This is a genomic window from Buchnera aphidicola (Brevicoryne brassicae) (genome assembly GCF_005082825.1).
In the GTDB taxonomy this organism is placed as follows: domain Bacteria; phylum Pseudomonadota; class Gammaproteobacteria; order Enterobacterales; family Enterobacteriaceae; genus Buchnera; species Buchnera aphidicola_AK.
Genome location: NZ_CP034882.1, coordinates 129,603 through 244,945 on the forward strand (window position 1 = coordinate 129,603; position 115,343 = coordinate 244,945).

Sequence of the window (115,343 nt, forward strand, 5' to 3'; positions counted from 1 at the left end):
AATATAATATTTCTCTATGGTTTGTAGGTCCTAATCCTGCTTTTATATTAAAAATGGAAAACATTTATCAATTATTAATTCAATCTTCTTCACGTGCAAAACTTAATAAGTTATTAAATGAATCTATAGAAATAATTAATGTCTTTTCAATTTCACAAAAAGTAAAATGGTTTATAGATATTGAGCCTTATTAAAATATTAAATTAATATTTCCGATAAAAACAATTTTATATTTTACTCGTTGAAGTTATAATAAAATTAGCTTAAAATATTTCAATATTAAAATATAATAAATTTAGCTATACAAAACATATTTTTTTAATTTAGGTTTTAAAAAAAGAGGTTTTTAATGAGCCAATTTAACTTAATTAGAATATTACACGATAGAGGATTAATATCTCATATTACAAATGAAGATAATTTAAACAAACTTATTCAAAATAATTCTATATCTCTTTATTGTGGCTTTGATCCTACAGAAGAAAGTTTACATATAGGTCATCTTTTACCTTTAATTACTTTAAAAAGATTTCAAATGGCTGGTCATAAACCTATTGTATTAATAGGAGGAGCTACTAGCTTAATTGGAGATCCTAGTTTTAAAAAAAAAGAACGAGAATTTAATTCTAGTAATAATGTTAATATTTGGACTAAGAAAATTAGTAAACAAATTTCTTGTTTTTTAGATTTTAATTGTAGTGAAAATAGTGCTTTATTATTAAATAATAATACATGGTTTAAGAAAATTAACATCTTATCGTTTTTACGTAAAGTGGGAAAATATTTTTCAATTAATACGATGATTAATCGATCGGCAGTCAAACAGCGTATTTCAAGAACAGATCAGGGAATTTCATTTACAGAATTTTCTTATAACTTATTACAAGCATATGATTTTTTTATCTTACATAAAGAACATCAAGTACATCTCCAAATTGGAGGCGCAGATCAGTGGGGTAATATTTCTTCAGGAATGCATTTGGTAAATCGTAAAACAAAGAAAAAAGTGTATGGTTTAACTATACCTCTTCTTATTCAGTCTAATGGAATGAAATTTGGTAAAACAGAATCGGGAACTATTTGGTTAGATGCTAAAAAAACTAGTCCTTATAAATTTTATCAATTTTGGATAAATATAGAAGATTCACAAATTTATTATTTTTTAAAAATGTTTACCTTTGTAAGTTTACTAGAAATTAATATACGAGAAAAAAATAGATATATTAATAATCAAATTATTAATGATAAAATTTTTCTTGCTAGAAATATGACTCGTTTAGTACATGGAGAAGAACAATTATTAGCAGCAGAAAGAATTACGGAATTTCTTTTTTTAAAAAAAATCAATCATATTACAAAATCTGATCTTGAACAATTACAACAAGATGGGATTCCTGCAATAAAAATACATAAAGTAAAAGATTTACAAGAAGCACTAGTGTTGTCTTCCTTATCAATGTCTCGAACACAAGCAAAAAAAATGATTTTTGCAAATTCTATATCTATTAATACTCAAAAAATTAATAAAAATCATATATTTGAAAATCAAGATAAATTATTTGGAAAATTTACTTTATTATCTAGAGGTAAAAAAAATCATTGTTTGCTTTGTTGGTAAATTTATTTAATTAATTGAAAAACTTTCACCACAGCCACAAAATTTTTCTAGTTTCGGATTATAAAACTTAAATATTTTATTAATATTATTTTTTATAAAATCTATTTTAATTCCCTCTAAAAATGGCATTTCTTTAGAAGAAATATAAATAAGGATATTTTTATAAAAAAATGTTATTTCTTCTTTGTTTTTTTCTTTTTTTAATTCTGATGTTTTAATTAATTTCATGGTGTAACGAAATCCTGCACATCCAGATTTTTTTATACCTAATCTTATACCTTTATTATCAGAATGTGAATTAATTAAAAACAAAATTTGTTTTATTGCATTTTCAGTTATTGAAATACCTTTCCATTTATTTTTATTTGGAAAATAAGTATTAATATTGTTTTTTTTCATAATTTTTTCTTTTTTTAAATATTCATTAAAGATGTTTTTCTTAAACTTTGTTTCTATTATATATATCTTTGTATATTAAAGAATATTATTTTTATAAAATTTAATGTTATAATTATTTTTACATATCTAAAAAAAATTTTTGTCTCATAAAATTAAATTAATTTTTTATAAAAAATTATTTATAATATAAAAATATTGAGGTGAAATAATTATATGCAAAATCCAAAAGAAAAAATGGATTTATCGCAGTCTATTTTATCACTAATATTTATTATTACTATGAGTGTCGTAAGCTTCTTAGTGATTCATCCTTTTATATTAGGATTTTCTTGGGCCAGTATGATTGTGATTGCTACTTGGCCTCTGATGTTAAAGATACAAAACGTTCTATGGGGTAAACGTTGTCTTGCAGTTGCTAGTATGATTATTATTTTACTCCTTTTGTTTATTATTCCAGTATTTTTTGTGGTAAATAGTTTAATTGCAACAAGTATACCTTTAATTCATTGGTTTAGTTCAAATACTTTAGAATTTCCAGAATTAGTTTGGCTTCAAGATATTCCTCTTGTGGGTAAAAAAATATTTATTAGTTATCAAGAGTTATTAGATGGTGATGGGGGTGAGTTAATTCAAGAAGTAAGACCTTATATGGGACGTACTACTGAGTTTTTTATAAGTCAAGCTAAAAATTGTGGATTATTTTTCATGCATTTAGCATTAATGTTATTTTTTAGTATTCTTTTATATTGGAACGGTGAGAAAGCCAGTCATGCTATACGTTGTTTTGCATTACGTCTTAGTGTAAACAATGGAGATGCTATTATCTTGCTAGCTGTGCAAGCAGTAAGAGCTGTTGCGTTGGGTGTAGCAGTAACAGCTTTAATTCAAGCTGTACTATCTGGTATAGGATTATTAATCTCTGGTGTTCCTTATTGGGCGTTATTGATGATAATTATTGTCTTTTCTTGTTTAATACAATTAGGTCCATTGCCTATTTTAATACCATCAATTATATGGCTTTATTGGAACAATAACACTACTTGGGGTACAATACTATTAATCTGGAGTTGTCTTGTTTTTATACTGGATCATATATTGAGACCTTTTTTTATACGTATGGGTGCTGATTTACCTATTTTATTAATTTTATCGGGAGTTATCGGTGGTTTATTAGCGTTTGGAATGATTGGTTTATTTATTGGACCTGTGGTATTAGTAATTTTGTATCGTTTAATAATATCATGGATGTACGGTATTTCGATTGCATCTTTTTTAAAAAATACTTCCTGAAAAAAAATTTAATGAACATAAAATACAATAGATAGAATAAATATATTTAATTAAATATAGCTATAAAATATGATAATATAAAAAAATAGTTTAATTGAATAATCTAATAATTAGTAAACAGAAAACTAATAATTTTATATAAATATATTATTTTCTTAAAGATTTATCTTTGTTTTTTTCCTGTTTAAAACTTCTATCATATTATTTAAAGTGTATTAATAAAAATTTATTCTCTCTAATATTATGGATTTTTTCTATTAAGAATATTCATAAAATATTAGAAATATGAACTTATGACCAGTTATTTTCGTGATTTTTTTATTACATCTTGCTATTCTTTTCAGAAAAAAAATTCATTTAGAGAACAAAATGAAAAAAACAGATGAACTACGTACAATACGAATTGATCCATTAATAACTCCATCTGAATTAGCAAAGCAATATGCTATTACTTCAGACATTATGGATAATGTTATTACAACACGACAAAATATTGCTCGTATAATGACTGGACAAGATTCTCGACTACTTGTCGTAATAGGTCCATGCTCAGTGCATGATCCTATCGCGGCAGTAGAATATGCACATCGATTATATGAATTACGTGTAAAATACAAAGATCGTCTTGAAATTATAATGCGTACATATTTTGAAAAACCAAGAACAGTTGTTGGATGGAAAGGATTAATTTCAGATCCAGATTTAAATGGTAGTTTCCGAGTTAATCATGGATTAGCCGTGGCTCGTAAGTTATTGCTAGATATTAATGCATTAGGAATGCCTGCAGCAACAGAATTTCTTGATATGGTTATAGGACAATTTATTGCAGATCTCATTAGTTGGGGAGCTATCGGAGCTAGAACGACTGAAAGTCAAATTCATAGAGAAATGGCTTCTGCTCTTTCATGTCCAGTAGGTTTTAAAAATGGTACAGATGGAAATATACGAATTGCAATTGATGCGATTCGTGCAGCAAAAGTTCGTCATTTATTTTTAGCGCCTAATAAAGATGGACAAATGACAATTAATCATACTAGTGGTAATCCATATGGACATATAATTATGCGAGGAGGTAGTTCTCCTAATTACCATGCTGATGATATTAACTCAGCAATAAAACATTTGCGCGAATTTAATCTATCAGAATATTTAATGGTTGATTTTAGTCATGGAAATTGTTTAAAAGAACATATTCGTCAAAAAAATGTTGCTGCATCTATTTCACATCAAATTTCTTATGGTTCTAAAGCTATATTTGGAGTTATGATTGAGAGTTTTTTAGAAGAAGGTTTTCAAAAAGTAATCGATAATCAACCGTTAATTTATGGAAAATCAATTACCGATGCTTGTTTAAATTGGAAAGATAGTACTTTAATTATTAAACAATTAGCAGATGCTGTGGATACTCGTTTTTAATTTATATGCTAGTCAAAAAAGATTTGGCTAGCATGTTTTTATTTTTATATAAAAACATTTTATAATTAATAAAGTTTTTTTATATAAAAATAGATAGTATATAAATATTTAGTTTTTTTAGATGATAAATGATTAACATTTTAATTAAGGATTTAAGAATGCCTGTAATAAGATTTTGTGATGGAAGTCATCAGATGTACGAGCATTCAGTTCCATTGATAGATATTATAAAAAATAAAAAACCTAATATAATAAAATCGCTTATTGCAATTTCTGTTAATAATAGTTTTTCAAATTTACACACTTTCATAACAGAAGATTCTACTATAGAATTTATTGATAATAAACATCATAAAGCATTAGATATTATTAGACATTCTTGCACACAACTTTTAAGTTATGCTGTTAAACAAACATGGCCAATTTCTCAAATTGCTGAAAGTAACATCTCGAACAATGGTTTCTATTGTGATATAGATTTAGATAATAAAATTTCAGAAAAAGATCTCATATTACTAGAAAATAATATGAAAATTCTTATAAAAAAAGAATATGATATTTTTAATAAAATAGTTTCTTATGCTCAAGCAATTGAAATATTTGAACAACGTTTTGAAAAATACAAAGTATCTTTGATTAAGAAAACAGTTAGCTTCAAAAATAAAATTTCTTTATATTATCATGAAAACTACGTAGATATTGATATAGGACTACAGCTTTTTAATATAAAATTTTGTAAATATTTTAAGTTAAAAAAAATTGGAGGTGTTTACTGGAAAGGAAATAATAAAAATAAAATGTTACAACGTATTTATGGAACAGCTTGGTCTAATAAAAAAGAACTAGATAAACATCTATATTATTTAAATGAATTAGAAAAAAGAGATCATAGAAAAATAGGAAGATTTCTTGAACTGTATCATATGCAAGAAGAATCTCCAGGTATGATTTTTTGGCATAATAATGGTTGGATTGTTTTCAATGAGTTGCGTAATTTTGTTCGTGAAAAATTAAAAGAATATAAATATAAAGAAGTTAAAACTCCGTTATTAATAGATCAAATAATATGGAAAAAAAGTGGACATTGGGATAATTATAAAAATGCGATTTTTACTACGTTATCAGAACATCGAGAATATTGTATTAAACCTATGAATTGTCCAGGACATGTTCAAATTTTTAATAGTAAACTAAAATCTTATCGAGATTTGCCTATTCGTATGGCTGAATTTGGAAGTTGCCACCGTAATGAACCTTCAGGTTCTTTACATGGTCTTATGCGAGTTCGTAATTTTACTCAAGATGATGCGCATATATTTTGTACCGAAGAACAAGTACGTACTGAAATTAATGATTGTATTAAAATGATATATGATTTATATAGTATATTTAATTTTAAAAAAATATTAGTAAAGCTTTCTACAAGACCTCAAAAACGTATTGGAAATGATGCAATATGGGATCAATCAGAAAAAGACTTATCTGATATGCTAATCGAAAATCATTTATCATTTGAATATCAATTAGGAGAGGGTGCTTTTTACGGACCTAAAATTGAATTTATTTTACAAGATTCTTTAGAAAGAAATTGGCAATGTGGAACAATTCAATTAGATTTTTATTTGCCTCTACGTTTAAATTCATTTTATATTAATGAAAATAATGAACGTAAAGTCCCAGTTATTATTCATCGAGCTATATTAGGTTCAATAGAACGATTTATTGGTATATTAATTGAAGAATCTTCAGGTAATTTACCCACTTGGTTATCTCCAATACAGGTTGTGATAATTAGTCTTTCTAATACTAGCGTAGATTATGTTACAAGTTTAGTTAAGAAATTTTTTAAAATTAACATTCGTGTAGAATCTGATTTAAGAAATGAAAAAATAGGTTTTAAAATTCGAGATCATACATTACGTCGAATTCCTTATATGTTGATTTGTGGTGAAAAAGAAGTAGAATGCAAAAAAATTTCTGTAAGAAATAGGAATGGTCGTAATTTTGGAATGATTGATATTGATATTTTTATTAAAAAGCTACAAAAAGAAATTTTTCATCGTAGCTTTTATCAGATGGAGGAATAAAGTATTAAAGGTGGAAAACGAGTTCAATTAACACGTCCTAATCGTATCAATAGTGAAATACGTGCTGTTAAAGTACGTCTTACAGGAGTTGAAGGTGATCAAATTGGTATAGTTAATCTACGTGAAGCTTTAAAAAAATCAGAGGAATTGGGATTAGATTTAGTAGAAATTAGTCCAAATGCCGAACCTCCAGTTTGTCGTATTATGGATTATGGAAAATTTCTTTATGAAAAGAGTAAATCCTCTAAAGAACAGAGAAAAAAACAAAAAGTAATTCAGATAAAAGAAATAAAATTTCGTCCTGGGACAGATGAAGGTGATTACAAAGTTAAATTACGCAATTTAATGCGTTTTTTAGAAGATGGTGATAAAGTCAAAATTACTTTACGATTTAGAGGACGTGAAATGGCACATCAAAAAATAGGAGTTGATGTTCTTAAGAGAGTTAAAAACGATTTAAGTGATTTGGCTATAGTTGAATCATTTCCGTCTAAAATTGAAGGTCGTCAAATGATAATGATTTTAGCACCAAAGAAAAAATAGAGATCTTTAACTTAATTTTTTTAGAAATAAACATATAATTTATTTTTAATAATTTTATATTTTTTTTAATAATTTAAATGAAATATTTTATGCCAAAAATTAAAACTTTAAAAAGTGCAGCTAAACGTTTTAAAAAAACTGCATCTGGTGAATTTAAACGCAAACAAGCAAATTTACGACATATTTTAACAAAAAAAACAACATCTAAAAAACGTCATTTTCGTCCTAAGATTTTAGTTTCTAAGGGAGATATAAATAAAGTAAAATCTTTTTTACCATATGCGTAAATTCACTTACTTTTATTAAGATTTTACGAAAAGGAGAGCATAAATGGCTCGTGTAAAACGTGGTGTTATCGCTCACGCTCGTCATAAAAAGATATTAAAACAAGCAAAAGGTTATTATGGAGCACGTTCTCGTGTTTATAGAGTTGCCTGCCAAGCAGTAATTAAAGCTGGACAATATGCTTATCGTGATCGACGTCAACGAAAAAGACAATTACGTCAATTATGGATTTCACGTATTAATTCCGCTGTTCGTCAAAGCCAAATGTCTTATAGTAAATTCATTTTTGGTTTAAAAAAAGCTTCAATTCACATTGATCGAAAAATATTATCTGATATTGCGGTATTTGATATGTTTTCATTTAAAGTGTTAGTAAAAAAATCTAAAGAAGCTTTATTATTATAAATAATATATTTTAAAATGTTTCAAGAGGGGAAAATTTATATCCCCTCCTTTAATAAAATATATTATTTGATTAATCACTTTTTAATATATATTAATCCTAAAAGATGTTAGTTTAAAAAAACAAGCTTCCTTTATGGGAGCTTTTTTTAATATGTTACATATGTAATTAAAATAAATCATAATAAGAACACTAAGATGTTAAATTTAAATCAATTATTTCAAAAAATTAAAATAGACATAAAAAAATCAAAAAACAAAGAAGAATTAGAAAAAATTAGAATAAAATATTTAGGTAAAAAAGGAATTTTGACTTTTTATACAAAAAATTTAAAAAATTTTTCTTTTGAAGAGAAAAAAAAATATAGTATAGCCATTAATGAAATAAAAAGAAAAATAATTGTTAATTTTAATAAACAAAGTGAAATATTAGATGCAATTATATTAAATCAACGCATTAAATCAGAAAAAATTGATATCTCTCTTCCAGGACGTCGTTTTGAAAATGGTTTTTTGCATCCTATAACATATACTATTAATTACATAAAAAATTTTTTTTTTAAAATAGGTTTTGAATCAATTAATAGTCCTGAAATAGAAGATGAATATCATAATTTTGATGCTTTAAATATTCCTAAAAATCATCCAGCTAGAGATAGCCATGATACTTTTTGGTTTGACAATAATCGATTATTACGAACTCAAACTTCAAATATGCAAATTCGTATTATGAAAAAAGAAAAACCTCCTATTAGATTTATTTTTCCTGGAAAAGTTTATCGTAATGATTATGATAATACACATACACCTATGTTTCATCAGATTGAAGGTTTGATAGTTGAAAAAAATATTAATTTTTCAAATTTAAAATGGATTATATATAATTTTTTATATGATTTTTTTGGAAGTAAAATTTCTATTAAGTTTCGTCCATCATATTTTCCTTTTACTACACCTTCTGCAGAAGTAGATATTATAAATAATAATGGACAATCGTTAGAAATACTAGGATGTGGAATGGTACATCCTATAGTTTTAAAAAATGTCAACATTGATTCTAATACATATTCTGCTTGTGCTTTCGGAATTGGTATTGAAAGAATTACTATGCTACGTTATGGAATTTCTGATATTCGATATTTTTTTGAAAATGATATAAGATTTTTAAAACAATTCAAGTATAATTAGTGAGGTAAAATGAAATTTAGTGAAAAATGGTTACGCGAATGGATACATATAAACATTGATAGCCATGTTTTATATAATCAAATTTCCAGTTCTGGTATAGAAGTAGAATCTGTAGAAAAATTTGATCCGATTTTCGATGGTGTTGTGGTTGGTGAAATTATTAAGTGTATTATACATTCTAGATTAAATAATTTAAAAGTACTAAAAGTAGATATAGGAGGTAAAATATTAAATATTTTCTGTAAAGCGCCTAATTGTCGTAATGGTATTAAAGTTGCAGTAGCTACTGTCGGAGCTGTTTTACCTAAAGGTATCAAAATTAAAAAAAAATATTTACAAGGACAAGTATCTGAAGGAATGTTATGTTCTTTTTTTGAATTAGGTATGTTTTATAGCGATCAAATTATCGAGTTTCCCCAAGAAACATCCATAGGAGTGAATGTTAATGATTACTTATCACTAAAAGATAGTATTATTAAAATTTCTACTACTTCTAATCGTCCAGATGGTTTAAGTGTTTTAGGTTTATCGCGTAATATAGCAGCTTTGAATAATTTTAAAATACCAATTTTAAAATATAAACCAATTCTTCCAAAAACTGAAAAAACAATAGATATTTATATTCAATCTTTAGAAGAACGTATTAACTGTGTAGGAAGAATTATTCAAGATATCAATATAAACATCGATACTCCTTTTTGGATAAAAAAGAAATTGTTTTTTTCTGATATTTTACCGGTAAACGTTATTGAAGATATTATTAATTATGTTTTGATTGAAACTGGACAACCTTTAAATGTATTGGATACTAATAATATTGATGATTGTATTATTATTCGTATGGCGAATAATAAAGAGAGTATTTTTTTAAAAAATAATATCAAATTAGACTTAAATAAAAAATGTTTAGTGTTTTCTGATAAATATAAAATATTATGTATTCCTGGGAATATTAATTCTAATCTTTCTAAAATAAATGAAAAAACTAAAAATATATTTTTAACTTCTTCTTTAATTGATAAGAAATTAATTTCTCATATTATAAAACACACAAAATCTAATAATAATAGAGTATTAGAATATTATAATTATGGTATCGATCCGTCTCTTCAAGAATATGCTATTGAATATACCACTGATTTAATTTTAAAAATATGTACTGGTATACCTGGTCCTCTTGTTAAGAGTAAAAATTTTAAAACTGATTCCTTTCCATATCACAGTAAGATAAAATTATATTATAAGACTGTAAAAAAAGTAATAGGTTGTTTCATTGATTCAACTATTATTTCAAATATTTTACATAATCTTAATTATCAAATAATTTCTCAAAAAGAATATTGGGATGTTATTCCTCCTAGTTGGAGATTTGACATATTAATTGAAGAAGATGTAATAGCTGATATACTTCGAATATATGGATATGATAATATTCCTTTAACTCCATTACAAGAATCTCTAAATTTTAGAAAAAAAAATAAATCAATAGATTTTTTATTAGATAAATTTACAGTTATTTTAATTAATAAAGGTTATTATGAAATTATCACATATGGATTTATTGATTCTAAAATACATGATTTAATATTTTTAAAGAAAAAAAAATTATTACTATCTAATCCTATTTCTCAAGATATGTCATGCATGCGTTTATCTTTATGGCCTGGTTTGCTTAAAACTATTTCTTATAATAAAAATCGTCAGCAAAAAAATATTCGTTTATTTGAAATTGGACTTTGTTTTTTAGTAGATGAAAAAGAAAATCTTGGTGTTAAACAAGAAATATTTTTAGCAGCTGCAATAAGTGGTGATTATGTAAAAGAAAGTTGGTTTTCTAAAAAAAGAAAAGTAGATTTTTATGATTTAAAAGGTGATTTAGAATCTATATTAGAATCAATATGTGAATTAGATGATATAGAATTTAGGCGTGAAATAGTATCCGGTTTACATCCACAACAAAGTGCTGCTATATATTTTAAAAATAATTTCATTGGTAGTATTGGCGCAATAGATCCTAAATTAGAAAAAGAACTAAATATAAATAATTGTACATTTTTATTTGAAATATCATTAAATAATTTTTTAGACATTACACCATTAAAAATTCGAGAAATTTCAAAATTTCCTACTAGTCGACGCGATCTTGCAATATTAATCTCAAAAGAGATTTCTGTTTCTGATGTTATTAATACATGTAAAAAATTTTTCACTAATAAAAAAGTGGAAATAAATCTTTTTGATGTATATTCTGGAATAGAAATTTCAAATCAAGAAAAAAGTTTAGGTATTAGTTTTGTTTTTCAAAATATGAAAAAAACTTTAGAAGAAAATGAAATTAATCTAATGATGAATGATTGTATAGGAGTATTAAAGAAAAAATTTCAAGTTATCTTAAGGAAATGAATTTATGGTTCTTACAAAAGCTGAAATTTCAGAAAATTTATTCGAAAAATTACAATTAACTAAAAAAGATTCAAAAAAATTTGTAGAATTTTTTTTTGAAGAAGTTAGAAATTCTTTAGAAAAAGGAGAGGATGTCAAATTATCTGGATTTGGAAATTTTGAACTTAAAAATAAAAAAGAACGTCCCGGTAGAAATCCTAAAACAGGTAAAAGTGTTCTTATTACTGCGAGACGAGTAGTTACTTTTAAAGCTGGTCAGAAGCTAAAAAACAGAATTCAAAATCATTTAGTAAAAAAAAAATAATAGTATTTTATTTAATAAAATAATTCTATTCTTAAAAAGAAGTAAATCATGAAACTTTCTGATTTTTATTTTGATTTACCAAAATCACTTATATCTTTCTATCCTTGTTTTATTCGAAGTGCTTGTCGTTTAATGATTATAAATGGACATACTGGAATAGTGTCTCATAAACGTTTTTTCAATATTATTGATGAAATTCATTCTGGTGATTTAATCATTTTAAATAATACTAAAGTAATTCCAGCTCGATTTTTTGGATATAAAAGTACTGGAGGTAAAGTTGAATTTTTAGTGGAACGAATATTAGATGATACTAAAATATTAGTAAGCATTAAAAATTGTAAACATATTAAAGTTGGAACAAATATTTTTTTTGGTCAAAATAATGAAATTAAAAGTTCTATTATTGAATATAAAAATTCTTTTTTTAAAATTTTATTTCATAGTAACAATTATTCATCTATTGATATTATTAATCGTTTTGGACAAATGCCATTACCACCTTATATTAAAAGATCTATAAATATATTAGATACAGACTTATATCAAACAGTATACAAAAAAAAAATAGGATCTATTGCTGCACCTACTGCAGGATTACATTTTGATTTACCTTTATTAGATAATTTAAATAAAAAAGGTGTAGATATAGAATATATAACACTTCATATAGGTTCTGGTACATTTCAACCTATTAGAACAGATAAAATACAAGATCATATTATGCATTCTGAAGCAGTTGAAGTTTCTTCTTTACTTATAAAAAAAATTCAATCTTGTAAAAAAAAAGGTGGCCGTATTATTGCAGTAGGTACTAGTACACTACGCGCTTTAGAAAGTGCATATATTTCACTTTCATGGAAAAATATTAAGACATTTGTAGGTGATACTAATATTTTTATATATCCTGGTTATAAACATAATGTAGTTGATGCTTTAATTACTAATTTTCATTTACCTCAATCTACATTAATTATGTTAGTTGCCTCTTTTATGGGTTATAAAAACACAGTCAATGCGTATCAGGAAGCTATTAAAAAAAAATATCTTTTTTTTAGTTATGGAGATGCTATGTATATTACATATAATAAATTAGCTCCATATGAAAAGATTTTTTCTTAAAATATTATAAAAAAATATGGAAAAACAATGAATTTTCAAGTTTATCATCAAGATATGAATGCTAGATATGGTGCATTTACTTTTAAAAAAGAAATAATAGAAACACCTATTTTTATGCCAGTTGGTACTTATGGTACAGTAAAAAGTATTAGTACGGAAGAAATTAAAAATACAGGCAGTAAAATTATTTTAGCTAATGCTTTTCATTTATATTTACGCCCTGGTCAAGAAATAATTAAATTACATCGTGGTTTACATAATTTTATGAATTGGTCAGGACCTATTCTTACCGATTCTGGTGGATTTCAAGTTTTTAGTCTTTCAAAGTTTTCAAAAGTGGATAAAAATGGAGTATTTTTTCAAAGTTATTTTAATGGTAAAAAATTTTTTTTAAGTCCAGAATTATCTATGAAAATTCAAACAGATTTAGGATCTAATATTGTTATGGTTTTTGATGAATGTATTGAATATAATAATAATTGGGAAAAGACAAAAAATTCTATGGAAAGATCCTTAAATTGGGCAAAACAAAGTCGTTTTTATTTTGATTTATATAAAAATAAAAATTTATTATTTGGAATTATTCATGGAGGAATATATCCATCTTTACGTGATATTTCTCTTCGAGAATTAATTAAAATAGATTTTGATGGATATGCATTAGGTGGCTTAGCAGTGGGTGAATCAAAAAAAGAAATGTATAGATTATTAGAACATATTTGTCCTCAAATGCCAAAAAATAAACCAAGATATTTAATGGGTGTAGGAAAACCAGAAGATTTAGTTGAAGGAGTAATTCGGGGTATAGATATGTTTGATTGTGTTATTCCAACTCGCAATGCTAGAAATGGACATTTATTTATTACAAATGGTATAATTAAAATTAGAAATAAAAAATATAAAGAAGATTTATCTAAATTAGACGAAACTTGTACTTGCTATACTTGTCAATATTACACTAGATCTTATTTGCATCATTTAGACGCTTGTAACGAAATTTTAGGAGCTCGTTTAAATACAATACATAATTTACATTATTATCAAACTTTAATGTTTAATATTAGAACTGCAATAAAACATAATAAATTTAATGATTTTGTATTTAATTTTTATAATCAAAAGAAATAATTATTAAAAAATATATAAAGGAGAGTTTTCATATGAGTTTTTTTGTTCATAATGCTAATGCTATTGTAGATGAGTCATCAAAAAGTAATTCATATTCTTTAATTTTTATGCTTGTAATATTTGTGTTAATTTTTTATTTTATGCTCTTTCGTCCTCAACAACAAAAAGATAAAGAACATAAAAATCTTATAAATTCTCTTACTCAAGGAGATGAAGTTATTACTACTAGTGGTTTATTAGGACGAGTAAATAAAATCACAAAAAATGGATATATTTTACTTCAATTAAATGATACAACAGAAGTATTTATAAAGCGTGATTTTATAGCATCATCCTTACCTAAAGGTACTTTAAAATCTTTGTAATATTTGAGTTTTTCTATAAAAAATATATTTTTTACGTTTTGTATATATACTTAATACAAGTAAGAGAAATTTGTTATTTTTGAAAAAATTTTTATTATTTTATGTAGTAAAATTAATCTATTTTTTCTTATATTTAAATCAGAATGATATATTTTAATTTTATCAAAAAAGTTATATATAGGTTTTTCAAGTTCCTTTGTTTTTAATAAAACTTCTTTGTATTTTTTTTCTTTAAATAAATCTTTTGTAAATTTATCGAAATTTTCTATTGTATGAAAAAGTGTTATTTCCTCTGTTTTTTTTATCAGGTTAATATTGATTTCACCGGAAATTTTTTCATTTTGTTTTTCTAAAATATTAGATATTCTTTTTATAGATAATATTATTGACTTTGAATAATGTAATTTTTGAAAAAAAGATAAAGCTTGTATTTTTTTATCAATATCTATTGGTTGTGTTAATTTATATGAGAAAACTGATTTAATAATATTTATGTTATATCCTTTTTCTTCATACCAATTAAATAATCTAATTATAAAAAAATTTATGATTTTATCATATAAAATTGAGTTTTTAGTATATTTTTCATCATACAAGAAAAGACTTTTTTTAATTAACATTTTTAAATCTAGTGGTATTTTTTTTTCTATAATAATGCGAAGTATTCCTATAGCTAAACGTCTTAAAGCAAAAGGATCTTTATCTGCAGTAGGAATATTACCGATTGAAAACATGCCTGATAATGTATCGATCTTATCAGCAATAGATAATGAACAACCTATAAGAGTATAAGGTAATTTATCACCTGAATAAGATGGCAGATATTGTTCCTTAAGAGCAATTGCAATATCTTTTGTTTCTTGATCTTCTAAAGCATAATACATGCCTACAATTCCTTGTAATTCTGGAAATTCACACACCATATTAGTAACTAAATCACATTTAGATAAAAGTGCCGCTCTAGATGAATTTTTTTTATCACTACAACTATATTTAGCAACCCACTTTATAAGTGATTGAAGACGCATTGTTTTTTCGTATAGTGAGCCTAGATTATTTTGAAATAAAACTTTTTTTAAAGATAAAAGATAATCTTCTAATTTTATTTTTCTGTCATTTGTAAAAAAGAATTCGGCATCTGAAAGTCTTGCATGCATTACTCTTTGATAACCTAAAATAATTTCTTTGTAGAGTTTAGAATGAATATTGCAAATAAAAATAAAATACGGAAGAACTTTTTTTTTATCATCATATATTGAAAAACATTTTTGCTGTTTTTCTATAGTATATACTAATATTTTTTTTGGTATTTTAAGGAATTTTTTTTCAAAGGTAGCTAAAAACGCTTTAGGTGATTCTACCAAGGAACTTACTTCTTCAAGTAAAGAGGGATTATCTTTTGTAAAACCATTAATTTTTTCTGCTATAGTATTAATTTCTTTCGTAATAGTTTTTTTTCGGATTTCATAATCAGCAATTATATTATTCTTTTCAAAAAGAATTGAAGGATATTCTTGTGCATTATTAATTTTTATTTTTTTTTCTTTATAACAAAGATGATTTTGAAGAAAATTATGAGAATCAATATCAAAAACTTTTCCTTGAACAATATGATTATCTAATAATATAACGATGTTTCGAATAGGTCGAGAGAATTTTTTATTAGTAATTTCCCATCTCATAGATTTGGGTATAAAAATTTTTTTTAATGCTGTTTCAATTACTTTAGGAAGTAAGATTTCAATCTTTTCTTGTTTTTTTTTTGCTTGATATAATAACCATTCACCTTTTTTGTTTTTAAAATGACTTGCTTGATCAATGCTAATACCGCAATAATTTGCCCAACGTTTAGCAGCATCTGTTGGTTTACCGTCTTTATCGTAAGCATCAATTATAGATGGACCTTTTTTGTTGATTTTTAATATTCTATCACTTGTATCAATATCTGAAATTTTTAGTGCAAGTCTTCTTGGTGTAAAAAAATGTTTAATTTTTTTGTATAAAATATTGTAAGATTTCAGTTCTTTTTTAAAATTTTGATAAAAACATAAAGACATTGTATAAAGGAATCTAGAAGGTAGTTCTTCAGTTCCAATTTCAATTAATAATGTTTTTTTTTTCATTTTTTTCTCTTTTGTTTTGACATAAAGGAAAACCTAGTTTTTTTCTTGAATTTAAATATTCTTTTGCAATTGTAGCAGTTAATTTACGAATTCGTAAAATATAGTTTTGACGTTCATTAGAAGATATAGATTTTCTTGAGTCTAATAAGTTAAATATATGATTTGCTTGTAATGTTTTTTCGTATGCTACTAATAATAGTGGTTTTTTTAAATTCATTAACTTTTTTGCTTCTAATTCATATTGTTCAAAAGAATTAAATAAAAAATCAATACTAGATTCTTGAAAATTATATTGTGATTGTTCTATTTCGTTATCTTTAAAAAGATCACCATAAGTAATTTTTTTTCTCTTATTTCTTTGCCAAATAAGATCATATACATTTGATTTATTTTGCATATGCATAGAAATTCTTTCTAAACCATACGTTATTTCTACAGTAACAGGATTGCATTCTAATCCACCTACTTGTTGAAAGTATGTAAATTGAGTAATTTCCATTCCATTTAACCAAACTTCCCAACCAATCCCCCAAGCCCCTAACGTAGGATTTTCCCAATTATCTTCTACAAAACGTATATCGTGTAATGTTTCATCTATATTAAGTAAGTTAAGTGATTGAAGATAAATTTCTTGAATATTTTTTGGAGGGGGTTTGATAATTACTTGAAATTGATAATAATGTTGCAAACGATTAGGATTTTTTGCATATCTTCCATCTGAAGGACGGCGACAAGATTGTACATATGCGGCATTAATTGGTTCAGGACCAATAGTTCCTAAAAAAGTTATATTATGAAAAGTACCAGCTCCTATTGGTATATCTAACGGTTGAAAGATTATACATTCTTGTTGTATCCAGTACTCTGTTAATATTTTAATTAGATTGTAAAAAGTATTATGATAGTTTTTCATTTTACATCCAAAAAAGAAAAAAGGAAGATATATTTTATCTTTTTCATAATTATATGTAATAATAAGTTTTATGTATTTTTTTGTATTAATTTCTATATTAAATTAATAATTTTTTTATATATTTTAATTTTAAAAAATTTCAAAAAAGTAAAAATTACTTATTATATACAGTAAGAAAAAAATAATGATAAGATTTAGTAAAGAAGCCAAATTAGCTTATAATGCGTTATTAGAAAAAAAATTAGAAAATCCTATTTTAAAAGAATACAATGATATAAATGAAAAAGAAAGAGAATTATTGATTGCTGAACATATATATCAAATTATGATTTTATTAAATTTAGATGTTAAAAACAATAGTTTAAAAAATACACCAAATCGTATATCAAAAATGTATATTGATGAAATATTTTCAGGATTGAATTATAAAAATTTTCCTAAAATTACGTTTATAGATAATGAAATGAATAGCAAAGATATGATTGTAATTAAAAATATAGTTTTAATTAGTACTTGCGAACATCATTTTATCACAATTAATGGACAAGCCACTGTTGCATATATTCCTAAAAATAAAATTATAGGTTTATCTAAGATTAATAGAATTGTTCAATTTTTTTCCAAGAGACCTCAAATACAAGAACGTTTAACAAAACAAATATTACTTGTATTACAAGTGTTATTAGAAACTAATAATGTTGCAATTATTATAAACATGGAACATTTTTGTGTTAAAGCACGTGGAGTTTGCGATGTTAATAGTCGTACTGTTACGTCTTCTTTCGAAGGTTTATTTAAATCTGATAAAAATATTCGTGATGAATTTTTTTTACATGAAAATATTAACCAATAAACTAAATATATTCAATTTATTTTTATTGATTAAAATATTTTTTCTCAGTATTATATTACTTTTAATTAATTATAAAAATAAATTATATATCAATGTTTAAAGTGTTATATTAGATACCTATTTTTTTCTTTATTTTTACTTTTACCTTTTAAAAAAAACTAAAAAATGATTTTTAATTATAAGGGATAATCAAGGAATGAAATATATTGGTGCACATGTGAGCTCTTCTGGTGGCTTAGAAAAAGCCGTTTTACGTGCTTTTCAAATAAAAGCAACAGCATTTTCTTTTTTTACTAGAAATCAACGCCAATGGTTTTCTCCTCCATTAATTCAGGAAAAAATAGATAAATTTAAAAAATTTTGTATTAAGTATAACTTTAAACCTCAACAAATTTTACCTCATAGTAGTTATTTAATTAATCTAGGTCATCCTACTGACACATTATTAGAAAAATCTCGATTATCTTTTATTGATGAAATAGTTCGATGTAACCAACTTGGTTTAATGTTTCTAAATTTTCATCCAGGTAGCCATTTAAATAAAATTACTGAAACTGATTGTTTAACAAGAATATCTAAATCAATAAATATAGCTTTAAAAAAAACAAAAAATACTATTGCAGTAATAGAAAATACTGCAGGACAAGGAACAAATGTTGGATATTCTTTTGAGCACATATCTGAAATTATTAAGAACATTGATGACAAATCTAGAATTGGAGTATGTCTTGACACCTGCCATTTGTTTGCTTCGGGATATGATCTACGTACTGTAGAAGATTGTGAAAATACTTTTTTTAAATTCAATAATTTAATAGGTTTTAAATATTTAAAAGGTATTCATTTAAATGATTCTAAGAAAAATTTTAATAGTCGAGTTGATCGTCATGAAAGTTTAGGATTGGGAAAAATAGGAAAATTTGCTTTCAAATGGATTATAAGAAATAAAAATTTTTATAATATCCCAATTATTTTGGAAACAATTAATCCCATGATATGGGAAAAAGAAATTTCTTGGTTAAGATCACAAAAAATTAATTAAATTTATTATTTTAAAAGAGGTTAAACTATGTTAATAGTTAATGCAGAAAAAAGAGTTGAAAAAGGAAAAAGTTTTAGTAGAAAGTTGCGTTTTGATAATAAAATTCCCGGGGTTTTATATGGATTTAAGAAAAATGCTATTTTGCTTATTTTAGATCATAATTCTATTTTTAATTTACAAAAAAAAATAAATTTTTATAAAGAAAATTTATTTTTGATTATTAATAGTAAAAAATATAAAGTGAAAGTTCAAGCTATTCAAAGACATTCTTTTAAATTAAAATTATTACATATTGATTTTTTACACATTTAACAATTAAATTCCTCCTAATAATATAGTAAAAAAAATTTTTCTAAAAATAAGCATGGTAGGATGAAACTGTATAGCTATTAAACTAGAAATACCAAAAAAAACTGTTATTACAGCCAACCATCCAATCTTTGTTTTAGTTAAAAAGGAAGAGGTAATAGTTTCACTTTTTTTTATTTTCCACCATTTTGATACTGACCATATTCCTATCCATATTAAAATAGAAATGATTAATAAAAACCATTTAAAATAATCATTTTCAGAATTTTGAGGTATATTTATAGTTATTCCTGTAACAATACCCGGGAAAAAATATACTGGGGGCCATAATATACATCCAATAATACTAGGTAAAATAAATTTTTTTAAAGGTAATTTTAGCATTCCAGAGACCATTGGTATTAACGGTCTAGTTGGCCCTATAAAACGTCCAGCAATAATTGCTATCATACTATGATTATGTAAGACAGACTTTGTTTTATTAAATAAATTTTGATTTTTTTTTAAAAATTTAAAATTAGATAACCAGTTTTTAAAATATAAGCCAATATAGTACGAAATCCAGTCTCCTAGCAAACATCCAATTGTACCAGATATCCAAGCAGGATAAAATAATAGTCTTCCATCACCTATGAATGTTCCTAATGTAGTCATTAAAATAATTCCAGGAAGTAATAGTCCTACTAATGCAAGAGATTCTAAAAATGCAACCATACCAACAGTTATTAGTGAATAAGTTAAAGATTGAGTAATAAAATTAGTTAACCAAGATTCCATAAATTCTCATTATTTTAAAAGTTTTTTAATATTTAAGTATCTTTTAATGCATTTTTTATACTTTATATTTTTTTTAAAACAACCTCAAGAAAAATTTTAAAAATATTTGTAATATTTCTTCAAGAAAAGATTAAAACATTATTTTTATAGTTTTATAATAAAATATTTTTAATGCTAAACTTAGTGTTAAATAATTAATACGGAATCAAAAAGAAGAATGATAATCAAAGTATGGATTTTCTTAATTTTATATGTTTTTAGTAGTATATTTTATGTTGCAGCCAAAGATTTTAAGACAGATCAAATCGATGTTATTATTAATGATGAAATTATATTAAATAGTGATGTCAATAAAATTATTTTTTTACTTGAGAAAGAAGGTAAAAATTTTAGAGTTCCTTTAAAAAATGATTTTTTAAAAGAGAAAGTTATTGAAAAATTAATTATAGATACTTTAATATTACAAGAAGCAAATAAAATGAATCTTTTAGTCACTCAAGAGCAAATAAATGATGTGATTAAGAATATCGCTTTAAAAAAAAACATTAGTCTGAATGAACTAAAAAATCAAATTATATTTAATAGCAATTTTTCTTATCAAGATTATTTAAACAATATTAAAAAATCATTAAAAATTAAATTAGTACAAGATTATGAACTGAGTAAACGTGTTAATGTTTCAGAAGAAAAAGTGAATTTTTTATTGAAAAAAATAATTAAAAAAAATAAATATTTAAAGAGAATAAATTTAAGTTATATTTTTTTACCCCTTTCTAAGAAAGGATCTAATGATTTGTTTGTAAATAAAAAAATATTAGCAGAAAATATAGTAAAAAAACTTAGAAACGGTTATGATTTTAATAAGTTATATGCAGATTGCAAAAAAAATAATACTATTTTTTTAGCAAAAAAAAATTTTTGGATGCGTCTTTTAAACGTACAAAAAAATTTTTCTAATAGTTTAAATTTTGTTAAAAAAGGTCAAATATTGGGACCTTTCTTAAAAGCAAATGGATTTTATATTTTAAAAATTAATGATATTATTAATAATAAAGAAAATATTTTAACTGAATTTTATGTGCAGCATTGTCTGATAAAACCTTCTGTTATGTTAAATGATTTAGAAGCGAAAAATAGTATTTTAAATATATATAAAAATATTAAAAATCAAGTTTATAGTTTTGATTATGCTGTAAAAAATTTTTCCCAAGATGTTTATTCTTCAAATAAAAAAGGTGATTTAGGATGGATTTCAAAAAAATTTTTTAATAATAATTTTAGTAATGAACTATCTTCTTTAAAAAAAAATGAAATAAGTAGACCTATTAAATCTAATTTTGGTTGGCATATATTTAAATTATTAAAAAAACGTCAAGTAGATGAATTTTATACTTTAAAAAAAACTTATGCTTATAATATTTTATTAAACCAAAAAATGTTGTTAGAAAAACATAATTGGATACAGGATCTTAAAAATTCTGCTTATATAAAAATTATAGAATCATAATTTTATAAAATTTCTTTTTTTAAATCTAAGTATGTCTAAGAAATATTAAATATTAAATTTATATTAACTGAATTAATACAAACTAATGATTACTAAAAAATTTTATAAACATCTTCCTCTTAAAAAATATGGACAAAATTTTCTTGTAAATAAAAATATAGCACAAGATATTGTTAAAAAAATTAATCCTAAATTTAAACAAATATTAGTAGAAATTGGACCTGGATTAGCTGCATTAACAAAACCAATGTCTGTATTTGTAGAAAAATTAATTGTTATTGAAATTGATCCAAATTTATTAAATTTATTAAAACAACGTTCGTTCTATTCAAAATTAATGGTTTTTTCTGAAGATGCCTTGACTTTTGATTATATAAAATTATTTTATAAAAATTCTCAATTAATTCGCATCTTTGGAAATTTACCTTATAATATTTCTACATCTTTAATTATTTTTTTATTTCAACAAATTGAAGTTATTCAAGATATGAATTTTATGTTACAAAAAGAAGTTGCTGAAAGATTAATAGCTTCTCCTGGAAGTAAATCCTATGGTCGTTTAAGCATTATATCTCAATATTATTGTAGTATTAAAGTGTTATTAAATGTCAATTCAGAAGAATTTTGGCCTAAACCTAAAGTTCATTCTATTTTTATTAATTTAACTCCTCATAAAAATTCTCCATATTTTGTTTATGATACAAATATTCTAAGTTTTGTGACAAATCTAGCATTTCAGAATAGAAGAAAAATTTTACGTCATAGTTTAAATAAATTATTTTCTGAAAAAAAATTAATACAATTAGAAATTGATCCGAAATTAAGAGCAGAAAATATTTCTGTTTTACAATATTGTAAGTTATCTAATTATTTATATAAGAAAAATAAAAATATTTTAAAAAAGTAAATTAAAATTTACATTTTTAAATGTTATACATTTATTTACAGAGAAAACATAATATATATGAGTACTTATTTTACTAGCGATATTCACGGTTGCTATAAAGAATTTAAACTTTTGTTAGAAAAATCTTCTTTTAATTGTAAAAAAGATTATTTATGGGTTGCAGGAGATTTGGTGTCTAGAGGTCCTGATTCTCTTAAAGTTTTAAGATATCTTTACTCCTTATCATTAAACAATAGAGTACAAATAGTACTTGGAAATCACGATTTAAATTTAATTGCAGTACATGCTGGTGTAAAAAATAATAAAAAAGAAAATTTTTTTGATGAATTACTATCTTCTTATGATAGTGATGAATTAATAAATTGGTTACGGCATCAAAATCTTTTAAAAGTTGATCAAAATCGTAAAATAATTATGTCACATGCCGGTATTAGTCCACAATGGGATATTAGTACTGCGAAAACATATGCTTTGAAAATAAAAGAATTTTTATCTCATAATAGTTATTCTTTATTTTTAGAGTCTATGTATAATAATAAAGTAGTGTTTTGGGATGTCAATTTAAATGGATTAGATAAATTGCGATATAGCATGAATGCGTTTACGAGAATGAGATACTGTTATCCTAATGGTCGATTAAATATGTTTTATAAACAATCTCCCAATCTTGTTAAATATCCATTACAGCCATGGTTTTTTATGAAACATAATATTCCTAAAGATTATTCTGTTTTTTTCGGACATTGGTCTAATTTAAAAGGAATTTATATACCTGAACCTTTTGTTTCTTTAGATTCTGGTTGCTGTTGGGGTGAAGAAATAATACTATTTCGATGGGAAGACAAAAAAATATTTTCTCAAAAATTCTTATCTTGATAAGATTTCATGATAATAATTATAAGGAGTTTTTTGATTTTTGATGATTTTTTTTTTAAATAATGTTTTCCAATATAGAAAATTTTTGTATTCAGGAAAATAAGTATCACCAATGATGTTAATATCTATATGAGTTAAATATAATTTATTAGCATAAAATAACATTTTTTTGTATATTTGAGCTCCTCCGATAACCATAATTTCCTTACTATTTTGTGCAGAAATAATCGCATTAGATATTGAATTAGCCCAAATAACACCTTTTTTTTCAATTTTATTTTTACTAATAACTATATTATTACGCATCGATAAAGGTTTTCCAATCGATTCCCAAGTTAAACGTCCCATAATAATATTTTTATTTATTGTATTTTTTTTAAACCATTGTAAATCTTCTGGTATATGCCAAGGTATTTTATTATTATATCCAATGACTAAATTCTTAGAAATTGCAGCTATCAAACTAATATTTATTTTAATAAATAGATCCTCGTACGAATTATAAATATGTTTTACAACATATTTATAAATAGTTAATTAAATGTATTTTTTATGTATCTCTTGTAGAGATTTAAAATTTTTTATTGGATTTTCATTTAAAGCCATGACAGTTGCAAATGCACCATTTATAGTTGTATCGTAGTGTACTTTATATTGAAGAGCACTGCTACATATTAATTTAGAATCCTTTATTCCTTGATGAGAAGATGTTGTATTAACAATATATGAATATTCCCTATTTTTTAAACGATCTTGTATATGTGGACGTCCCTCATGCACCTTATTTACTAATCTAGATGCAATTCCAGATTGTTTTAAAGCTAAAGATGTACCTTTAGTCGCATCTATTTCAAATCCTAATTTTTTTAATTTTACTGCTAAGTTTACAATATTTTTTTTATCATTATCTCTAACTGAAAGAAGAACACGACCAGATTTTTTCATATTAGTATGAGCGCCCAACATTGCTTTAGAAAAAGCTTCCGAGAAATTTTTTCCAATACCCATTACTTCTCCGGTAGAACGCATTTCTGGACCTAATGTAGGATTTACTCCATGAAATTTATCAAAGGGCATAATAGCTTCCTTTACTGAAAAGTACTGTGGAATTATTTCTTTTGTAAAACCTTGTTCTAATAAAGTTTTTCCATACATAACTCGTACAGAAATTTTTGCCAATGCAAGACCTGTTGCTTTTGAAACAAAAGGTACTGTTCTAGCTGCTCTTGGATTTACTTCAATAATATATATTTTATTATTTTTAATAGCAAATTGTACATTCATTAATCCCTTTACAGATAATTCAAAAGCTAGTTTTGTCACTTGATCTCTAATTTTATTTTGAATTTTATTAGTTAAGGTATATGCAGGTAAAGAACATGCAGAGTCTCCAGAATGAACTCCTGCTTGTTCAATATGTTCCATAATGCCTCCAATTAAAACTGTTTCTCCATCACAAATAGCATCAACATCTACTTCTGTAGCGTGATCTAAATACTGATCTAGTAAAATTGGAATGTTATTTTTATTATTTAAAATTGTTTTAAAATAATTTTTTAAACTATTAGGTTCATAAACAATTTCCATTGCTCTACCACCTAATACATAAGATGGTCTTACCATAATTGGATAACCAATTTTTTCTGCTTTTTTATAAGCTTCTTTTAAATTTAATACGGTTGCATTTAAAGGTTGTCGTAATTTCAATTTAGTAACAGTTTTTTGAAAACGATAACGATCTTCAGCCTTATCTATTGAATTAGAACTAGTTCCTATTATAGGTATGCCCTCTTTTTCAAATTCACGAGCTAGTTTTAATGGTGTTTGACCGCCATATTGAATAATAACTCCTTTAGGTTTTTCTATTCTAACTATTTCTGAAACATTTTCTAATGTAATTGGTTCAAAATAAAGTCTATCTGAAATGTCATAATCAGTAGATACTGTTTCTGGATTACAATTAATCATAATCGCTTCAAAACCATCTTCTCGTAACGCTTGAGCAGCATGCACACAACAATAATCGAATTCTATACCTTGTCCTATTCTATTTGGACCTCCACCTAATATGATAATTTTTTTGACGTTTTTTGTTGGATGTGATTCGCACTCGTCTTCCCATGTTGAATACATATATGCTGTTTCAGTTGAAAATTCAGCTGAACATGTATCAATTCTTTTGTATACAGGATGTAAATTTAACATATAACGTAGTTTTCTTATTTCATTCTCTTTTTTATTTGTTAGTATTGCAATACGTTGATCAGAAAAACCTTTCCGTTTAATAAAATAAAAGAAATCGTATTTTAATCCTATAAATCCATTTTTTGTAATTATTTTTTCTAACAAAATAATTTCTTCAATTTGAATAAGAAACCATGGGTCAATTGATGTTAATTCAAATACTTCTTTAACGGACATACCTGCACGGAATGCATCACCTATATACCAAATACGTTCAGAACCAGCATCTTTTAGTTCATGTCTAATTTTTATCAAATATTCTGGATCATGAAGAGAAATTTTAATATCAAACCCACTGTAACCTATTTCTAAACCACGAATCGCTTTTTGTATAGATTCTTGAAAAGTGCGTCCTATTGCCATCACTTCGCCTACAGATTTCATTTGTGTAGTAAGTCTATCATTACATCCTGGAAATTTTTCAAAATTAAATCTAGGAATTTTTGTAACTATATAATCTATTGACGGTTCAAAAGATGCAGTAGTGTTTGTTCCTGTAATATCGTTTGCTAATTCATCTAATGTATATCCAACAGCTAATTTTGCAGCAATTTTGGCAATTGGAAATCCAGTGGCTTTAGACGCTAAAGCAGAAGATCGAGATACTCTAGGATTCATTTCAATAACAATCATTCGACCATTTTGGGGGTTAATTGCAAATTGTACGTTAGAACCACCAGTTTCTACACCAATTTCTCTTAAAATTGACATAGAAGCATTTCTCATAATTTGATATTCTTTATCAGTTAAAGTTTGCGCAGGAGCGACCGTAATGGAATCACCTGTATGAATACCCATAGGATCTAGGTTTTCAATAGAACAGACAATAATACAATTGTCGTTTTTATCTCGCACAACTTCCATTTCATATTCTTTCCAACCTATTAAAGACTCATCAATTAAAAGTTCTTTATTAGGAGATAGTTTAAGTCCTCTTTCACAAATTTCTTCGAATTCTTCATGATTATATGCAATTCCTCCTCCACTTCCACCCATAGTAAAAGACGGACGAATAATACATGGAAAACCTACATCTTTTAAAACTAAAAATGCTTTTTTCATATTGTGTGCAATACCACATCTCGCAGTTTCTAATTTTAATTTTTTCATTGATTGTTCAAATAATTTTCTATCCTCAGCTTTTTTTATTGCATTAACTGTAGCACCTATAATTTTTACATTGTATTTTTTTAAGATTCCTTTATTATCCAATTCTAAAGCACAATTAAGAGCAGTTTGACCTCCCATCGTTGGAAGTAATGCATCTGGTCTTTCTTTTTTGATTATTTTTTCTACTACTTTCCAGTGAATGGGTTCAATATATGTAGCATCAGACATACATGGATCTGTCATAATAGTAGCGGGATTGGAATTAATAAGAATTATTCTATATCCTTCTTCTTGTAATGCTTTGCAAGCTTGTGCACCAGAATAGTCAAATTCACATGCTTGTCCAATCACTATTGGACCTGCACCAAGAATTAAAATTGATTTTATATCAGTAGATTTAGGCATTTTTTTTCCCTAATTGATTACTGAGTTTTAGTTTTTTGACAAGTAATTAATTGAATGAAATGATTAAATAAAGAAGAAGCATCATGTGGTCCAGGACTAGCTTCTGGATGTCCTTGAAAACTAAAAGCAGATTTATTAGTTAACGCAAGTCCCTGTAATGTTCCATCAAAAAGAGAAGTATGTGTTGTTTCTATATTTTTTGGCATATTTTTAATATCTACAGTAAAACTATGATTTTGAGATGTGATAATAACGCGGTTGGTTTTTATGTCTTTTACAGGATGATTTCCTCCATGATGTCCAAATTTCATTTTTATAATTTTTGCACCGCTAGCTAATGCAAGTAATTGATGTCCTAAACATATCCCAAAAATTGGAATATTAGTTTTTAAAAAACATTGAATTGCATTGATAGCATAAAGACAAGGTCTTGGATCACCTGGACCATTAGATAAAAAAATTCCATCTGGAGATAAATTTAATACAGTTTTTGCATCAGTAGTTGCCGGAACAACAGTTAAGTAGCAACCTCTATCTACAAGCATACGTAATATATTTCTTTTAACGCCAAAATCGTATACAACAACATGTAATAAATTTTTTTCTTTTTTAATAGAAAAATATTTTTTTTTATTGATATTAAAACTACTTTCATGCCAATTATAAATAAATTTCGTAGAAACCTTTTTTGCTAAATCTAAACCTTGCAAGCTTAAAAAATTTTTAGCATTTTTATGTGCTATAGAATAGTTTTCTTTTGTATCTTCTATAATACACCCGTTTTGAGAACCTTTTGTACGTAAAATACGAGTTAATTTTCTTGTATCAATATCAGATATTGCAACAATATTATTTTCTTTTAAATAAGAAGAAAAATTTTTTTCATTTCTATAATTACTTGCAATTAGAGATAGATCTCGAATAATCAATCCCTTTGCATGAATTTTAGTTGATTCTTCATCGTTAGAATTAGTTCCAACATTTCCAATATGTGGATGAGTTAATGTTATAATTTGATGTGAATAAGAGGGATCAGTGATAATCTCTTGATAACCAGTAATTGATGTATTAAAAACAACTTCACCTACAGTTGTTCCTTTAGCTCCAATAGCTCGTCCATGAAACTTAGTTCCATCTTCTAAGACCAGCACTGCTGATTGGTTCAAAACACCCTCCTCTGTTAATAAAATAATTATTAATTTTATTAAAACTTATGCTTTATATTAACTAAAATTAATATTTTTGTCTATTGTCGTATTATAAAACATTTTTTAAATCTAAAATGATTAAGATGCTTAGTATTTTTCTAAATAAGAAAATTGTTACTGAGTCATTATTAAAATGATAGTACGTTTGTCATATCAAATAAACCCTTTTGTTTTTTATGAATCCATAATGCTGATTGTATTGCACCTTTAGCAAAAGATATTCTACTAGATGCAGTATGAGTGATTTTGATTTCTTCACCATGACTAGAAAACATAACTGTATGTTTACCAATAATATCACCTGAACGTACAATAGAAAATCCAATTTTTTCTTTTTTTCTTATCCCAGTTATTCCCTTATTATAATATAAAGAATGTTTATCTAAATCCCATTGCATCACTTTAGATATCACATTTCCTATTGCTAATGCTGTACCTGAAGGAGAATCTATTTTATTTCTGTGATGATATTCAATAATATTAATATCAGAATTTTTTCCTATAATTTGAGTAGTTTTTTTAATTAATTCAAATATTAAATTTATTCCTATACTAAAATTTGAAGAAACAACTATACCTATGTTTTTAGAATGTTTTTTTATAATATTAAATTCCTCTTTTGAAAATCCAGTAGTACCAATAACCATATTTTTTTTAAATTGATTACAATAGTTTAAATATTTTAATGTGCCATTAGGTCTTGTAAAATCAATTAAAACATCAAAATCATTTGTTTTTGGATTTAATTCATCAGTTATACGAACACCTATTTTCCCTATTCCAATAACCTCTCCAATATCTTCATTTACAAGTTTGTGTTCTTTTTTTACTAATGCTGTTGTTAAATGTGTATGTTCATTTTTTTTTATTTCTTGGATAAGTGTTTTGCCCATACGGCCGATGGATCCAGTAATTGCAATACGAGTTTTTTCATTCATTTTTTCTGTCTCTTTATTTTGAATATGTTTTAATTTTGAATAATTTTTTAGGAATTTTAAAAATTTTTTTTTCTTTAATACCTATCATTTCGATTGATTTACCAGCACCTAGTTTTTGTAAATATTGAATGACTTGTTTGACTAATATTTCTGGTGCTGAAGCACCAGCTGTAATACCTACAGAATTAACATTTTTTAACCATGTTTTTTTAATATCAAGAAAAGAGTTAATAAGTTTTGTACAAGTGCCAAATTCTTTTCCTGATTCTACAAGACGATTAGAATTAGAAGAATTCTTTGAACCTACCACAAGTATTATATCACTTATTTTAGATAATTGATAAATTGCTTTTTGACGATTAGTTGTGGCATAACATATATCTTCTTTATTTGGAGCAGAAATTTTTGGAAACTTGTTCTTTAAAGAAGAAATAATATTTTTTGTTTGTGTAGTTGATAAAGTTGTTTGAGTGACAAAACTTAATTTTTCAGCGTTTTTTACAGTTAAATTATTTACATCTTTTATTGATTCAATGAGATATATTTTTCCATTTTGGTTATCATATTGTCCTATTGTACCTTCTACTTCAGGGTGTCCTTTATGACCAATAAGAATTGTTTCTATTCCCTTTTTACTACATTCTGATACTTCTTTATGTACTTTTGTTACTAATGGACAAGTAGCATTTAAAATAATTAAATTTTTTTTTATTGCTTCTTTTTTAATTTTTTTTGATACTCCGTGAGCTGAAAACACAACTACTGAATAATCTGGAATTTGTGATATTTTTTCAATAAAAACAACTCCTTTTTGACGTAATTCATTAATTACATATTGATTATGTACTAGTTCATGTTTTACATAAATTATTTTTTTATATATTTTTAATGCATTTTCAACTATTAAAATAGCTCTTTTCACACCTGCACAAAAACCTCTAGGATTAGCTAATATAATATTCACTATATATCTCTCTAAAATATGAATTTTTTTTATTATAATTGAATATTATATAAAAACTTTTTTAAATTAATAATTTAAACGTGTTAAAATAAGAATTCCAATAAAAATACTACAATCTGCTATATTAAATGTAGCAAAATGCCAATCATTAATATGTACATCAATAAAGTCTATTACAAAACCATGAAAAACTCTATCTATTAAATTTCCTATTGCACCTGCAATAATAAAAGAATAAGATACGATTTTATCTTTTTTTATTTTTTTAGATTTTATAATAATTCTTATCATCACTAGTATAGTAAAAATGCTAATAATTGATAGAAACCATCTTTGCCATCCTTCTTGATCAGATAAAAAACTAAATGCTGCACCATAGTTGTGAATATGAAAAAAATTTAATATTGAAAAAATTTTTTTTGTTTCATTAATTTTTATATGATTAAATATCCAATATTTACTAAATATATCTATCATAACAATAAATATTATTAGAATTATATAGATCCATTTTTTTCTTTTTTTTAAACATTGAGTTTTCATTATATAAAGATACGTTTTTCACCATTTCCTGTTGTATTTAAGACACAACGATTACAAATATCATTATGTAGACAATTTTTATCATTATTAAAATAATGCCAACAACGTGGACATTTTTTTCCCTTAAATTTATTTAAAGAAATTTTAAAAAAAGAAATATTTTTGCTTTTTTTTGTGTTTATAGGTGCAGTTTCATAAGGTTTTACTTTTGTTTCAGAGGTTAAAAATATAAATTTTAATTCTTTATCTAATATTTTTAATTTAGTTAATAATTCAGGTAAAACATATAACGTCACAGAGGCTTCAAGAGAATTATTGATAGTTTTGTTTTTTATTAGTTCTTCTAAAAATTTATTTATTTCATTTTTAATGTCAATTATTTCATTCCAAAATTTACAGTTGAACACATCATTTTTATCTAAATGAAATAATTTATCAAACCATTCTTCTGTAAATACATATGGAGAATCATTTTGTGGTAAGTGATTCCATATTTCATCAGCAGTGAAAGAAAGTATTGGTGCTATCCATCGTACAAGTGCATGAATTATATAATATATAGCTGTTTGACAACTCCGTCTTTCTTGACTATTTTCTTTTAAAGTGTATTGTCTATCTTTAATAATATCAAGGTAAAACGATCCCATTTCCATCGAACAAAAATACATTATTCGCTGTATTACTGCATGAAAGTTGTATTTTTTATACAATTCAATAATTTCTTCTTGAACTGTTTTAGTATGGCTTATAGCCCATTTGTCTAAATAAACCATATTATTTTTAGATATTATATCTTTTTTTGGGTTAAAATCATTAATATTAGCTAACATAAAACGTGCAGTATTTCTAATTCTACGATATGTATCTGATGCATTTTTTAAAATTTCATCAGAAATTGAAATATCATTAGAATAATTAGAAGATGCTACCCATAATCTTAAAACATCTGCTCCTAACTTATTTATTATATTATTAGGACTAATAGTATTACCCATAGACTTAGACATTTTTTGTCCTTTTCCATCTACTACAAATCCATGGGTTAGTACTTCAGAATATGGTGCTTTTTCATTAATTAACGTTGATATTATTAACGAAGACATAAACCAACCTCTATGTTGATCTGATCCTTCTAAATACATATCAGCGCTATTTTTCTCGTATTTTTTATTTTTATATTTTATTGAAGTATGTGTGTTTCCAGATTCAAACCATACGTCTAATATGTCTAATATTTTATCATAAACTTGATATTCTTTACCTAATATTTCTTTTAAATCTATATTCCACCATGCTTTGATTCCTTCTATTTCTACTTTTTTTGCTATTTTTTCCATTAATAAGAAAGTTTTAGGATGAATTTCTCTTGTTTTTTTGTTTATGAAAATTGACATTGGTACACCCCATTTTCTTTGTCTTGAAACGCACCAATCAGGTCTTTTTTTAATCATTTCTCTTATTCTTGATTGTCCCCATTCTGGAATCCAAAATACCTTTTTTATTTCTTCTAAAGATTTATCGCGCAGTTTTTGATAATCTATTTTTACAAACCATTGTGGAGTAGCTCTATAAATAATTGGGTTTTTATGTCTCCAACAATGTGGATAGTTATGTTTTAAATATTCATGGTGTAATAGAAGATTTCTTTCAGTTAATATTTTTATAATAATTGAATTAGCTTGAAAAATGTTAATACCATCTAGTTTTGGATGTATATTAGAGATATAGTTACCTTTAAAATCTACTAAATTACTTATTTTAATATTATATTTTTGACTAACTTTATAATCATCTGGTCCGTGATCGGGTGCCGTATGAACACATCCTGTTCCTGATTCAAGTGTGACATGTTTTCCTAAAATAAGAGGTAAATAAATATTTTTAAGAAATGGGTGTAAAAATATTACATTTTCTAAATATTTTCCTTTTATAGAATCTATTACTATCCATTTTTTTATTTTTAATTTATTTAATACATTTTTAACTAATTTTTTCGCAATAATTAAATTATATTTTTCAGTTTCAATGAGTTGATATGCAAAATCTGGATGTATTGCAATAGCTTTACTAGATGGAAGAGTCCATGGTGTTGTTGTCCAAATAGGTAAATATATTTCTTTTTGATTGATTTTTTTTAAATTAAATATGTTTTCTATAATTGATTTATTTTGATTTTTAAAAGCGACTATAATTGAATCTGATGTTTTTTTAGAATATTCAACTTCTGCTTCAGATAAAGATGAAGAACATGAAAGGCACCAATATACAGGTTTAAAATCTTGATATAAATATTTTTTTTTAATAATTTTGGATAATGTTCTAATTATGTTTGCTTCGTTTTTAAAATCCATTGTAAGATGAGCATTTTCCCAGTCACCTATAACTCCTAGTCTAATAAAATCTTTTTTTTGTTTTTGAACTTGATTTTCTGCATATTCTCTACATTTTTCTTGAAATTTTGAAGTAGATATTTTTTCACAATCAGAAATAGTTTCTTCTACTTTTTGTTCAATAGGCAATCCGTGGCAATCCCACGATGGAATATAAGGCGCATCAAATCCTGATATATTTTTAGATTTTATAATAATATCTTTTAAAACTTTATTAACAGCATGTCCAATATGAATATTTCCATTAGCATAAGGTGGACCATCATGTAAAAAAAATATTTTTTTTCCTTCTTTTTTTTTCCTAATTAATTTATAAAGATTATTTTTATGCCAATTTTTTAAAATTTCGGGTTCTTTTTTTACAAGATTACCTTTCATAGAAAATGTTGTTTTAGGTAAGTTTAGTGTTTTTTTATAATCATTCATTGTATTTTCGTTTTAGTATAAATTATAAGATATATTGAAATAATTTTTGACTTTTTGTATATCATTAAAAATTTGATTTTTAAGTTCTTTTATTGAGGGAAAAAATAGTTCATCACGTATTTTTTTACAGATAAGAACTTCTATATATTTTCCATATAAATTCATTTTTGTATTAAATAAATAAACTTCAAGAACTTTATTTTTTTGAGTATCAAAAAAACTTGGTTTTATGCCAATATTACATATTCCCAGAAATTTTTTATTTAAAAAACAATTAACTTTTACTGCATATACCCCATTACTTAATAGAAAATTTTTATTTAAACGTATATTTGCTGTAGGATAACCTAATTTTTTTCCTATTGAATTTCCGTGAACTACTCGACCGTAAATACTGAATGGACGACCTAATAATTGAGAAGCTAATTTTATATTATTTTTAGATAAGGCCTCTCTGATTGTAGTGCTACTAATTTTTGTATTATCTTTATATAAAGATTTTACCTTTATTACATGAAATAAATATTTATCTCCTAATTTTTTTAGAAGATTAATGTTTCCATCTCTTTGAAACCCAAATCTAAAGTCATCTCCTATTACTATAAATTTTACATGCAGTTTATTTATTAGTATATTTATGATAAAATCTTCTGCAGTTAAAGATTGAAAAAATGCATTAAATCTAATACATAAAACCGTATCAATATTATAAGATGCAGTATATTTTATTTTTTCACGAAAAGTCGTAATTCTAACTGGAGCATTTTTATTTTTTAAAAATTCTAATGGTTGAGGTTCAAATAAAATTATTATAGTTGGTATGTTATGTTTTTTTCCTGTTATGTACGTATGAAAAAATAATTTTTGATGTCCTAAATGTATTCCATCAAAATTTCCAATTGTGACAACTGAATTAGAATGAATTTCTTTAAGATTATGGATACCCCTGATAATTTTCATTTTTGGGCTAACCTTTTCAAATACGGTAATTTGCATATTTAAAAAATATTTCTTCGAATAATTTATTTTTTTCATAAAAATATTTTTGTTAATATGATTAAATATTTTTTTTAGAAAAATATTTTTAGTATATTTATATATATTACATTTTTAAATAAATATTCATTTTTTTTAAAAAAATTTAGAGGTGAACATTGGCTAATATTAAATCTGCTAAAAAAGACGCGATAACATCTGCAAGACGTCGAAAACAAAATACTAGTCGACGTTCAATGATTCGAACTTTTATAAAAAAAGTACGAGTTGCTATTGCTTCTGGGACACAAGAAGCAGCGCAAGAGGCATTTAAAAAAATGCAACCTATTGTTGATGCTCATGTAAATAAAGGTTTAATACATAAAAATAAAGCTGCACGTTATAAATCTAACTTATTATTACAAATTTCTAAAATGTGTAAAAATTAAGTACTTAAACAGTATTGCCTCTAATTTTACATTCAGAAGCAATACTTTTTCATAGAATTTTATTTTGTTAAATCATCAAAAAATCTTTTTACTCCATCAAAAAATCTTTTTGAACGTGGACTATTTCTTTCACCCCGAAAACCATTAAAACTATTTCCTAGTTCAAATAAAAGATTTTTTTGTTTTTCATTAAGATTAACTGGTGTTTCTACTACAATACGACACAATAAATCACCTTGATTTCTATTTTGTACCGATTTTACTCCCCTTCCTTTAATGCGAAAAAGTTTTCCTGATTGTGTTTCAGATGGTATTTTCAGTTTAACTCTACCGTCTAAAGTAGGTACTTCTATTTCTCCACCTAAAGCAGCCATAGTAAAATTTATTGGCACTTCGCAATATAAATTATTTTTTTCTCTTTCGAAAATCGGATGTTTTTTAACTGTAATTTGTACATAAAGATCACCTGATTGTGCACCGTTAGTACCAGGTTCTCCTTCGTTGTTTAAACGAATTCTATCATTAGTATCGATTCCAGGTGGAATTTTTATTAACAACGTTTTATATGTTTCAACTTTGCCTTGACCATGACATGAATTACATGGATCTTTAATCACTGTTCCCTTTCCATAACATACATTACATGATTGTTGTACAGTGAAAAAGCCTTTTCTAATATGTATTTGACCTTTTCCATGACATGTGGAACATGATCGAGGTTTTGTTCCAATTCTAGCACCACTTCCATAACATATTTTACATTTCTGAAAAGTAGGAATACGGATTTCTTTTTGAGTGCCCTTTACTGCTTCTTCTAAAAAAATTTCCATATTATAACATAAATCAGATCCTTTTTTAGCTCTTTTATTTCTATTTCCCCCAAAAATATCTCCAAAAACATCTCCAAAAATATCTCCAAAGTCTGAAGAACTAGTAAATGTACTATATGAACTATTTCCAGAATAGCTATTATCAAAAGCTGCATGTCCATATTGATCATATGCATTTCTTTTTTCTTCATTAATTAATACTTCATAAGCTTCTTTTATTTCTTTAAATTTATTTTCAGCAGTTTTATCTCCTTGATTTCGATCAGGATGATATCTCATTGCTAATTTTTTATATGCTTTTTTGATTTCACGTTCTTCGGCGGATTTTGAAATCCCTAAAATTTGATAGTAGTCTTTTTTTGCCATGCTTACTTACTCTTCCTGATTTTAAAATAATGCACGGGCGTAGAAGCTTATCTACGCCCGTGCTAGTTTAAAGTCTTTTGTAATTTTCCCTATTTTTTACTTTTTAGGATCTTTAATTTCTTCAAATTCGGCATCTACAATATTTTCATCTTTTTTATTAGATGAATTATTTTTGTTTTTGATATTTTCTTCTGATTTTTTTTGATTAACTTTTGTTAGCTTTGATGATTGTTTTAAAAGCATTTGTATATTTTTTTCAATTTCAGATTTGTTTTCTCCTTTTAATGCTTTTTCCAATTTATCTAAAGCTAATTCAATTTCTTTTTTGTCTTTTTCTTCAATTATGTTTTTACTTTCATTTAATTGTTTTTTTGTACTATGAATTAATTGATCACCTTGATTTCTTGTTTGAATCAATTCTTCAAATTTTTGATCAGCTTCAGAGTTCGCTTCTGCATCATCTATCATTTTTTTGATTTCTTCTTCTTTAAGTCCAGAAGATGCTTTAATAGTAATTTTTTGTTCTTTTCCTGTTTTTTTGTCTTTTGCAGATACATGTAATATTCCATCAGAATCAATATCAAATGTTACTTCGATTTGGGCAGTGCCTCTAGGTGCTGGCTCAATTCCATCTAAATTAAATTGTCCTAAAGATTTATTATCTGATGATTTTTTACGTTCACCTTGTAATATATGTATAGTTACTGCTGATTGATTGTCTTCTGCTGTTGAAAACACTTGGCTATGTTTAGTAGGAATAGTAGTATTTTTATTTATTAGTGGAGTCATTATCCCACCCATAGTTTCAATGCCCAGGGATAAAGGAGTTACATCAAGTAGCAAAACGTCTTTGACATCACCAGAGAGTACTCCTCCTTGCACTGCCGCACCTACTGCAACAGCTTCATCTGGATTTACATCTTTTCTAGGTTCTTTTCCAAAAAAATCTGCAACTTTAGCTTGAACCATAGGCATTCTTGTTTGACCACCTACTAATATAACATCATTTATATCAGATACTGATAGCCCTGCATCTTTTAATGCAACTTTTAGTGGTTCAATAGAACGAATTATTAAATCTTCTACTAAAGACTCTAGTTTTGATCTGGTAACTTTGATATTTAAATGTTTAGGACCATTAGCATCTGCTGTAATATATGGAAGATTTACATCTGTGTGTTGTGCAGATGATAATTCTATTTTTGCTTTTTCTGCAGATTCTTTTAAACGTTGCATAGAAAGAGGATCATTTCTTAAATCTATGCCTTGTTCTTTTTTAAATTCTGTTACTAAATAGTTAATTAATCTACTATCAAAATCTTCACCACCAAGATGGGTATCTCCATTAGTAGCAAGAACTTCAAATGTTTTTTCTTTGTCAACATCATCTATCTCAATAATTGAGATGTCAAAAGTTCCACCACCTAAGTCATAGACTGCTATTGTTCTATTTCCTTGTCCTTTATCTAAACCATACGCAAGCGCAGCAGCTGTAGGTTCATTAATAATTCGCTTAACTTCTAGTCCTGCAATTCTTCCAGCGTCTTTAGTTGCTTGACGTTGAGCATCATTAAAATAAGCAGGGACTGTAATAACAGCTTCTTTTATTGTTTCTCCTAAGTAATCTTCTGCAGTTTTTTTCATTTTTTTTAATACCTCTGCAGAAATTTGGGGAGGTGCCATTTTTTCTTTTTTTACATTAATCCATGCATCACCATTATCAGAATTTATAATTTTATAAGGCATGATTTTTATATCACGTTGTACTTCATCGTCTTGAAATTTTCTACCAATCAAGCGTTTTATTGCAAATAATGTGTTTTTTGGATTAGTTATAGCTTGACGTTTAGCAGGTTGTCCTACTAAAACTTCTCCTTCTTGAGTATATGCAATAATTGAAGGTGTAGTACGATCACCTTCTGCATTTTCTAATACACGTGGTTTGTTGCCATCCATAATGGCAACACAAGAGTTGGTTGTGCCCAAGTCAATACCAATAATTTTACCCATTAAAATTTCTCCTATAATATCTTGATAAATTGGGTTTTCAACCTTGATGTAACCATTTTTTTGGCTTTCAATTAACTCTACAATAATATTTCATTGTACTTTATCTTTAAAGTTGAATGATTATTAAATGGGGTCTCTTTTTCAGCCATCAAGGGTTAAGGTAAAAAAAAAGTAAAGTTTTAGTAATAAAGTATGAATTATTTCATAATTTCTTGTTTTATTTGATAATGTATATTTATTAATATGTTTAATATTTGTGTTTTTTTTTTTCTAGAATATAATTCTATTTTATATAAAAAATAATTTAATCCTTATTTAAAATAAGTTTATTTAAATAATTTAAATATTTCAGGAAAATCTATGTTTAAAAATACGGAAATAACAACAGAATATTTGTCTTTTTTTATTTTTATAATTTTTTCTTTAGGATTTTGTTTTTTTATGCTTTTTTTGAGTTCAATTTTAGGTGGTAGATCTATATCTAGATATAAAAATACTCCTTTTGAATCAGGTATTGTTTCAGTAGGCAATACTTATCTTCATTTTTCTGTTAAATTTTATTTAATAGCTATGTTTTTTGTTATTTTTGATGTTGAAGCATTATATTTATATGCATGGTCTGTCAGTGTATCTGAATCTGGATGGATTGGATTTATAGAAGCTACTATGTTTATAATGTCTATTATATTAGGATTGATTTATTTAATTCGTATAAAAGCGTTAAGTTGGACGTCTTAAAATAGATATTTAAATATTTAAAATTTATTTAATGAGAAAAAAAATGAATTATACTTTAACTAAAGCTGAAAATTGCAAAAATAATGCAAAATATCCAAAAAAAAGCATTCAATCTGTTAATGATCCTGTAGAAGAATATTTAAAAAAAAATATTTTTATGGGTAAAATCACTCAATTATTACATAAAATAGTTAATTGGGGACGAAAAAATTCTCTTTGGCCTTACAATTTTGGATTATCTTGTTGTTATGTAGAAATGGTATCGGCTTTTACTTCTGTACATGATGTTGCTCGCTTTGGGTCTGAAGTTTTACGTGCTTCGCCAAGACAAGCAGACGTTATGGTAATTGCCGGTACGCCATTTATAAAAATGGCTCCTGTTATTCAACGATTATATGATCAAATGTTAGAACCAAAATGGGTTATTTCTATGGGTTCATGTGCTAATTCTGGTGGTATGTATGATATTTATTCTGTTGTTCAAGGAGTAGATAAATTTTTACCAGTAGATATTTATATACCTGGTTGTCCACCTCGCCCTGAAGCATATATACAAGGTTTGATGTTATTACAAAAATTAATTAAAGAAGAAAGAAGACCATTATCTTGGGTAATCGGAGAACAAGGAATATATAATAAAAAGATGATATCTGAAAAAAATAGAAAAAGAAGCAAAAGAATTAATATAGTTAATCTTCCGACATCAGAAAATATTTAATGATGCAATTGATATTGTTAAGATAAGTACAATGAGCAATTTATGATAAATTTAACTCAAAAAGAAAATAAAATTTTATTTAAAAAAGTGTTTAAAGAAGATCCAAACGATTCAGTAATGAAAAATCTGTTTGATGAGTTTGGTAAAGAATCATTTTTTCAACAAATTACTATAACTGGTTTTCCTGTAGTATGGATAGAAAAAGAAATTTTATTAAATGTAGGAAATTTTTTATATAACTTGCATCAGCCTTATACTATGCTTTATGATTTACATGGTACTGATGAACGTTTTCGATTAAATCGAGAAAATTTACCATCCGCAGATTTTTCAGTTTTTTATCATTTGATATCTATTGAACGTAACTCTGATATCATGCTCAAAGTTCCACTATTAGAACACGATTTAATTTTACCAACTTTTATAAATTTATTTCCAAATGCTAATTGGTACGAACGTGAAACATGGGACATGTTTGGAATTATTTTTGATAAACATCCTAATTTAACTCGTATTATTATGCCTAGTACATGGACAGGGCATCCATTAAGAAAAAATTATTCTGCAAGAGCAACTGAGTATAAACCTTTCTTTTTAAATGAAGAAAAAGAAGATATAGAAATGGAAGGATTAAAATTTAAACCTGAATTATGGGGTATGAAACGTAAAAACGATGATGTAGAATTTATGTTTTTAAATTTAGGTCCCAATCATCCTTCTGCTCATGGTGCTTTTAGAATTGTTTTACAATTAGATGGTGAAAATATAGTAGATTGTGTTCCAGATATTGGATATCACCATCGTGGTGCTGAAAAAATGGCAGAACGTCAATCATGGCATAGTTATATTCCTTATACTGATAGAATTGAATATCTTGGAGGTTGTGTTAATGAAATGCCTTATGTTTTGGCTGTTGAAAAGTTAGCTAATATTTCAGTTCCAGAAAAAGTAGAAGTTATTCGTGTAATGATGTCAGAATTATTTCGAATAAATAGTCATTTGTTATATATTTCTACTTTTATTCAAGATGTTGGTTGTATGACACCTGTTTTTTTTGCTTTCACTGATCGTCAAAAAATATATGATTTAATTGAAGCGATTACAGGTGCTCGTATGCATCCAGCTTGGTTTCGTATTGGAGGAGTAGCTCATGATCTTCCAAATGGTTGGAATATTTTATTAAAAGAATTTCTTGATTGGATGCCAAAACGATTACAGTATTATGTAACTACTGCGCTAAAAAATAGTATTTTAATTAATCGTTCAAAAGGAGTTGCTGAATATAATAAAAAAGAAGCATTAAAATGGGGCATTACAGGAGCAGGATTACGTGCTACAGGGTTAGATTTTGATGTGAGAAAATGGAGACCATATTCTGGTTATCAAAACTATGATTTCGATATACCAATAGGTACAGGAATAAGTGATGCTTATTCGAGAGTGATGATTAAAGTTGAAGAAATTTATCAAAGTCTTGTTATTTTAAATCAATGTTTAAAAAATATGCCAGAAGGTCCATTTAAGTCTGATCATCCTTTAACGACACCACCTGCTAAAGATTCTGTTTTACAAAATATAGATAATATGATTACTCATTTTTTACAGGTATCTTGGGGCCCAGTTATTCCGAAAAATGAAAGTTTTCAAATGATTGAAGCAACAAAAGGAATTAATAGTTATTATTTAATTAGTGATGGTGGTACGATGAGTTATCGTACAAGAATACGTACGCCTAGTTTTCCACATTTACAACAAATACCTTCAGTTATTCGTGGAAGTTTAATATCAGATTTAATTGTATATTTAGGTAGTATAGATTTTGTTATGTCTGACGTGGATAGATAATTATGTATAAAAAAAAAGTAAATTTCGAAAAATTAGTACAAAATTTATATTGACTAATGAAGAAATAAATGAAATAGAAAATGAAAAAAAATATTATGAAAACTATAGAGCTGTTTCTATAGAAGCATTAAAGATTGTTCAGAAGAAAAGAGGATGGGTTTCTGATCAAGCTATTTATGCCATTTCTGAGATACTTCAAATAAACCCCAGTGAAGTCGAAGGGGTTGCTACTTTTTATAGTCAAATTTTCCGTCAACCTGTCGGTCGTAATATCATTCGTTATTGTGATAGTGTTGTTTGCTTTTTAACAGGTTATAAAATGATAAAAACAGCTTTAGAGAATTATTTGAAAATAAAAATAGGAGAAACGACTAAAGATAATCGGTTTACTTTATTACCAGTTTGTTGTTTAGGAAACTGTGATAAAGCTCCTACTATTATGATAAATGAAGATACACATTCTTGTTTAACTCCCGAAGCTATACCACATTTATTAGAGTTGTATAAATGAACAGAATTTTGCGTACTGCTGAAACACATCCTTTAACTTGGCGATTAAGAAATGATCAAAAAACTGTTTTAATTAAGGAATACTGTGATAAAAACGGTTATGTATCTTTACAAAAAGTATTAAAGAATATGTCGCCAGAAGATGTAATTGATGTAATAAAAGAATCAGGATTAAAGGGAAGAGGAGGGGCAGGTTTTTCTACTGGTTTAAAATGGAGTTTAATGTTTCAAAATAAATTTTTTTCAGATTGTCGTTATTTAGTTTGTAATGCAGATGAAATGGAACCAGGTACATATAAAGATAGATTATTGATGGAGCAAATTCCTCATCAATTAATTGAAGGAATAATATTAGCATCATATGCATTGAATGTTTCTCGTGCTTATATCTTTTTAAGAGGAGAATATATTAAAGCAGAACATATCTTAAAATCTGCTATACAAGAAGCTATTAGTGTTGGTTATATTGGCATTAATATTTTAGGGAGTGGATTTAATTTTGAATTAGTTTTACATACTGGAGCTGGTCGTTATATTTGTGGAGAAGAAACGGCCTTAATTAATTCATTAGAAGGTCGAAGAGCTAATCCTCGATCTAAACCTCCTTTTCCAGCTATATTTGGTTTGTGGGGTAAACCTACTTGTGTAAATAATGTAGAAACACTTTCTAATGTTCCTGCAATTTTATTGCATGGTGTTAATTGGTATAAAAATTTATCTAAAAGTATTGATAGTGGTACTAAATTAATGGGGTTTTCAGGAAAGGTAAAATATCCTGGTGTTTGGGAATTACCTTTTGGAACAACTGCCCGTGAGATTTTAGAAGATTATGCTGGTGGAATGCAGTGTGGTTTGTCTTTAAAAGCTTGGCAACCTGGAGGCGCAGGTACAGATTTTTTAACCACTGAACATTTAGATTTGCCAATGGATTTTCAAAATATTAGTAGGGCAGGAAGTCGTTTAGGAACTGCTCTTTGTATAGCAGTTGATAATAAAACAAACATGGTGTCATTAGTATATAATTTAGAAAAATTTTTTGCTCGTGAATCATGTGGTTTATGTACGCCATGCAGAGATGGATTACCATGGATTGTAAAAATATTAAACAGTTTAAAAAAACAGGAAGGACAAAAAAATGACATCAATACTTTAGAAAGATTATGCAAAAATTTAGGTCCAGGAAAAACGTTTTGTGCTCATGCTCCTGGTGCGATAGAGCCTTTACAAAGTGCTATAAAATATTTTCGTTCTGAATTTGAAGCTGGTATTAATCTAAAAAAAGAAAATTTCAATAAAAAAATTATAGGAATTCAATCTAATTATATTTAGCTTAAAATTAATTTTTTTTACAAAAAATATTTATTTAAAATATAGAAATTTATTTTAAAATAAAACTCTTTAAGTATAAGTTTTGGAATTATTCTCTTATGTTTAGAATTTATGTAGATAGTAAAATATATGATGTTAATGAGTCAGAAAATTTACTGCAAGCCTGTTTATCAGTAGGTATTGATATTCCTTATTTTTGTTGGCATCCTTTATTGGGCAGTTTAGGAGCTTGTCGTCAGTGTGCTGTAACACAATATAATGATTTTGAAGATCCTAAAGGTCGACTAATTATGTCTTGTATGACTCCTGTAACAGATGGAGCCATAATTTCTACAAATAATATTGAATCAGAAGTTTTTCGAAGTTTAGTAATAGAACTTTTATTAACTAATCATCCACATGATTGTCCAATATGTGAGGAAGGTGGTCATTGTCATTTGCAAGACATGACTGTAATGACAAAACACAATATACGTAATTTTAGATTTAAAAAAAGAACGCATAAAAATCAATATTTAGGATCTTTTATTAAACATGAAATGAATCGATGTATTGCTTGTTATCGTTGTGTTAGATATTATAATGATTATGCAGATGGAACTGATTTTGGAGTTTATGGTTCGAATAATAATATCTATTTTGGTCGTATAGAAGATGGTGTTTTAGAAAGCGAACATTCTGGTAATTTAGTAGAATTATGTCCTACTGGAGTTTTTACTGATAAAACTCATTCTAAAAAATATAATCGTAAATGGGATATGCAATATGGTCCAGGAGTATGTCATAATTGTAGTGTTGGCTGTAATATTAGCGTTGGAGAACGTTATGGTGAAGTTCGTCGAATAGAAAATAGATATCATGAAAATATAAATCATTATTTAATTTGTGATCTTGGTAGATTTGGTTATTCTCATACTAACTTGATTACACGCCCAAAAAAACCAGTTTATATTAATAACAAGAATTCTACTGTGTTGAATTTTACAAAAGCAGTAGAATTTGCAGCTGATTTTTTTCAAAAATATAATCGTATTATTGGTGTGGGTTCTTCTCGATCAAGTATAGAAAATAATTTTGCATTACAAGAATTAGTAGGAACAGAAAATTTTTCTCATGGTATGTCTGAAAAAGAAGAACAGTGTGTTAAGTTGATTTTAGATGTTTTACAAGATAGTGATATATATATTCCGTGTTTGAAAGAAATTGAAACTTATGATGTAATTTTAGTTTTAGGAGAAGATTTAACGCAAACTTCACCTCGAGTTGCTCTTGCAATACGTCAAGCAATTAAAAAGAAAGCATATGATATTGCATCTTTATATGGAATACCTCAATGGAATAGTAATTCCATCTCCCATATTACAGAAAACTATAAAAATTCTTTATATATTATGCATACGCATGAAAATAAATTAGATGATATTTCTGAATGGTCTTATTTTGGATCCATCTATGAACAAGTCAATTTATCATCTGCAATTGCTTATGAATTAGATAAAAACTTACCAGAAATAACAAATTTGAGCTCTGTATTAAAAGAGAAAGTTTTATTAATTGCTAATAAATTGCTTTCATCAAAAAAATCATTAATTATTTCAGGTACACACTCTTTTAGCACTTCTATTATCAAGTCAGCTATAAATATAGCCAAATCTCTTAAAATTAACAATATTAATCATCATGTTGGTCTCACTTTTTTAACATCTTCTTCTAATAGTTTAGGATTAGGATTAATGGGAGGTATGTCTTTGGATTCTATGATTAAAGAATTTAGAGAAAAAAAAGTAGATGCTGTAATTTTTATGGAATATGATTTATATCGGTTTGCATCTAAACATGACTGTGATGTTTTTTTCAAACAACAAGAAAAAATTATTACAATAGATCATCAATATACAGAAACTTATAAAAAATCTGGATTAAAATTGCCTTCAACTAGTTTTGCAGAAACCTCTGGTACAATAGTAAATTTTGAAGGAAGAGCACAACGTTTTTTTCAAGTTTATGATCCTATTTTTTATGATAAGAGTAATTGTCTTTATGAAAGTTGGAAATGGTTGCATTTTATTAAATCAAAAATTCATAAAACAGAAATATCTTGGTTTAATTTAGATGATGTAACAAAAGAGTATATTAAAAAATATCCAATTTTTGAAGATATAAGAAAAAATGAACCAGATGCTAATTTTCGTATTCATGGTCAAAAAATTGCTCGATCTCCTATTAGATCTAGCGGAAGAACTGCTTTACGTGCTGACATTAATATTCATGAACCTGCACAACCTGAAGATGTAAACACTATGTTTTCATTTTCTATGGAAGGTTATAATCAACCTAATAAATTGATACCTCATATCCCATTTGCTTGGTTTCCCGGATGGAATTCACCTCAAGCATGGAATAAATTTCAAACTAAAATAGGTCAAAATTTAATATCTGGAGATTCAGGTACATATCTTTTTAAAAAAAAGAAAAAAACAAAAAATTTTTATTTCAATTTAATTCCAAAAAATTTTATGAAAGGAAAATACTGGTATATAATTCCTTATTATCATCTTTTTGGAAATGAAGAATTAACTCAATATTCATCTACAATACAAGAAAATATTCCTTTCGAATATGCTTTAATTAGTTTAATAGATGGTGTTGAATTAGGATTTAAGGAAGATTCTATAGTAGAATTTAATTGTTTGAATGAAGATTATCGTTTAAAAATACGATTTTCTAAGTGTTTACATGAAAAACAGATAGGTTTACCTATAGGAAGAAAAGGTTTTCCTATCGCTCTGGTTGGTAAAAAAATTAAATTTTTACAGGAATTTGTTGAATGATTTGGTCAAAAACAAATATATTTGGAATAATTTTTTGTTTATCAAAAATTATTCTTATTTTATTTTTAATAATTTTTTCTGCTGCTATGTTAAGTGTTGTTGAACGTAGATTATTAGGATTATTTCAAAATAGACATGGACCTAATCGAGTAGGTTGGGGAGGTAGTTTACAACTTTGTGCTGATATGGTAAAAATTTTGTTTAAAGAAGACTGGATACCCCCATTTAGTAGAAAATTTGTTTTTGTTTTATCACCAGTAATTGCTTTTGTTTCTTTATTATGTGTTATTCCAATTATTCCATTCACATCTCATTTTGTTATTATTGATTTAAATATAGGAATTTTGTTTTTTTTAATGATGGCTAGTTTATCGGTTTATTCTATTTTATTTGCTGGTTGGTCTAGTAATAATAAATATTCATTGTTAGGAGCAATGCGTGCTTGTGTTCAAACTTTAAGTTACGAAGTGTTTTTAGGTTTATCATTAATGGGTGTAGTCATTCAATCAGGATCTTTTAAAATTTTAGATATTGTAAATAATCAAAAAGATATTTGGAATTTTTTTCCGCAGTTTTTTGGTTTTTTAACTTTTTTTATAGCAGGTTTGGCTGTATGTCATAGACATCCTTTTGATCAACCGGAATCTGAACAAGAATTAGCTGATGGTTATCATATTGAATATTCTGGAATGAAATTTGGTTTATTTTTTATTGGAGAATATATTTCTATTATTACGATTTCGTTATTAATAGTTACAATTTTTTTTGGTGGCTGGTTTGGGCCTTGGATACCTGGTTTTATATGGTTTTTTTTAAAAACGCTATTATTTATTTTTATTTTCATTTTAATACGAGCTTCTTTACCTAGACCAAGATACGATCAAATGTTGTCATTTGGATGGAAATTTTGTTTGCCGTTAACATTATTTAATTTGCTATTAACTGCTTTTTTTATATTATTATAATTTTTAAGAGATGTTTTTATTTATGATGTTAAAAAATATCATTATTGGATTTTTCACACAAATAAGAAGCATTTTTATGATTGGTTGTAATATTTTTTCAAAATCTGAAACTAAATTATATCCTGAAGAAAAAGTGCATCTTTCTCCTCGTTATAGAGGTCGTATTATATTAACTCGTAATATAGATGGAAAAGAACGTTGTGTTGCCTGTAATTTATGTGCAGCAGTTTGTCCTGTAGATTGTATTTCCTTACAAAAATCTGAAAACATTAATGGTCGTTGGTATCCAGAATTTTTTAGAATTAACTTTTCTCGTTGTATATTTTGTGGTTTATGCGAAGAAGCATGTCCCACAGCTGCTATTCAATTAACTAATGATTTTGAATTATCTGATTTTAAAAGAAAAGATTTAGTATATGAAAAAAAAGATTTATTAATCGCAGGTCCAGGTAAGTATCCAGATTATAATTTTTATAATTTTTCTGGTGTCTCCATAAAAGAGAAAGGTACAGGTGAATTAGATTCTGAATCTAAACCTATTGACGTGAAGAATTTGTTACCATAAGGAAAATTTTTTATGGAATATATTTTTTATATATGTTCATTTATAGCAGTGATTTCTACTTTTTGTGTAATCATTCAAAAAAATGCGGTATATGCCTTGTTGTATTTAATAATCTCTCTTTTGTCAATAGCTGGTGTGTTTTTTTCACTTGGTGCATTTTTCGCTGGTGCTTTAGAAGTTATTATTTATGCAGGGGCTATTATAGTACTATTTGTTTTTGTTATTATGATGCTGAATCTTGGTGATGAATACGATATAAAAGAAGAAAAATTTTTTATGCCTGTTTTTTGGATTATACCTAGTATTTTATCATTAATATTATTATTATCAATGAGTTATGCAATATTTTTTTTAAAAGAAAAAAAAATAGAGGGAATTTTAATTGATTCAAAAATGGTAGGTGTTAGTTTATTTGGTCCTTATGTGTTATTAGTTGAATTGTCTTCAATTCTTTTACTTTCTGCTTTAGTTGTTATTTTTCATATTGGAGGAGAAAAAAAACATTTAAATAAAAAATATTATAATTAATTAATTAATTTTTATAAAGGATGATAATTTATGATTTCTTTATTTCACGGATTATTTCTATCATTAGTGCTATTTCTTTTGGGTTTAACGTCTTTAATAGTTCGACGTAATATATTATTTATATTAATTAGCTTAGAAATAATGATGAATGCTGTTGGATTGGCGTTAATAGTCGTTGGTAGTTATTGGCAACAAGCAGATGGTCAAATAATGTATATATTTGTTATTACTTTAGCTGCGACAGAAGCCGGAATAGCATTAGCACTATTACTTCAATTTTATAGGCGTCAAAAAACATTAAATATTGATATTTTAAGCGAGATGCATGGATGAATATTATTTTTTTAACAATTTTTTTACCTTTAATTGGATTTTTGTTTTTATCTTGTTCACAAGATGTATTTTCTAAAAGAAATACATCTTATATAGGTATATTTTCAATATTTTTATCATTTATCATTACTTTTTTTTATGGAAGAAACCTTATTACAAATACTGATCAAGTATTTACTCAAAAATTATGCAATTGGGTCTATATTAAAGAATTTAAAGTAGATTTCAGTATTCTTTTAGATGAATTGTCTTTGAGTATGTTACTTATGGTTACAGGTGTTGGTTTTTTAATAAATATTTTTTCTTCTTGGTATATGAAAAATAAAGAAGGTAATTCACGTTTTTTTGCTTATACTAATTTATTTATAGCAAGTATGTCAGTACTAGTATTAGCAGATAACTTTTTATTTATGTATCTAGGATGGGAAGGAGTTAGTGTATGTTCTTATTTGTTAATTGGTTTTTATTATACTAAAAGTAAAAATAATTTTTGTGCTTTAAAGGCATTTATTTTAACTCGTATTTCTGATGTGTTTTTAGTTATTGCAATGTTTTTAATATACCAAGAATATGGTACTTTTAATTTTCAAGAAATTAAATTTCTATCAAGTTTTTTAAATATAGAAAATTTTTATGGTTTAAATTTTATCACACTGTTTTTATTAATAGGAGTAATTGGCAAATCTGCACAGTTTCCATTACAAACTTGGTTGTCAGATGCTATGGTTGGTCCTACTCCTGTTTCAGCTTTAATACATGCAGCTACTATGGTAACTGCCGGTGTTTATTTAATAGCACGAACACATTTTTTATTTTTATTAACTCCAGATACATTATATCTGATAAGTGTGATTGGAATAATTACAATATTAATTTCTAGTGTTTCTGCTTTATGTCAACATGATATAAAATGTATTTTAGCTTATTCGACTATGAGTCAAATAGGTTATATGTTTTTAGCATTAGGTGTAAAGGCATGGAGTGCGGCTATTACCCATTTAATTATTCATGCAGTATTTAAAGCCTTGTTATTTTTGTCTGCGGGTTCATTAATTATATTATGTCAAAATGAAAAAAATATATTTAAATTAGGTGGTTTACGAAAAACACTGCCTTTTTTATATTGTAGTTTTATAGTAGGAGGTGCATCTTTAAGTTCTTTTCCTTTAGTAACATCAGGATTTTATAGCAAAGGTGATATCTTATTTAATGTTTTACAAAATGGGTATAATAATTTGTTTTTAATTGCTTTATTTTGTTCATTTTTAACTGCTTTGTATACGTTTAGAATGATTTTTGTTGTTTTTCATAGGGATGTTACTCATAAAGTAACTTCTTATAATAAAGTATTACATAATATACCTTATATACCTTTATCAATTCTTTTATTTTTTTCTACTTTTTTTGGTACATATATATTCCCTCAGTTACTAAATGTATTTCCTCAATCTAATTTATTGGTAGGTGATAAATTTATATTAGAAATGATATCTAGTATATTATCTATTTTTGGAATATATTTATCTTATTATTTTTGGATTCAAAATCCAGATCTTATTGATCGTTTATTTAAAATTAAATATATAAAAAATATACATTATTTTTTTTTAAAAGGATGGTTTTTTGATTTTATTTATAAAGTTTTATTTATAAATTTTTATTTATATATATCTAAAATATTATCTTGTGATCCTTTAAATAAAATAATTTGTTTTTTTGTAAAAACAATACATTTTTTTAGTTTTTATTTATTAAAAACTAGTAGTGGTTACGTAAGGTTTTATATAGTTTCAATGGTATTGGGTGTGAATTCAATTTTTATATTAACTTTAATTTATTGGTTTTCTTTTTAATGGTTTTTGTACTTTTTCTAAAAATAAAAATCACTTCTATTCATTAAATATTTATAGTGGATAATAGGAATATACGTGTAATGTTACTTTCTTTATTAATCATAATTCCATTTTTTAGTAGTTTTTTGTCTTTTTTTTCCTATAAATTAAATAAAAATATACCTCGTTGGATTGCTTTGACCGGAATATTATTTACATTGTTAGTTATAATTCAAATTTTTCTTGAAAAAAATTATTATTTTGTTCCAGTGTTGCACTATCCTAATTGGGATTATCAATTTAAAATACCTTGGATACCACAATTTGGTATTGAGTTTAATATTGCAATTGATGGTTTTTCAATCATAATGTTAATTTTTTCTTCTTTTTTATCTATAATAGCCATTATTTCTTCATGGAATGAAATTAAGCAAAATGAAGGTTTTTTTTATTTTAATTTTATGTTGGTTTTAACTTCGATAATTGGTGTTTTTATTGCTGTTGATCTTTTTTTGTTTTTCTTTTTTTGGGAAATAATGTTAATTCCAATGTATTTTTTAATATCTTTATGGAGTAATGAAATTCAAAAAGAAAAAAGGTATTCTGTAGCTAATAAATTTTTTATATATGGACAAATTTCTGGTTTAATATTATTGTCATCTATTTTATTATTAGTTTTTAACTATTATCAAGATACTAATATATTAACCTTTAATTATAATTTATTACTTGATCACTCAATTAATAAATATATAGAATATGTAATTATGCTAGGATTTTTTTTAGCATTTTCTATAAAAATGCCTATTGTCCCATTTCATGGATGGTTGCCTGATATTCATACTAAATCTTCATATTGTGGTACAGTAGAGATTATATGTGTTTTATTAAAAACAGCCCCCTATGCTCTTTTGAGGTATAATTTAGTCCTTTTTCCTTATTCAACAGAAAAATTTGCTCCAATAGCAATGTATTTAGGTATTATAAGTATATTTTATGGTGCTTGGCTTGCTTTTTCTCAAACAAATATTAAAAAATTGATTGCTTATTCTTCAATTTCTCATATGGGATTAATCTTAATTGGTATTTATAGCAATAATGAAATTGCACTTCAAGGAGTTGTAATTCAAATGCTATCAAATAGTATATCTACTGCAGCTTTGTGTATTATATCTGGTCAACTCTATAAACGTTTAAAAACTCAAGATGTTCGTCAAATGGGAGGATTGTGGTCGTACATTTATTGGATTCCTGGTTTTTCGTTATTTTTTGCTTTAGCAAATTTAGGTGTTCCTGGTACAGGAAATTTTATTGGTGAGTTTTTAATTTTATCTGGAATGTTTCAGACTTTTCCATTTATATCTGTATTTGCAACAATAGGTATTGTTTTTTCTTCTATTTATTCTTTAAATTTTATCCAAAAAATTTTTTACGGTTCTTCTAAAAAAAAATTCCCTATTTTTTTTGTTAATAAACAAGAATTATGGATAATAATAGTACTAATTTTTATGTTAATTTTTTTAGGTCTTAATCCGCAAAGAATTATAAACACTTCGTACAATTCCATACATAACATTCAAAAAAAGTTTAATAATTCTATTTCAAAAATAAGGTTATAATGAGTAATGATAATAAATATACAACAATTAACAGCATTTTTACCTTTTTTTATTGTTATTTTTTCTTTAACAACAGTTATATTATCTATTTCTTATAGTCGAAATCATTTTTTTACTGCTGTGTTTGTTATATTAAGTTTTATAGCTGTATTCTTTTCATTATTTTTTTTAACTTCACAAGTTCCATTAGATGTAGGTATTTTATTTCATATTGATGGTTATTCTATTTTTTATATAGGAATGATTATAATTGCTAGTATTAGTACATGTGTTTTTTCATATCCTTCTTTAGTAAGGTATCCTTATAATAAAGAAGAATTTTATTTATTAATATTAATTTCAAATTTAGGTGCAATTTTATCGATTGTGTCTAATCATATGTCTTCTCTATTTATTAATATTGAGATTATGTCTATACCAATGTTTGGTTTAATTGCTTATTTTAATAATAAAAAACATTCTTTAGAATCTGCATTTAAATATGTAATTTTATCTAGTATTGCGTCTAGTTTTTTACTATTAGGTATTTCATGGGTTTATTCTATATCTGGAAATTTAAGTTTTTCATCTATTAATCATGTTTTAAACATCATATCTTTAAATGAAAAATTAGTCGTTGTATTTGGTATTATTATGATATTGATATCTTTGTTTTTTAAATTATCAATTGTACCATTTCATTTATGGACTCCTGATGTTTATCAAGGAACTCCTTCAGTAGTATTGTCTTTTTTTTCTACTGTTGGTAAAATTTCTACTTTTGGTATTTTATTACATTTTTTATCTCATATTTCTAGTTTAAATAACAACATTTTATATTTTTTATTATCATTGATTACTATTTTTTCCATGTTAATTGGAAATTTAATGGCACTTTTTCAAAATAATCTTAAAAGGTTTTTTGGGTATTCTTCAATTTCTCAATTAGGTTATCTTTTTGTGGTACTCTTAGTATCAAAAAATAATTATTTATTATCTTTAGAAGCTAGTTCAATTTATTTATGTGGTTATTTATTTAGCAATATAGCATATTTTGGTATTATTAATTTAGTTTCTAATTTTTATAATAATAGTGTTAACTCTATATCTTCATATAAAGGATTTTTTTGGTCAGAACCAGGTTTATCTAGTATATTAACTCTTGTTTTGCTTTCTTTGGCTGGTTTTCCAATGACTTTAGGATTTATTGGAAAATTTTATATATTATCAATTATTATAAAAGAGCATTTATGGATAGTAGGAATTTCTTTTTTAGTTAGTACTATATTAGGTTTTTATTGTTATTTGAGAATTATTATTAATTTATATTTAGATCCATCAAATATATTATTAGGACAAAAGTTGAATATATTCAAAAATTGGTTATATGCTCCTTCAGCAATAATTATATTTTTTTCAGCAATGATAATTTTAATATTAGGTGTATATCCAAATCCGTTAATTAATTTTATTAAATTAATGTCATTTTTATAATTTTTAAAGATAAAATTATTAATTTTTAAAATTTATTTTTTAGGATATAAATAGTAATTTATATCTCTTTTATGAAAATACTTTGGATTTTTTTATTGTTAATGTGAGTAATATTTGTAATAGATAATTATATTTATAATACAAAAATCTTTAAAAAATTATTATTTTTATCAATTTTACTGGTTTTTATCTTTATTTTTTGTTTCTTTCTTTAAAAATATGTTTTAATAACAATTCCAAGAAAAAAACATTATAATACCTCGCATCCCTAAGATTTTTAGAGTTGCTAAAAATATTGATGATGAAAATGTTTTTTTACTGCTTTATTTTTATTTTTGATTTCCCTAAAATTAAGTGATATTTGATTTTCTGTAGATAGTATCCCGCTATTTTTTTCTATCTTTTATTATAGAAAAAAATATCATAATTGAATATGGATTATCAATTGTTTTAATTTTTATAAGTATAAAAATACTCCTCAAAAAATTTTTTTATTATTTCAATTTTTTTTACATTGTTTGTTATATTGATAATTTTATTTACTACATTTATTAACAATACTATTTTACATTATAAAAAAATTTTATGTTTTTATGATATATGTAAATTGTTATAAAAAATACAAGTCTTCTTTTATATAAAACAAATAAAAATAATAATATGATTATTAAAAACAACACCTTATCTATATGGTTAAAATATTTAGAACAATTTGATAAGAAAGTAAGAAATCTTTACGAATTAAAATCTATAGCAAAAAGATTAGATCTTTTGAGTTTTAAAACGTTTATTTTTACTGTTGCAGGTACTAATGGGAAAGGTACAACTTGCGCAATGTTAGAAGGAATATTTTTAAATGCAGGTTATCAAGTTGGACTATATACTTCTCCTCATTTAATAAGCTATTTAGAAAGAGTTAGAATTAATGGGTGTTTTCTAACTGAAGAAGAACATATATCTTCCTTTAAGAAGATAGAATTTGCAAGAAAAAAAACTATTTTGACTTATTTTGAATTTATTACACTTTCATCATTAATTTTATTTAAAAAACATTCTTTAGATATTCTAATACTAGAAGTAGGACTAGGAGGAAGATTAGATGCTACTAATATTATAGATTCTAATTTATCTATAATTACTAATATAGGAATAGATCATACAAATATTTTAGGAAAAAATCGTTCAAGTATTGCACGTGAAAAATCTGGTATTTTTAGAAAAAACAAAATTTCTGTAATTGGAGAAAAAAACATCCCAGACTCCATGAATCAAATAGCGCAAGAAAAAAACGCAATATTAAAAAAAATTAATATAGATTGGTTTTGGAAAAAAAATAATTATAGTTGGAGTTTTATTCATTCAGATGTTCAGTTTTTTGATTTACCTATAACTCAAATACCTCTTTCTAACGCTGCTATTGCATTATCGGCACTATACTATTCAGGTTTTAAGATTAGTGAAAAAATTATAAGAAAATCTCTTTTAACTATTAATTTACCAGGTAGATTTCAAGTTATTTCTTCTTTTCCTAATATTATTCTTGATGTAGCTCATAATCCAGATGCAGCTTTATATTTATCAAAAAAAATTGATGAAATTCCTTTAAAAGGAAAAATATATGCAATAATAGGTATGTTTCGCGATAAAGATATTTCAGGCATTGTTTGTCCTTTAAAGAATAAAATTCATTATTGGTATGCAGCACCTTTGAGGAATGTTCGAACTGCTACTATAAATGAATTAAAAAAAGCATTACCTAAAAATAATACATTTTTCTCAGATAGTATTGATACATGTTATAAGGAATTATATAAAATAGTAAAAAAAGAAGATACTATTTTAGTTTTTGGGTCTTTTCTTGCTGTTGCAGAATTTATTTTTTCGAAAAATATAGACAAAAAAATAGGTTTACAAAATGTATGTTTTTTATAGATTATATTATTATATTTACTCTTTTACTTTCTTTTTTGCTTGGATTAATACGTGGTTTTTATAAAGAATTTTTATCTTCTTTTTTTTGGTTTTTTAATTTTTATTTTTTAAATAATTATTATTATTTTAGTTCTTTTTATGAAAATGCTTTACAGGATATTTTTCTTTCAAAAAAAAGTTTAATATTTATGTTAATAATTTTTTTTTTGTTGTTAAAAAACTATTAAATTGTTTTTTAAAGAATATAATTAAAAAAATTGATTTTTTTTATTTTAATATTATTTTAGGAGGTTTTTTTGGAGTTTTTCGTGGTGTAATATTCGTGTTTTTTTTTCTTTTTATTTTTAAAAATCTTAGTATTTCTATTTATAACGATTACATGAAAACTTCTATTTTTATTTTTGTTTTTTTTGATATTATTAATGATTTTTTAGAATTATTTAATAGTTTTTAAAACTAAGCACATTATTTATAATAAAAAAATTATAGTGTGCTTAGTATTACATATATTTAAAGATCTTTAAAAAACACAATAAAATTTTTAATGTTCAAACATTGCTGAAATAGATTCTTCGTTACTAATCCTTCTTATAGCTTCGGCTAACATACCTGATAAAGTTAGTGTACGTACATTAGGTAGTAATTCAATATTTTTTGACAATGGTATTGTATCGCACACTACAACTTCATCAATAACAGAGTTTTTTAAGTTAGTAAAGGCATTTCCAGAAAAGATAGGATGAGTAGCATATGCAAAAACTCTTTTAGCTCCTCTTTCTTTAAGAGCCTCTGCAGCTTTACATAAAGTTCCTCCTGTATCTATCATATCATCTACCAAAATACAATCACGATTTGCTACATCACCAATAATATGCATAATTTGAGAAACATTAGCACGAGGTCTTCTTTTATCTATGATTGCCATGTCAGTATCATAAAGTAATTTAGCAATTGCTCTGGCTCTCACTACTCCACCAATATCAGGTGAAACTACAATTGGATTTTTTAATTCTCTTTGAAGCATGTCTTCTAGAAGAATTAAACTACCAAACACATTATCAACAGGTACATCAAAAAAACCTTGTATTTGTTCTGCATGAAGATCTACCGTTAGTACGCGATCTACTCCAATACTAGATAGAAAATCAGCTACTACTTTTGCTGTTATGGGGACTCGTGCTGATCTTACTCGACGATCTTGACGAGCATATCCGAAATATGGTATTACTGCAGTAATTCTACCAGCTGAAGCTCTTCTTAAAGCATCTACCATCACAACCAGTTCCATTATATTATCATTGGTAGGTGAACAAGTAGATTGAATGATAAAGACATCTCCGCCTCTTACATTTTCATTTATTTGAACACTAATTTCGCCATCACTAAATCGACCTACAGAAGCGTTTCCTAAATTAATATACAGTCGATTGGCAATAAACTTTGCTAGTTTGGGAATAGAATTTCCTGCAAAAAGTTTCATATCGGGCATAAAAAACCTTATTTCTCTATGTGATATTTTCAGTTAATTGTATTTTTTGTTTTTTTGTCAAATTTTAAAAAAATTTGATGTATAAATTCGTATAAAAATTTTTTCTTAATTAAAAAAACATATCTTTTCTTTTGTAAACAATACTATGCAATGGTGAAATATTAACACTTTTTGTTATAAATCCTCGCATATTTTTAGGTAACAAGGAAAAAACTTTTTCAGCGTCTTTTTTATTATTAAATTCAGAAAAAACACAAGATCCAGTACCTGTTATTCTTGAAGGTGCATATGTAGACAACGTTACAATTAATTTTTTTATTGTAATAAATTGTCTTTTTAATATATTTTCAAAATCATTTCTAAAATCTGATTTTAATAATGTTTTGATAGATTTTTTAGGGGATTTTACTATTAAATAAGGGCTTGAAAATATATTTTTTGTTAATATCCGTATGTTAGGATATACAATTAAATACCATTTTTCTTCTTGTCTAATTGGATATAAAATTTCTCCTATTCCCTCACCAATAGATGTTTTTCCCATAATAAAAAAAGGTACATCGGCTCCTATTTCGAGACCGAATAAAGCAAGTTCTTTTAGCGTAAATTGTGTATTCCATAATTTATTTAAAACAACTAAAGTAGTTGCTGCATTAGAAGAACCACCTCCTAATCCACTACCGATTGGTATTATTTTATTTAAAAAAATTTTAGCTCCTAAATTGTAAGACTTTATTTTTTTATATAGTAATGCTTTTTCTTTTAATAATTCAGCAGCATTGATAATAGTATTTTGTATGTTAATAAGAGATTTTTTTTTGGTAAATAATTTAATTTTACCTGTTTTATTAGGAATAATTTTCAATGTATCACTGTAATTGAGAAATTGAAACAATGTTTGTATATAATGATATCCATCTAAACGTCTACCAGTTACGTATAAAAAAAGATTGATTTTTGCAGGAGATGGCCATGTATAAATCATTTTTTTATTTTTCTACTTATTAAAGTATATTCAAATTGGTTTTTATTAAAATTACAATGAAAATATTAAAAATGATATACTAATTTAGTAATGTAGATATTTTAATTTTTTAATGTTTATAAATTATTAAATAAAAAATATATTTTTATATATAAAATATATTAATAATTACATAACATAAATATTAATTAATTTTTTTTTAAAATATTTTAATAAATGGAAAACATTATGAATAATTCTATTTTAAATAAATTAAAATCTTTACGAAATCGTTATCAAGAAATTGAAATTTTACTTACTCAAAAAAATATTATATCAAATCGAGATAAGTTAAAGAGTCTATCTCAAGAGTATTTAAAACTTTCTGAAATTGTGAAATGTTTTATAGAATGGGAAAAATTAGAAACTGATATTAAAAATGTTCATTCTTTATTTAACGATATAGAAATACAAAATTTAGTAGAAGAAGAACTCTTTTTATTTGATAAAAGAAAGAAAGTCTTAGAGAAAAAAATTAACGAATTATTAATTCCTGAAGATCCTAATGATAAACACAGTTGTTTCATTGAAATAAGAGCTGCAACAGGTGGTGATGAATCTTCAATTTTTGCTGGTGAACTATTTAGAATGTATACTAGATATGCTGAATCTTGTTTATGGAAAGTAGAAATCATGAGTACTAGTGAAAGCGAAAAAGGAGGATTTAAAGAAGTAATTGCAAAAATTACAGGAAAAGGAGCTTGTGGTCGTTTAAAATTTGAATCCGGTGGTCATCGTGTTCAAAGAGTACCAGAGACAGAATCACAAGGTAGAATTCATACCTCTACTTGTACTGTTGCTATTATGCCAGTGCAACCAAACACTAAAATCGAAGAAATTAATCCTTCTGACTTAAAAATTGATACTTTTCGTTCTTCTGGAGCTGGAGGACAACATGTGAATACTACTGATTCTGCTATTCGAATTACTCATATTCCTACTGGTCATGTAGTAGAATGTCAAGATGAACGATCACAACATAAAAATAAGGCAAAAGCATTGTCTATTTTATCAGCTCGGGTACATGCAGAAAAAGTAGAAAAAACTCATCAAGAAAATGCTTACATGAGACGACTTTTATTAGGTAGTGGAGAAAGATCAGATAGAAACAGAACATATAATTTTCCTCAAAATAGAATTACAGATCATAGAATTAATCTTACCATATATAAATTAAACGAAGTATTACAAGGAAAATTAGAATTTCTTATTGAACCAATAATTCAAGAATATCAAGCGGATATACTTTCTTCTTTATCTAAAAGTACATTATGAACATTAAAAATTGGTTGAAAAAATCGATTAAAATATTATCTTATCTTGATAATCCTAAATATGAATCTGAGTTTTTACTAAGTTATGTTTCAGGTTATCCTCGTAGTTTTATTTTAACTTCTGATAAAATAAAATTAAGTCAAAAACAATATAAACATTTAAATTCTTTGATTTATCGTAGATCTTTAGGAGAACCTATGGCATATATAACAAAAGAAAAAGAATTCTGGTCTTTATCTTTGTATGTCTCATATGATACTCTTATTCCAAGACCTGATACAGAAGTTTTGGTTGAACAAGTAATATCTAGAATAACACAAAAATCTGCCTCAATTCTTGATTTAGGTACTGGATCTGGAGCTATTGCTTTAGCTTTAGCAAGTACTTGTTCTTCTTGGAATATTATTGGTATTGATAAATCAAATAAAGCTCTTGAAATAGCTCGAATGAATGCACTTAAATTGAATTTAAGAAATGTTTATTTTTTTTTTAGTGATTGGTTTTCACATATAAATAAAAAGTTTAATATTATTGTAAGTAATCCACCATATATCAGCATAAAAGAATTAAAATTTTTAAAAAAAGACATTTTTTTTGAGCCTTTTGATGCTCTTATATCAAAAAATAATGGACTATCAGATATTGAAAATATTATAAAAAAAGCAAGTAATTACCTTTTTTCTGAAGGTTGGTTGTTAATAGAACATGGATGGAGGCAAAAATTGAAAGTACAAAGTTTGTTTAAAAAATATAATTTTTTTAATATTAAATCTTATAAAGATTATGGAGGTAATGATCGTGTTACAATTGGTCAAAAATATAATAAATAAATATGTTACAGTTTTTTTAGATGTTTTTTTAAAAGTGAAAAAATACTATCTTTATAATAATAAAAAACAATATTATACATTATTAAAAAATATATATATAATTGTATAATAACTTATAAAATTTAAATTTTTAATTTTTTTAAAAATATTACGATTATTAAAAATATGAAATCTCTTTCTAACATTGATTTTTCTAAATTATCACTTTTTGAATCTATTATTACTGCTTCTCAAATTATTCGAGAAGACTTTCCTACAAATTCTGTTATATCTGAATTAAAAATTAGAATAAAAGAAGCTGAAGCTTATATTTCATCTGAATGCAAACCAAATAGAAAATTAGAAAAATTATTAGAATTATTTTACAATCATTGGAACTTTGGTGGTGCTAGTGGTATTTATAAACTTTCAGATACACTTTGGATTGACAATGTACTAAAAACACGTCAAGGTACCGCAGTGTCTTTAGGAATTTTATTATTGCATATTGCACAAGAATTAAAATTACCTTTAAATCCTGTTATATTTCCTACTCAACTTATTTTAAGAGCAGATTGGATTAACAAAAAAAAATGGCTAATTAACCCTTTTAATGGTGATATGTTAGATCAACATACATTAGAAGTTTGGCTAAAAGGTAATATCAGTCCTACAGCAGAATTATATGAAAATGATTTATATAAAGCTGAATCCATAAGTGTTATTCGTAAAATGTTAGATACATTAAAATCTGCTTTAATGGAAGAAAAAAAAATGGAGTTAGCATTAAATGTGACTAATTTACTATTAAAAATTGATCCCAATGATCCATATGAAATCCGTGATAGAGGATTGATATATGCACAATTAGAATGTAATCATGTTGCTTTGACTGATTTAATTTATTTTGTAGAACATTGCCCCGAAGATCCAATTAGTGAAATTATCAAAGTCCAAATTCATTCTATTGAACAAAAAAAAATTATATTACATTAAATGTTTTATTTTTTTATAATGAAATTGGTTTATTTCTTTTATGAAAGGTTCTTAAATATAAATTTTCAATAATTTTTTTACTATAAGAATCTATTTTTTTTCCTTCTAAATAAGAATCAATTTCATTATATGTTACACCTAAAACAGATTCATCTTCTCTCTGTGGGTTTTCATCTTCAAGATCTGCTGTTGGTTTTTTTAAATATAGGTGACTAGGACATCCTAGTATTTTTAATAAAGATTTACCTTGTCGTTTATTTAATGTAGCAATGAGATTAATATCTGTTCCATTGTCTCCATGTTTTGTAAAAAAACCACTAATAATTTCTGATGCATTTCCTGTTCCTACTACAAGACCATTTTTTACAGCAGCAACACTATACTGTACTTTCATTCTTTCTCTTGATTTTTCATTTCCTTTTATATGATCTGAAATAATAATACCAGATTTTTTTAATGATTTTTCAGAGCTTAAAACTGCATTTTTTATGTTTATATTAAATACTTGATCTGGACGTATAAAATTAATTGCATCTTTGCAATCTTTTTCATCTTTTTGAATACCGTATGGTAATCGTAATGCAATTAATTGATAGTTGATATCCTTTGTTTCATTTCTTAATTCTTCAACAGTTATTTGACATAGTTTCCCAGTTAATGTAGAGTCTTGTCCTCCACTAATAGCAATTATTAAAGATTTTAAATAAAGATTATTAAGCAAATATTTTTTTAAAAAATTAATACGATGTTTGATTTCTATTTCTGGTATAATTACTGATTTTACTTTTAATAGATTGATAATTTTTTTTTGAAGATTCATATTATTTTCCTAATTTCATAGGTATAAAAAATTAATTATATTGTTATTAATTTAAATTAATGAATTTTTGTCTGAACAAAATATCATCGTATTATAAAAAATGGATAAAAAAATTGAAAAATTTGATTTTTGTATTAAACTGTGGCAGTTCTTCTGTAAAATTTGCAATATTAAATCCTGATAATGAAAAGACATATTTATCTGGTTTAGTAGAACGTTTGTTTTTGCCAGATACATATATTACATGGAAATTTTTAGGAACAAAACATAAAAAAATATTAGGTTCAAATATTAATCATAAATTTGCTTTAGATTTTGTTATAGAACAGGTATTATTAAAACAAAAAGATATTTTGAAAAATTTAATTGGAATAGGACATAGAGTAGTTCATGGAGGAATTAAAATTAAAGAATCTATGTTAATTAATGACACAGTGATTAAATATATTCAAGATGCTATTTCGTTTGCTCCATTACATAATCCAGCAAATTTAATCGGAATTAAAGTAATTATAGAAAAATATCCAATTTTATCAAAAAAAAATGTAGCAGTTTTTGATACATCCTTTTATAAGGATATGCCTAAAACTTCTTTTTTATATGCAATTCCTTATGATTTTTATAAAAAACATGGTATTAGACGTTACGGTGCTCATGGCATTAGTCATCATTATATTGCTCGTAAAATTTGTATTATTTTAAATAAAAATTTTAATTCTTTAAATATTATAAGTTGTCATTTAGGCAATGGGTCTTCAATTTCAGCTATTTGTAATGGTGTATGCGTAGATACTTCTATGGGTTTGACTCCTTTAGAAGGATTAGTAATGGGGACAAGAAGTGGAGATATAGATCCTTCTATTATTTTTTTTATGAATAAAAAACTTCATATAAAGTTTGATGAAATTGAAAGTATATTAACTAAAAAATCAGGTTTATTAGGTTTAAGCGGAATAAGTAGTGATTTTCGTTATTTTGAAAAAAATTATAATTTAAAAAAAGAAGCCAAAAGATCTGTAGATGTTTTTTGTCATCGATTAGCTAAATACATTTCTGCTTATACAACTTTAATGGAAAATCGTTTAGATGCTGTTATTTTTACTGGAGGTATTGGAGAAAATGTGCCTTTAATTAGAGAATTAACGTTATCTAGATTATCTCTTTTAGGTTTTAGAATTAATTTAAAACTTAATTTATCTACTAAAGGAGGTAAATCTGGATTAATTACTGAATTGAATTCTCCTCCAGTATTTGTTATTTCAACAAATGAAGAATTATTAATAGCTCAAGAAACTATGAATTTAATTAATCAAAAATAACTATTTTTTTATGAATTTCTGTTTATGTATCATGTAGGATGATTATGTCACGTATTATAATGTTAATTCCTTTAGATGAAGATGTTGGTTTAAGTTCTATTAGTATAAGTATAATTTATTTTTTTAATAAAAAGATATTTAAAAACAATTCTCAAAAATCTATATTATATTTTTCTTGTTCAAATAACTTACAAAATGATACATCTTTTATTATTAGTAAATATTTTTCAAAATTTGTGCATATATTAAATGGTAAAGATTTTTCTAAGAAATTTTTTTATTCTTCTGATTATTTTTCTTTACTAAATACAACAATTGAAGATATTTATTATAAAAAATCTTTATATGAATTAGTTTTAATTGAAGGATTAAATAATAATGTAAATATTTATTCTCAAGAAATGAATTATGATATTTCTCAAAATTTAAGTGCAGAAGTGATTTTTTTAGTAAATTTAAAAAATAATTCTTTAGAAAGTTTAAAAGAAAAAGAAAAAAAAATAGAATTAATCATAAAAAAAAAGAAATTTAAGAATGTTTTAGGAGTGATTTTTAATAAAATTAATTCCCCTTTTATTGAAAAAAAAATCAATTTTATTAAAAAATTAAAAATTTTAAAAAATATCAAAGAAAATCAAAAAGAATTAGAAAATAAGAAAGAAATATTTACAAATACGTTAGTTCCAACTATAGCTTGTATACCTTGGAATAAAAACATTAAAAAAACATATATAATACATATTTACAATTTTTTAGATATTCCATTTCTTAATTCATTAAAAACAAAAAATTCTATTGTAGAAGAAGTAGTTATATTTGATGAAAGTTGTAACAATATGACAAAAAAAGATTATTTTAATACTCTTATAATAGTTTCTTACAGTCGTATAGATACGTTTATAGATATGTTCAGTTTGACTTTTAATAGTAATAAAATTGTTGGTATTATATTGACAGGAGTATCAATATCTGAAAAGAATATTATTCTTTTATGTAATATTTTAATTAAAAAAAATATTCATATTGCTTTTACAAAAAAAAATACTATTGATGTTTTATCTCAATTACAGAATTTTAATTTTAATATTAGTTTAAAAGACAAAACTCATATTAAGAAACTACAAAAATACATTTCTTATTTTTTTATTTATTCTTCTATAATAATTCCAAAAAAACAAAATAATTATCATATGACATATTCTCCTAAAGAATTTTTTTGTTATTTAAAATATTTGTCAAGAAAATATAAGAAACGTATTATTTTACCAGAGTCATATGAAATTAGGATATTAAAAGCTGCTTCTATATGTCAAAAAAATAATATTGCACAATGTGTATTATTAGGAGATAAAAGAAAAATTCATAATATAGCAAATGAAAACGGTATTAATTTAGATAAAAACATTGAAATAATTAATCCTATTTTGATAAGAGATAAATATATTTCTCGTTTTTTAGAACTTAGAAAGAACAAAGGTCTAAATAAAAATTTTGCAAAGAAAATATTAGAAGAAAATATCGTTTTAGCTACTTTAATACTTGAAGGAAATGAAGTAGATGGATTGGTATCTGGATCAGTAAACACTACAGCTAATACTATACTTCCAGCACTTCAATTAATTAAAACTAATGCTCATACTTCATTAGTTTCATCTATTTTTTTCATGTTATTACCAAACAAAGTGTTAATTTATGCTGATTGTGCTGTTAATATTAATCCAACTGCAGAAGAACTAGCCGAAATTGCTATTCAATCTTCTTATTCTTTAAAAATATTTGGAGTAGAACCACGTATAGCTATGCTATCTTATTCTACTGGTTATTCTGGACATGGATGTGAAGTAGAAAAAGTAAGAAAAGCTACTTCTATTATTAAAAATAGACACCCTGATTTAATTGTAGATGGTCCTATTCAGTACGATGCGAGTGTTTCGAAAACCGTTTTTCAATTAAAATCTCCTAATTCACCAATTAAAGGATCTGCAAATATATTTGTTTTTCCTGATTTAAATTCTGGTAATATAGCTTACAAAGCAGTTCAACGAACTGCAAATATAGTTTCTATTGGTCCTATATTACAAGGATTAAAAAAACCAGTAAATGATTTATCCCGTGGAGCTTCAGTAGAAGATATAATTTATACTATTGCGTTGACAGCAATTCAATCTGTATAAATTATATAATGTTTTTTAAATGTTAATTACAATGTGTCCATTTGGTTGACAGCAACAGGGAAAAATGTCTTTTTTCGTCAATAAAGCAGCTATGGGCTGTTTTATTGAATAGATTATATGCCCCTTTATTAATTCAATACGACATACTCCGCAGTAACCAGATCGGCATTGATATTCTACCCTAATATTATTTAATTCTAAAATAGATAATAATGAGGTATTTTTTTTGTATGAAATTTTTGTTTTGATGTTTATTATTTCAATAATAGAATAAGTCATTTTATAATTTAAATTTTTTAAATTCATTATCAGACACTTCTGAATCAATTTGTCCAACTAAATATGAACTAATTTCTGTTTCTTGAGGTGCATTTTGTATGTGATCAGAATTTAACCAAGAATTAATCCAAGGAATGGGATTAGATTTTTTTTTAAAAAGCATTTTAAAACCTATAGCATGCATGCGAATATTAGTAATATATTCTACATATTGACAAATTATGTCTTTATTTAATCCAAGCATTGAACCGTTTTGAAATAAATATTCAGCCCATTTTTTTTCTTGTTCAGATGCTGATATAAATATATTTATAGCTTCTTCTTGACATTCTGCAATAATATCTTCCATTTCTTCATCGTTGTTTATATTATTTAAAATATTTAAAATATGTTGAGTTCCTGTTAAATGTAAAGCTTCATCTCGTGCTATTAATCGTATAATTTTTGCATTTCCTTCCATTAATTCTCTTTCTGCAAATGCGAATGAACATGCAAAACTAACATAAAATCTAATTGCTTCTAAAACGTTTACACTTATTAAACATAGATATAATTTTTTTTTTAATAAATTCAAAGTAATTTTAATTTTTTTTCCATTAACTAAATGCATTCCTTCACCTAGTAAATGCCAATAACTAGTGATTTTTATTAATTCATCATAGTATATAGAAATGTTTTGTGCTCTATCATTAATGTGTTTATTTGAAATAATATCATCGAATATTAAAGATGGAGAATTAACAATATTTCTAATTATATGTGTATAAGAACGTGAATGAATAGTTTCTGAAAAAGACCAGGTTTCAATCCATGTTTCTAATTCAGGAATAGAAATAATAGGCAAAAAAGCTATGTTAGGACTTCTGCCTTGTATAGAGTCAAGTAATGTTTGGTATTTCAAATTACTAATAAAAATATGTTTTTCGTGATCAGGTAAATTTTGAAAATCTATTCTATCTCGAGAAAGATCTATTTCTTCTGGCCTCCAAAAAAATGATAATTGTTTTTCAATCAGTTTCTCAAAAATATTATATTTTTGCTGATCGTATCTAGCAATATTTACAGATTGTCCAAAGAACATAGGTTCTTTAAGTTGATTATTTTTTTTTTGTGAAAAAATTGTATAAGACATATTTTTTATACCTAATTATTAATTTTATCGTTTTAGCGAAATATGTTTTTAGTATTTATAAATTTTTGCATTTATATAATACATGAACCACTTTCACAAATATTTTCGTTTATAGATTCGGACATAATATTTTGATCATCTTCAGAACCATCACGAACATTTTGATAATATAATGTTTTTAAACCCAGTTTATAAGATAAAAGTAAATCATAAAGAAGTTGTTTCATAGGAATTTTATCATTTAAAAATCTTTTTGGATCATAATGAGTATTTACAGAAATAGATTGATCAATAAATTTTTGCATAATACCAGCTAATTGCAAATATCCAACATTATTTGGTATATCCCAAAGTAGTTCGTATTGTGATTTTAACTTTTTATAATCAGGAACTACTTGACGTAATATTCCGTCTTTTGATACTTTAATACTAACAAATCCTCTTGGTGGTTCAATGCCATTAGTTGCATTAGATATTTGAGAAGACGTTTCTGAAGGCATTAAAGCAGATAGTGTTGAATTTCTTAAACCATATTTTTTTATTTTATTACGTAATAAATTCCAATCTAGATGAAGAGGTTCATTGCATATTTCATCAAGATATTTTTTATATGTATCAATAGGTAGTTTTCCTAAATAATAATTAGTTTGATTAAATAAAGAACAGGCTCCTTTTTCTTTAGCTAATTCGCATGATGCTTCTAATAAATAATATTGTATTGCTTCAAAAGTTTTATGTGTTAAGTTTTTTGCACTGCCATCTGAATAGCGTACTTTGTTTTTGGCTAAATAATATGCAAAATTAATGACTCCAATACCTAAAGAACGTCTAGAAATAGATGATTTCTTTGCTGCTGGTATAGGATAATATTGATATTCTAATATCTCATCAAGAGCACGTACAGATAATATAGATAATTCTTTAAATTCATTAAGATTATTAATCTTTCCCAAATTAAATGCTGATAATGTACACAGTGCAATTTCTCCATTTTTATCATATATGTCATGTAAAGATTTAGTTGGCAATGTAATTTCTAAACATAAATTAGATTGTTTTATTGGAGATAATTTTGGATTAAATGGACTATGTGAATTACAATGATCTACATGTTGTATATAAATACGTCCAGTAGAAGTTCTTTCTTGCATTATCAAAGAAAACAAATCTAATGCTTTAATGCTTTTTTTTCTTATATTTTTATTTTTTTCATATTTTGTATATATTTTTTCAAATTTTTCTTGATCGGAAAAAAATGTTTCGTACAATTGAGGTACATCAGAGGGGCTAAATAATGTAATTTTTTCCCCTGATAACATTCTTTCATACATTAATTTATTAATCTGAACTGCATAGTCAACATGACGCACTCTATTTTCTTCAATACCTCTATTATTTTTTAAAACTAATAAACTTTCAACTTCTAAATGCCAGATTGGATAAAAAATAGTTGCAGCTCCACCTCTTACTCCTCCTTGAGAACAAGATTTCACTGCACTTTGAAAATACTTATAAAATGGAATACAACCAGTATGATATGCTTCTCCATTTCTAATAGGACTTCCTATTGCACGAATTTTACCAGCATTAATACCAATACCTGCACGTTGAGAAACATATTTTACGATAGAACTAGTTGTTGCATTTATAGAATCAAGATTATCATCGCATTCAATTAAAACACAAGAACTAAACTGACGAGTTGGCGTTCTTACACCAGACATAATAGGAGTTGGCAATGAAATCTTAAAAGTTGAAATTGCATTGTAGAAACGCTGAACGTAATTCATTCGAGTGTTTTTTGGATATGCAGAAAATAAACATGCAGAAATTAAAATATATAAAAATTGGGCGCTTTCATATATTTGTCCGGTAGTACGATTTTGTATTAAATATTTACCTTCTAATTGTTTTACAGCAGCATATGAAAAATTCATATCTCGCCAATGATCAATAAAAGAGTTCATCTTTAAATATTCTTCATAAGAATAATTTTTTAATAAACTTTGATCATATTTTCCTAAAGAAACCATTTTTTTTACATGTTCATATAACATAGGGGGTTCAAATTTACCATAAGCTTTTTTTCTAAGATGAAAAATAGCTAGTCTTGCAGACATATATTGATAATCTGGTGTATCTTGTGAAATTAAATCAGCTGCAGCTTTAATAATAGTTTCATGAATATTAACGGTGGTAATATTATTATAAAATTGAATTCGAGAACGTAATTCCACTTGAGAAACAGATACATTATCTAATCCTTCAGCAGCCCAATTTAATACTTTATGAATTTTATCTAAATTTATTTTTTCTTTATTTCCGTTGCGTTTCGTAACAAAAAGACTATTTTCCATATTGATTTTGACTTATTATAAAAGAATGTAAAAGATGTATTTTTTCTAAAATCTTGTATTTATAATATTTAAGTAAATATATTTTTTTATATAGATTCCACAATTTTTTGTAAAGCAACAACTTTTTCATTTTTTGATGTTCTTATTAAAATTACTCCTTGTGTATTTCTTCCTAATATACCTACTTCAGATACTCGTATTCTAACTAGTGTTCCTGCATCAGTAATCATCATCATTTGATTTTTTTCTAAAACTTGTATTGCTCCAATAATTTTTCCATTTCTTTTTGTTATTTTTATTGAAATAACACCTTGAGTAGCACGTGATTTTATTGGAAAATCAGTAATTTTTGTACGTTTTCCATAACCGTTTTCTGTTGCTATTAAAATACTACCTTTATTTTTTGGGACAATCAGAGAAACTACTTTATCATTTTTTTTAATCTTAATACCTTTTACTCCTGATGCTGTTCTTCCCATAGTTCTAACACTATTTTCTAAAAATTGAACCACTTTTCCATTTTGCGTAAATAACATAATGTTATTGTTACCATCAGTTAAAGAAACTCCGATTAGTTCATCGTTAGAATGTAAGTTAATTGCGATAATGCCTGAAAATCTAGGTTTTTTAAATTGACTTAAGGCACTTTTTTTAACTATTCCATTAGCAGTAGCCATAAAAATATTAAGATTATCTTTATATTCATGTACTGGTAATATAGCTGTAATTCTTTCTTTTGCATTTAAAGGTAATAAGTTTACTATAGGTTTTCCCTTTGCATGTCTGCTAGATTCTGGTAATTGATAAACTTTTATTGAATATAAAATACCTCTACTAGAAAAACATAATATAGTATCGTGTGTGTTTGCTATTACTAAACTTTCTATAAAATCTTCTTCTTTTATTTTTACAGCAGATTTACCTTTCCCACCACGTCTTTGAGCATTATAATCAGAAACAGGTTGATATTTTACGTATCCTGAATGAGATAGTGTGACTACAACATCTTCTTGATTAATTAAATCTTCAATTTGTATATCAGTATGATTTTCAATGATTTGTGTGCGTCTTTTATCACCAAAATTTTTTTGTATTAATAATAATTCTTCTTTAATCACAGACAACATACGATTTTTGTTTTGAATTATATTTTTTAATTCTTCAGTTTTTTTTATCAAATCATTGTGCTCTGTGATAATTTTATTTCTTTCTAGGCTCGTTAGTTTGTGTAAACGCAAATCTAAAATAGCTTGCACTTGTTTTTCACTAAAAAAATATTTTTTATTTTTCTGATACCTAGTAATAGAAGAGTTTATTTCTTCAGATATCCATTTTTTTTCCATCATTAAATTTTTTGCATCTATTGAATTACCTGATTTTTTTATTATATTAATAATCAAATTAATATTGATTAAAGCAATATTTAAACCTTCTAAAATATGAATACGATTACGTGCTTTATTTAACTCAAAGAGACTACGTCGCATAATTACTTCTTGTCTATGAGATAAAAAATTTTTTAAGATTTCTTTTAAAGATAAAGTTTTTGGTTGTCCTTGACATAAAGCAACCATATTAATTCCAAAAGAAATTTGTAATTGAGTTAAAGAGTATAATTGATTTAAAATTATTTCAGACATAGCTTCTCTTTTTATTTCAATAACGATTCTCATTCCATCTTTATCTGATTCGTCACGTAAAGCAGTAATACCATCAATTCTTTTATTTTTTACTAATTCTGCTATTTTTTCAATTAAACGTGACTTATTTACTTGATAAGGTATTTCATTAAATATGATAGATTCTTTTTTATTTTTTTTATTTTTTTCAATTATATTACAAGCTCGAATATAAATTTTACCTTTACCTGTAAGATAAGCCTCTTCAATACCCAATTTTCCATTAATTATGCCACCTGTTGGAAAATCTGGTCCTGGAATGTATTTTATTAATTCTTGTGGAGTAATATTGTTATTATTTATATATGCTAAACATCCATTAATGACTTCATGTAAATTATGAGGAGGAATATTTGTTGCCATACCTACAGCAATACCTGATGAACCGTTTATTAAAAGATTAGGTATTCTTGCAGGAAGAATTTCTGGTATATGTTCTGTTCCGTCATAATTTGGTATAAATTCAACAGTATTTTTTTCCAAATCATTTAATAGTTCATGAGCTATTTTAGACATACGAACTTCTGTGTATCTCATTGCTGCTGCTGAATCTCCATCCACAGAACCAAAATTTCCTTGACCATCTATAAGCATATAACGTAATGAAAATTTTTGAGCCATTCGAACTATTGCATCATATACAGCTGAATCTCCATGAGGATGGTACTTTCCTATAACATCACCTACAATTCGAGCAGATTTTTTATATGTTTTATTCCAATCGTTATTTAATACATACATTGCAAAAAGTATTCTTCGATGAACTGGTTTTAAACCATCTCTAACATCAGGTAGAGCTCGGCCAACTATTACAGACATAGCATAGTCTAAGTAAGAGCTTTCTAACTCTTCTTCAATGTTAACCTGTATGATTTCTCGTGCAGGATCTTTCATAAAACTATTATCTCTTTTGTATTAAAATAATCAAATTAAGTAGAAAAGTATAACATAATTAATCTATTAGATGCATCGAAAGAACAGCATTCTTAATTGATAAAAGAATTTTATAAAATCAACTTTTTTGTAATAAAAAATTTTTTTATATTGTGTATTTGAAATGAAAGTATTAATATAAAAAAATAATTACAATTTTTTTGTTTAAAAATATTAATAATTAATTGTATATTATATAATAGTTTATTAATTTGACTTTAAAACGAGATTTTATATGAAAGATGAAGAAAAAAATTTAATAGAAAATTTGTTTCATCGTTTAAAAAATACTGAACTAAATTCTTTTGAAAGAGATAATTCAGCTGACGAATTAATTCAAAAATTAGTAAAAAAACAACCATCTTCTTCTTATTATATGGCTCAAACAATATTAATTCAGGAAACAGCCATAAAAAAAATGAGTGTAAAAATTGAAGAATTAAAAAAACGAATTAAAAGTTTAAAAGAAGAATCTAATACAAAACCAAGTTTCTTATCAAATTTTTTTAAAAAAAACGCTACTTCTCAAACATTATCTCATGATAATAACTTATGGAAAAACAACGATAATCATTTACAATCTCATTATTCTAACCCAATGATGTCTTCTCCCTCAGCTCAATCAATACCTACAGTTTCAGGTAGCAGAAATAACAGTTTTCTTAGTAATGCTTTACAAACAGCTACAGGTGTTGCTGGTGGTATGATTTTAGGGAATATGTTGATGAATGTTTTTAATCATTCTAAACCAGAAGAAGAAGTGTTTGATGCTATTAATAACAATAATAACATGACGTCTTTGCAACATCATGAAGATGAAAACAAATTAGATGCTAATCATAATAATTTAGTAAATTATGAAAAAAATGAAAACGAATTAGATGAACATGCATCAAATTTAGACGTTTTACATGATAATTCTGAAATAGATTATGAAAGCATTGATCATGAGGATGATAATTTTCTTTAATTAGTAGATTAGAAATATTTTTTATAAATAAAAAATCAAAAAAAATAAAGCCAGCATAAAGTAGTTTTTTTGCTGACTTTAATTTTTTTAACAGTTTTTACTTAAATATTCAGAAACTCCTTCTAAAGAAGGTTTCATTGCATCTTTACCCTTTTCCCAGTTAGCAGGGCATACTTCTCCATATTTATTGTGAAAATTTATAGCATCAACCATTCGTATCATTTCTTTAATATTTCTTCCAAATGGAAGATCATTAACAACTTGATGACGTACAATCCAATTCGAATCAATTAAAAACGAGGCTCTTAATGCCACACCGAGAACTGAGTGCTCAATGCCATAAGATTTTTGGATATTACGTTTTATATCAGAAACCATAGGAAAATTTATTTTTCCAATTCCACCATTTTTAGGTAATGTATTTTTCCATGCTTGATGAACAAAAACACTATCAATTGAAACACCAACAATTTTTGTATTTCTTGTTTTAAAATCTAGATAACTTTTATTAAATTCTATTATTTCAGAAGGACATACAAAAGTAAAATCCATAGGCCAAAAAAATAATATTATTGATTGTCCATCAGAATATTTTTTAAGATCAAAGTCTTCAATAATTTTATTGTTTTCTAAAATTGCTGGAGCTATAAAATTCGGTGCATTTTGTGTTACTAAAACCATTTTTTTTCCTATAATTTTTTTATTGTATTGAATGAGAAAAATATATTTTTTAAAAAATCAATAACTATTTTTTAAAATTTATTAAAGATGGATAAACTAAAAATGAATATAAACTTATCTTGGAAAGATGTGTTATCTCAAGAAAAAAAAAATATTTTATTAATATAATTAAATTTCTTAAAAAAGAACGTTTAAAAAAAATAATTTATCCTAAACAAAAAGATATTTTTAACGCTTTTTTATTGACTGATTTTGCTAAAATTAAAGTTGTTATTCTTGGACAAGATCCATATTTTTGTCATAATCAAGCACATGGTTTATCGTTTTCTGTTCCTTATAATTGTACTATACCACCTTCTTTAAAGAATATATATAAAGAGTTAAATAGTGATTTTAAAAAAAAACATATATTTAATCATGGATGTCTTGAAAATTGGGCTAATCAAGGTGTATTTTTGTTAAATACAAGTTTAACAGTTGAATCAAAAAAACCAAAATCACATAGTAATATAGGTTGGGATATTTTTACTGATAAAGTTATTTCAGTAATTAGTTTGTATAAAAATTCTATTGTTTTTTTACTTTGGGGACATGATGCGCAAAAAAAAATAAATTTAATTAATATTAAAAACCATTATATTTTAAAAGCGTCTCATCCTTCTCCATTATCAGCATATAGAGGTTTTTTTGGTTGTAAACATTTTTCTTCAACTAATAAAATATTAATTAAAAATAATAAAGCACCAATTAATTGGTTTATGATTTAAAAATAGAAAAAATTTTAAAAATTTTTTCTATTTTTACAAAAAATAAAATGTTTCCTAATTGTAATTCTGTAAATATAAAAACATTAGTCTTTAGAAACTATTACTTTTGCTTTTCTTAATAGTGATTTTTCTAAAGTAAATCCCTTTTCATTAACAGAGATAATATGATTAGGAGGTATTTTTGTAGATGATTCTATTGAAACGGCCTCATGAATATCAGAATTAAAAAGTTCTTTTTCTTGACCTTCAATTTTTACACCTAACTTAGATAAAATATTTAATAAAGATTTTAATGTTAATTGAATTCCTTCTACCAAGGGTTCATTTTTAGAATGGAACTTATTAGATATTTTTAAAATATCTTCAAGAGAATCTATCATTGGAATGATTTTTTTTAAAAATTGTTCAGTTTTTATTTTTTTTATGATATTTTTTTTTTCTTCTGAGCTTTTTTTTATATTTTCTATATTTGCTAATTTTCGTAATTCAATATCATTTATTTTTTTTTTATTTTCAGATATTTGTAATTTTAAGTTGTTAATTTTTTTATTTGTATCTTCTATATTTTTCTCTTTTTGTTCTATTTTTTTATCGTTTATCTTTTTTTCTTTGTTATCCATAAATTTACCAAATTCAATTTGATTAAAGATTAATTTATTATAATGTTTATAATTAATCTTTCAAGGTTCTTGATTGTTATAATATAATATACATTATTTTTATTAGGAATTTTTATGTAATGAAACAACATTTCACTTGTATTGGTATTGTTGGATATCCACGTTATGCGAGTGCATTAATAACACATAAGATACTTTATAAGTGGTTGGTAAAGAATGGTTATAAAGTTTTTATTGAAGATAATGTTGCTAGAGCATTAAAATTAAATAATGCTAAAACAGCTACATTAATAGAAATTGGTCAATCTTGCGATTTAGCAATTATTATAGGAGGCGATGGAAATTTGTTGTGTGCAGCACGTGTTTTATCACTTTATAATATTAAAATTATTGGAATTAATCGAGGTAACTTAGGTTTTCTTACAGATTTAAACCCTGATACTGGATTGCAGAAATTATCAGAAGTATTGTCTGGACATTATTTATTAGAAAATCGGTTTTTATTAGATGCACAAATTTGTAAAAAAAAAATTATTTCTAGATCTAGTATAGCGATAAACGAAGTAGTTTTACATACAAAACATTTAGCTCATATGATTGAATTTGAAGTTTATATCGATGATAAATTTTCTTTTGCTCAACGTGCAGATGGACTAATTGTTTCAACACCTACTGGTTCTACTGGTTATTCATTATCAGCAGGTGGACCCATTGTAGCCACCGATGCTATTGTTGTAGTGCCCATGTTTCCGCATACTTTGTCATCTCGTCCTTTGGTAATTCATAGCAATAGTATTATCTGTTTAAAATTTTCTAATAGAGAAACGAACTTAAAAATCAGTTGTGATAGTCAAATTGTTTTAACTATTAAAAAAGGTGAATGTGTATTTATTCGTCGAAGTGGCTATTATTTGAATCTTATTCATCCTACAAGTTACAATTATTTTGAAACTTTAACATCTAAACTTAATTGGTCTAAAAAATTTTTTTGAAATAAAAAAATCATTTTTTCAAAAAACATTATTTATTTTTATATACTAAACTATAGTAGGATATCATAATGAATAATTTTAGAAAAATACTATTAATAGTTATTTTTTTTTCTAGTTGTTCTTTTGTGGATAGAAAACAATATCATTCTAATGATATTCAAAAAACATGTTTCAATCAAAATTATTTAAATATAAACTATATTGGCATGACTAGAGAAAAAATAATTTATATTTTTGGTATGCCAATTATTTCCGATTCTTTTCAGGATGTCTATCATTATTGTTTCTATGATAGAAAAGATAAAAATTTTTTTCAGAAAAAATTATTAAATTTATATTTTCAAAATAATAAAGTAATAAGTTTTAATATTAATGATTTGTAATAAATTTTTTTATAAAATATGACTTTTGGAGCTGGCGGGATTTGAACCCGCGTCCAAAATTTCTACGAGAATAAAGTACTACATGCTTAGTTTTTTATTTTTTAAATTCGTTGCCTAATTTGAAAAAACACATTTTAGGCACATAGCCTGAAAAGTTATTACGTGATAATTATCAAGCTTAATATTCACGTTTTTCTCTTTTTTTTGACCTTTCTGTGATCCTCGTCTTAAGAGAAAAAGCTGAGCAGAAAGGGCTTTATACAGTTTTTTAAGCTGCTAAAGCGTAGTTTTGTTTATTGTTTGCAGATATTTTTTTACGGCTTTTATCGAGGCAAACCGTTCCTCGGCATGCACTTTATTTTGTGGATAATTTTGTCAAATCCAAAAACAGCCCCTTATTTTTTTCACATTATTACAAAAAAATATAAATTTGTCTATTAATTATTTAAAAGTGTTTTTTAAAATTATTTAATCTGATAATTTTATATCAATTTTAAAAATAGGAATAATATGAATATCATTCAAAAAATAGAGAAACAAATTAAAGATAATATTATTATAATTTACATGAAAGGAACTCCTCAATTTCCTAGCTGTGGATTTTCTGCACAAGCGGTACAAGCTTTATCATCTTGTGGGGAAAAATTTGCTTACGTAGATGTTTTGGAAAATATAGATATTAGAAACGAATTACCAAAATATGCAAATTGGCCAACTTTTCCCCAGCTATGGGTTGATGGTGAACTGATTGGAGGATGTAGTATCATACTTGATATGTTAGAAAATGGTACTCTAAAAAAACTAATATCAAATACAATGAAAAAATATAAAAAATGATGTTGTAAAATTCATTAGAAAGAAACACTAATTTTTAAAAATATATATATGACATTACATAAAGAATATTAAATTATTAATCTTTATTGATAATGTCATATTTTTTTTATACATCCCTTTTTTAAAAACATATAAGTATGCCTTTATTTTTTTTTTTTATTTGGTTTAAGGGCCATCCACCTAAACGTTTCCAACGATTAACTAATTCACAAAAAAGATTAGCGGTTTGAAGTGTATCATAAAGAGCAGAATGTGCTTGATTATTATCGAATGTTAAACCAATAGCTTTACATGCTTTAGCTAAAACTGTTTGACCTACTACTAAACCACTTAATGCTGCAGTATCAAAGGTAACAAATGGATGAAAAGGATTATTTTTTATCTTTGCTCTTTGAATTGCTGCCATTAAAAAATTATGATCAAAATGAGCATTATGTGCAACAACAATTCCTTTACTACATCCTTGTATTTTTATTCCTTTATGTACCATATTAAATATTGATTCAATAGCTATTTTTTCACTAATAGCACCACGTAGTGGATTAAAAGGATCAATTTTGTTAAAGGCTATTGCATCAGAATTTATTATAGAACCTTTAAATGGTTCTATATGAAAATGTAATGTATCTTCTTTATGCAACCATCCTAATTTGTCCATTTTTAATGTTATTATAGCAATTTCTAATAATGCATCAGTTTTAGCGTTAAATCCTGCAGTTTCAATATCCATAACAACAGGATAAAAAGTACGAAATCGATCGCTTAATAAATTGAATTCTTGAGTTGTAGACATCAAAATCTCATTTTTTTTAAAACACTTTGTGTTTAATAATAATGGTGAATTTTTATTTTTTTCCATTTAATATATTTAAAATGTTAAAAATTGATATATAAAAATATATTAAAAAAGTTTTATTTAAAATTTTAAAATAAAAAATATTTTTTATATTTTTTTTAATTTTAGTTTTGGATACTATTTAAATATGTATTATGATTGTTATTAATAATTTAACAAGTGTACTATAATTTTTAAAAATATTTAAATATTAAATGAATTTAATCTTTTTTAAAAAATTTTATTATTTTATTTTAATTATATAAGGAAATAAAATGAGTTACGTTCTTCCTGATTTACCTTATTCATATAATAGTTTAGAACCTTTTTTTGATGAAAAAACTATGAAAATTCATCATACTAAACATCATCAAAATTATATTAATAATACTAATTCTATTTTAAAGAATACAACTTTCTCTTCCCTATCTATTGATGAATTAATTTCTATTTTTAATGAAATTGATTTAGAAAAAAAGAATGCGTTAAAAAATAATGCTGGAGGACATATAAATCATAGTTTCTTTTGGAAAAGTTTAAAACCTGGAACAGTCTTAACAGATAATTTAAGAATAGAAATAGAAAAACAATTTGATACTATTGATTGTTTTAAACAGAAATTTGAAGAAGTAGCAATTAATCATTTTGGATCTGGTTGGGTATGGTTAGTAAATCAAAACGGTATTTTATCTATAGTATCAACTACTAATCAAGATAATCCTTTAATGGGTCAATTAATATCTAATACTTATGGTTATCCTATTATTGGTTTAGACGTATGGGAACATGCTTATTATTTAAAATATCAAAATAGACGATTAGACTATGTTAAAGCTTTTTGGAATGTTGTTAATTGGGAAGAGGCATCTGATCGTCTGCAAAAATAATTTCTTAATTGTATTATTTTAGTAAGTGCTAAATATTTTTTATGTATTTTTAAAAACATATAATAAATATATTATATGTTTTTAATATGTTTTATAAAAATTCAAGGATATTTTTTGAATATTATCAAAATGATAGTAGGATTATCTAATCCAAAAACACAATATCATAAAACACGTCATAATGTAGGTTCTTGGTTTGTTTATTATTTGGCTAAACGTTATTTAAAACTTTTTAAAAAAGATAAAAAATTTTTTGGTTTTACTTCTTTTTTTAATATAAAGTCGAATTGTATTCGATTATTAGTTCCAAATATATTTATGAATTTAAACGGTAAATCGGTATTCGAAATGGCTTCTTTTTATAATATAAATTTAAGTGAAATATTAATTATTCATGACGATTTAGAACTTAAACCAGGAGTTGCAAAATTAAAGTATAGTTATGGACATAATGGGCACAATGGTTTAAGAGATGTTATTAGTACATTTAACAAGAAAACTGATTTTTATCGATTTAGAATTGGTATTGGTCGTCCAATTAATAAACATGAAATTTCTTCTTTTGTATTATCCAATCCAAATAAAATAGAAGAAGTTTTAATTAAAAAATCTATTTTACATGCTATAGAAGAAACTATTAACTTATTAACTTTAAGATGTTAATTTTACAGAGATGTTTTCTATCTTTTTCAAGGCGTATAAAAAATGGGTTTTAAATGTGGTATTATAGGACTACCTAATGTTGGTAAATCTACTTTGTTTAATGTTTTAACAAAAGGAAATTCAGCAGTTGCTAATTTTCCATTTTGTACTATTAAACCGAATATAGGAGTTGTCTCGGTTTTTGATCAACGTCTCAATAGTCTTGCTGAAATTGTTTCTTCAAAAAAAATAATAAATGCATCTATCGAATTTATAGATATTGCTGGTTTAGTAAAAGGTGCATCTAAAGGAGAAGGTTTAGGTAATCAATTTTTAAATAATATACGAGAAACAAATTCTATAGCTCATGTTGTTCGTTGTTTTAAAAATAATAATATCACTCATATTTATAATGACATTCATCCTAAAAGAGATATAGATATTATTAATACTGAACTGGTATTATCAGATTTTGAAATTTGTGAAAAAGCTTTGTTAAAGTTAAAAAAGAAAATAATATCAAAAAATAAAAATATAGAAAAAAAAATAAATGTTTTAGAAAAATGTCTTAAACATTTAACAGAATTTTTAATGTTAAAGACTCTTAATTTAAATTTAGATGAAAAAATACATATTAGCGATTTACGTCTTTTAACTTTGAAGCCAACAATGTACATTGCAAATATTAATGAAGAAAAAGAATCTTTATTGTTTTTAAATGAAGTATATAAGATAGCTAAAAAAGAAAACGCTCCAGTTATTCCAATTTCTGCAAATTTAGAATTAGATATAATTGATATGAATATGATAGAACAAAAATCTTTTATGAAAGCTTTTAATATAAAAAGTTTGGGTTTGAATAATATTATTAAAGAAGGCTATAAATTATTAAATTTGATAACCTTTTTTACTGTTGGTATAAAAGAAACTCGTGCTTGGCCTATTCTTGATGGTAGCACTAGTCTTCAAGCTGCTCATAAGATACATAGTGATTTTAGTAAAGGTTTTATTAGAGTTCAAGTTATTAAATACAGTGATTTTATAAAATATAAAAATGAAGCAAAAATTAAAGAAATTGGAAAATTTAGAACGGAAGGAAAGAACTATAAAATAGAAGACGGTGATATTGTACATTTTTTATTTAATGTTTAAAAAAATAATTGATATTTAATATTTTATGTAATATTTTTTAGAGAGGAAAAAATATTTATCCTCTCTAATTTTTTTATTTTTCTATTAAAAATTGTTTTAGTTTATTAAAATCAGGATTAATATTATGAGATAGTAATGGTAAATTAATTCTTTCTCTCAACTCATCAGGTAATAATATTTTATTTTTCAATATCTTTTCTACAGTATTTTTAAATTTAGCTGGATGTGCAGTACCTAAAAATAATCCAAATTCACCTTTTTTTAATTGATCTCGTAATAATCTATATGCAATTGCAGCATGAGGTTCAGAAACATAACCTAACTCAAAAAGTTCTCGTAATGTTTTTTCAGTGGTCTTATCTGATACACTACCAAATCTGAGTTTCTTTAAATCCCATTTTTTTCGATTAAATAATTCTTCTATTCTAGGCCAATTATTAGGTTGACTAATATCCATTGCATTAGATATTGTAGATACTGTTTTCTTTGGATTCCATTTACCATCATTAAGGAATCTTGGAACTGTGTCATTAGCATTAGTACACGCTATAAAGGATTTGATTGGTAAACCAAGTGACTTTGCTAATAATCCAGCTGTTAAATTACCAAAGTTACCACATGGAACTGCTATTACTAAATTATTTCTTTTTTCTTCTGGAATTAGAGAAAAAGCTTCAAAATAATAACAGATTTGTGCTAATAATCTACTAATATTAATAGAATTAGCTGAATTTAATCCTATTGATTCTTTTAATTTTTTATCATTAAATGCTTCTTTTACTAATTTTTGACAGTCATCAAAACTTCCATTGATTGATATAGTTCTTATATTTTTTCCTAAAGTACAAAATAATTTTTCTTGTAATTCACTGATTTTTCCTTTTGGATATAAAATAATTACTCGAACGTTTTTCATTTTATAAAATGCATGTGCTACTGCTGCACCAGTATCACCTGATGTGGCTGTTAAAATAGTAACAGATTCATTTTTTTTATTTAATGATAGTATCATTTGAGCCATAAAACGAGCACCAAAATCTTTGAAGGCTAATGTTGGACCATGAAATAGTTCAAAACAATTTATATCTTTTGTAATTTTTACTTTCAAAGGATGTTTAAATAAAAATGCTTTTTTTACATTTTGATATAATTTTTCTTTAGATATTTCATTATAAATAAACTTAGAAAGTATTTCAGTACTTCGTGTAATAAAGTCCATTTTTAACATTTCTAATAATTGAATTGGTTTGATGACAGGCAATTCTACTGGAAAAAACAATCCTTGTTGTTGTCCTAGTCCTAATTTTACTGCTTTTGCAAAGTTTACTTGTTCACTATGATTTTTTAAATTATAAAGTTTCATTTTCTATCCTATTTTACGTGCACCTCTTGTGTCTAAAAAACAAATATGAACAAATCCTGTTTCATTTTGCAAATAATGCTTTTTTAACCATAAAGATATTTCTTCAGCTGTGTTTATATTATCAGAAATAGCAAAAATAGTAGGACCTGATCCTGATATTCCAGAACTTATAGCTCCAATTTTTTTTATCTTTTTTTTAGTTTTTACAAAATTAGGTAATAGTTTAATACGATATGGTTCTGCCATAAAATCTTGCATTAATCGTGCAGCTAAATAAGGTTGTTTACTATATGAAGCATGAATAAAACCAGCTAGATAACGACTATTTTTAATACAAATTTCTTTTTGATATTTTTTAGGTAATATTTCTCTTGCTTCTGCGGTAGAAACTTTGATTCCTGGCCACGCTATTATCCAAAACCAATTTTTAAAACTAGGTATTTTTTGACTTATTATTTCAGTATCTTCTAATATTAATTGTAAACCTCCTAAATAAGATGGAGCAACATTATCATAATGTATACTACCTGATATTTCACCTTCTATTTGACCCATTAGCAACAATAATTCTCTTGAATTTAAAGGATAATTACAAAATTCATTTATTGCTACTAATGTAGCAACTATTGAACATGCACTAGAACCTAATCCTGATCCAATAGGCATGTTTTTTTCAAGAATAATAGAAACTAAGACTTCTTTTTTGATAATTTTACAAAATCTTGACCAGCATTTCCAAACAATATTTTCTTCAGTTTTTTTAGGTAATTTTTTAGAAAAAAGACCTTTATTAATTAATTGAAATTTATTTGATGATTCTATTGTTACAAGATCACCTAATAGAGCTCCATTTATAGGTATAATAGCTGCACCTAAAATATCAAATCCTACTCCAACATTACCAATAGAAGCTGGTGCATAAATTGTAATCATTATTGCTATGCTCCTGACGTTTATGATAGTGTGCGTAGTAAGTCGGAAAATACTCCAGATGCTGTGACTTTATTACCAGCACCATAACCTCTTAATACAAGAGGAATTGATTGATAATAATCAGTATAAAATGCTAACGCATTTTCACCGTTTTTGACCTTATATAATGGATCATTAGAATTAACTTCTTCAATTTTTATAAAACATTCTCCTGTTTTTTCTATTGTCCCGATATAACGTAATACATTTCCAGAATTACGCGCTGTTTTTATGCGTTTTAAAAAATGTAAATCTAACTTTTTTAGTTCTAATAAAAATTTATCTACATCTTCATGTTTTTCAAATGTACTAGGAAGTAAAGGTTCAATTTTAATATCTTTTAGTTCTGTTTTATATCCAGCTTCGCGAGCTAAAATTAGTAATTTTCTAGCGACATCTATACCAGATAAATCGTCACATGGGTTCGGTTCAGTAAAACCTAATTCTTTAGCTTCTTTAGTAGCTTGTGATAATAATATACCTTCTTCTAGTTTTCCAAAAATAAAAGATAGAGATCCAGATAATATACCTTTAAAATAAATTAGGTTATCACCTGTTTTAAATAAATTTTGAATTGTTTCTATAACTGGTAATCCAGCTCCTACATTAGTTTCATATAGAAATTTTTTATTTGTTTTAGAAACAGCATTTCTTATTTTTTGATAATACTCCCATGTATAAGTATTAGCTTTTTTATTAGAAGTGACTACATGAAAGTCATTGTATAAAAAATTTACATATTGTTCAGATAATAATTGATCAGATGTACAGTCAATAATAACTGAATTTTCAAAACAGTTGTTTTTTACTATTTTATTTAATAATGTTAAATTAAATTTTTCTGTTGTTTTTTTAAAGTTTTTTACCCATTTTGATAAATCGATTGTATCATCTGAAATTAATATTTTTTTAGAGTTAGCAATAATACAAATTTTAATTTCTATGTTTTTTTTGTCTAAAAAACTTTTTTGTTTTAATATTTGTTTTAACAAAGTACTACCTACTCCACCTATTCCAATTAAAAATACATGAATAATTTTTTTGTTACAAAACAAATTATTATGCACGTTTCTTATTGCATTTAAAATGCGTTCTTTTGAAATTACTAGAGAAATGGAATGTTTTGAAGAACCTTGTGCCACTGCAAAAACATTAATCTTTGAAGCTCCTAAAGAAGAAAAAATTTTAGAAGCAATATTATTTTTTTCATAGATATTCGAACCAATTACAGATAAAATAGATAAATTCTTTGTAACTTTAAAAGGATTTAATAATCCATCTTTTAATTCTAATTGTAATTCTTTATTTAAAGAATCTAAAGTTATATCAATTTCATGCTCTAAAATACAAAAATTAATTTTATTTTCAGAAGATGATTGAGTAATTAATATTATTTTAATATTATTTCTTGATATGACATTAAACATACGAGAAATGATATTGTCCATATTTTTTACAGCAATTCCAGATACATTAAACATAGCTATATTATTAAGATGAGTAATACCTTTTAAAAAATTTTTTTCTGAAGAGTTTTTTGAACAAATTAAAGTTCCAGTAGATTTAACATTATTTGTATTTTTAATAATACATGGAATTTTAAATTGGGAAATTGGTTCTATAGTACGCGGATGAAGGACCTTTGCTCCAAAATAAGATAGTTCCATTGCTTCTTTGTATGATATTGATTTTAACAAATAAGCATCTGAAACTTTTCTTGGATCACATGTAAACACTCCATCAACATCAGTCCAAATTTCACAACAATTCGCATCTAAACAGGCAGCTAAAACTGCAGCAGAATAATCTGAACCATTACGACCTAGTACTACTAATTCTTTTTTTTCATTACCTCCGATAAAACCTGGCATTAAAATAACATTATTTTTATTTATTATCATATTTTTAATGCGTTTTTTAGATTTAGATATGTTAATAGTAGAATCTAAATAGTTGCCTACAGATAAAAACTTTTCGACAGGATTAATAATAGTGACATCATAATTTTTAGATTGTAATATATTTTTCATTATACAAACTGAAAGTATTTCTCCACGAGAAATAATTATTGCATGAATGCTATCTGGACATTGTTTTAATAATGTAACTCCATGTACTATTTTCCTTAATCGATTAAACTCTTTTTTTATAGTTTCTTTTGTTTTTATAAAAGGAAAATTAGATTGTCTTTTCAAAAGATTTTTTATTAAATCAATAAATACGTTTTCTGTTAGATTAATAGTTTCTAATATTTTTTTATCTTGAATGATTTTTTCTGCAATTGAAACTAAATAATTAGTTATTTTAGCCGGTGCTGACAGTACAACTGCACTTTGTTCAGATTTAATATTTTTTTCTATAATATCAGCTACACATAAAAATTTTTCTGCATTAGCTAATGAAGTTCCACCAAATTTTAGTAATTTCATATTTAATTATTCCTTGAATTTATATCATAAAAAAACCCGCCTTAAGCTATGAGCGGGTTTTTAAAATATATGATCTTGCCCCACATCATGACTAGTTATAATAATTAGAATAGTTATTCTAGTGAAGAGGCTATAAATAGACATTAATATTTTTATTTAATTAATTTTTATAACATAATGATCATTATTAGTGCAATAGTTAAAAAAATAAATATTTAATTTTTATTTACATATTATAAATTTAGTTATTCACTATACTGTATGTATCTTCAATGAAGATCACTACAATTATTTTAAATTTTAAATATACTTGAATTCACACACATTAAATATTTATTTTATATTATGAAGCATATTATTGAAGTTATTATCTCAGAAAAAGAATTGGATATACGTGTTCGAAAATTAGGTAAAGAAATTACTAAAAAGTATCAAAATAGCACAAATACAATGATATTAATTGCATTGCTACGTGGTTCTTTTGTTTTTATAGCAGATTTATGTCGTAGAATTAAAATTCAACATGAAATAGATTTTATGACTACTTCTAGTTATGGACGAGGAATAGTATCTAGTGGCGATGTAAAAATTATAAAAGATTTAGATGAAGATATTTATAATAAAAATGTATTAATTGTAGAAGATATTATTGATTCAGGAAAAACTTTGAGTAAAGTATTAGAGATTTTAAAGCTTAGAAAACCAAAATCTTTATCAATTTGTACTCTTTTAGATAAACCAGAATGTCGTGAAGTTAATATTAGTGTTGATTTTATAGGTTTTTCTATTCCAGATGATTTTGTTGTAGGTTATGGTATTGATTACGCTCAATCCTACCGTTATCTACCGTATATAGGAAAAGTAATTTTTAAAAAATAATAAATCTTTAATTAATTAAAAAATTTTTTTATTATCAATTAAACGAGTTTTACCTAACCATGCTGATGCAAGGATAATTATTTTTTTGCTTTTTTCAGATGACAAATTTAGTGTGTTACGGTCGTATATATCAAAAATATCTATTAAAAAACCTTTTTTTATTAAAGAAAATCTAGATTCATCAATAATTTTTTTTCTATTTTCAATGTTTTGTGTGATAATTTTTTTTGAGGTTTTTTGTATAATTTTATATAAATAAGGTGCTATTTTTTTTTGTTCCACAGTCAAATTATTATTTCTTGAACTTAAAGCTAGTCCATTTTTTAATCTTATTGTGGGTAAGCTAATGATTTTTATCATATAATTTAGTTCTTTTACAAGAGTTTTTATTATTAATAATTGCTGGTAATCTTTTTCTCCAAAAAAAGAAAAATTAGGTTGTATTATATTAAATAACTTAGAAATTATTGTTGTAACCCCTTTAAAATGTCCTGGTCGCGATTGACCTTCTACCACTTTTGATAATTTAGGTACTTCAACAAACGTTTGATTTTTTATACCATTTGGATAAATATCATTGACATTAGGAAAAAACATAATGTTTACACCAATGTTTTGTAAAATTTGATAATCTTCTTTAAAAGTTTTAGGATAATTTTGTAAATCTAATAAATTATTAAATTGCATAGGATTAATAAAGATACTTACAATAATAATATCCGCATATTTTTTTGACAATAAAATTAACTTTATATGACCATCATGCAAATTACCCATTGTAGGTATTAATCCTATTGTATTTTTAGTTTTTTTTAGTAGTTGTATTTTTTTATGTAAAGCGTTTACTGTTCTAATTAGATACATATATTTATCACTCTATTTTTTAATAGCTATACATATTATTAGGATAAAGACTATTTTTTACTTCTTTTATATATCTTTGAATAGCATTTTGAATGCTGCCACTTTCAGAAAGAAAGTTTTTTGAAAATTTAGGTGTTTTCCCTTCAGTTATCCCTAATAAGTCTTGCATTACTAGAATTTGTCCATTTGTATTACTACCTGCTCCTATTCCAATAACGGGAATAGATAAATTTTCTGTTATTTGCTTTGCTAATAGTGCTGGAATACATTCTACTACGAGCATTTTAATTCCCGCTTCTTCTAATAAAAAAGCTTCTTCTATTAATTTATTTGCATCGTTTTTTTCTTTTCCTTGTACTTTGTAGCCACTTAAATAATTAAATGATTGAGGTGTTAGACCTATATGACCACATACTAATATTGATCTTTCAGATAATTCCTTAATAATTTTTATCAACCATTTCCCACCTTCTATTTTTATCATGTTTGCACCAGATTGTATAATTTTAGCAGTGTTTTTAAGTGCTATTTTTGTTTCATAATAAGACATAAAGGGTAGATCAGATAATAAAAAAACATTTGGAGCTCCTTTTCTTACTGCTTTTGTATGATATTCAATATCTTTAACTTTTACTGGTAATGTAGAACTATTACCTTGTATAGTCATTCCAAGAGAGTCACCTACAAGTATAACGGGAACTCCTTGATTGGAAAATAATTTAGCAAAGCTAAAATCATAAGCTGTAATAGCTGCAAATTTTTTTTTATGGACTTTCCAATAATTTAATTTAGATATAGTTATATTTTCCATATTCACCTTAATTTGATTAAACTTGTAATGTTAATCTTATACATTTTAATAAAATAGAGGATACTCGGAATAATGTAAAAAATCGAGTATCCTTATTAAAAAATTTTAACTTTTATAAAATATTTATCATCAACCAGTCATTTGTTTTTCTCTAATTTCTGCTAATGTTTTACAATCTATGCAAAGATTAGCAGTAGGTCTAGCTTCTAAACGACGAATTCCAATTTCAATACCACAAGAATTACAGTAACCAAAATCTTTTTCTTTTATTTTTTTTAAAGTGATTTCAATTTTTTTAATTAGTTTTCGACTACGATCTCGATTTCGCAATTCTAAGCTAAATTCTTCTTCTTGTGTTGCTCGATCAATAGGATCAGGAAAATTAGTAGCTTTATCTTGTATATAGAGTAGAGTATGGTTAATTTCAACTTTTAATTGATTTTTCCATGTTTTAAGGATTTTATAAAAGTGCAACATTTGATCTTCATTCATATATTGTTCGTCTATTTTTTTTTGATAAGGTTTTAAACCAGCAATAGAAAGAACATTTAAAGATGATGTTTTTTTATTTTTTTCTTTTTCCATAGCTCTCTCCGAGATAGTATATGTGCGAAAAATTTCATATTAAATATGTTTTTAAATAGGGGAATTTTTTATATATGATTGTTTTTAATTTATTTAAAAAAATATTTTTAAAAATATTTTTTTATAATATATATTATTATGTGTATTATTTTTTTTTACATATATATAGTAATATTATTTATTATAATAAATAATTTTAATACAAACTATATTTAAATATTTTTTTATAAAATGCTAGTTTTTTAAAAAATATTTATTTTATCTTAAAATATATAATATATATTACCTTTATAATAAAATAATATACATTTTGTATAAATATTTTATAAAATACTATTTTTTAAAATGGTATAAAAATAATATATGAAAAAAATAGTTTTAGGAGTTGAATATGATGGAACTTTTTATCATGGATGGCAACGTCAAAAAAATGTACCTAGTATTCAAGAAGAAATAGAAAAAGCATTATCTATAATTGCTAATCACAAAATAGAAGTAATATCTGCAGGGAGAACTGATGCCGGAGTTCATAGTATAGGACAGGTAATACATTTTAATACTACAGCTGTTCGAAAGATAACATCTTGGACAACAGGAGTAAATAGTTATTTATCTAAATATATTTCTATTCTTTGGGCAAAAGAGATTTCAGAAGAATTTCATTCTCGTTATAGTGCAATTACACGTTCTTATCGTTATATAATATATAATCATAATTTTCGTTCTGCTATTTTTCAGAATAGAGTAAATCATGTTTATAGAAAACTAGATGTAAATAAAATGAATTTTGAAGCACAATTTTTATTAGGAGAGCATGATTTTACATCTTTTAGAGCTTTTAATTGTCAATCAAATTCTCCTTGGAGAAAAATTATAAAATTAAATGTTCAGCGTATTCATGATTGGATAATAATTGATATTACAGCTAATTCTTTTTTATATCACATGGTTCGAAACATAGTTGGTTCTTTAATTGAAATTGGGTATTTAAAAAAAAAAATTTTTGGATGCAAGAATTATTAAAAAAGAAGAATAGAAGTCTGGCAGGAAGTATGGCTCCAGCTAAAGGTTTATATTTAATGTGTGTAGAATATCCTTCAAAGTTTAATTTACCAATAAAAACACACAATCCTATTTTTTTTATATAAAAAAATCAATATTAGTAAATTTACTTTAAAATAAATATTTACGTTTATAAACGTATTATTAGCATGATTTGGGAAGATCTGAATGCGCATAATAAAAAAAAAATTTTGATAAAGATATCTTTTTTAACCTTGATTTTATTTGTTTTTTATGGATTATATCTATACTTTAAAATAGGTAGATTAATTAATGGAAAAGTATGGGATTTTCCTACTTCAATATACGGACGTATAATTAACTTAGAACCAGGTAGTTTGTATTCACCAGAAGAGATTTTAAGTCTTTTAAAAAATACCATGTATAAAAAAGTAGATACTGTTATGCTTCCAGGAGAATATAGTATTAAAAATAATACTATAGAATTTATACGACGTTCTTTTGAATTTCCCGATATTAAAGAAAATGAAATTTATGCGAGATTGTCTTTTAATAAAAATGTTTTAACTAAAATTACCAATATTGAAAATAATCGTGATTTTAGTTTTTTTCGTTTAGAGCCTAAGTTGATTACTATGTTAAAATCTCCTGAAAGAAAAAAACGTATATTTATTTCTCGTAATCAATTTCCCGAAATATTAGTTAAAACACTATTAGCAATTGAAGATAAACATTTTTATGAACATGATGGTATTAATATATCTTCTATAGGACGAGCTTTTTTAGTCAATATAATGGCAGGACATATGATACAAGGTGGTAGTACTCTTACTCAACAGCTTGTGAAAAATCTTTTTTTAACTAATACTCGTTCAATTGTAAGAAAAATTAATGAAATGTATATGGCTTTAATTTTGGACTGCTTTTATACAAAAAATAGAATTTTAGAATTATATTTAAATGAAGTTTATTTAGGACAAGATGGTGATGAACAAATTCGAGGATTTCCACTTGCTAGTATTTATTATTTTGGACGACCAATAGATGAATTAACTTTAGATCAATATGCTTTATTAGTAGGAATGGTAAAAGGAGCTTCTTTATATAATCCCTGGACTAATCCTAGTTCTGCATTAAAAAGAAGAAATTTGGTGTTATTTTCATTATATGATCAAAAATATATCACAAAAGATATATATCAAGATTTATGTAAACGATCTTTAAATATTCAACCTAAAGGTGATATTATTTCACCTTATCCTTCTTTTGTACAACTAGTATATGCTGAATTAAAAAAAAAAATTAATTACTCAATTGAAAATTTTTCAGGTTTAAAAATTTTTACAACTTTAGATTCTCTGTCACAAAATTCAGTAGAAACAGCTGTAAAAATAGAAATATCTAGATTAAAAAAACAAAAAAGATTAAAAGACTTAGAAGTTGCCATGATTGTTATAGATAAATTTACCGGAGAAATACAAGCACTTATTGGAAGTGCTAATCCAAAGTTTAATGGTTATAACCGTGCTTTAAATGCACGTCGTTCTATTGGTTCTCTATCTAAACCAATAACATATTTAACTGCTTTATCCCAACCAAACAAGTATAATTTAAATACTTGGATTTCTGATAAACCTATTATAGTAAAATTAGATAATGGAGAATATTGGTCTCCAAATAATAATAATTATCGTTTTAGTGGAAAAGTAATGTTATTAGATGCTTTAGTTAAATCAATCAATATACCAACAGTAAATATAAGTCTAGATATAGGATTAAAAACATTAATTGATAGTTGGTTTCGTTTAGGTGTTTCTAAAAAATATCTTACTCCCTTTCCATCGATATCCTTAGGAGCTATTAATTTAACTCCAATTGAGATAGGACAAGTTTTTCAGATTATTGCTAATAATGGATATAAATCATCATTATCTTCAGTTAGATCAGTTGTCTCTAATGATGGTAAAGTATTGTATCAGAGTTTACCTGAATCAAAACATATAATTTCTTCTGAAGCTTCTTATTTAACAATGTTTGCTATGCAACAAGTTATAAAAAGCGGAACAGCAAAATCATTAGGACAAGCTTTCAAAAATATTAATTTAGCAGGAAAAACTGGAACGACAAATAATTTAGTAGATAATTGGTTTGTAGGTATTGATGGAAAACAAGTAGTTATTACTTGGATAGGAAGAGATAATAATAAAACGACTAGATTATATAGTTCTTCTGGTGCTATGCGAATTTATCAAAAATATCTTGAGTATCAACATCCAAAAATTTTAGTTTTAAAAACTCCGAGAAATATTGATATGTTTTATGTTGATAATTCAGGGAAATTATTTTGTGAAAAAAATAATGAGAATAATAGGTATATACCTATATGGTCTATAAATAATCAAAAAATTTGTCATAAAAGAAAGTTATTAAAATATTTTTCAAGCATTGAAAATAAAAAAAATTCTCTTTTATTTTGGTTGAAAGATTTATTTTTATAGTAAAATTGCAAATTTTATTTTTTTATTTATTTTATAAAAAACATTATCAATGTCTTATTAATTGCTATTTTTTATTGAATTTATATGTAAAATTTAACTTAAAAAATAATAAAAGTATTTAAAAATAATAAAAAATTTTTGAAAAATATCATTTAATTCAAAAATTTTTAATATGAGAATTATAGTATGTTAATCAAAATTTTTACTAAAATATTTGGTAATCGTAACAATCGTATTTTAAATAAATTTGAAAAAATAGTATTTTCTATTAATAAACTAGAAAAAACTTTTAAGAATTTTTCAGATGAAAGGTTAAAAAATAACACAAAATTATTTCGTTTACGATTAAATAATGGCGAAACCTTAGAAAATTTACTACCAGAAGCTTTTGCTACAGTTAGAGAAGCCAGTAAACGTGTTTTTAATATGCGTCATTTCGATGTTCAAATACTTGGTGGAATAGTGTTAAATAATCAATGTATTGCAGAAATGCGAACAGGTGAAGGAAAAACGTTAACTTCTACATTACCAGCTTATTTAAATGCATTATCTGGGAAAGGTGTTCATATAGTAACTATGAATGATTATTTAGCTCGTAGAGATGCTGAAAAAAACACTCCATTATTTCAATTTCTTGATTTAAAAGTTGGTTTGAATTTGTCTGAAATGTCTTTTATATCTAAAAAAAATGCTTACTTATCTGACATTACGTACGGTACAAATAATGAATATGGCTTTGATTATTTACGTGATAATATGATTTTCTCTGCTGAAGAAAGAGTTCAAAGAGGATTAAATTATGCATTAGTAGACGAAGTAGATTCTATTTTAATAGATGAAGCTAGAACACCTTTAATTATTTCAGGACCTTCAGAAAATAGTTCTGAGATATATAAAGAAATTAATAAAATTGTACCTTTTTTAGTTTTTCAAAAACAGGAAGATTCGGATTTTTTTCAAGGAAAAGGACATTTTTTTATTGACGAAAAATCAAGACAAGTACATTTAACAGAAAGAGGATTAATTGAAATTGAAAGAATTTTGTTTGATAGAAAATTAATGGTAAAAAATGACTCTTTATATTCTTCAAATAATATAATATTAATGCATCATGTTTTATCTGCACTTCGTGCTCATAAATTATTTATTCGAAACGTAGATTACATTGTAAAAGATGATAATGTAATTATCGTAGATGAACATACAGGACGTACTATGCCAGGAAGAAGATGGTCAGATGGATTACATCAAGCAATAGAAGCAAAAGAAAACGTTTCTATAAAAAATGAAAATCAAACACTGGCATCTATTACTTTTCAAAATTATTTTCGTTTATATAAAAAAATTGCTGGTATGACAGGAACTGCTGCAACTGAATCTTTTGAATTTAGTTCTATTTATAACCTTGATACTGTTGTTATACCAACAAATAGACCTATGATTCGTAAAGATCTACCTGATTTAGTTTATATAACTGAAAAAGAAAAAATTAATTCTATTATTAAAGATATCCAAGAATGTATAAAATCAAATAAACCTGTACTAGTTGGAACAGTTTCTATTGAAAAATCAGAAATTATTTCTAAAGAATTAAAAAAATTGAATATTAAACATAGTGTTTTAAACGCTAAATTTCATGCTAAAGAAGCTGAGATTATAGCACAAGCAGGTAAATCTAAAGCTGTAACAATCGCGACTAATATGGCAGGACGGGGTACGGATATAGTTCTTGGTGGTAATTTAGATGCAGAATTAAATAAATATATAGATAAAACCCCACATTTAATTGAACAAATTAAAAAAAAATGGCAAGAACAGCATGATTTAATTGTTTCATTAGGTGGTCTACATATAATTGGTACTGAACGTCATGAATCACGTCGTATTGATAATCAGTTAATCGGACGTTCTGGTCGTCAAGGAGATAGTGGTTCTTCTCGTTTTTATCTTTCTATGGAAGATACCTTAATGAGAATATTTGCTTCAGATAAAATTATTCATATGATGCGAAAAATAGGATTGTCTTTTAATGAAGCCATTGAGCATCCTTGGGTGACAAAAGCTATAGAAAATGCTCAAAAAAAAGTAGAAAATCGAAATTTTGATATTAGAAAACAATTACTAGAATATGATGATATTATTAATGAACAGCGTTGTGTGATTTATTCTCAACGTAATAAGTTAATTGATGCAAAAGATATACAAAATATTATTAATGACATTTTATCAGATGTTTTAATTAGTACTATTAATACTTATCTTTCTGGTATAAAAGTAAAAGAAATAAAAAATATTATCAGTTTAGAAAAAAAGTTAAATCTTGATTTTCATTTGAATGTGCCTGTTTCTAGTTGGTTTAATATAGATTCTAGTTTGACAAGTAAAGATATTACAGAGAAAATTATTGATTTTGCAAGAATTAATTATAAAAATAAAGAAAAGTTAATTGGTGAAAAAAATTTGCGAACAATAGAAAAATTTATTATGTTGCAAACTTTAGACTCTCTTTGGACAGATCATTTATCAGCTATAGATTATTTAAGACAAGGTATTCATTTAAGGGGTTATGCTCAAAAAGATCCCAAGCAAGAATATAAACGCGAATCTTTTAATATGTTTTCTAACATGTTAGAATTATTAAAATACGAGGTAGTTTCTTTTCTTAGTAAAATTAACTTATCTTATGCAAAAAAATATATTAATGCGCATCAACATTTAATATCACCACCAATTTTTCATAATATTAAAATTAGTCGAAATATACTTTGTATTTGTGGTTCAGGAAAAAAATACAAGCATTGTCACGGTATTTTATAAAAACTTAATTCTTAAAATAAGTAATTAAAATAGTTTTTTTATAGGAAAATATTAAATGAAATATATTAATGCAGCAATTGGAATTATTATAAAAAAAAAAGATTTATATAACAAAAGGAAAGTGTAAACAAAATTTATGGGAATTTCCAGGTGGAAAAATTAAAAGACATGAAAATATAATACATGCATTAAAAAGAGAATTATCAGAAGAAGTTGGTATTACAATATTAAAATTTAAATTTTTTCAATATAACAAATATGTTAATGTTAAAACAATTTTAAAATTATATTTTTTTTTAATATATAAATGAAAAGGAGAACCTTATAGTAAAGAAGGATATTTTTATCTTTGGGAATTTGTCTATAATTTAAATCCCTACGAATTTCCACAGACAAATTTCAACGTTTTAAATTCACTTAAGAATAATGCCAATATTTTTGATGCTTCCATATAAAAAAATATTAAAACATATTTAAAAATAAAATAGTTAAATATGTTAGTAAAATTTTGTTAAATAATTTTTTTTTATGTTTTTTATTTTTTTTTGATTATTCATTTTCGATAAATATGAATAAAAAGAATTAAAATAATAAACATACTTATTTATTTTATAAATGCTATGTTTATTAAAAATAATATCGTCTGATACAGAAATTCTTTTTTTTCTACTTGCTTGTAATGCAATAATTTTTTTTGCTGTTTGTAGATTTATATTATCTCTTTTCATGATACGTTTTATTTGATTTTTTATAGTTGTATCTACTAAAAGAATTCTGTTTGGTTTTTTTTCTAGATTTTTTTCAATGAGTAGAGGTACTACCCAAAGGCACCAATTTGATTTAATAAGTTTTATTTGATTTTTACTTTCTTGATAAATTTTTGGATGTAATAAGTTTTCTAGCCATAATCTATAATTTTTATTGTTAAAAACATACTCTCTAAGTAAAAGTCTATCAATTAAATTATTTGAGTTTAATATTTTTTTTCCAAATTTTTTTTTAATAGAATTTGATATTTGATAATTATTTTTTATTATATTTTTTGCAATCACATCGGTATCAATAACATTGATACCTATTTTTTTAAAACTATTAGAGACTGTAGTTTTTCCACTACCAATGCCTCCAGTAAGTGCTACAATATAAGTCATATTCTTTTAATAAGTATTATTTTCCGTCATTTTAATATTTATATTATACATTTAAATTAGGATGCTATTTTTATGCGTATTGAAGAAGGTGTTAAATTGGGTTTTAAAGATGTTTTAATCAGACCTAAACGTTCTACATTAAAAAGTCGTTCTCAAGTTGATCTTATTCGTGTTTTTTCTTTTAAATATTCTTCTGTTATATGGTCAGGGATTCCTATTATTGCTGCAAACATGGATACAATAGGGACTTTTCAAATGGCACGATCTTTATCTAATTTCAAGATACTTACAGCAATACATAAATACTATTCTCTTGAAGATTGGAAAAATTTTGTTATTTTATCTTCTAAAGATATATTAAATCATGTAATTGTGTCAATTGGAATATCTACAGAGGATTTTATAAAAATTAAAAAAATTTTTTTATTATCTTCTGAATTGAAATATATTTGTATTGACGTTGCCAACGGTTATTCTGAACATTTTGTTTCTTTTTTAAAGTTAATAAGAGAATGCTTTCCTGATAAAATTATTTGTGCTGGCAATGTTGTTACTGGAGAAATGGTTGAAGAATTAATAATTTCTGGAGCAGATATAGTTAAAGTTGGTATCGGACCAGGTTCAGTATGTACTACAAGAGTTAAAACTGGTGTTGGTTATCCTCAACTTTCAGCTATTATAGAATGTGCTGATGCAGCACATGGATTAAAAGGTCAAATTATTAGTGATGGAGGATGTTCTGTTTCTGGAGATATTGCTAAAGCTTTTGGTGCAGGTTCTGATTTCGTTATGTTAGGTGGTATGCTTTCAGGTCACAATGAATGTTCAGGAGATATAGTAGAAAAAAAATCTAAAAAATATATGTTATTTTATGGAATGAGCTCTGTTGCTGCAATGCAACGTTATACAGGAGAAATGCGAGGATATCGAGCTTCTGAAGGTAAGACTGTAAAAATACCTTTTCGTGGTGATGTAGATTTTACTATACGTGATATTTTAGGAGGCCTACGTTCTGCCTGTACTTATGTTGGTGCAGAGAAATTAAAAGAATTAACAAAAAGAACTACTTTTATAAAAGTAACTGAACAAGAAAATTGTATTTTTAATATTTTTAAAGAATAAAGCATCTTATATTTAAGATTTTTATTTTTTAATAAAATCAATAAAATTAATTATATACAACATAGTTAATTTTATTGATTTTTTTTAGAAGTGTATCATTAATATTTGATTTTTTTAACAATACATGTAAAGTTTTTTTTACAAATTGATTAAGAAATAATTTATGATAATTTTATATTAAATATTAATTCAAGTTTTTAAATACATATAATGTATAAGGAATTTATAGCATGTCAGAACCTTTATATGATGACGTAGATCCAATTGAAACTAGTGATTGGATACAAGCTATTGAATCTGTCATTCGTGAAGAAGGTCGTGAAAGAGCTTATTTTTTAATTGAACAAATTTTAAGAAAATCTAAAATCAATAAAATTGAATTTTTTAGATCTTTTTTTACTAGTGATTATATTAATACCATCTCTAGTGAAGATGAGTGTGAATACCCTGGAAATATCATTTTAGAAAAACGAATTCTTTCTGCCATTCGTTGGAATGCGATAATGATGGTATTACGTGCGTCGAAAAAAAATTTAGAGTTAGGTGGGCATTTGTCATCTTTTCAATCATCAGCAACAATATATGAAGTATGTTTTAATCATTTCTTCCAAGCTAAAAATAAAATAGATGGAGGTGATTTAGTTTATTTTCAAGGTCATATTTCTCCGGGTGTTTATGCACGTTCTTTTTTAGAAGGACGTTTGTCAGAAGAACAAATAAATAATTTTAGACAAGAAGTTGATGGGAAAGGTTTATCTTCTTATCCTCATCCTAAATTAATGCCAAATTTTTGGCAATTTCCGACTGTATCCATGGGTTTAGGACCACTATGTGCGATTTATCAAGCAAAGTTTTTAAAATATTTGCAAAATAGAGAATTAAAAAATACTTTAAATCAAACAGTTTACGCTTTTTTAGGCGATGGTGAAATGGATGAACCAGAATCTAAAGGTGCTATTTCTATAGCTGTCCGTGAAAAACTAGATAACTTAATATTTATAATAAATTGCAATCTACAAAGATTAGATGGTCCAGTAATAGGAAATGGAAAAATCATAAACGAATTAGAAAGTTTTTTTTATGGTGCTGGATGGAACGTAATAAAAGTAATATGGGGAAGTAGATGGGATAATTTGTTAAAACGAGACAAATCTGGAAGATTAATTCAGTTAATGAATGAGACGATTGATGGTGATTATCAAACTTTAAAATCCAAAGATGGTGCATATGTACGGAAATATTTTTTTGGAAAATATAAAGAAACATCAGAATTAGTTGAACATATGACTGATGAAGAAATATGGAAATTAAACAGGGGAGGACATGATCCTAAAAAAATGTTTAACGCTTTAAAAAAAGCGAAGGAAAAAAAAGAAAAACCAACAGTTATTTTAGCACATACCGTAAAAGGATATGGTATGGGAACTGCTGCAGAAGGTAAAAATATTGCCCATCAAATAAAAAAGATAAACATTAGTGGAATAACATATATTCGAGATCGTTTTAATATTCCTGTATCTAATAGTGACTTAAATAAATTGCCATATGTTACTTTTAAAAAATATTCTGAAGAATATTGTTATATACATGCCCAACGAAAAAAATTAGGAGGTTATATTCCTTTTCGTTTATCTAGGTTTACTCATAAACTTATCTTACCAGATTTAACAGATTTTAAAGCATTGTTAGAAGAACAAAATAAAGATATTTCCACAACTATAGCTTTTGTACGTGTCTTAAATATCATTTTAAAAAATAATTTTATAAAAGATTTAATAGTTCCAATTATCGCTGATGAAGCACGTACTTTTGGAATGGAAGGATTGTTTCGAAAAATTGGTATTTATAGTTCTAAAGGTCAAAAATATGTTCCTCAAGATCGTGAACAATTAGCTTATTATAAAGAGTCAAAAAAAGGTCAAATATTACAAGAAGGAATAAATGAATTAGGTGCAGCTGCGTCTTGGTTAGCTGCTGCAACTTCTTATAGTACAAATGATTTTCCTATGATTCCATTTTATATTTATTATTCAATATTCGGATTTCAGAGAATAGGAGATTTGTTTTGGGCTGCTGGAGATCAGCAAGCAAGAGGGTTTTTAATTGGGGGTACTTCAGGAAGAACAACTTTAAATGGTGAAGGATTACAGCATGAAGATGGACATAGTCATATACAATCTTTAACAATTCCTAATTGTATATCTTATGATCCTGCTTTTGCTTATGAAGTTGCTGTAATTATACAAGATGGATTAAGACGTATGTATGGTCCGCTACAAGAAAATATATATTATTATATTACTACAATCAATGAAAATTATCACATGCCAGCTATGCCTAAAAATGTAGAAGAAGGTATTTGTAAAGGTATTTATAAATTAAAAACTTTACGTGGTACAATGTCAAAAATACAGTTAATAGGTTCTGGTGCTATTCTACGTTCTGTTTGTGAAGCGGCGGAAATTTTATTAAAAAATTATTCCATAACAACATATATCTATAGTGTCACGTCTTTTACAGAATTAGCTAGAAATGGTGAAGATTGTGAAAGATGGAATATGTTACATCCTAATAAAAAAAATAAAATAGCATATATTAAACAAGTAATGAATGATAATCCTGCTGTTGCAGCAACTGATTATATGAAATTATTTGCAGAACAAATTCGTCATTATATTCCAGCTAAAGAATATTATGTTTTAGGGACAGATGGTTTTGGTCGTTCAGATAGTCGTGATAAATTACGCAATCATTTTGAAGTTAATGCTCATTACATTGTAGTAGCTGCTTTAAATTTATTAGCAAAATTAAATAGTATTAAAACTAAAGTAGTAGAAGATGCAATTGTTAAATTTAATATTAATGTTAACAAAATTAATCCGCGTTTAGCTTAAGAGGTAAAAACAGTGGATATTGAAGTAAAAATGCCTGATATTGGTTTAGAAGAAGTAGAAGTTATAGAAATATTAGTAAAAATAGATGAAAAGATAGAACTAGAACAAGGATTAGTAACTGTAGAAGGAGAAAAAGCTTCTATGGAAATACCATCACCTATATCAGGAATTGTAAAGAATATTCATATAAATATTGGAGATAAAGTTAAAACATCTTCTGTTTTAATGATTTTAAATTCTAATCATATGAATGTTAATGTAGAGAATAAAGATAAAGATTTTCTAGATATAGAAAAAAAAATATCAAATAAAAAAATTTCTGTTAAATCTGATTATTTTGAAAAAAATGTTTTTGTGCATGCAACTCCGGTTGTAAGACGTTTAGCAAGAAATTTAAATATTGAATTAGATAATATTATTCCAACTGGTCCTAAAAATCGCATTTTAAAAGAAGATGTAGAATTATATATAAAGCAATTTAAATCCAAAAAATCAAATAAAAATCATATACTTAATTCTAATTATCTGAATGAAATAGATATAAAAGAAATTGAACTAAGTAAACTTCAAAAAGTTACTGGTAATAATTTAGAAAAAAATTGGAAAAATATACCTCATGTAACACAATTTGATGAGTGTGATATTACGGTTTTAGAAAAATTTCGTCAAACATACAATTCTGAAAATAGCGAAAATAATAGTGTTACAATACTAGTATTTATATTAAAAGCAGTCGCTTTTGCATTAGAAAAATTTCCTCTTTTTAATAGCTCTTTGTCTAATGATAAAAAAATTATTTTGAAAAAATACATTAATATAGGAGTTGCTGTAGACGTAAAAGATGGTTTATTTGTACCTGTATTAAAAAATGTTAATAAAAAAAGTATTCAAGAACTATCTTCTGAATTAATATTTCTTTCAGAAAAAGCACGGAAAAAAAAATTAAATCAATCTGATATGACAAAGGGATCTTTTACAGTTTCTAACTTAGGTGGAATTGGAGGTAGTTGGTTTTCTCCAATTATTAATGCACCTGAAGTAGCTATTCTTGGAATTTCAAAATCTAATGTAAAACCATTATGGAATGGTAAAGAATTTATTCCTTCTTTAATGTTGCCATTATCTTTATCTTATGATCATCGTGTAATTAATGGAGCTGATGCAGCACGTTTTATTATATTTATTGGCAAATTACTTTCTAATATGCATTTTTTAATTATGTAACTTATTATATATTAATAAAAAATTTATTTAAATTTATTTTTAAGAGGTTATAATGCATCAAAAAATTTATGGACAAGTTGTTGTTATTGGAGCAGGCCCAGCTGGTTATTCTGCAGCTTTTCGTTGTGCGGATTTAGGCTTAGATACTATTTTAATCGAACGCCATGATAAGTTAGGTGGTGTATGTTTAAATGTAGGCTGTATTCCCTCAAAAACTTTATTACATATAGCTAAAGTAATTAAAGAAGCACAAGAACTAGATAAAACAGGTGTATCATTTAATTCTCCAGTAATTAATATTGAAAAAATTAGAAATTGGAAAGAAAGTATTATTAATAAGTTGACTGATGGTTTATCAAGTATGAGAAAAAAAAGAAAGATAAAAATCATTCAAGGAAATGCTATTTTTGATACTGATAAAAGTATTTTAGTAAAAAATAAAGAAGACGTATTTACTGTTTTTTTTGAAAATGCCATTATTGCAACAGGTTCACAACCTATTAAAATTCCTTCTATTCCTCATAATGACAAAAGAATTTGGGACTCAACTGATGCTTTAAGATTAAAAAATGTACCCAACCGTTTTTTAATTATAGGTGCAGGCATTATTGGTTTAGAAATGGCTACAATATACAGTGCATTAGGTTCAAAAGTTGATGTAATTGATCGTTTTAAACATTTCTTACCTTCAGTAGATCAAGATATTAGTAACATATATAAAAAGTCTATTAATAATAGATTTAATTTAATATTAAATACTCACATAGATAAAGTTAATATTACAGAAAATTCTTTAATGGTGAAGATGATAGAAAATAATATTAATAAAGAAAATATATCTTATGATGCAATATTGTTAGCAATTGGAAGAATTCCCAATGTTAATCAACTAGGATTAGATAAAATAGGATTAAAAATTAATAGTTTTGGATTTATTGAGACAAACAAACAATTAAAAACAAATATACCTCATATTTATGCTGTTGGTGACGTAACAGGTCCACCTATGTTAGCACATAAGGGCATACATGAAGGACATATTGCAGCAGAAGTAATTTCTGGTAAAAACCATTATTTTGAACCAAAAGTAATTCCATCTGTTGCATACACTGAACCAGAAATTGCTTGGGTAGGATTAAATGAAAAAGAAGCTAAGTCAAAAAATATAGATTATGAAGTTGCGATTTTTCCTTGGTGTGCTTCTGGAAGAGCTATAGCTTCTAATTCTATTATGGGTATGACAAAATTAATTTTTAATAAAAATAACAATCAAATTATAGGTGGTTCTATTGTAGGTACAAACGCCGGTGAATTAATTGGCGAAGTGACTCTTGCAATTGAGATGGGATGTGATGCAGAAGACATTGCATTAACTATTCATTCTCATCCTACTTTACATGAATCAATTGGTTTATCTGCAGAAGTTTTTCAAGGTACTGTAACAGATTTGTTGAATTTTAAATCTAAAAAATAACTTTTTAAGTTATCTAATGAATTTTTTTATTAGATAACTTAAAAATTTTTATAAATATAAAATTTAGAATTAGAAAGTAACAAATTTTTTAAAAAATGACATCTTAGAAAGATTAAATATTAATTATATTAATTGTTAATCTAGATTAGATCTATGAGTTAAATTCTTGAGTCGATATATTTCGACCATAATATATTTCTCTCATCTCCCTCCATAATAAATTTATTATATAAGACTGTTCTTCTTTTTTTAAATCTTTTAAATTAATATTGAATAGATAATTATTTAAATTAAACTCTCTTAATAACATTCTAGTATGAAAAATATTTTCTTGATATACGTTTACATCGATCATGTCATACATTGATTTTATATTATCAGACATGAAATTTTGAATAGAATTTATTTTATGATCAATGAAATGTTTTATACCATTAGTATCTCGGGTAAATCCTCTAACACGATATTCAATAGTTACAATATCAGATTCTAATTTATGTATAAGATAATTCAAAGCATTAAGAGGTGATATAATTCCACATGTTGAAATTTCAATATCTGCCCGAAAAGTACAAATTCCACTTTGAGGATGACTTTCCGGGTATGTATGCACACATATATGACTTTTATCTAAGTGAGCAACAACAGAAGATGATATAATATTATCATTTAAAATATTAATTTTATCTATATTATTTATTGGTTCTTCACATACTAAGATAGTTACACTTGCACCTTGTGGTTCATAGTCTTGATGGAATATGTTTAAAACATTAGCGCCAATAATTGAGCAAGTTTTTCTTAATATTTTAGTTAATCTAATAGCATTGTATTGTTCATCAATATAAGAAATATAACTATTACGTGAATCATTATTATTCGCATAGCAAATATCATATATACAAAAACTTAGGCTTTTAGTTAAATTATTAAAGCCGTATAATTTTAGTTTTTGCAATTTAATTACTCTCCTATGAAAGGATTTTAATTTTCGTCTAATTCATTAAGAATATATTGAGGTAAATAAAAACTGCTTATATGAATTTTAGCATTATAGTAATTAAAATCTAATTTTGTATATTTTATACGCGATTGTAAGTTTTTGAGACTATTTTTACGCAATTCTATATTATTACTACCCCATGCAAACATCATTATTCCGCCATAATATGTTGGAATAGTTGCGTGATAAAATCGAGTATCATGAAAATATTTTTTCAATTTTTTAAAAGCAAGAATAGATTCATTTTTTTGAAGAAAAAATACACCATTTTGTGCCACAAAAATACCATTTTTATCAAGACTATTTTTACAATGAAAATAAAATTCTGATGAAAATAAATTTTTACCATATTTAATAGGATCTGTTGAATCTGATATTATTAAATCAAATTTTTCTTCTGTTTTTTTGATGAAGTTCAAACCATCATCAATGATTAATTTTAAACGAGAATCTTTATAAGAATTATTATTGTGGCGTGGAAAAAATTTTTTACATAATTCAACAACGTTTCTATCAATTTCAACCATTGTAATACTTTCAATATTTTTATGCCTGCATACTTCTCGAAGTATACCTCCATCTCCACCTCCTATTATTAATACATTTTTTATTGAACCATGAGAAAATATAGGAATATGAGTTAACATTTCATGATATATAAATTCATCTTTTTCGGTTGTTTGAACGATGTCATCTATTACCATAATTTTACCAAAAAAAGAATTTTCAAAAATCATTATTTCTTGATAATCAGTTTTGTTTTTGTATAATAATTTATCAATTAAAAAATGTTGTCCAAGATGACAATAGAGTTTTTCATGCCATATTTTTTTGTCAGCCATGGTATTATTTTTGTATCCTATAAAATATAATATTTATAGATAGTTTTGCAATTAATATAAAATTATAAGTATATTGCAATAATAGATTTTATGTTTAGATTTTTAAAAAAAGGAAAGTGACTTTATAAAAATATATTAATTATTTAAAGTTTATCTAACTTTTTTAATTAAAAAATTATGATATATACTCAAATGCAGTACTTTAAAAGAACGTTTTTTAAAGAATAAAAACATTTTTACAAAATATCTTCGATAAGATTATCAAAAATATTGCAAGAATGCTAACTTTATTAAGTTAATTATATAAAACTTTTATATATTTATTATACTTTTTAAAAGTATTTTCACTATTTTTGAAGATTGAAAAGATGCAGTATTAATATTTTTTTTAAAATTTAAAGTGGCATTTTTATCAGATAAATCAGAGATAGATTTTATAATGATCATAGGAATCGAAAATTGATAGCATACTTGTGCTATTGCAGCTGATTCCATTTCAACAGCTATTGCAGAAGAAAATCGATTTTTTAATTTTTTTATACATGAATTTCCATTGATAAACGAATCTCCACTAATAATTAGTCCTGTTTTAAATTTTAATTGAAATTTTTTAGTAATACTTTTAAAAAAAGTATGTATTTTTTCGCTAATAATAAATTCCTTTGGATGCTTTGGTATTTGTCCTATATCATAACCAAAATTTGTTAAGTCTACATCGTAATAGCATATTTTTTTTGGAATAATGACGTCACCAATATTTAATGATGGAATTAAACTTCCAGCAGAGCCACTGTTGATTATAATATCTATTTTACATAAGTTAATTAAAATCATACATGCGATACTAGCAGAAACTTTCCCTATGCCTGATTGTATTAAAAAAATACGGTTTTCTTTAAAAAATCCTATATAAATTTTACAATGGCCTATTTTTTTTTTTTTATATGGATGTATTATTTTTCTTATTATTTCAATTTCTTGACGTATTGCACCTATTATTCCAATTTTCATATTTATATTATTATATATTTTATTATTAAACAAAATTAATCATTAGTGTTTTTTATATACTGAAAGATGAGCCGCATCCGCAAGTGTTTTTTGCATTAGGATTAGATACTATAAATTTAGAACCTTCTAAGTTTTCTAAATAATCTATCTGACCTCCATATAAATACTGCGAACTAATAGGATCAACGATTAATGAAACATTTGATTGCGTAATTATAATATCATTTTTATTTATTGTTTCATCAAAAATAAATTGATATTGAAACCCACTACATCCTCCTCCACTTATATATATTCTTAATTTTAAATTATTGTTTTTTTTCGTTTCAATAAGATTTTTTATTTTTTTTGCTGCTCTTTTAGTAAAACTAATATATTTTTTATATTGATTGTTCATTCTAATTCTCAAAATATATAAAATATTTATTTTATCATAAATTAAAATTTTTTATATGTTTTATGTTTTTGTTTATAATCAATACTTACGTCCATGCGCCAATAAATATTCTTTTGTTATTGGCACAGGTTATTAATATAACAATATATTGAATTAATACTTAATTTGTTTTTTTAAAAATATATTTTAATGATATTGATAAATTAATCTGATCTTTTACGAAGAAAAGATGGAATATCTAAATATTCTGTTTCCTTGTTTATTTTATTTTCTGATTCCGTTATTTCTTTTTTGGTTGTTTTTTTATCTATTTTTTTTGGAGAAACGTTTAAATATTGATATCGGTAATCCATTAATAATTCTCTAGAAGATTTATTTTTTATTTGATTAACATCTGAACATTTTTCCATTCCAATACCTGTAGCAACAACTGTTACTCGAAGAGTATCATTCATATCAGGATCTAAAGAAGTTCCTATAACTACTGTAGCGTTATCAGAAGCAAAAGATCTAATAGTATTTCCTACTGTTTCAAATTCATCTAATTTCAAATCAAAACCAGCAGTGATGTTAACTAATACACCACGTGCTCCAGACAGATCTATATCTTCTAATAAAGGACTAGATATAGCTATTTCAGCTGCTTCTTCTGCACGATTTTCTCCTGCAGATATTCCAGTTCCCATCATTGCATATCCCATTTCTACCATTACAGTGCGTACATCTGCAAAATCTACGTTCATTAAACCGGGTCTTGTAATTAATTCAGCAATACCTTGTACAGCTCCTTTTAACACGTTATTAGCAGCACTAAAAGCATCAAGTAAAGAAATTCCTCTATTTAAAACTTTTAGCAACTTATCATTAGGAATAGTAATTAAAGAATCTACGTATTTTGATAATTCAACAATACCTTGTTCAGCAACAATCATTCTTTTTTTACCTTCAAAATTAAAAGGTTTTGTTACTACAGCAACAGTTAAAATACCTAGTTCTTTTGCAATCTCTGCTACTACAGGTGCTGCTCCAGTACCAGTACCTCCTCCCATTCCAGCTGCTATAAATACCATATCAGAACCATCTAAAGCAGATTTCAATAATTCTTTATCTTCTTCTGCTGAAGTGCGTCCAATTTCTGGATTAGCCCCTGCGCCCAATCCTTTAGTTATATTGTTACCTATTTGTATAGTTTGTTCTACCTCTATTTTTCTTAACGCTTGTGCATCAGTATTCACAGCAAAAAATTCAACGCCTTCAATACGTTCTCTAACCATATGCTCAACTGCATTTCCACCACCACCTCCAACACCAATTACTTTAATTATTGCGTTGTTGCTTAATTCTGAAGGTTCAAACATAATTTGTTTCCATTATCTATCTTTATTTTATAGAGTTTTAAGTATAGTTGATTGTTTTTAAAATTCTTTTTTAAACCAATTATTTATTTGTTTAAACCATTTTTCAAAAAAAGAAATTTCTTTTTTTTTCTTTTCAATATTTATATAAAATTCTTTTCCATAATGTAATAAACCAACTACTGTAGAATAGTTTGGTTCACTTATATTTTCCACTAATCCTGAAATATTTAATGGTTTAGCAATTCGTACTTTTTTATGAAACACTTTTTCTGAACAATCAATTAAAAATGCAATGTTTGATCCACCGCCAGTAAGTACTATACCACTTGATAATTGATATTTTTCTCCTTTTTGATGAAGTTTTTTTTGTATATTTAGAATTTTACTATTAACTAAAGTTAATAATTCAATATATCTTGATTCAATAACTTCTATTAATGCATCTTGTTGTAAAATTTTTTGAAAATTACCATTTATATTAGAACAATCAATATTTTTTGATGAACCTAAAGGAGGTTTTATTGCAGATCCATATTGAATTTTCATATTTTCTGCATTAGAATAAGAAGTATTGAAGGCGTATGAAATATCACTAGTGACTATATTTCCTGCATATGGAATAACTTCGCTATGTCGTATAGAGCCATCAATATAAACAGTAAAATCTATTGTTCCTCCACCTATGTCAATCATACATACACCCAGTTTACGCTCGTCTTGAGTCAAAACAGATTTACTTGAAGCAAGACCTGAAAAAATAACTTGATCCACTTTCAAATCACATCTTTCTACAGCTTTAACAATATTTTTAGACATATTTTGATCACAAGTAATTAAATGTACTTTTACTTGCATTCGTACTCCAGATAAACCTATAGGATTTTTTATTCCAGATTGTTGATCAATTGAATATTCTTGAGGAATTACATGCAATATATGATGCTCATTAGGAATTTGAACGGATTTTGCAGTATGTATTACGTTTTCTAAGTCTTCTTTTGTTACTTCATCTTCAGAAATTGGAACTATACCTATTTCATTTTGACAATTGATGTATTTATTAGATAAAGAAAGATATACAGAAGTAATATGGCAATCAGCCATAATTTCAGCTTTATTAACAGATTCCCGTATACAGGAAACAATTGTATCTAAATTATTAACTCTACCTTTATCAATTCCCTTTGATAAACATGTTCCGTATCCAATGATTTTAACTGTATTATTTATTAATATTTCTCCCACCAAAGTGACAACTTTAGTAGTACCAATTTCTAATCCGACTACTAACTTTCTATCTTTTGATATAATCATTGTTCTTTGGCCTGTACTATATTTCTTTAGTTGTTTCTTTTTTTAATGAAACTAAACTTTTTTATTTTTTATATTCATGTTATAATGAAATTTAATACTTAAAAAAATTTTGATTTTTTACATAAAATTTTCTTGGATTATAAATTCACTTTAATAATTTTTATATTTGAATTTATATAAATATTATAATTATTTGTATAAATTTTTTATATAATGATATTTTAGCTATTTAAATTTAGTATTTTTCAATCTTTTTTTAATTTATTTTTTATAAAAATTTAATTACTAATATTTAAAATTAATAAAACTAATTCATCAAATGATATTCCAGCTTCTTTTGCTGCCATCGGTACTAAACTACGGTTAGTCATACCAGGTATCGTATTTACTTCTAATAACCAAAATTTATTTGTCTTGTCTAATATAACATCGATTCTTCCACACCCTTTACAGCTTAATGCATTCCATGCTAAGATTGCTATCTTTTTTAGTTTTTTTTCTTGTATGATATTTAATCCACTAGGACATGAATATTGAGTAGAAAAAGATTTATATTTAGCATTATAATCATAAAAATTGTTTTTTGTAGAAATATGAATAGTAGGTAATGTTTTTTGATTTAGAATAGTAACTGTATATTCTTTTCCTTTTATAAATTTTTCAATTAAAATGTCATCATTATAGCTGAAAGCAATATCAATAGCTTTACTAAGTTCTTTCATGGAAGATACTAACGTGATTCCTATACTAGATCCTTGATTATTTGGTTTTATTAAAATTGGAAATTTTAGTTTTAATATTTTTTTTATTGTAAAAGAGTTTAAGGGTATTGCATTTTTTTTTTTGATATAAACATCAGGTACTATTGGTAAATTATAAGATTTCCATAGTAATTTAGTTCTAAATTTGTCTATAGATATTGCCGAGGCCATGATTCCACTTCCTGTATAAGGAATCTTTAAATATTCAAGAACTCCTTGAATACTACCGTCTTCACCTCCTTTTCCATGTAATGCAATATATGCCTTATCAAATTTATCTTTTTTTAAATTAATAATAGAATAGTCACGTGTATCAATTGAATATGCATCAAAACCAGATTTTAATAAACTTTGAACTATAGAGTTTCCTGATTTTATTGAAATGTTTCTTTCAGAAGATGTACCACCCAATAAAACTGCTATTTTTTTTTTCATTTTGTTATTTTCTTTTTTTTTCAATTAATTTTTTGTTTACTATATTTTCTATATTGCCTGCTCCTTGTATTAAAACAATATCATTTCCTTTTAATTTAGGAATAAGTGCATCAAATATAAAATTATGATCTGAAATTAAATGCACATCATTTTTTCCTATTTTTTTTATATCTTGGCAAAGTGAAAAGCTATCTGCGCCAGATATAAATTTTTCATTTGCAGGATATACATTTAACATTAAAAGAACATCAACTTTTGATAAAACCTTCACAAAATCATCATATAGATTATATGTCCTTGTATATCTATGAGGTTGAAATATCATTATTAATTGTTTTTTTGGCCAGCTAATTCTAATTGTATTAATAGTTTTAGATAATTCTGTAGGATGATGTCCATAATCATCTATTAACATAAAACGGTTATTTTCAATTTTATTCTTTTTAATTAAAAAATATCCAAGATATTCAAATCTTCTAGAAGTACCTTGAAAATTTTTTAGTACTGAAATTATATCGTCATTTTTTAACCCTTGACTTATAGAAAAAGCAACAGAAGCTGCTGCATTTAATGCATTGTGTTTACCTGGAATATTTAATTTGATATTTAATTCTATATGTTTTTTTATAATTAATGTAAATTTTCCAAGAAAAGCATGTTGTTGATAACCAGAAATACGAATATCTGCATTTTCATTAAATCCATATGTTATAATTTTACATTTTATTTTAGAGGAAACATCATGAATAGGAAAATTATCTATACATATTATAGCTGTTCCATATAGAGGTATTTTTTTTAAAAATTTTAAAAATGTTTCTATTAATTTTTGAAAACTATTATAGTAATCCATGTGATCTTTTTCAATATTTGTCACAATAACTATTGTGGGATTTAAATATAAGAAAGAAGAATCACTTTCATCAGCTTCTACAATAAAATAACGCGAAGAGCCTAGTTGTGCGTAAGAATTGATAGATTTTATTAGACCTCCATTAATACAAGTTGGATTTAATCCACTCTTAATACATATATCTGAAATCATTGAAGTAGTGGTAGTTTTTCCATGTGTTCCAGAAATTGCTATTCCTGTTTTAAATTTCATTAACGTTTGTAGCATCTCTGCTCTTAATAATATGGGAATATTATATTTTTTAGCAGCTAGTATTTCTTTATTTTTTGATGAAATAGCACTAGATTTAATAATAAAATCAACATTTTTAACGTGTTTCTTAGAATGTTGAAAATATATATTAGCTCCTAATTTAATCAGTTTTTTTGTAATCGTGTTTTTTAATAAATCAGATCCACTAACGTTGTAACCTAGTTTTAATAAAATTAAAGCAATTCCTCCCATTCCTGCACCACCAATACCAATCAAATGGATGTTTTTAATTTTTTTTTTATCAGAAGAGAAAAAGTTAATATTTTTTATATCGTTAACATTCATACTTTTATCTTTTAATTTTTAGATGTCTTGAGTATTATTGAGCAATATAATATTTATTTTATATTTGCAGTATTATTAATGATTTTAAAAATTTTTAATGTTGAATCACGAATACCTAGACAATAAGCTTTTTCCGCCATGATCAAAAGCTTTTCTCTATCTAATTTATCAAGTATATTAACCATTAAAGTAGTATTAAAACATGATTGATCAATTATTTTTGCTGCACCAATGTTTTTTAAATCTTGTGCATTTCGATGTTGTTGTTGGTCTTTATGTGGGTAAGGAATAAAAATAGCGCCTAATCCTACTACAGATATTTCACTTACAGTTAAAGCACCAGAACGACAAATAATTAAATCGGCCCATTCATATGCAGATGCTATATTGTTTATAAAACAAGTGATAATATTTGATTTTAATCCAAATTTTTTATATTTTCTTTTTGTTTTTTCTAATTCATAGTTACCTACTTGATGCCAAGTAATAATTTTTTCTTTTAATAAAAATGAAACTTCTGGTAAAATTTTATTTAGAATAGAAGCTCCTTGACTACCTCCAACTACTAGTACTCGTAGAGGACCTTCTCGATTTTTAAAACGATTTTTAGGTGAAGGGATGTTTATAATACTTTCGCATACAGGATTGCCTACTACTTCTGCATTTTTTAAAACTCCAGAATATGCTTGCATATTTTTTGTAGATATTTTAGATAACAATCTATTAGTAATTCCTGCAATTTTATTTTGTTCATGTAAAATAAATGGAACTTTAGAATACCAAGCTGCTATACCTCCTGGACCAGATACGTACCCCCCCATACCTAATATAATATTTGGAGACCAATGTTTTATTATTTTTTTTACTTGATAAAAAGCATTTAATATATATATTGGTGAACAAAGTAAATTTTTTACATTAGCATTACGTAATCCCTTAATTTTGATAAAGTGTATTTTAATACCGTATTTTGGAATAATTTTAGATTCAATATTATTTCTTGTTCCTATCCAGTTAACATACCATCCTTTTTTAATTAAAAAATTTGCAATAGTAAGTCCTGGAAAAACATGACCACCACTTCCACCTGCCATAATGATTATTTTTTTGGAAATCATTTAGTTCCTCTAGGAAAAGCTTGTACTTTTCTTAATCTTATTTCAAAATCTATTCTTAATAGAAAAAAAATAGCTACTGAGTTAATAATTAAACTTGAGCCACCATAACTAATTAGTGGTAAAGTTAGTCCTTTAGTAGGTAAAATTCCAGTAACTGCACCAACATTAATTAATGTTTGAAATCCCATCCATATACCAATTGAACAAGCAAAAAATCCTGAAAAAATTTGTTTTTTTTCTAAAGCTCTTTTTCCAATATACATAGCCCGAAAAGCAATAGTAAAAATCATTAAAAGTATAAAAATTGCACCAATACAACCTAGTTCTTCTCCTATAATAGAAAATATAAAATCACTATGTGCATCAGGTAAATAATCTAATTTTTGTATTGAATTTCCAAGACCTTGGCCGAAAAAATTACCTCGTCCTAATGCCATCAAAGATTGTGTTAATTGATAACCATTTCCAAAGGGATCTGACCAAGGATTCCAAAAAGATAATATTCTTTTAATACGATAAGGTTCTATAAAAATTAATATAATAATTGTTATTATGCTAATAAATATAATTGTTAAAAATTGTCCTATTTTAGCACCAGAAAGAAATAAAATTGATAAACTAGTAAAAAAAATAACAATAGCACTTCCCAAATCTGGTTCTGCTAATAATAAAATAGATTGTATTATAACAACGCTCATGGGTTTAAAAAACCCCCAAAAATTATTACGTACTTCTTTATATTTACGTGATAAATAACTAGATATATAACAAAAGGATGAAATTTTACATATTTCCGAAGGTTGTATATGCAAAAATCCTATATTTATCCATCGATAAGATCCATGTTTTGAATGACCTATTAATAGTACAGATGAAAGTAGTATAATTGAAGTTATTAATATAATTTTACTTTTTTTTTCCCAAAAAATAATTGGTGTACGTAAAAAAATCAAAGATAAGAAAAATATTAAAAAAAAATAGAATATTTCTCGTTTAACAAAAAAAAATGGATCGTTATATAAACTTTGACCTATCGGAATAGATGTAGAAATAACCATAATTAATCCAGTTGCAGATAAACTTAAACCTAACCAAACTAATATACGATCATATAATATGGTATATGAATTTTTCATACTATTTTTTATTTTTTTTAAGTATATTGAGAAACTATTTCTTTTGTTATTTTGATGAAAAGATCACCTCTTTCTTCAAAATTAGAAAATTGGTCTAAACTGCTGCAGCCAGGAGATAAAAGTACAGTATCACCTGATACAACTTGTTTTGCAATTAACATCATTGCTTGTCTTAACGTTTCAACGTAAATAGATTTTGTTTTACATATTTTTGCAAGATTTTTTCCATCTTTACCAAAACAATAAATTTTTATTTTTAATTTTTTAAAGTAATTTTTTAATATATTAAAATTTGCAGATTTACTATCTCCTCCTAATAATAATCTTATTGTTCCTGATGTTTGTAAAGAATCTAAAGCAACTTTAGTACTATTTACATTAGTAGATTTAGAATCATTTATCCAATCTATTTCCTTTTTTCTACATATTATTTGAAAACGATGTGGTAAATTTGAAAATTTTTTAACCGTATTGATTACACAGTTTCTAGGAAAGTTCATTGCGTCAGAAATAGCTAAAGCAACTAATGCATTTTCATGATTATGATGACCACATAATAATGTTTGTCTTACATCAAATATTTTTTTATTATTATGACATAATATAAAATTTTTTTTACTGTAATAAACTTGATAATCGCTTTTTTTTGTTCCAAAAGTAATCCATTTTTTAGATTTTTTATTATCAAAAATATTTTTTAATTTATGTTTAAAATTAATAATACATATTTCTGCTGTTTTATAAATAGACAATTTAGTTTTTTTATATTGATTAAATCCTTGCGGATATCGATTAATATGGTCTTCACTAACATTAAGAACTACAGCTATTTTTGATTTTAAAGTAAACGTGTGTTCTAGTTGAAAACTAGATAATTCTAGTATATATAAGTCTGCTTGTTCATCAAGCATTCGCAGAACAGGAAAACCGATGTTGCCCCCTAAAAATACTTTGTAACCTGATTGTTTTGCAATTTCTTTAACCATTGTGGCTACGGTGCTTTTTCCGTTAGTACCAGTGATTGAAATAATAGGGCAAATGGTTTCTCTAGAGAATAGTTCTATATCGCTAATAATTTCAATTCCTAACAGACGAGCATGAACTAAAATAGGTTTAAATGAAGAAATTCCTGGACTAATAATAATTAAATCTGATTCTAAGATCCATTTATGGTTTAAAGTTCCTAAATGGTATTGTATGTTTTTAGGTATTTTATGTAAGAAAACAGGAGATTTAGATTCATCAATTACTTTTGGTATTATACCTTTTTTTAAAAAAAAATTAATACATGATATTCCTGTTAATCCTATACCTAAAATTAATATTTTTTTTCCAAAGTAACTATATGCCATTAACATACCTTTAAGGAAATAAGACTTATTAAGAGCAGTATTAATGAAATAATCCAAAATCTTACAATGATTACA

General features: G+C 25.3%; 98 protein-coding genes, 1 other RNA gene and 2 pseudogenes (2 of these 101 cut by a window edge). 57 read left to right on the top strand and 44 right to left on the bottom strand.

Going from position 1 to position 115,343, the window contains the following annotated elements:
- On the top strand, positions 1 to 194 hold the 3' portion of the coding sequence (gene priA, locus D9V66_RS00620; protein WP_261979323.1) for a primosomal protein N'. 1,333 nt of this gene lie to the left of the window's left edge; 194 of the gene's 1,527 nt are visible here — the last part of the coding sequence; its start codon lies beyond the left edge, outside the window; it ends in the stop codon at positions 192 to 194.
- 155 nt (positions 195 to 349) lie between these two features.
- Complete coding sequence (gene tyrS / locus D9V66_RS00625) at positions 350 to 1,618, top strand: tyrosine--tRNA ligase (protein WP_158365528.1); 1,269 nt, start codon at positions 350 to 352, stop codon at positions 1,616 to 1,618.
- A 6-nt stretch (positions 1,619 to 1,624) separates the two neighbouring features.
- Here the strand turns inward: tyrS and D9V66_RS00630 are convergent, their stop codons facing one another.
- On the bottom strand, positions 1,625 to 2,017 hold the full coding sequence (locus D9V66_RS00630) for an iron-sulfur cluster assembly accessory protein (RefSeq protein ID WP_158365529.1): 393 nt from the start codon (positions 2,015 to 2,017) through the stop codon (positions 1,625 to 1,627).
- A 213-nt stretch (positions 2,018 to 2,230) separates the two neighbouring features.
- On the opposite strand from D9V66_RS00630, the gene ydiK reads away from it, so the two are divergent.
- The 12 genes from ydiK (at position 2,231) to yajC (ending at position 14,550) form a co-directional block, all read left to right on the top strand.
- Positions 2,231 to 3,307, top strand: coding sequence for an AI-2E family transporter YdiK (gene ydiK, locus D9V66_RS00635; protein WP_158365530.1), 1,077 nt, complete (start codon positions 2,231 to 2,233; stop codon positions 3,305 to 3,307).
- A gap of 369 nt (positions 3,308 to 3,676) precedes the next feature.
- On the top strand, positions 3,677 to 4,723 hold the full coding sequence (locus tag D9V66_RS00640) for a 3-deoxy-7-phosphoheptulonate synthase (RefSeq protein WP_158365531.1): 1,047 nt from the start codon (positions 3,677 to 3,679) through the stop codon (positions 4,721 to 4,723).
- Between the two features lie 158 nt (positions 4,724 to 4,881).
- Positions 4,882 to 6,810 (top strand): threonine--tRNA ligase, encoded by a 1,929-nt coding sequence (gene thrS / locus D9V66_RS00645; protein ID WP_158366020.1) that lies wholly within the window; start codon positions 4,882 to 4,884, stop codon positions 6,808 to 6,810.
- Positions 6,811 to 6,813: 3 nt separating this feature from the next.
- On the top strand, positions 6,814 to 7,353 hold the full coding sequence (gene infC, locus D9V66_RS00650) for a translation initiation factor IF-3 (RefSeq protein ID WP_158365532.1): 540 nt from the start codon (positions 6,814 to 6,816) through the stop codon (positions 7,351 to 7,353).
- An 89-nt stretch (positions 7,354 to 7,442) separates the two neighbouring features.
- Complete coding sequence (gene rpmI / locus D9V66_RS00655) at positions 7,443 to 7,640, top strand: 50S ribosomal protein L35 (protein ID WP_158365533.1); 198 nt, start codon at positions 7,443 to 7,445, stop codon at positions 7,638 to 7,640.
- Between the two features lie 43 nt (positions 7,641 to 7,683).
- Entirely contained in the window at positions 7,684 to 8,043 is a 360-nt protein-coding gene (gene rplT, locus D9V66_RS00660; RefSeq protein ID WP_158365534.1) for a 50S ribosomal protein L20, read from the top strand.
- A 195-nt stretch (positions 8,044 to 8,238) separates the two neighbouring features.
- The gene (pheS, locus tag D9V66_RS00665; protein ID WP_158365535.1) at positions 8,239 to 9,228 is read left to right on the top strand and encodes a phenylalanine--tRNA ligase subunit alpha; all 990 of its coding nucleotides are present in this window, start codon (positions 8,239 to 8,241) and stop codon (positions 9,226 to 9,228) included.
- 9 nt (positions 9,229 to 9,237) lie between these two features.
- On the top strand, positions 9,238 to 11,631 hold the full coding sequence (gene pheT / locus D9V66_RS00670) for a phenylalanine--tRNA ligase subunit beta (RefSeq protein WP_158365536.1): 2,394 nt from the start codon (positions 9,238 to 9,240) through the stop codon (positions 11,629 to 11,631).
- A 4-nt stretch (positions 11,632 to 11,635) separates the two neighbouring features.
- Positions 11,636 to 11,935: an integration host factor subunit alpha gene (locus tag D9V66_RS00675; protein ID WP_158365537.1), complete on the top strand. Its 300-nt coding sequence runs from the start codon at positions 11,636 to 11,638 to the stop codon at positions 11,933 to 11,935.
- Positions 11,936 to 11,983: 48 nt separating this feature from the next.
- The gene (gene queA / locus D9V66_RS00680) at positions 11,984 to 13,057 is read left to right on the top strand and encodes a tRNA preQ1(34) S-adenosylmethionine ribosyltransferase-isomerase QueA (protein ID WP_158365538.1); all 1,074 of its coding nucleotides are present in this window, start codon (positions 11,984 to 11,986) and stop codon (positions 13,055 to 13,057) included.
- Positions 13,058 to 13,084: 27 nt separating this feature from the next.
- Positions 13,085 to 14,185 (top strand): tRNA guanosine(34) transglycosylase Tgt, encoded by a 1,101-nt coding sequence (gene tgt / locus D9V66_RS00685; protein WP_158365539.1) that lies wholly within the window; start codon positions 13,085 to 13,087, stop codon positions 14,183 to 14,185.
- Positions 14,186 to 14,217: 32 nt separating this feature from the next.
- Complete coding sequence (yajC, locus tag D9V66_RS00690; RefSeq protein ID WP_158365540.1) at positions 14,218 to 14,550, top strand: preprotein translocase subunit YajC; 333 nt, start codon at positions 14,218 to 14,220, stop codon at positions 14,548 to 14,550.
- 50 nt (positions 14,551 to 14,600) lie between these two features.
- On the opposite strand, the gene glyS is transcribed toward yajC, so the two are convergent.
- Both glyS and glyQ read right to left on the bottom strand, forming a co-directional pair.
- Entirely contained in the window at positions 14,601 to 16,673 is a 2,073-nt protein-coding gene (gene glyS / locus D9V66_RS00695) for a glycine--tRNA ligase subunit beta (RefSeq protein ID WP_158365541.1), read from the bottom strand.
- Complete coding sequence (gene glyQ, locus D9V66_RS00700) at positions 16,648 to 17,586, bottom strand: glycine--tRNA ligase subunit alpha (protein ID WP_158365542.1); 939 nt, start codon at positions 17,584 to 17,586, stop codon at positions 16,648 to 16,650. The genes glyS and glyQ overlap by 26 nt, the downstream gene beginning before the upstream one ends.
- A 184-nt stretch (positions 17,587 to 17,770) precedes the next feature.
- On the opposite strand from glyQ, the gene folE reads away from it, so the two are divergent.
- The 3 genes from folE (at position 17,771) to rplY (ending at position 19,793) form a co-directional block, all read left to right on the top strand.
- A complete protein-coding gene (gene folE, locus D9V66_RS00705; RefSeq protein ID WP_158365543.1) occupies positions 17,771 to 18,439 on the top strand; it encodes a GTP cyclohydrolase I FolE in 669 nt (222 codons plus the stop codon).
- Positions 18,440 to 18,635: 196 nt separating this feature from the next.
- Positions 18,636 to 19,481 (top strand): deoxyribonuclease IV, encoded by an 846-nt coding sequence (gene nfo / locus D9V66_RS00710; RefSeq protein WP_158365544.1) that lies wholly within the window; start codon positions 18,636 to 18,638, stop codon positions 19,479 to 19,481.
- 27 nt (positions 19,482 to 19,508) lie between these two features.
- Positions 19,509 to 19,793, top strand: a complete 285-nt coding sequence (gene rplY, locus D9V66_RS00715) for a 50S ribosomal protein L25 (RefSeq protein WP_158365545.1) — start codon at positions 19,509 to 19,511, stop codon at positions 19,791 to 19,793.
- Positions 19,794 to 19,796: 3 nt separating this feature from the next.
- Here the strand turns inward: rplY and D9V66_RS00720 are convergent, their stop codons facing one another.
- On the bottom strand, positions 19,797 to 20,567 hold the full coding sequence (locus D9V66_RS00720) for a DedA family protein (RefSeq protein ID WP_158365546.1): 771 nt from the start codon (positions 20,565 to 20,567) through the stop codon (positions 19,797 to 19,799).
- Positions 20,568 to 20,784: 217 nt separating this feature from the next.
- Between D9V66_RS00720 and D9V66_RS00725 the strand changes: the two genes are divergently transcribed.
- The 3 genes from D9V66_RS00725 to D9V66_RS00735 all read left to right on the top strand — a co-directional run bounded on the left by D9V66_RS00725 (position 20,785) and on the right by D9V66_RS00735 (position 23,857).
- Complete coding sequence (locus tag D9V66_RS00725; protein ID WP_261979324.1) at positions 20,785 to 22,074, top strand: peptidylprolyl isomerase; 1,290 nt, start codon at positions 20,785 to 20,787, stop codon at positions 22,072 to 22,074.
- 85 nt (positions 22,075 to 22,159) lie between these two features.
- Complete coding sequence (rsmA, locus tag D9V66_RS00730; protein WP_187308379.1) at positions 22,160 to 22,981, top strand: 16S rRNA (adenine(1518)-N(6)/adenine(1519)-N(6))-dimethyltransferase RsmA; 822 nt, start codon at positions 22,160 to 22,162, stop codon at positions 22,979 to 22,981.
- Between the two features lie 57 nt (positions 22,982 to 23,038).
- Entirely contained in the window at positions 23,039 to 23,857 is an 819-nt protein-coding gene (locus D9V66_RS00735; RefSeq protein WP_158365547.1) for a symmetrical bis(5'-nucleosyl)-tetraphosphatase, read from the top strand.
- Here the strand turns inward: D9V66_RS00735 and folA are convergent.
- The 8 genes from folA to ribF form a co-directional block, all read right to left on the bottom strand.
- Positions 23,849 to 24,331, bottom strand: coding sequence for a type 3 dihydrofolate reductase (folA, locus tag D9V66_RS00740; protein WP_158365548.1), 483 nt, complete (start codon positions 24,329 to 24,331; stop codon positions 23,849 to 23,851). The genes D9V66_RS00735 and folA overlap by 9 nt on opposite strands.
- A gap of 63 nt (positions 24,332 to 24,394) precedes the next feature.
- On the bottom strand, positions 24,395 to 27,616 hold the full coding sequence (gene carB, locus D9V66_RS00745; RefSeq protein WP_158365549.1) for a carbamoyl-phosphate synthase large subunit: 3,222 nt from the start codon (positions 27,614 to 27,616) through the stop codon (positions 24,395 to 24,397).
- A 17-nt stretch (positions 27,617 to 27,633) separates the two neighbouring features.
- Complete coding sequence (carA, locus tag D9V66_RS00750; RefSeq protein ID WP_187308380.1) at positions 27,634 to 28,782, bottom strand: glutamine-hydrolyzing carbamoyl-phosphate synthase small subunit; 1,149 nt, start codon at positions 28,780 to 28,782, stop codon at positions 27,634 to 27,636.
- 170 nt (positions 28,783 to 28,952) lie between these two features.
- Positions 28,953 to 29,762: a 4-hydroxy-tetrahydrodipicolinate reductase gene (dapB, locus tag D9V66_RS00755; protein WP_158365551.1), complete on the bottom strand. Its 810-nt coding sequence runs from the start codon at positions 29,760 to 29,762 to the stop codon at positions 28,953 to 28,955.
- A gap of 13 nt (positions 29,763 to 29,775) precedes the next feature.
- Positions 29,776 to 30,726: a 4-hydroxy-3-methylbut-2-enyl diphosphate reductase gene (ispH, locus tag D9V66_RS00760; protein WP_158365552.1), complete on the bottom strand. Its 951-nt coding sequence runs from the start codon at positions 30,724 to 30,726 to the stop codon at positions 29,776 to 29,778.
- 66 nt (positions 30,727 to 30,792) lie between these two features.
- Positions 30,793 to 31,269, bottom strand: a complete 477-nt coding sequence (lspA, locus tag D9V66_RS00765) for a signal peptidase II (RefSeq protein WP_158365553.1) — start codon at positions 31,267 to 31,269, stop codon at positions 30,793 to 30,795.
- Complete coding sequence (gene ileS, locus D9V66_RS00770) at positions 31,269 to 34,085, bottom strand: isoleucine--tRNA ligase (RefSeq protein WP_158365554.1); 2,817 nt, start codon at positions 34,083 to 34,085, stop codon at positions 31,269 to 31,271. The genes lspA and ileS overlap by 1 nt, the downstream gene beginning before the upstream one ends.
- 12 nt (positions 34,086 to 34,097) lie before the next feature.
- Entirely contained in the window at positions 34,098 to 35,045 is a 948-nt protein-coding gene (gene ribF, locus D9V66_RS00775) for a bifunctional riboflavin kinase/FAD synthetase (RefSeq protein WP_158365555.1), read from the bottom strand.
- 194 nt (positions 35,046 to 35,239) lie between these two features.
- Between ribF and rpsT the strand changes: the two genes are divergently transcribed.
- Positions 35,240 to 35,509: a 30S ribosomal protein S20 gene (gene rpsT, locus D9V66_RS00780; RefSeq protein WP_158365556.1), complete on the top strand. Its 270-nt coding sequence runs from the start codon at positions 35,240 to 35,242 to the stop codon at positions 35,507 to 35,509.
- 59 nt (positions 35,510 to 35,568) lie between these two features.
- On the opposite strand, the gene dnaJ is transcribed toward rpsT, so the two are convergent.
- Together dnaJ and dnaK are read right to left on the bottom strand one after the other, a co-directional pair.
- The gene (gene dnaJ / locus D9V66_RS00785) at positions 35,569 to 36,705 is read right to left on the bottom strand and encodes a molecular chaperone DnaJ (protein ID WP_158365557.1); all 1,137 of its coding nucleotides are present in this window, start codon (positions 36,703 to 36,705) and stop codon (positions 35,569 to 35,571) included.
- 96 nt (positions 36,706 to 36,801) lie between these two features.
- On the bottom strand, positions 36,802 to 38,715 hold the full coding sequence (gene dnaK / locus D9V66_RS00790) for a molecular chaperone DnaK (protein WP_158365558.1): 1,914 nt from the start codon (positions 38,713 to 38,715) through the stop codon (positions 36,802 to 36,804).
- Between the two features lie 360 nt (positions 38,716 to 39,075).
- Here dnaK and ndhC point away from each other — a divergent pair, with 360 nt between their 5' ends.
- The 14 genes from ndhC (at position 39,076) to folC (ending at position 55,933) form a co-directional block, all read left to right on the top strand.
- The gene (ndhC, locus tag D9V66_RS00795; protein ID WP_158365559.1) at positions 39,076 to 39,453 is read left to right on the top strand and encodes an NADH-quinone oxidoreductase subunit A; all 378 of its coding nucleotides are present in this window, start codon (positions 39,076 to 39,078) and stop codon (positions 39,451 to 39,453) included.
- Positions 39,454 to 39,496: 43 nt separating this feature from the next.
- Positions 39,497 to 40,171 (top strand): NuoB/complex I 20 kDa subunit family protein, encoded by a 675-nt coding sequence (locus tag D9V66_RS00800; protein WP_158365560.1) that lies wholly within the window; start codon positions 39,497 to 39,499, stop codon positions 40,169 to 40,171.
- A gap of 42 nt (positions 40,172 to 40,213) precedes the next feature.
- Positions 40,214 to 42,016, top strand: coding sequence for an NADH-quinone oxidoreductase subunit C/D (gene nuoC, locus D9V66_RS00805; RefSeq protein ID WP_158365561.1), 1,803 nt, complete (start codon positions 40,214 to 40,216; stop codon positions 42,014 to 42,016).
- Between the two features lie 31 nt (positions 42,017 to 42,047).
- Entirely contained in the window at positions 42,048 to 42,527 is a 480-nt protein-coding gene (gene nuoE, locus D9V66_RS00810; protein WP_158365562.1) for an NADH-quinone oxidoreductase subunit NuoE, read from the top strand.
- Positions 42,524 to 43,855, top strand: a complete 1,332-nt coding sequence (gene nuoF / locus D9V66_RS00815) for an NADH-quinone oxidoreductase subunit NuoF (protein ID WP_158365563.1) — start codon at positions 42,524 to 42,526, stop codon at positions 43,853 to 43,855. The genes nuoE and nuoF overlap by 4 nt, the downstream gene beginning before the upstream one ends.
- Positions 43,856 to 43,953: 98 nt before the next feature.
- Complete coding sequence (nuoG, locus tag D9V66_RS00820; RefSeq protein WP_158365564.1) at positions 43,954 to 46,686, top strand: NADH-quinone oxidoreductase subunit NuoG; 2,733 nt, start codon at positions 43,954 to 43,956, stop codon at positions 46,684 to 46,686.
- Positions 46,683 to 47,651, top strand: a complete 969-nt coding sequence (nuoH, locus tag D9V66_RS00825; protein ID WP_158365565.1) for an NADH-quinone oxidoreductase subunit NuoH — start codon at positions 46,683 to 46,685, stop codon at positions 47,649 to 47,651. The genes nuoG and nuoH overlap by 4 nt, the downstream gene beginning before the upstream one ends.
- Before the next feature lie 22 nt (positions 47,652 to 47,673).
- The gene (gene nuoI, locus D9V66_RS00830; RefSeq protein ID WP_158365566.1) at positions 47,674 to 48,216 is read left to right on the top strand and encodes an NADH-quinone oxidoreductase subunit NuoI; all 543 of its coding nucleotides are present in this window, start codon (positions 47,674 to 47,676) and stop codon (positions 48,214 to 48,216) included.
- A 12-nt stretch (positions 48,217 to 48,228) separates the two neighbouring features.
- Positions 48,229 to 48,744, top strand: a complete 516-nt coding sequence (gene nuoJ, locus D9V66_RS00835) for an NADH-quinone oxidoreductase subunit J (RefSeq protein WP_158365567.1) — start codon at positions 48,229 to 48,231, stop codon at positions 48,742 to 48,744.
- A gap of 30 nt (positions 48,745 to 48,774) precedes the next feature.
- Positions 48,775 to 49,077, top strand: coding sequence for an NADH-quinone oxidoreductase subunit NuoK (gene nuoK / locus D9V66_RS00840; RefSeq protein WP_158365568.1), 303 nt, complete (start codon positions 48,775 to 48,777; stop codon positions 49,075 to 49,077).
- On the top strand, positions 49,074 to 50,930 hold the full coding sequence (gene nuoL / locus D9V66_RS00845; RefSeq protein WP_158365569.1) for an NADH-quinone oxidoreductase subunit L: 1,857 nt from the start codon (positions 49,074 to 49,076) through the stop codon (positions 50,928 to 50,930). The genes nuoK and nuoL overlap by 4 nt, the downstream gene beginning before the upstream one ends.
- 80 nt (positions 50,931 to 51,010) lie before the next feature.
- Positions 51,011 to 52,528, top strand: coding sequence for an NADH-quinone oxidoreductase subunit M (gene nuoM / locus D9V66_RS00850; protein ID WP_158365570.1), 1,518 nt, complete (start codon positions 51,011 to 51,013; stop codon positions 52,526 to 52,528).
- A 6-nt stretch (positions 52,529 to 52,534) separates the two neighbouring features.
- On the top strand, positions 52,535 to 54,001 hold the full coding sequence (locus D9V66_RS00855) for an NADH-quinone oxidoreductase subunit N (protein WP_158365571.1): 1,467 nt from the start codon (positions 52,535 to 52,537) through the stop codon (positions 53,999 to 54,001).
- Between the two features lie 660 nt (positions 54,002 to 54,661).
- A complete protein-coding gene (gene folC, locus D9V66_RS00860) occupies positions 54,662 to 55,933 on the top strand; it encodes a bifunctional tetrahydrofolate synthase/dihydrofolate synthase (protein ID WP_158365572.1) in 1,272 nt (423 codons plus the stop codon).
- Between the two features lie 541 nt (positions 55,934 to 56,474).
- On the opposite strand, the gene D9V66_RS00870 is transcribed toward folC, so the two are convergent.
- Positions 56,475 to 57,422: a ribose-phosphate pyrophosphokinase gene (locus tag D9V66_RS00870; protein ID WP_158365574.1), complete on the bottom strand. Its 948-nt coding sequence runs from the start codon at positions 57,420 to 57,422 to the stop codon at positions 56,475 to 56,477.
- A gap of 109 nt (positions 57,423 to 57,531) precedes the next feature.
- Positions 57,532 to 58,407, bottom strand: coding sequence for a 4-(cytidine 5'-diphospho)-2-C-methyl-D-erythritol kinase (gene ispE / locus D9V66_RS00875; RefSeq protein ID WP_158365575.1), 876 nt, complete (start codon positions 58,405 to 58,407; stop codon positions 57,532 to 57,534).
- 228 nt (positions 58,408 to 58,635) lie between these two features.
- Between ispE and prfA the strand changes: the two genes are divergently transcribed.
- The 3 genes from prfA (at position 58,636) to sirB1 (ending at position 61,526) form a co-directional block, all read left to right on the top strand.
- Complete coding sequence (gene prfA / locus D9V66_RS00880; RefSeq protein WP_158365576.1) at positions 58,636 to 59,721, top strand: peptide chain release factor 1; 1,086 nt, start codon at positions 58,636 to 58,638, stop codon at positions 59,719 to 59,721.
- Positions 59,718 to 60,551: a peptide chain release factor N(5)-glutamine methyltransferase gene (gene prmC / locus D9V66_RS00885; protein WP_158365577.1), complete on the top strand. Its 834-nt coding sequence runs from the start codon at positions 59,718 to 59,720 to the stop codon at positions 60,549 to 60,551. The genes prfA and prmC overlap by 4 nt, the downstream gene beginning before the upstream one ends.
- 165 nt (positions 60,552 to 60,716) lie before the next feature.
- Positions 60,717 to 61,526 (top strand): invasion regulator SirB1, encoded by an 810-nt coding sequence (gene sirB1 / locus D9V66_RS00890; protein WP_158365578.1) that lies wholly within the window; start codon positions 60,717 to 60,719, stop codon positions 61,524 to 61,526.
- Between the two features lie 13 nt (positions 61,527 to 61,539).
- Here sirB1 and nadE read toward each other — a convergent pair whose 3' ends face one another.
- Positions 61,540 to 62,346 (bottom strand): ammonia-dependent NAD(+) synthetase, encoded by an 807-nt coding sequence (gene nadE / locus D9V66_RS00895; RefSeq protein ID WP_158365579.1) that lies wholly within the window; start codon positions 62,344 to 62,346, stop codon positions 61,540 to 61,542.
- Positions 62,347 to 62,405: 59 nt separating this feature from the next.
- Here nadE and D9V66_RS00900 point away from each other — a divergent pair, with 59 nt between their 5' ends.
- Together D9V66_RS00900 and pta are read left to right on the top strand one after the other, a co-directional pair.
- Positions 62,406 to 63,665 carry an acetate kinase gene (locus D9V66_RS00900; protein ID WP_158365580.1) on the top strand — a complete coding sequence of 420 codons (1,260 nt, stop codon included), beginning with the start codon at positions 62,406 to 62,408 and terminating at the stop codon, positions 63,663 to 63,665.
- Positions 63,666 to 63,709: 44 nt separating this feature from the next.
- The gene (pta, locus tag D9V66_RS00905) at positions 63,710 to 65,839 is read left to right on the top strand and encodes a phosphate acetyltransferase (RefSeq protein ID WP_158365581.1); all 2,130 of its coding nucleotides are present in this window, start codon (positions 63,710 to 63,712) and stop codon (positions 65,837 to 65,839) included.
- A gap of 15 nt (positions 65,840 to 65,854) precedes the next feature.
- Here pta and yfaE read toward each other — a convergent pair whose 3' ends face one another.
- The 4 genes from yfaE to gyrA all read right to left on the bottom strand — a co-directional run bounded on the left by yfaE (position 65,855) and on the right by gyrA (position 72,180).
- Positions 65,855 to 66,118 (bottom strand): class I ribonucleotide reductase maintenance protein YfaE, encoded by a 264-nt coding sequence (gene yfaE / locus D9V66_RS00910; RefSeq protein ID WP_158366026.1) that lies wholly within the window; start codon positions 66,116 to 66,118, stop codon positions 65,855 to 65,857.
- Position 66,119: 1 nt separating this feature from the next.
- Positions 66,120 to 67,250: a class Ia ribonucleoside-diphosphate reductase subunit beta gene (nrdB, locus tag D9V66_RS00915; protein WP_158365582.1), complete on the bottom strand. Its 1,131-nt coding sequence runs from the start codon at positions 67,248 to 67,250 to the stop codon at positions 66,120 to 66,122.
- 71 nt (positions 67,251 to 67,321) lie between these two features.
- Positions 67,322 to 69,607 carry a class 1a ribonucleoside-diphosphate reductase subunit alpha gene (gene nrdA, locus D9V66_RS00920; protein WP_158365583.1) on the bottom strand — a complete coding sequence of 762 codons (2,286 nt, stop codon included), beginning with the start codon at positions 69,605 to 69,607 and terminating at the stop codon, positions 67,322 to 67,324.
- 86 nt (positions 69,608 to 69,693) lie between these two features.
- Positions 69,694 to 72,180: a DNA topoisomerase (ATP-hydrolyzing) subunit A gene (gyrA, locus tag D9V66_RS00925; RefSeq protein ID WP_158365584.1), complete on the bottom strand. Its 2,487-nt coding sequence runs from the start codon at positions 72,178 to 72,180 to the stop codon at positions 69,694 to 69,696.
- A 274-nt stretch (positions 72,181 to 72,454) separates the two neighbouring features.
- On the opposite strand from gyrA, the gene D9V66_RS00930 reads away from it, so the two are divergent.
- A complete protein-coding gene (locus D9V66_RS00930; protein WP_158365585.1) occupies positions 72,455 to 73,189 on the top strand; it encodes a DUF2076 domain-containing protein in 735 nt (244 codons plus the stop codon).
- Between the two features lie 87 nt (positions 73,190 to 73,276).
- On the opposite strand, the gene D9V66_RS00935 is transcribed toward D9V66_RS00930, so the two are convergent.
- On the bottom strand, positions 73,277 to 73,870 hold the full coding sequence (locus tag D9V66_RS00935) for a redoxin domain-containing protein (protein WP_158365586.1): 594 nt from the start codon (positions 73,868 to 73,870) through the stop codon (positions 73,277 to 73,279).
- 108 nt (positions 73,871 to 73,978) lie between these two features.
- Between D9V66_RS00935 and ung the strand changes: the two are divergent.
- A pseudogene (gene ung, locus D9V66_RS00940) lies at positions 73,979 to 74,637 on the top strand (uracil-DNA glycosylase).
- An 83-nt stretch (positions 74,638 to 74,720) separates the two neighbouring features.
- Here ung and grpE read toward each other — a convergent pair.
- Complete coding sequence (gene grpE, locus D9V66_RS00945; RefSeq protein WP_158365588.1) at positions 74,721 to 75,257, bottom strand: nucleotide exchange factor GrpE; 537 nt, start codon at positions 75,255 to 75,257, stop codon at positions 74,721 to 74,723.
- A gap of 119 nt (positions 75,258 to 75,376) precedes the next feature.
- On the opposite strand from grpE, the gene nadK reads away from it, so the two are divergent.
- Together nadK and bamE are read left to right on the top strand one after the other, a co-directional pair.
- Complete coding sequence (gene nadK / locus D9V66_RS00950) at positions 75,377 to 76,249, top strand: NAD(+) kinase (protein ID WP_158365589.1); 873 nt, start codon at positions 75,377 to 75,379, stop codon at positions 76,247 to 76,249.
- 68 nt (positions 76,250 to 76,317) lie between these two features.
- Positions 76,318 to 76,632, top strand: coding sequence for an outer membrane protein assembly factor BamE (bamE, locus tag D9V66_RS00955; protein ID WP_158365590.1), 315 nt, complete (start codon positions 76,318 to 76,320; stop codon positions 76,630 to 76,632).
- Positions 76,633 to 76,657: 25 nt separating this feature from the next.
- Here bamE and ssrA read toward each other — a convergent pair.
- Positions 76,658 to 77,027, bottom strand: a transfer-messenger RNA (tmRNA) gene (ssrA, locus tag D9V66_RS00960).
- A 115-nt stretch (positions 77,028 to 77,142) separates the two neighbouring features.
- On the opposite strand from ssrA, the gene grxD reads away from it, so the two are divergent.
- The gene (grxD, locus tag D9V66_RS00965) at positions 77,143 to 77,469 is read left to right on the top strand and encodes a Grx4 family monothiol glutaredoxin (protein ID WP_158365591.1); all 327 of its coding nucleotides are present in this window, start codon (positions 77,143 to 77,145) and stop codon (positions 77,467 to 77,469) included.
- Positions 77,470 to 77,590: 121 nt separating this feature from the next.
- Here grxD and rnt read toward each other — a convergent pair whose 3' ends face one another.
- Entirely contained in the window at positions 77,591 to 78,262 is a 672-nt protein-coding gene (gene rnt / locus D9V66_RS00970) for a ribonuclease T (protein ID WP_158365592.1), read from the bottom strand.
- A gap of 317 nt (positions 78,263 to 78,579) precedes the next feature.
- Here rnt and D9V66_RS00975 point away from each other — a divergent pair, with 317 nt between their 5' ends.
- The 3 genes from D9V66_RS00975 to ychF all read left to right on the top strand — a co-directional run bounded on the left by D9V66_RS00975 (position 78,580) and on the right by ychF (position 80,985).
- Positions 78,580 to 79,191 carry a Fe-Mn family superoxide dismutase gene (locus tag D9V66_RS00975; RefSeq protein ID WP_158365593.1) on the top strand — a complete coding sequence of 204 codons (612 nt, stop codon included), beginning with the start codon at positions 78,580 to 78,582 and terminating at the stop codon, positions 79,189 to 79,191.
- 129 nt (positions 79,192 to 79,320) lie between these two features.
- A complete protein-coding gene (gene pth, locus D9V66_RS00980; protein ID WP_158366028.1) occupies positions 79,321 to 79,854 on the top strand; it encodes an aminoacyl-tRNA hydrolase in 534 nt (177 codons plus the stop codon).
- 42 nt (positions 79,855 to 79,896) lie between these two features.
- Positions 79,897 to 80,985, top strand: coding sequence for a redox-regulated ATPase YchF (ychF, locus tag D9V66_RS00985; RefSeq protein ID WP_158365594.1), 1,089 nt, complete (start codon positions 79,897 to 79,899; stop codon positions 80,983 to 80,985).
- Positions 80,986 to 81,058: 73 nt separating this feature from the next.
- Here the strand turns inward: ychF and thrC are convergent, their stop codons facing one another.
- The 3 genes from thrC to thrA are packed head-to-tail and all read right to left on the bottom strand — an operon-like array spanning position 81,059 to position 85,749.
- Positions 81,059 to 82,348: a threonine synthase gene (gene thrC / locus D9V66_RS00990; protein WP_158365595.1), complete on the bottom strand. Its 1,290-nt coding sequence runs from the start codon at positions 82,346 to 82,348 to the stop codon at positions 81,059 to 81,061.
- A 3-nt stretch (positions 82,349 to 82,351) separates the two neighbouring features.
- A complete protein-coding gene (gene thrB, locus D9V66_RS00995; protein WP_158365596.1) occupies positions 82,352 to 83,281 on the bottom strand; it encodes a homoserine kinase in 930 nt (309 codons plus the stop codon).
- 20 nt (positions 83,282 to 83,301) lie between these two features.
- The gene (gene thrA, locus D9V66_RS01000; protein WP_158365597.1) at positions 83,302 to 85,749 is read right to left on the bottom strand and encodes a bifunctional aspartate kinase/homoserine dehydrogenase I; all 2,448 of its coding nucleotides are present in this window, start codon (positions 85,747 to 85,749) and stop codon (positions 83,302 to 83,304) included.
- Between the two features lie 345 nt (positions 85,750 to 86,094).
- On the opposite strand from thrA, the gene hpt reads away from it, so the two are divergent.
- Positions 86,095 to 86,628: a hypoxanthine phosphoribosyltransferase gene (gene hpt, locus D9V66_RS01005; protein WP_158365598.1), complete on the top strand. Its 534-nt coding sequence runs from the start codon at positions 86,095 to 86,097 to the stop codon at positions 86,626 to 86,628.
- 15 nt (positions 86,629 to 86,643) lie between these two features.
- Here the strand turns inward: hpt and panC are convergent, their stop codons facing one another.
- The 3 genes from panC to dksA form a co-directional block, all read right to left on the bottom strand.
- Complete coding sequence (gene panC, locus D9V66_RS01010) at positions 86,644 to 87,492, bottom strand: pantoate--beta-alanine ligase (protein ID WP_158365599.1); 849 nt, start codon at positions 87,490 to 87,492, stop codon at positions 86,644 to 86,646.
- 19 nt (positions 87,493 to 87,511) lie between these two features.
- Positions 87,512 to 88,303, bottom strand: coding sequence for a 3-methyl-2-oxobutanoate hydroxymethyltransferase (gene panB / locus D9V66_RS01015; RefSeq protein ID WP_158365600.1), 792 nt, complete (start codon positions 88,301 to 88,303; stop codon positions 87,512 to 87,514).
- 129 nt (positions 88,304 to 88,432) lie between these two features.
- Entirely contained in the window at positions 88,433 to 88,888 is a 456-nt protein-coding gene (gene dksA, locus D9V66_RS01020; protein WP_158365601.1) for an RNA polymerase-binding protein DksA, read from the bottom strand.
- A gap of 363 nt (positions 88,889 to 89,251) precedes the next feature.
- Here dksA and truA point away from each other — a divergent pair.
- The 4 genes and pseudogenes from truA (at position 89,252) to D9V66_RS03200 (ending at position 95,537) form a co-directional block, all read left to right on the top strand.
- Positions 89,252 to 90,036 (top strand): annotated as a pseudogene (gene truA / locus D9V66_RS01025) (tRNA pseudouridine(38-40) synthase TruA).
- Between the two features lie 63 nt (positions 90,037 to 90,099).
- The gene (mrcB, locus tag D9V66_RS01030) at positions 90,100 to 92,409 is read left to right on the top strand and encodes a penicillin-binding protein 1B (RefSeq protein ID WP_261979327.1); all 2,310 of its coding nucleotides are present in this window, start codon (positions 90,100 to 90,102) and stop codon (positions 92,407 to 92,409) included.
- Between the two features lie 186 nt (positions 92,410 to 92,595).
- Positions 92,596 to 95,226: a preprotein translocase subunit SecA gene (secA, locus tag D9V66_RS01035; protein ID WP_158365602.1), complete on the top strand. Its 2,631-nt coding sequence runs from the start codon at positions 92,596 to 92,598 to the stop codon at positions 95,224 to 95,226.
- Positions 95,227 to 95,405: 179 nt separating this feature from the next.
- Positions 95,406 to 95,537: a hypothetical protein gene (locus D9V66_RS03200; protein ID WP_261979337.1), complete on the top strand. Its 132-nt coding sequence runs from the start codon at positions 95,406 to 95,408 to the stop codon at positions 95,535 to 95,537.
- A gap of 186 nt (positions 95,538 to 95,723) precedes the next feature.
- Here the strand turns inward: D9V66_RS03200 and coaE are convergent, their stop codons facing one another.
- Positions 95,724 to 96,377, bottom strand: a complete 654-nt coding sequence (coaE, locus tag D9V66_RS01045; protein WP_158365603.1) for a dephospho-CoA kinase — start codon at positions 96,375 to 96,377, stop codon at positions 95,724 to 95,726.
- Between the two features lie 72 nt (positions 96,378 to 96,449).
- On the opposite strand from coaE, the gene D9V66_RS01050 reads away from it, so the two are divergent.
- The 4 genes from D9V66_RS01050 to lpdA all read left to right on the top strand — a co-directional run bounded on the left by D9V66_RS01050 (position 96,450) and on the right by lpdA (position 103,091).
- Entirely contained in the window at positions 96,450 to 97,499 is a 1,050-nt protein-coding gene (locus tag D9V66_RS01050; RefSeq protein ID WP_158365604.1) for a GMP reductase, read from the top strand.
- Positions 97,500 to 97,729: 230 nt separating this feature from the next.
- A complete protein-coding gene (gene aceE / locus D9V66_RS01055) occupies positions 97,730 to 100,393 on the top strand; it encodes a pyruvate dehydrogenase (acetyl-transferring), homodimeric type (protein WP_158365605.1) in 2,664 nt (887 codons plus the stop codon).
- 12 nt (positions 100,394 to 100,405) lie between these two features.
- Positions 100,406 to 101,617, top strand: a complete 1,212-nt coding sequence (locus D9V66_RS01060) for a 2-oxo acid dehydrogenase subunit E2 (protein ID WP_261979328.1) — start codon at positions 100,406 to 100,408, stop codon at positions 101,615 to 101,617.
- Between the two features lie 52 nt (positions 101,618 to 101,669).
- Positions 101,670 to 103,091, top strand: coding sequence for a dihydrolipoyl dehydrogenase (gene lpdA / locus D9V66_RS01065; RefSeq protein WP_158365606.1), 1,422 nt, complete (start codon positions 101,670 to 101,672; stop codon positions 103,089 to 103,091).
- A 151-nt stretch (positions 103,092 to 103,242) separates the two neighbouring features.
- Here lpdA and speD read toward each other — a convergent pair whose 3' ends face one another.
- The 12 genes from speD to mraY form a co-directional block, all read right to left on the bottom strand.
- The gene (gene speD, locus D9V66_RS01070; protein ID WP_158365607.1) at positions 103,243 to 104,049 is read right to left on the bottom strand and encodes an adenosylmethionine decarboxylase; all 807 of its coding nucleotides are present in this window, start codon (positions 104,047 to 104,049) and stop codon (positions 103,243 to 103,245) included.
- Between the two features lie 26 nt (positions 104,050 to 104,075).
- On the bottom strand, positions 104,076 to 104,936 hold the full coding sequence (gene speE, locus D9V66_RS01075; RefSeq protein ID WP_158365608.1) for a polyamine aminopropyltransferase: 861 nt from the start codon (positions 104,934 to 104,936) through the stop codon (positions 104,076 to 104,078).
- A 312-nt stretch (positions 104,937 to 105,248) separates the two neighbouring features.
- Positions 105,249 to 105,947: a 5'-methylthioadenosine/adenosylhomocysteine nucleosidase gene (locus tag D9V66_RS01080; protein WP_158365609.1), complete on the bottom strand. Its 699-nt coding sequence runs from the start codon at positions 105,945 to 105,947 to the stop codon at positions 105,249 to 105,251.
- A 52-nt stretch (positions 105,948 to 105,999) separates the two neighbouring features.
- The gene (gene erpA / locus D9V66_RS01085) at positions 106,000 to 106,344 is read right to left on the bottom strand and encodes an iron-sulfur cluster insertion protein ErpA (protein WP_158365610.1); all 345 of its coding nucleotides are present in this window, start codon (positions 106,342 to 106,344) and stop codon (positions 106,000 to 106,002) included.
- Positions 106,345 to 106,547: 203 nt separating this feature from the next.
- Positions 106,548 to 107,702: a cell division protein FtsZ gene (gene ftsZ / locus D9V66_RS01090; protein WP_158365611.1), complete on the bottom strand. Its 1,155-nt coding sequence runs from the start codon at positions 107,700 to 107,702 to the stop codon at positions 106,548 to 106,550.
- A 57-nt stretch (positions 107,703 to 107,759) separates the two neighbouring features.
- Positions 107,760 to 109,016 carry a cell division protein FtsA gene (ftsA, locus tag D9V66_RS01095; protein ID WP_158365612.1) on the bottom strand — a complete coding sequence of 419 codons (1,257 nt, stop codon included), beginning with the start codon at positions 109,014 to 109,016 and terminating at the stop codon, positions 107,760 to 107,762.
- 278 nt (positions 109,017 to 109,294) lie between these two features.
- Positions 109,295 to 110,212 (bottom strand): D-alanine--D-alanine ligase, encoded by a 918-nt coding sequence (locus D9V66_RS01100; RefSeq protein ID WP_158365613.1) that lies wholly within the window; start codon positions 110,210 to 110,212, stop codon positions 109,295 to 109,297.
- Between the two features lie 4 nt (positions 110,213 to 110,216).
- A complete protein-coding gene (gene murC, locus D9V66_RS01105) occupies positions 110,217 to 111,662 on the bottom strand; it encodes a UDP-N-acetylmuramate--L-alanine ligase (protein WP_158365614.1) in 1,446 nt (481 codons plus the stop codon).
- A 53-nt stretch (positions 111,663 to 111,715) separates the two neighbouring features.
- The gene (murG, locus tag D9V66_RS01110; protein ID WP_158365615.1) at positions 111,716 to 112,780 is read right to left on the bottom strand and encodes an undecaprenyldiphospho-muramoylpentapeptide beta-N-acetylglucosaminyltransferase; all 1,065 of its coding nucleotides are present in this window, start codon (positions 112,778 to 112,780) and stop codon (positions 111,716 to 111,718) included.
- On the bottom strand, positions 112,777 to 113,916 hold the full coding sequence (gene ftsW, locus D9V66_RS01115; protein WP_158365616.1) for a cell division protein FtsW: 1,140 nt from the start codon (positions 113,914 to 113,916) through the stop codon (positions 112,777 to 112,779). The genes murG and ftsW overlap by 4 nt, the downstream gene beginning before the upstream one ends.
- A gap of 17 nt (positions 113,917 to 113,933) precedes the next feature.
- A complete protein-coding gene (murD, locus tag D9V66_RS01120; protein ID WP_158365617.1) occupies positions 113,934 to 115,268 on the bottom strand; it encodes a UDP-N-acetylmuramoyl-L-alanine--D-glutamate ligase in 1,335 nt (444 codons plus the stop codon).
- Positions 115,268 to 115,343, bottom strand: partial view of a phospho-N-acetylmuramoyl-pentapeptide-transferase gene (gene mraY, locus D9V66_RS01125; RefSeq protein WP_158365618.1) — the final stretch only. 995 nt of this gene lie beyond the right edge of the window; the window shows 76 of its 1,071 coding nt (coding positions 996-1,071); its start codon lies off the right edge, out of view; the stop codon is at positions 115,268 to 115,270. Before mraY ends, murD begins: the two co-directional genes overlap by 1 nt.

What these genes read in the sequence shown, in the direction of transcription:
- grxD (WP_158365591.1), top strand. Translation starts at nt 77,143, where the DNA reads ATGAATATCATTCAAAAAATAGAGAAACAAATTAAAGATAATATTATT.
- D9V66_RS00725 (WP_261979324.1), top strand. Translation starts at nt 20,785, where the DNA reads ATGATAATCAAAGTATGGATTTTCTTAATTTTATATGTTTTTAGTAGT.
- thrA (WP_158365597.1), bottom strand. Translation starts at nt 85,749, where the DNA reads ATGAAATTACTAAAATTTGGTGGAACTTCATTAGCTAATGCAGAAAAA.
- D9V66_RS00935 (WP_158365586.1), bottom strand. Translation starts at nt 73,870, where the DNA reads ATGGTTTTAGTAACACAAAATGCACCGAATTTTATAGCTCCAGCAATT.
- murG (WP_158365615.1), bottom strand. Translation starts at nt 112,780, where the DNA reads ATGATTTCCAAAAAAATAATCATTATGGCAGGTGGAAGTGGTGGTCAT.
- pheS (WP_158365535.1), top strand. Translation starts at nt 8,239, where the DNA reads ATGTTAAATTTAAATCAATTATTTCAAAAAATTAAAATAGACATAAAA.
- nuoL (WP_158365569.1), top strand. Translation starts at nt 49,074, where the DNA reads ATGAATATTATTTTTTTAACAATTTTTTTACCTTTAATTGGATTTTTG.
- D9V66_RS00930 (WP_158365585.1), top strand. Translation starts at nt 72,455, where the DNA reads ATGAAAGATGAAGAAAAAAATTTAATAGAAAATTTGTTTCATCGTTTA.
- pheT (WP_158365536.1), top strand. Translation starts at nt 9,238, where the DNA reads ATGAAATTTAGTGAAAAATGGTTACGCGAATGGATACATATAAACATT.
- pth (WP_158366028.1), top strand. Translation starts at nt 79,321, where the DNA reads ATGATAGTAGGATTATCTAATCCAAAAACACAATATCATAAAACACGT.
- aceE (WP_158365605.1), top strand. Translation starts at nt 97,730, where the DNA reads ATGTCAGAACCTTTATATGATGACGTAGATCCAATTGAAACTAGTGAT.
- thrS (WP_158366020.1), top strand. Translation starts at nt 4,882, where the DNA reads ATGCCTGTAATAAGATTTTGTGATGGAAGTCATCAGATGTACGAGCAT.
- folE (WP_158365543.1), top strand. Translation starts at nt 17,771, where the DNA reads ATGATAAGATTTAGTAAAGAAGCCAAATTAGCTTATAATGCGTTATTA.
- bamE (WP_158365590.1), top strand. Translation starts at nt 76,318, where the DNA reads ATGAATAATTTTAGAAAAATACTATTAATAGTTATTTTTTTTTCTAGT.
- nuoG (WP_158365564.1), top strand. Translation starts at nt 43,954, where the DNA reads ATGTTTAGAATTTATGTAGATAGTAAAATATATGATGTTAATGAGTCA.
- lspA (WP_158365553.1), bottom strand. Translation starts at nt 31,269, where the DNA reads ATGAAAACTCAATGTTTAAAAAAAAGAAAAAAATGGATCTATATAATT.
- D9V66_RS00800 (WP_158365560.1), top strand. Translation starts at nt 39,497, where the DNA reads ATGAATTATACTTTAACTAAAGCTGAAAATTGCAAAAATAATGCAAAA.
- D9V66_RS00675 (WP_158365537.1), top strand. Translation starts at nt 11,636, where the DNA reads ATGGTTCTTACAAAAGCTGAAATTTCAGAAAATTTATTCGAAAAATTA.
- ftsW (WP_158365616.1), bottom strand. Translation starts at nt 113,916, where the DNA reads ATGAAAAATTCATATACCATATTATATGATCGTATATTAGTTTGGTTA.
- carB (WP_158365549.1), bottom strand. Translation starts at nt 27,616, where the DNA reads ATGCCTAAATCTACTGATATAAAATCAATTTTAATTCTTGGTGCAGGT.
- D9V66_RS00720 (WP_158365546.1), bottom strand. Translation starts at nt 20,567, where the DNA reads ATGGAATCTTGGTTAACTAATTTTATTACTCAATCTTTAACTTATTCA.
- D9V66_RS00975 (WP_158365593.1), top strand. Translation starts at nt 78,580, where the DNA reads ATGAGTTACGTTCTTCCTGATTTACCTTATTCATATAATAGTTTAGAA.
- ispE (WP_158365575.1), bottom strand. Translation starts at nt 58,407, where the DNA reads ATGATTTATACATGGCCATCTCCTGCAAAAATCAATCTTTTTTTATAC.
- rplT (WP_158365534.1), top strand. Translation starts at nt 7,684, where the DNA reads ATGGCTCGTGTAAAACGTGGTGTTATCGCTCACGCTCGTCATAAAAAG.
- nadE (WP_158365579.1), bottom strand. Translation starts at nt 62,346, where the DNA reads ATGAATCTTCAAAAAAAAATTATCAATCTATTAAAAGTAAAATCAGTA.
- ychF (WP_158365594.1), top strand. Translation starts at nt 79,897, where the DNA reads ATGGGTTTTAAATGTGGTATTATAGGACTACCTAATGTTGGTAAATCT.
- ydiK (WP_158365530.1), top strand. Translation starts at nt 2,231, where the DNA reads ATGCAAAATCCAAAAGAAAAAATGGATTTATCGCAGTCTATTTTATCA.
- ftsZ (WP_158365611.1), bottom strand. Translation starts at nt 107,702, where the DNA reads ATGTTTGAACCTTCAGAATTAAGCAACAACGCAATAATTAAAGTAATT.
- rnt (WP_158365592.1), bottom strand. Translation starts at nt 78,262, where the DNA reads ATGTCTACAACTCAAGAATTCAATTTATTAAGCGATCGATTTCGTACT.
- yfaE (WP_158366026.1), bottom strand. Translation starts at nt 66,118, where the DNA reads ATGACTTATTCTATTATTGAAATAATAAACATCAAAACAAAAATTTCA.
- D9V66_RS00870 (WP_158365574.1), bottom strand. Translation starts at nt 57,422, where the DNA reads ATGCCCGATATGAAACTTTTTGCAGGAAATTCTATTCCCAAACTAGCA.
- yajC (WP_158365540.1), top strand. Translation starts at nt 14,218, where the DNA reads ATGAGTTTTTTTGTTCATAATGCTAATGCTATTGTAGATGAGTCATCA.
- nuoJ (WP_158365567.1), top strand. Translation starts at nt 48,229, where the DNA reads ATGGAATATATTTTTTATATATGTTCATTTATAGCAGTGATTTCTACT.
- glyQ (WP_158365542.1), bottom strand. Translation starts at nt 17,586, where the DNA reads ATGAAAAACTATCATAATACTTTTTACAATCTAATTAAAATATTAACA.
- secA (WP_158365602.1), top strand. Translation starts at nt 92,596, where the DNA reads ATGTTAATCAAAATTTTTACTAAAATATTTGGTAATCGTAACAATCGT.
- thrB (WP_158365596.1), bottom strand. Translation starts at nt 83,281, where the DNA reads ATGATTACAATTTATGCACCAGCTTCTATTGGTAATGTTGGAGTAGGA.
- tgt (WP_158365539.1), top strand. Translation starts at nt 13,085, where the DNA reads ATGAATTTTCAAGTTTATCATCAAGATATGAATGCTAGATATGGTGCA.
- ftsA (WP_158365612.1), bottom strand. Translation starts at nt 109,016, where the DNA reads ATGATTATATCAAAAGATAGAAAGTTAGTAGTCGGATTAGAAATTGGT.
- coaE (WP_158365603.1), bottom strand. Translation starts at nt 96,377, where the DNA reads ATGACTTATATTGTAGCACTTACTGGAGGCATTGGTAGTGGAAAAACT.
- nuoI (WP_158365566.1), top strand. Translation starts at nt 47,674, where the DNA reads ATGATGTTAAAAAATATCATTATTGGATTTTTCACACAAATAAGAAGC.
- prmC (WP_158365577.1), top strand. Translation starts at nt 59,718, where the DNA reads ATGAACATTAAAAATTGGTTGAAAAAATCGATTAAAATATTATCTTAT.
- nuoK (WP_158365568.1), top strand. Translation starts at nt 48,775, where the DNA reads ATGATTTCTTTATTTCACGGATTATTTCTATCATTAGTGCTATTTCTT.
- panC (WP_158365599.1), bottom strand. Translation starts at nt 87,492, where the DNA reads ATGTATCTAATTAGAACAGTAAACGCTTTACATAAAAAAATACAACTA.
- rplY (WP_158365545.1), top strand. Translation starts at nt 19,509, where the DNA reads ATGTTAATAGTTAATGCAGAAAAAAGAGTTGAAAAAGGAAAAAGTTTT.
- dnaK (WP_158365558.1), bottom strand. Translation starts at nt 38,715, where the DNA reads ATGGGTAAAATTATTGGTATTGACTTGGGCACAACCAACTCTTGTGTT.
- prfA (WP_158365576.1), top strand. Translation starts at nt 58,636, where the DNA reads ATGAATAATTCTATTTTAAATAAATTAAAATCTTTACGAAATCGTTAT.
- nrdA (WP_158365583.1), bottom strand. Translation starts at nt 69,607, where the DNA reads ATGGAAAATAGTCTTTTTGTTACGAAACGCAACGGAAATAAAGAAAAA.
- gyrA (WP_158365584.1), bottom strand. Translation starts at nt 72,180, where the DNA reads ATGAAAGATCCTGCACGAGAAATCATACAGGTTAACATTGAAGAAGAG.
- nfo (WP_158365544.1), top strand. Translation starts at nt 18,636, where the DNA reads ATGAAATATATTGGTGCACATGTGAGCTCTTCTGGTGGCTTAGAAAAA.
- D9V66_RS01100 (WP_158365613.1), bottom strand. Translation starts at nt 110,212, where the DNA reads ATGAAAAAAAAAATAGCAGTTTTATTGGGTGGTACATCTTCTGAAAGA.
- murC (WP_158365614.1), bottom strand. Translation starts at nt 111,662, where the DNA reads ATGAATGTTAACGATATAAAAAATATTAACTTTTTCTCTTCTGATAAA.
- sirB1 (WP_158365578.1), top strand. Translation starts at nt 60,717, where the DNA reads ATGAAATCTCTTTCTAACATTGATTTTTCTAAATTATCACTTTTTGAA.
- ndhC (WP_158365559.1), top strand. Translation starts at nt 39,076, where the DNA reads ATGTTTAAAAATACGGAAATAACAACAGAATATTTGTCTTTTTTTATT.
- hpt (WP_158365598.1), top strand. Translation starts at nt 86,095, where the DNA reads ATGAAGCATATTATTGAAGTTATTATCTCAGAAAAAGAATTGGATATA.
- ileS (WP_158365554.1), bottom strand. Translation starts at nt 34,085, where the DNA reads ATGAATGATTATAAAAAAACACTAAACTTACCTAAAACAACATTTTCT.
- glyS (WP_158365541.1), bottom strand. Translation starts at nt 16,673, where the DNA reads ATGAAAAAAAAAACATTATTAATTGAAATTGGAACTGAAGAACTACCT.
- dksA (WP_158365601.1), bottom strand. Translation starts at nt 88,888, where the DNA reads ATGGAAAAAGAAAAAAATAAAAAAACATCATCTTTAAATGTTCTTTCT.
- nuoM (WP_158365570.1), top strand. Translation starts at nt 51,011, where the DNA reads ATGTTACTTTCTTTATTAATCATAATTCCATTTTTTAGTAGTTTTTTG.
- queA (WP_158365538.1), top strand. Translation starts at nt 11,984, where the DNA reads ATGAAACTTTCTGATTTTTATTTTGATTTACCAAAATCACTTATATCT.
- nadK (WP_158365589.1), top strand. Translation starts at nt 75,377, where the DNA reads ATGAAACAACATTTCACTTGTATTGGTATTGTTGGATATCCACGTTAT.
- ribF (WP_158365555.1), bottom strand. Translation starts at nt 35,045, where the DNA reads ATGAAAATTATCAGGGGTATCCATAATCTTAAAGAAATTCATTCTAAT.
- D9V66_RS00855 (WP_158365571.1), top strand. Translation starts at nt 52,535, where the DNA reads ATGATAATAAATATACAACAATTAACAGCATTTTTACCTTTTTTTATT.
- D9V66_RS00630 (WP_158365529.1), bottom strand. Translation starts at nt 2,017, where the DNA reads ATGAAAAAAAACAATATTAATACTTATTTTCCAAATAAAAATAAATGG.
- lpdA (WP_158365606.1), top strand. Translation starts at nt 101,670, where the DNA reads ATGCATCAAAAAATTTATGGACAAGTTGTTGTTATTGGAGCAGGCCCA.
- murD (WP_158365617.1), bottom strand. Translation starts at nt 115,268, where the DNA reads ATGGCATATAGTTACTTTGGAAAAAAAATATTAATTTTAGGTATAGGA.
- dnaJ (WP_158365557.1), bottom strand. Translation starts at nt 36,705, where the DNA reads ATGGCAAAAAAAGACTACTATCAAATTTTAGGGATTTCAAAATCCGCC.
- dapB (WP_158365551.1), bottom strand. Translation starts at nt 29,762, where the DNA reads ATGAATGAAAAAACTCGTATTGCAATTACTGGATCCATCGGCCGTATG.
- folC (WP_158365572.1), top strand. Translation starts at nt 54,662, where the DNA reads ATGATTATTAAAAACAACACCTTATCTATATGGTTAAAATATTTAGAA.
- erpA (WP_158365610.1), bottom strand. Translation starts at nt 106,344, where the DNA reads ATGAACAATCAATATAAAAAATATATTAGTTTTACTAAAAGAGCAGCA.
- mrcB (WP_261979327.1), top strand. Translation starts at nt 90,100, where the DNA reads ATGATTTGGGAAGATCTGAATGCGCATAATAAAAAAAAAATTTTGATA.
- panB (WP_158365600.1), bottom strand. Translation starts at nt 88,303, where the DNA reads ATGGAAAATATAACTATATCTAAATTAAATTATTGGAAAGTCCATAAA.
- nuoC (WP_158365561.1), top strand. Translation starts at nt 40,214, where the DNA reads ATGATAAATTTAACTCAAAAAGAAAATAAAATTTTATTTAAAAAAGTG.
- D9V66_RS01080 (WP_158365609.1), bottom strand. Translation starts at nt 105,947, where the DNA reads ATGAAAATTGGAATAATAGGTGCAATACGTCAAGAAATTGAAATAATA.
- tyrS (WP_158365528.1), top strand. Translation starts at nt 350, where the DNA reads ATGAGCCAATTTAACTTAATTAGAATATTACACGATAGAGGATTAATA.
- grpE (WP_158365588.1), bottom strand. Translation starts at nt 75,257, where the DNA reads ATGGATAACAAAGAAAAAAAGATAAACGATAAAAAAATAGAACAAAAA.
- D9V66_RS01050 (WP_158365604.1), top strand. Translation starts at nt 96,450, where the DNA reads ATGCGTATTGAAGAAGGTGTTAAATTGGGTTTTAAAGATGTTTTAATC.
- nuoF (WP_158365563.1), top strand. Translation starts at nt 42,524, where the DNA reads ATGAACAGAATTTTGCGTACTGCTGAAACACATCCTTTAACTTGGCGA.
- nrdB (WP_158365582.1), bottom strand. Translation starts at nt 67,250, where the DNA reads ATGTCTTATACAATTTTTTCACAAAAAAAAAATAATCAACTTAAAGAA.
- thrC (WP_158365595.1), bottom strand. Translation starts at nt 82,348, where the DNA reads ATGAAACTTTATAATTTAAAAAATCATAGTGAACAAGTAAACTTTGCA.
- D9V66_RS00735 (WP_158365547.1), top strand. Translation starts at nt 23,039, where the DNA reads ATGAGTACTTATTTTACTAGCGATATTCACGGTTGCTATAAAGAATTT.
- D9V66_RS00640 (WP_158365531.1), top strand. Translation starts at nt 3,677, where the DNA reads ATGAAAAAAACAGATGAACTACGTACAATACGAATTGATCCATTAATA.
- pta (WP_158365581.1), top strand. Translation starts at nt 63,710, where the DNA reads ATGTCACGTATTATAATGTTAATTCCTTTAGATGAAGATGTTGGTTTA.
- D9V66_RS00900 (WP_158365580.1), top strand. Translation starts at nt 62,406, where the DNA reads ATGAATTTTTGTCTGAACAAAATATCATCGTATTATAAAAAATGGATA.
- rpmI (WP_158365533.1), top strand. Translation starts at nt 7,443, where the DNA reads ATGCCAAAAATTAAAACTTTAAAAAGTGCAGCTAAACGTTTTAAAAAA.
- nuoH (WP_158365565.1), top strand. Translation starts at nt 46,683, where the DNA reads ATGATTTGGTCAAAAACAAATATATTTGGAATAATTTTTTGTTTATCA.
- speE (WP_158365608.1), bottom strand. Translation starts at nt 104,936, where the DNA reads ATGGCTGACAAAAAAATATGGCATGAAAAACTCTATTGTCATCTTGGA.
- rsmA (WP_187308379.1), top strand. Translation starts at nt 22,160, where the DNA reads ATGATTACTAAAAAATTTTATAAACATCTTCCTCTTAAAAAATATGGA.